This window comes from Ignatzschineria sp. RMDPL8A (assembly GCF_029815055.1).
In the GTDB taxonomy this organism is placed as follows: domain Bacteria; phylum Pseudomonadota; class Gammaproteobacteria; order Cardiobacteriales; family Wohlfahrtiimonadaceae; genus CALZBJ01.
This window is the reverse complement of sequence record NZ_JAPPWA010000002.1, coordinates 634386-749728: the sequence shown is the minus strand read 5'-3', so window position 1 is coordinate 749728 and position 115343 is coordinate 634386. Positions and strand designations below refer to the sequence as shown.

General features: G+C 45.1%; 93 protein-coding genes, 1 tRNA gene, 1 CRISPR repeat array and 1 other annotated feature (2 of these 96 cut by a window edge). Of the genes, 35 read left to right on the top strand and 59 right to left on the bottom strand.

The window, feature by feature from the left end:
• On the bottom strand, nucleotides 1-306 hold the 5' portion of the coding sequence (locus tag OXI21_RS04955; RefSeq protein ID WP_279618456.1) for a hypothetical protein. Its footprint begins 798 nt before the window's first position; only the first 306 of its 1104 coding nucleotides appear in the window; it begins with the start codon at nucleotides 304-306; the stop codon falls past the left edge of the window.
• A gap of 255 nt (nucleotides 307-561) precedes the next feature.
• On the opposite strand from OXI21_RS04955, the gene OXI21_RS04950 reads away from it, so the two are divergent.
• Nucleotides 562-2064, top strand: coding sequence for an O-antigen ligase family protein (locus OXI21_RS04950; RefSeq protein ID WP_279618455.1), 1503 nt, complete (start codon nucleotides 562-564; stop codon nucleotides 2062-2064).
• 124 nt (nucleotides 2065-2188) lie between these two features.
• On the opposite strand, the gene OXI21_RS04945 is transcribed toward OXI21_RS04950, so the two are convergent.
• Nucleotides 2189-2416, bottom strand: coding sequence for a hypothetical protein (locus tag OXI21_RS04945; RefSeq protein ID WP_279618454.1), 228 nt, complete (start codon nucleotides 2414-2416; stop codon nucleotides 2189-2191).
• A 234-nt stretch (nucleotides 2417-2650) separates the two neighbouring features.
• On the bottom strand, nucleotides 2651-4021 hold the full coding sequence (locus tag OXI21_RS04940; protein ID WP_279618453.1) for an FAD-dependent oxidoreductase: 1371 nt from the start codon (nucleotides 4019-4021) through the stop codon (nucleotides 2651-2653).
• 91 nt (nucleotides 4022-4112) lie between these two features.
• Here OXI21_RS04940 and OXI21_RS04935 point away from each other — a divergent pair, with 91 nt between their 5' ends.
• Entirely contained in the window at nucleotides 4113-4556 is a 444-nt protein-coding gene (locus OXI21_RS04935) for an Rrf2 family transcriptional regulator (RefSeq protein WP_279618452.1), read from the top strand.
• Between the two features lie 27 nt (nucleotides 4557-4583).
• On the opposite strand, the gene ric is transcribed toward OXI21_RS04935, so the two are convergent.
• Nucleotides 4584-5321 (bottom strand): iron-sulfur cluster repair di-iron protein, encoded by a 738-nt coding sequence (ric, locus tag OXI21_RS04930; RefSeq protein ID WP_279618451.1) that lies wholly within the window; start codon nucleotides 5319-5321, stop codon nucleotides 4584-4586.
• Nucleotides 5322-5482: 161 nt separating this feature from the next.
• On the opposite strand from ric, the gene OXI21_RS04925 reads away from it, so the two are divergent.
• Nucleotides 5483-6127: an NAD(P)H-hydrate epimerase gene (locus tag OXI21_RS04925; protein ID WP_279618450.1), complete on the top strand. Its 645-nt coding sequence runs from the start codon at nucleotides 5483-5485 to the stop codon at nucleotides 6125-6127.
• A gap of 62 nt (nucleotides 6128-6189) precedes the next feature.
• A complete protein-coding gene (locus OXI21_RS04920; RefSeq protein ID WP_279618449.1) occupies nucleotides 6190-7278 on the top strand; it encodes a hypothetical protein in 1089 nt (362 codons plus the stop codon).
• Here the strand turns inward: OXI21_RS04920 and OXI21_RS04915 are convergent.
• The 13 genes from OXI21_RS04915 to OXI21_RS04855 form a co-directional block, all read right to left on the bottom strand.
• Nucleotides 7271-9880, bottom strand: coding sequence for an AsmA family protein (locus tag OXI21_RS04915; RefSeq protein WP_279618448.1), 2610 nt, complete (start codon nucleotides 9878-9880; stop codon nucleotides 7271-7273). The two genes, OXI21_RS04920 and OXI21_RS04915, sit on opposite strands and share 8 nt — an antisense overlap.
• A gap of 97 nt (nucleotides 9881-9977) precedes the next feature.
• Nucleotides 9978-10991, bottom strand: a complete 1014-nt coding sequence (locus OXI21_RS04910) for a spore coat U domain-containing protein (RefSeq protein ID WP_279618447.1) — start codon at nucleotides 10989-10991, stop codon at nucleotides 9978-9980.
• The gene (locus OXI21_RS04905; RefSeq protein ID WP_279618446.1) at nucleotides 10988-13429 is read right to left on the bottom strand and encodes a fimbria/pilus outer membrane usher protein; all 2442 of its coding nucleotides are present in this window, start codon (nucleotides 13427-13429) and stop codon (nucleotides 10988-10990) included. The genes OXI21_RS04910 and OXI21_RS04905 overlap by 4 nt, the downstream gene beginning before the upstream one ends.
• 12 nt (nucleotides 13430-13441) lie before the next feature.
• Nucleotides 13442-14209 (bottom strand): molecular chaperone, encoded by a 768-nt coding sequence (locus tag OXI21_RS04900; protein ID WP_279618445.1) that lies wholly within the window; start codon nucleotides 14207-14209, stop codon nucleotides 13442-13444.
• Nucleotides 14210-14227: 18 nt separating this feature from the next.
• Complete coding sequence (locus OXI21_RS04895; protein ID WP_279618444.1) at nucleotides 14228-14752, bottom strand: spore coat U domain-containing protein; 525 nt, start codon at nucleotides 14750-14752, stop codon at nucleotides 14228-14230.
• A gap of 20 nt (nucleotides 14753-14772) precedes the next feature.
• The gene (locus OXI21_RS04890) at nucleotides 14773-15321 is read right to left on the bottom strand and encodes a spore coat protein U domain-containing protein (RefSeq protein ID WP_279618443.1); all 549 of its coding nucleotides are present in this window, start codon (nucleotides 15319-15321) and stop codon (nucleotides 14773-14775) included.
• A gap of 415 nt (nucleotides 15322-15736) precedes the next feature.
• Nucleotides 15737-17290 carry an anthranilate synthase component 1 gene (locus OXI21_RS04885; protein WP_279618442.1) on the bottom strand — a complete coding sequence of 518 codons (1554 nt, stop codon included), beginning with the start codon at nucleotides 17288-17290 and terminating at the stop codon, nucleotides 15737-15739.
• A 131-nt stretch (nucleotides 17291-17421) separates the two neighbouring features.
• Nucleotides 17422-18264, bottom strand: a complete 843-nt coding sequence (trpA, locus tag OXI21_RS04880; protein WP_279618441.1) for a tryptophan synthase subunit alpha — start codon at nucleotides 18262-18264, stop codon at nucleotides 17422-17424.
• Between the two features lie 6 nt (nucleotides 18265-18270).
• Nucleotides 18271-19461, bottom strand: a complete 1191-nt coding sequence (trpB, locus tag OXI21_RS04875; protein WP_279618440.1) for a tryptophan synthase subunit beta — start codon at nucleotides 19459-19461, stop codon at nucleotides 18271-18273.
• On the bottom strand, nucleotides 19458-20924 hold the full coding sequence (gene trpCF / locus OXI21_RS04870; protein ID WP_279618439.1) for a bifunctional indole-3-glycerol-phosphate synthase TrpC/phosphoribosylanthranilate isomerase TrpF: 1467 nt from the start codon (nucleotides 20922-20924) through the stop codon (nucleotides 19458-19460). Before trpCF ends, trpB begins: the two co-directional genes overlap by 4 nt.
• Nucleotide 20925: 1 nt before the next feature.
• Nucleotides 20926-21930, bottom strand: a complete 1005-nt coding sequence (gene trpD / locus OXI21_RS04865; RefSeq protein WP_279618438.1) for an anthranilate phosphoribosyltransferase — start codon at nucleotides 21928-21930, stop codon at nucleotides 20926-20928.
• A 205-nt stretch (nucleotides 21931-22135) separates the two neighbouring features.
• Nucleotides 22136-22246 (bottom strand) — a sequence feature (Trp leader region).
• A gap of 317 nt (nucleotides 22247-22563) precedes the next feature.
• Nucleotides 22564-23613, bottom strand: a complete 1050-nt coding sequence (locus OXI21_RS04860) for an amidohydrolase family protein (protein ID WP_279618437.1) — start codon at nucleotides 23611-23613, stop codon at nucleotides 22564-22566.
• Between the two features lie 320 nt (nucleotides 23614-23933).
• Nucleotides 23934-24806, bottom strand: coding sequence for an NAD(+)/NADH kinase (locus tag OXI21_RS04855; RefSeq protein WP_279618436.1), 873 nt, complete (start codon nucleotides 24804-24806; stop codon nucleotides 23934-23936).
• A 247-nt stretch (nucleotides 24807-25053) separates the two neighbouring features.
• On the opposite strand from OXI21_RS04855, the gene OXI21_RS04850 reads away from it, so the two are divergent.
• From OXI21_RS04850 to tilS, 4 genes are all read left to right on the top strand, one after another.
• A complete protein-coding gene (locus OXI21_RS04850) occupies nucleotides 25054-26472 on the top strand; it encodes a sodium:proton antiporter (RefSeq protein ID WP_279618435.1) in 1419 nt (472 codons plus the stop codon).
• Nucleotides 26473-26651: 179 nt separating this feature from the next.
• Nucleotides 26652-27881: an aspartate kinase gene (locus OXI21_RS04845; RefSeq protein WP_279618434.1), complete on the top strand. Its 1230-nt coding sequence runs from the start codon at nucleotides 26652-26654 to the stop codon at nucleotides 27879-27881.
• Nucleotides 27882-27904: 23 nt separating this feature from the next.
• Nucleotides 27905-29752: a BamA/TamA family outer membrane protein gene (locus OXI21_RS04840; RefSeq protein WP_279618433.1), complete on the top strand. Its 1848-nt coding sequence runs from the start codon at nucleotides 27905-27907 to the stop codon at nucleotides 29750-29752.
• A gap of 18 nt (nucleotides 29753-29770) precedes the next feature.
• The gene (gene tilS, locus OXI21_RS04835) at nucleotides 29771-31078 is read left to right on the top strand and encodes a tRNA lysidine(34) synthetase TilS (RefSeq protein WP_279618432.1); all 1308 of its coding nucleotides are present in this window, start codon (nucleotides 29771-29773) and stop codon (nucleotides 31076-31078) included.
• 95 nt (nucleotides 31079-31173) lie between these two features.
• On the opposite strand, the gene OXI21_RS04830 is transcribed toward tilS, so the two are convergent.
• The 4 genes from OXI21_RS04830 to OXI21_RS04815 form a co-directional block, all read right to left on the bottom strand.
• The gene (locus OXI21_RS04830; protein ID WP_279618431.1) at nucleotides 31174-31863 is read right to left on the bottom strand and encodes a hypothetical protein; all 690 of its coding nucleotides are present in this window, start codon (nucleotides 31861-31863) and stop codon (nucleotides 31174-31176) included.
• Between the two features lie 432 nt (nucleotides 31864-32295).
• Entirely contained in the window at nucleotides 32296-35712 is a 3417-nt protein-coding gene (locus OXI21_RS04825) for an FAD-dependent oxidoreductase (protein ID WP_279618430.1), read from the bottom strand.
• A 99-nt stretch (nucleotides 35713-35811) separates the two neighbouring features.
• Nucleotides 35812-36327 carry a regulatory protein RecX gene (locus OXI21_RS04820; RefSeq protein WP_279618429.1) on the bottom strand — a complete coding sequence of 172 codons (516 nt, stop codon included), beginning with the start codon at nucleotides 36325-36327 and terminating at the stop codon, nucleotides 35812-35814.
• Nucleotides 36308-36973 carry a hypothetical protein gene (locus OXI21_RS04815; protein ID WP_279618428.1) on the bottom strand — a complete coding sequence of 222 codons (666 nt, stop codon included), beginning with the start codon at nucleotides 36971-36973 and terminating at the stop codon, nucleotides 36308-36310. The genes OXI21_RS04820 and OXI21_RS04815 overlap by 20 nt, the downstream gene beginning before the upstream one ends.
• Nucleotides 36974-37109: 136 nt before the next feature.
• Here OXI21_RS04815 and OXI21_RS04810 point away from each other — a divergent pair, with 136 nt between their 5' ends.
• Nucleotides 37110-38738 carry an FMN-binding glutamate synthase family protein gene (locus OXI21_RS04810; protein ID WP_279618427.1) on the top strand — a complete coding sequence of 543 codons (1629 nt, stop codon included), beginning with the start codon at nucleotides 37110-37112 and terminating at the stop codon, nucleotides 38736-38738.
• A gap of 361 nt (nucleotides 38739-39099) precedes the next feature.
• A CRISPR array of direct repeats spans nucleotides 39100-42007; the repeat unit is 28 nt; unit sequence TTTCTAAGCCGCCTATTCGGCGGGTAAC.
• A gap of 181 nt (nucleotides 42008-42188) precedes the next feature.
• On the opposite strand, the gene cas6f is transcribed toward OXI21_RS04810, so the two are convergent.
• The 6 genes from cas6f to cas1f form a co-directional block, all read right to left on the bottom strand.
• Nucleotides 42189-42761 carry a type I-F CRISPR-associated endoribonuclease Cas6/Csy4 gene (gene cas6f / locus OXI21_RS04805; protein ID WP_279618426.1) on the bottom strand — a complete coding sequence of 191 codons (573 nt, stop codon included), beginning with the start codon at nucleotides 42759-42761 and terminating at the stop codon, nucleotides 42189-42191.
• Nucleotides 42762-42869: 108 nt separating this feature from the next.
• Nucleotides 42870-43835 carry a type I-F CRISPR-associated protein Csy3 gene (gene csy3, locus OXI21_RS04800; RefSeq protein WP_279618425.1) on the bottom strand — a complete coding sequence of 322 codons (966 nt, stop codon included), beginning with the start codon at nucleotides 43833-43835 and terminating at the stop codon, nucleotides 42870-42872.
• A gap of 69 nt (nucleotides 43836-43904) precedes the next feature.
• Entirely contained in the window at nucleotides 43905-44900 is a 996-nt protein-coding gene (gene csy2 / locus OXI21_RS04795) for a type I-F CRISPR-associated protein Csy2 (protein ID WP_279618424.1), read from the bottom strand.
• A complete protein-coding gene (csy1, locus tag OXI21_RS04790) occupies nucleotides 44893-46257 on the bottom strand; it encodes a type I-F CRISPR-associated protein Csy1 (RefSeq protein ID WP_279618423.1) in 1365 nt (454 codons plus the stop codon). Before csy1 ends, csy2 begins: the two co-directional genes overlap by 8 nt.
• 265 nt (nucleotides 46258-46522) lie before the next feature.
• Nucleotides 46523-50008 (bottom strand): type I-F CRISPR-associated helicase Cas3f, encoded by a 3486-nt coding sequence (gene cas3f / locus OXI21_RS04785; RefSeq protein WP_279618422.1) that lies wholly within the window; start codon nucleotides 50006-50008, stop codon nucleotides 46523-46525.
• Between the two features lie 7 nt (nucleotides 50009-50015).
• Entirely contained in the window at nucleotides 50016-51005 is a 990-nt protein-coding gene (gene cas1f / locus OXI21_RS04780; protein ID WP_279618421.1) for a type I-F CRISPR-associated endonuclease Cas1f, read from the bottom strand.
• Nucleotides 51006-51753: 748 nt separating this feature from the next.
• Between cas1f and OXI21_RS04775 the strand changes: the two genes are divergently transcribed.
• On the top strand, nucleotides 51754-53130 hold the full coding sequence (locus OXI21_RS04775) for an APC family permease (protein ID WP_279618420.1): 1377 nt from the start codon (nucleotides 51754-51756) through the stop codon (nucleotides 53128-53130).
• Nucleotides 53131-53200: 70 nt separating this feature from the next.
• Nucleotides 53201-54502: a 4-aminobutyrate--2-oxoglutarate transaminase gene (gabT, locus tag OXI21_RS04770; protein WP_279618419.1), complete on the top strand. Its 1302-nt coding sequence runs from the start codon at nucleotides 53201-53203 to the stop codon at nucleotides 54500-54502.
• Between the two features lie 295 nt (nucleotides 54503-54797).
• On the opposite strand, the gene OXI21_RS04765 is transcribed toward gabT, so the two are convergent.
• Both OXI21_RS04765 and OXI21_RS04760 read right to left on the bottom strand, forming a co-directional pair.
• Nucleotides 54798-55568, bottom strand: a complete 771-nt coding sequence (locus OXI21_RS04765; protein WP_279618418.1) for a nuclear transport factor 2 family protein — start codon at nucleotides 55566-55568, stop codon at nucleotides 54798-54800.
• Nucleotides 55569-55576: 8 nt separating this feature from the next.
• Nucleotides 55577-57007 (bottom strand): gamma-aminobutyraldehyde dehydrogenase, encoded by a 1431-nt coding sequence (locus OXI21_RS04760; RefSeq protein ID WP_279618417.1) that lies wholly within the window; start codon nucleotides 57005-57007, stop codon nucleotides 55577-55579.
• A gap of 380 nt (nucleotides 57008-57387) precedes the next feature.
• Between OXI21_RS04760 and OXI21_RS04755 the strand changes: the two genes are divergently transcribed.
• Nucleotides 57388-57478 (top strand) — tRNA-Ser (locus OXI21_RS04755).
• A 184-nt stretch (nucleotides 57479-57662) separates the two neighbouring features.
• Here the strand turns inward: OXI21_RS04755 and artM are convergent.
• From artM to artP, 4 genes are all read right to left on the bottom strand, one after another.
• The gene (gene artM, locus OXI21_RS04750; RefSeq protein WP_279618416.1) at nucleotides 57663-58349 is read right to left on the bottom strand and encodes an arginine ABC transporter permease ArtM; all 687 of its coding nucleotides are present in this window, start codon (nucleotides 58347-58349) and stop codon (nucleotides 57663-57665) included.
• Between the two features lie 11 nt (nucleotides 58350-58360).
• A complete protein-coding gene (locus tag OXI21_RS04745) occupies nucleotides 58361-59095 on the bottom strand; it encodes an ABC transporter permease subunit (RefSeq protein ID WP_279618415.1) in 735 nt (244 codons plus the stop codon).
• Nucleotides 59096-59163: 68 nt separating this feature from the next.
• Nucleotides 59164-59901: a transporter substrate-binding domain-containing protein gene (locus OXI21_RS04740; RefSeq protein WP_279618414.1), complete on the bottom strand. Its 738-nt coding sequence runs from the start codon at nucleotides 59899-59901 to the stop codon at nucleotides 59164-59166.
• 34 nt (nucleotides 59902-59935) lie between these two features.
• Nucleotides 59936-60661, bottom strand: coding sequence for an arginine ABC transporter ATP-binding protein ArtP (artP, locus tag OXI21_RS04735; protein WP_279618413.1), 726 nt, complete (start codon nucleotides 60659-60661; stop codon nucleotides 59936-59938).
• Between the two features lie 529 nt (nucleotides 60662-61190).
• Here artP and OXI21_RS04730 point away from each other — a divergent pair.
• Nucleotides 61191-62033, top strand: coding sequence for a hypothetical protein (locus OXI21_RS04730; RefSeq protein WP_279618412.1), 843 nt, complete (start codon nucleotides 61191-61193; stop codon nucleotides 62031-62033).
• A 2-nt stretch (nucleotides 62034-62035) separates the two neighbouring features.
• On the top strand, nucleotides 62036-62446 hold the full coding sequence (locus tag OXI21_RS04725; protein ID WP_279618411.1) for an MTH938/NDUFAF3 family protein: 411 nt from the start codon (nucleotides 62036-62038) through the stop codon (nucleotides 62444-62446).
• A 91-nt stretch (nucleotides 62447-62537) separates the two neighbouring features.
• Here the strand turns inward: OXI21_RS04725 and OXI21_RS04720 are convergent, their stop codons facing one another.
• The 3 genes from OXI21_RS04720 to OXI21_RS04710 form a co-directional block, all read right to left on the bottom strand.
• Entirely contained in the window at nucleotides 62538-63794 is a 1257-nt protein-coding gene (locus tag OXI21_RS04720) for an SAM-dependent methyltransferase (RefSeq protein WP_279618410.1), read from the bottom strand.
• Between the two features lie 65 nt (nucleotides 63795-63859).
• Nucleotides 63860-64138 carry a hypothetical protein gene (locus tag OXI21_RS04715; protein WP_279618409.1) on the bottom strand — a complete coding sequence of 93 codons (279 nt, stop codon included), beginning with the start codon at nucleotides 64136-64138 and terminating at the stop codon, nucleotides 63860-63862.
• A 147-nt stretch (nucleotides 64139-64285) separates the two neighbouring features.
• Complete coding sequence (locus OXI21_RS04710) at nucleotides 64286-65893, bottom strand: DEAD/DEAH box helicase (protein WP_279618408.1); 1608 nt, start codon at nucleotides 65891-65893, stop codon at nucleotides 64286-64288.
• Between the two features lie 185 nt (nucleotides 65894-66078).
• Here OXI21_RS04710 and trxA point away from each other — a divergent pair, with 185 nt between their 5' ends.
• From trxA to OXI21_RS04685, 5 genes are all read left to right on the top strand, one after another.
• Nucleotides 66079-66414: a thioredoxin gene (trxA, locus tag OXI21_RS04705; protein ID WP_347815510.1), complete on the top strand. Its 336-nt coding sequence runs from the start codon at nucleotides 66079-66081 to the stop codon at nucleotides 66412-66414.
• Nucleotides 66415-66460: 46 nt separating this feature from the next.
• A protein-coding gene (gene prfB / locus OXI21_RS04700; RefSeq protein ID WP_279618406.1) for a peptide chain release factor 2 occupies nucleotides 66461-67562 on the top strand; the annotation gives its coding sequence in 2 pieces (ribosomal slippage) (nucleotides 66461-66535 and nucleotides 66537-67562; 1101 coding nt in all).
• Between the two features lie 159 nt (nucleotides 67563-67721).
• Nucleotides 67722-68243, top strand: a complete 522-nt coding sequence (msrA, locus tag OXI21_RS04695; RefSeq protein WP_347815490.1) for a peptide-methionine (S)-S-oxide reductase MsrA — start codon at nucleotides 67722-67724, stop codon at nucleotides 68241-68243.
• Nucleotides 68244-68357: 114 nt separating this feature from the next.
• Nucleotides 68358-69725: a DNA repair protein RadA gene (gene radA / locus OXI21_RS04690; RefSeq protein WP_279618405.1), complete on the top strand. Its 1368-nt coding sequence runs from the start codon at nucleotides 68358-68360 to the stop codon at nucleotides 69723-69725.
• Between the two features lie 8 nt (nucleotides 69726-69733).
• Nucleotides 69734-70249 carry an N-acetyltransferase gene (locus tag OXI21_RS04685; protein ID WP_279618404.1) on the top strand — a complete coding sequence of 172 codons (516 nt, stop codon included), beginning with the start codon at nucleotides 69734-69736 and terminating at the stop codon, nucleotides 70247-70249.
• A gap of 26 nt (nucleotides 70250-70275) precedes the next feature.
• Here OXI21_RS04685 and OXI21_RS04680 read toward each other — a convergent pair whose 3' ends face one another.
• The 4 genes from OXI21_RS04680 to OXI21_RS04665 form a co-directional block, all read right to left on the bottom strand.
• Nucleotides 70276-71046 (bottom strand): hypothetical protein, encoded by a 771-nt coding sequence (locus tag OXI21_RS04680; RefSeq protein WP_279618403.1) that lies wholly within the window; start codon nucleotides 71044-71046, stop codon nucleotides 70276-70278.
• 175 nt (nucleotides 71047-71221) lie between these two features.
• On the bottom strand, nucleotides 71222-71671 hold the full coding sequence (locus OXI21_RS04675) for a biopolymer transporter ExbD (RefSeq protein ID WP_279618402.1): 450 nt from the start codon (nucleotides 71669-71671) through the stop codon (nucleotides 71222-71224).
• A 1-nt stretch (nucleotide 71672) separates the two neighbouring features.
• Nucleotides 71673-72392, bottom strand: coding sequence for a MotA/TolQ/ExbB proton channel family protein (locus OXI21_RS04670; protein ID WP_279618401.1), 720 nt, complete (start codon nucleotides 72390-72392; stop codon nucleotides 71673-71675).
• A gap of 92 nt (nucleotides 72393-72484) precedes the next feature.
• Entirely contained in the window at nucleotides 72485-73330 is an 846-nt protein-coding gene (locus OXI21_RS04665) for an energy transducer TonB (protein WP_279618400.1), read from the bottom strand.
• A 332-nt stretch (nucleotides 73331-73662) separates the two neighbouring features.
• Here OXI21_RS04665 and OXI21_RS04660 point away from each other — a divergent pair, with 332 nt between their 5' ends.
• Together OXI21_RS04660 and OXI21_RS04655 are read left to right on the top strand one after the other, a co-directional pair.
• Nucleotides 73663-75126, top strand: a complete 1464-nt coding sequence (locus tag OXI21_RS04660; RefSeq protein WP_279618399.1) for an MFS transporter — start codon at nucleotides 73663-73665, stop codon at nucleotides 75124-75126.
• Nucleotides 75127-75304: 178 nt separating this feature from the next.
• Nucleotides 75305-76027 (top strand): GntR family transcriptional regulator, encoded by a 723-nt coding sequence (locus OXI21_RS04655; RefSeq protein ID WP_279618398.1) that lies wholly within the window; start codon nucleotides 75305-75307, stop codon nucleotides 76025-76027.
• Between the two features lie 209 nt (nucleotides 76028-76236).
• On the opposite strand, the gene OXI21_RS04650 is transcribed toward OXI21_RS04655, so the two are convergent.
• From OXI21_RS04650 to def, 8 genes are all read right to left on the bottom strand, one after another.
• Nucleotides 76237-77145, bottom strand: coding sequence for a prephenate dehydrogenase/arogenate dehydrogenase family protein (locus tag OXI21_RS04650; protein ID WP_279618397.1), 909 nt, complete (start codon nucleotides 77143-77145; stop codon nucleotides 76237-76239).
• 171 nt (nucleotides 77146-77316) lie between these two features.
• Entirely contained in the window at nucleotides 77317-78456 is a 1140-nt protein-coding gene (locus OXI21_RS04645) for a lytic transglycosylase domain-containing protein (protein WP_279618396.1), read from the bottom strand.
• 138 nt (nucleotides 78457-78594) lie between these two features.
• Complete coding sequence (gene argH, locus OXI21_RS04640; protein ID WP_279618395.1) at nucleotides 78595-79977, bottom strand: argininosuccinate lyase; 1383 nt, start codon at nucleotides 79975-79977, stop codon at nucleotides 78595-78597.
• A 21-nt stretch (nucleotides 79978-79998) separates the two neighbouring features.
• Nucleotides 79999-82152 (bottom strand): ATP-binding protein, encoded by a 2154-nt coding sequence (locus OXI21_RS04635; RefSeq protein ID WP_279618394.1) that lies wholly within the window; start codon nucleotides 82150-82152, stop codon nucleotides 79999-80001.
• Nucleotides 82152-82715, bottom strand: a complete 564-nt coding sequence (locus OXI21_RS04630; RefSeq protein ID WP_279618393.1) for a DUF4390 domain-containing protein — start codon at nucleotides 82713-82715, stop codon at nucleotides 82152-82154. Before OXI21_RS04630 ends, OXI21_RS04635 begins: the two co-directional genes overlap by 1 nt.
• 11 nt (nucleotides 82716-82726) lie before the next feature.
• Nucleotides 82727-84271, bottom strand: coding sequence for a 16S rRNA (cytosine(967)-C(5))-methyltransferase RsmB (gene rsmB / locus OXI21_RS04625; protein ID WP_279618392.1), 1545 nt, complete (start codon nucleotides 84269-84271; stop codon nucleotides 82727-82729).
• Entirely contained in the window at nucleotides 84271-85227 is a 957-nt protein-coding gene (gene fmt / locus OXI21_RS04620) for a methionyl-tRNA formyltransferase (protein ID WP_279618391.1), read from the bottom strand. Before fmt ends, rsmB begins: the two co-directional genes overlap by 1 nt.
• 146 nt (nucleotides 85228-85373) lie before the next feature.
• Nucleotides 85374-85907, bottom strand: a complete 534-nt coding sequence (gene def / locus OXI21_RS04615; RefSeq protein WP_279618390.1) for a peptide deformylase — start codon at nucleotides 85905-85907, stop codon at nucleotides 85374-85376.
• A gap of 180 nt (nucleotides 85908-86087) precedes the next feature.
• Between def and OXI21_RS04610 the strand changes: the two genes are divergently transcribed.
• The 5 genes from OXI21_RS04610 to OXI21_RS04590 all read left to right on the top strand — a co-directional run bounded on the left by OXI21_RS04610 (nucleotide 86088) and on the right by OXI21_RS04590 (nucleotide 91012).
• Nucleotides 86088-87155 (top strand): LysM peptidoglycan-binding domain-containing protein, encoded by a 1068-nt coding sequence (locus tag OXI21_RS04610; RefSeq protein WP_279618389.1) that lies wholly within the window; start codon nucleotides 86088-86090, stop codon nucleotides 87153-87155.
• Nucleotides 87156-87358: 203 nt separating this feature from the next.
• Nucleotides 87359-88561 carry an acetate kinase gene (locus tag OXI21_RS04605; RefSeq protein WP_279618388.1) on the top strand — a complete coding sequence of 401 codons (1203 nt, stop codon included), beginning with the start codon at nucleotides 87359-87361 and terminating at the stop codon, nucleotides 88559-88561.
• A 3-nt stretch (nucleotides 88562-88564) separates the two neighbouring features.
• Nucleotides 88565-90250, top strand: a complete 1686-nt coding sequence (pta, locus tag OXI21_RS04600) for a phosphate acetyltransferase (RefSeq protein WP_347815489.1) — start codon at nucleotides 88565-88567, stop codon at nucleotides 90248-90250.
• A gap of 14 nt (nucleotides 90251-90264) precedes the next feature.
• Nucleotides 90265-90696 carry a type II toxin-antitoxin system RatA family toxin gene (locus tag OXI21_RS04595; protein WP_279618387.1) on the top strand — a complete coding sequence of 144 codons (432 nt, stop codon included), beginning with the start codon at nucleotides 90265-90267 and terminating at the stop codon, nucleotides 90694-90696.
• Nucleotides 90689-91012, top strand: coding sequence for an RnfH family protein (locus OXI21_RS04590; RefSeq protein WP_279618386.1), 324 nt, complete (start codon nucleotides 90689-90691; stop codon nucleotides 91010-91012). Before OXI21_RS04595 ends, OXI21_RS04590 begins: the two co-directional genes overlap by 8 nt.
• Before the next feature lie 77 nt (nucleotides 91013-91089).
• Here OXI21_RS04590 and OXI21_RS04585 read toward each other — a convergent pair whose 3' ends face one another.
• The 3 genes from OXI21_RS04585 to OXI21_RS04575 form a co-directional block, all read right to left on the bottom strand.
• Nucleotides 91090-91563, bottom strand: a complete 474-nt coding sequence (locus OXI21_RS04585) for a tRNA (cytidine(34)-2'-O)-methyltransferase (RefSeq protein WP_279618385.1) — start codon at nucleotides 91561-91563, stop codon at nucleotides 91090-91092.
• Complete coding sequence (locus tag OXI21_RS04580; protein WP_279618384.1) at nucleotides 91563-92393, bottom strand: hypothetical protein; 831 nt, start codon at nucleotides 92391-92393, stop codon at nucleotides 91563-91565. The genes OXI21_RS04585 and OXI21_RS04580 overlap by 1 nt, the downstream gene beginning before the upstream one ends.
• 112 nt (nucleotides 92394-92505) lie before the next feature.
• On the bottom strand, nucleotides 92506-94116 hold the full coding sequence (locus tag OXI21_RS04575; protein WP_279618383.1) for a CTP synthase: 1611 nt from the start codon (nucleotides 94114-94116) through the stop codon (nucleotides 92506-92508).
• Between the two features lie 273 nt (nucleotides 94117-94389).
• On the opposite strand from OXI21_RS04575, the gene tkt reads away from it, so the two are divergent.
• The 6 genes from tkt to OXI21_RS04545 all read left to right on the top strand — a co-directional run bounded on the left by tkt (nucleotide 94390) and on the right by OXI21_RS04545 (nucleotide 106593).
• The gene (gene tkt, locus OXI21_RS04570) at nucleotides 94390-96357 is read left to right on the top strand and encodes a transketolase (protein ID WP_279618382.1); all 1968 of its coding nucleotides are present in this window, start codon (nucleotides 94390-94392) and stop codon (nucleotides 96355-96357) included.
• A gap of 309 nt (nucleotides 96358-96666) precedes the next feature.
• Nucleotides 96667-97017 carry a preprotein translocase subunit YajC gene (gene yajC, locus OXI21_RS04565; RefSeq protein WP_279618381.1) on the top strand — a complete coding sequence of 117 codons (351 nt, stop codon included), beginning with the start codon at nucleotides 96667-96669 and terminating at the stop codon, nucleotides 97015-97017.
• A gap of 91 nt (nucleotides 97018-97108) precedes the next feature.
• The gene (gene secD, locus OXI21_RS04560; RefSeq protein ID WP_279618380.1) at nucleotides 97109-99970 is read left to right on the top strand and encodes a protein translocase subunit SecD; all 2862 of its coding nucleotides are present in this window, start codon (nucleotides 97109-97111) and stop codon (nucleotides 99968-99970) included.
• A 179-nt stretch (nucleotides 99971-100149) separates the two neighbouring features.
• Complete coding sequence (locus OXI21_RS04555; RefSeq protein ID WP_279618379.1) at nucleotides 100150-103869, top strand: DNA translocase FtsK 4TM domain-containing protein; 3720 nt, start codon at nucleotides 100150-100152, stop codon at nucleotides 103867-103869.
• A gap of 72 nt (nucleotides 103870-103941) precedes the next feature.
• Nucleotides 103942-105324, top strand: a complete 1383-nt coding sequence (locus tag OXI21_RS04550; RefSeq protein WP_279618378.1) for a leucyl aminopeptidase family protein — start codon at nucleotides 103942-103944, stop codon at nucleotides 105322-105324.
• Between the two features lie 9 nt (nucleotides 105325-105333).
• Nucleotides 105334-106593 (top strand): D-alanyl-D-alanine carboxypeptidase, encoded by a 1260-nt coding sequence (locus OXI21_RS04545; RefSeq protein WP_279618377.1) that lies wholly within the window; start codon nucleotides 105334-105336, stop codon nucleotides 106591-106593.
• Between the two features lie 7 nt (nucleotides 106594-106600).
• Here the strand turns inward: OXI21_RS04545 and ung are convergent, their stop codons facing one another.
• The gene (gene ung, locus OXI21_RS04540; protein ID WP_279618376.1) at nucleotides 106601-107266 is read right to left on the bottom strand and encodes a uracil-DNA glycosylase; all 666 of its coding nucleotides are present in this window, start codon (nucleotides 107264-107266) and stop codon (nucleotides 106601-106603) included.
• Between the two features lie 5 nt (nucleotides 107267-107271).
• A complete protein-coding gene (locus OXI21_RS04535; RefSeq protein ID WP_279618375.1) occupies nucleotides 107272-107820 on the bottom strand; it encodes a GNAT family N-acetyltransferase in 549 nt (182 codons plus the stop codon).
• Between the two features lie 145 nt (nucleotides 107821-107965).
• Here OXI21_RS04535 and ddpX point away from each other — a divergent pair, with 145 nt between their 5' ends.
• The gene (ddpX, locus tag OXI21_RS04530) at nucleotides 107966-108544 is read left to right on the top strand and encodes a D-alanyl-D-alanine dipeptidase (protein WP_279618374.1); all 579 of its coding nucleotides are present in this window, start codon (nucleotides 107966-107968) and stop codon (nucleotides 108542-108544) included.
• 6 nt (nucleotides 108545-108550) lie between these two features.
• A complete protein-coding gene (gene crcB, locus OXI21_RS04525; protein ID WP_279618373.1) occupies nucleotides 108551-108928 on the top strand; it encodes a fluoride efflux transporter CrcB in 378 nt (125 codons plus the stop codon).
• Nucleotides 108929-109034: 106 nt separating this feature from the next.
• Here crcB and OXI21_RS04520 read toward each other — a convergent pair whose 3' ends face one another.
• The 6 genes from OXI21_RS04520 to OXI21_RS04495 form a co-directional block, all read right to left on the bottom strand.
• A complete protein-coding gene (locus tag OXI21_RS04520) occupies nucleotides 109035-109193 on the bottom strand; it encodes a hypothetical protein (protein WP_279618372.1) in 159 nt (52 codons plus the stop codon).
• A 220-nt stretch (nucleotides 109194-109413) separates the two neighbouring features.
• Nucleotides 109414-110508 carry a redox-regulated ATPase YchF gene (gene ychF, locus OXI21_RS04515; RefSeq protein WP_279618371.1) on the bottom strand — a complete coding sequence of 365 codons (1095 nt, stop codon included), beginning with the start codon at nucleotides 110506-110508 and terminating at the stop codon, nucleotides 109414-109416.
• Nucleotides 110509-110523: 15 nt separating this feature from the next.
• The gene (pth, locus tag OXI21_RS04510) at nucleotides 110524-111084 is read right to left on the bottom strand and encodes an aminoacyl-tRNA hydrolase (RefSeq protein ID WP_279618370.1); all 561 of its coding nucleotides are present in this window, start codon (nucleotides 111082-111084) and stop codon (nucleotides 110524-110526) included.
• Nucleotides 111085-111111: 27 nt separating this feature from the next.
• Nucleotides 111112-111783, bottom strand: a complete 672-nt coding sequence (locus OXI21_RS04505) for a 50S ribosomal protein L25/general stress protein Ctc (protein WP_279618369.1) — start codon at nucleotides 111781-111783, stop codon at nucleotides 111112-111114.
• 81 nt (nucleotides 111784-111864) lie between these two features.
• Nucleotides 111865-114114 carry a DNA topoisomerase IV subunit A gene (gene parC / locus OXI21_RS04500; protein ID WP_279618368.1) on the bottom strand — a complete coding sequence of 750 codons (2250 nt, stop codon included), beginning with the start codon at nucleotides 114112-114114 and terminating at the stop codon, nucleotides 111865-111867.
• A gap of 93 nt (nucleotides 114115-114207) precedes the next feature.
• Nucleotides 114208-114876, bottom strand: a complete 669-nt coding sequence (locus OXI21_RS04495; protein ID WP_279618367.1) for a protein-L-isoaspartate O-methyltransferase — start codon at nucleotides 114874-114876, stop codon at nucleotides 114208-114210.
• Between the two features lie 191 nt (nucleotides 114877-115067).
• On the opposite strand from OXI21_RS04495, the gene glyA reads away from it, so the two are divergent.
• Nucleotides 115068-115343: the beginning of a serine hydroxymethyltransferase gene (gene glyA, locus OXI21_RS04490; RefSeq protein WP_279619401.1), read on the top strand. The gene runs 975 nt beyond the window's last position; the window shows 276 of its 1251 coding nt (coding positions 1-276); its start codon is at nucleotides 115068-115070; its stop codon lies beyond the right edge, outside the window.

Genomic DNA, 115343 nt, shown 5'->3' with positions numbered 1-115343 from the left:
CTCAGTAATCTCTTTTTTAAGGAGCGGACAGCCTGAATTTTTATAAATTAGCGTCGCTTCCAGATAATTTTCTAGCGCATCGCCGGGCAAACAGGTTTTAAACTGATCAACGATGACGCCCTCATCACTTTTCATCTGCACATCCCACATTCCATCAGCAAAATGGCGAAAGTTATCGAGTTTTTCCGCTTCCGTCAACGTTTCCGTATCCGCTAGCGCTACAAAAGGCGATAATCCAAACATCCCCGCGAGGATTATTATTGGAAGAGAAACGCGTCGATTTCGTCGTTGGCCAATGCTTAGCATAGAGCAATTCCTATCATCTTGATTTGTTATTCTTAAGTTTTGTAAAGATCCCTTATAGTATTCCATATTTGCACGGGATTATCGAGATAAATTCCCGAATTTCCCCCGCAATATAAGAAGTTTAATGACAATCTGAGCATTAAATAAAATCACGTCGTGAGTTAAACAATCAAAATTGATGGTAAGCGAGATTTTACCGATAAAACATGCTATTTTTAGACTCCTTTTCAATGATTTGATGATTTGGTTTAATCCATGGCAATGACCCAATACCTTCCCATAAAATGGCTCCACCGTACACTGGCACTCATCGCAGTAATCTGGTTTTTCCTCGCATTTAGTGGCTATGATTATCTCGCTTTATTAGAGAATCACTATGACCGTTGGCGCTTTTATCAAATTACCGTACTCTCCCTCTTTGCCGTTGGTTTTTTATTACTCCCCCTCAAAACCCTCAATACTTTAGGAAATCTCCCCTACTATCTCACCGCCGTATTATTAGGCTTTATGGTGCTGGCGCTTTTTGGTGTTAAAAATGTCACGGCCTATCTCACCTACGGAGTTGGATCACTGCTCTTAATTAGCGGACTCTACGCGGGAATCCTCTTTCGTTACGATGCCAAATGGATGGGGAATCTCTTTGCGCTCCTCGCCCTTGCGCCGCTCCCAGTGATGATTCGTTTTATCACCAATATCATTATGAAGATGCTCATTCCAGATGGTGATATGTTTTGGCACGACACTTTTGAAAATATCCGTTATTTAGACGATGTATTACTGCCTGCACTAGCCATTTTATGGCTTAGACCGGGGTTTTTATCCGCAAAAAAATGGACGCCTTGGATCATTCTCTTAAGCACTCTCTACATCTTTAATCTCTTTATGGATGGTGCGCGCAGTGCACTATTAAGCCTCGGGCTTGCACTATTGATGATCGCTCTTTTTGGCACCAATAAAAAAAGCGCCCTTAAAATCCCGCTTATCTCGCTGCTTCTTGGGTTTTTACTCTACATCACCATCAATGCAATTGTGCAAGATGCCCATGAACTCGTTCGAACGTCAAGCTCCGGCCGTACGCTTCTCTATTCACACGCTCTTAAAGACTTTTTAGCACATCCTCTCTTCGGGATTGGCGGTAGCAATTATAAAGGTTGGCAGGGTTATTATGCCTCTCACCCACACAGCTTTATTTTCCACTGGATGGCGGAGTTTGGCCTCATCGGTGTCCTCTTTTTAGTGGGCTTTTTCTTTACGGCACTCAAACTCTTTTTACGCCGTAAACTAATGCCCTGTTGGATTTGGGCGGCACCTGCGATGGTGTCGATGAATGCACTCTTTTCAGGGGCATTTGTCTATCCGCTCAGCCAATTTATCTCAGTACTGATTTTTGCCTATGCCTTCCATCTCTATCTGGCTACCTTTCCGCTTGATCTCCGCTCAATCAATCATGGGAAACGCGCGCATACACCAACGGTTAAGATATCACTTGATTATCCACTACTCGGAATGTTACTACTTAAAAGCCTCACCTTTATGGCGCTTTGTACCACGCTCTATATGACTGTGTTGACGCTTCCCCATCTTCAACGGCTTGAAGCTGAACAAAAAGTGCGCTTTGAAGAGTGGTGGTCCATGGAAGATAGTTTTAGATATGATGGCCCATCGCTCTGGCAACGCAATCCAATTATTTTATTCGATGGCACTCAAAAGATTATTAACCCGCCCAAAATAGAGACACCAGAAAAAGTAGAACCCTAATAACACCTTTGTATAAAATGCACTCATAAAAAAGCACCGAGTGATTTTAAGTCTTAATCCACTTAAAAAAATTCGGTGCAACGGGTTTGTCTACGTAATGGCTAAATTCAATTAGCGCGGTTAATTATTTCCAAAGGAAGGTTTGCATCCACTTTTCAATGTCGTCAATGGCCGATTCTGCTAAGTGACGAATGCGCTCCTTAAATTCGGCATATTCTTCAAGCGATGCTGAAGGCGATAATTTTTCGCTCTCATTTAAATAGTGGTTCGCCTGATATTTCACTCGCTCACATACTGAGGCTAACGTATCGTGATAGACCTCATCCATTAAGCCTTTCTCTTCAAAATCCATGATGTCTCCCGTATTTATATTAAAAACAATTGCTTATGCAGAATGTTCTTAGGATATCTGATTTGCATAATTCCAATATGATAATCATCAAATACCCAGATGAATATCAATAAGTTACATGCGATATTTTTACAATCCATGTTTTGTTGAATGAGCCCATTTTGCAAAGACTCTATGACAGAAGGGTTACATCCATTGGGGGGTGAGACTTTTTCTTGATCCAACATCCAACTGTTACGCTCGATTCCCAGCAATATTGAGCGGGTCCCACATGGCCGATAACGATGGCTCATAGGCAAAATCCATAAATCCAATGGCATCAACGGTCTGTTTTCCATAAATAAGGGCGGTGAGAGCGGTTAAACGCAGTGAGGCATTTCCTTTAGCAATAATCGTTCCCCCTAATAAAACTCGGGTCTTAGCATGATAAAGAAGCGTAATTGTAACGGGATGTTGATGCTCGATAAATTCAGCGGCAGACGGCGCAGTAATGGTTGCCATTTGATAGGGGATATTGGCCAAACGAGCCTCTCGCTCAGTAATGCCTGTAGCGCCTAATTCCCACTCCCCTAGCCGAACCATTGCACTGCCGAGCGAGCCTAAATAGGGCACGCGATCGGAACGATTTGAGACAATGTTTTGCCCAATGATACGCCCCATCTTATTGGCCGATGCGGCAACCGGTAGATAGCGCGATCCCAAAAGAAAGTGGGGAATGGTCGCCACATCACCGGCGGCATAATGATCCTGCAACGAGGTTTCACCATAAAGATCAATCTCAATGGCTCCATTGGCGGTCGTCTCTAGCCCATCCCCACCCAGTGAACCAAACAATTCACTATTAGGCGCAACGCCAAGAGCCAATACCGCCCCATCAATATCGATCCATCTCGTATCCTGCTCTTGATGAATCAATAATGATGTTAAGGTCGACGGCTTCAACTGACCTGCCTTAATAGCCTCAATTGTAGCTCCCATGATGCACTCAATCCCTTGAGCGTCCAAGCTCTCTAAAATCCGCTCTTTTTCAGAGGCTCCAAAATAACGATCAAGCGGATAGGCGCCTCGATGAATTAAATAGGTTTTGATTCCCATTGAGCTAAGGGTTTGAGCCACCTCCACGGCCACAATGCTCCCGCCAATCACTGCCATCGTCTTATACTCTGCTCGCGCTTTTTTAAGACGATCCACCTCAAAAAAGGATTTAAATGTATAGACATTGTGATAGTGCTTAAGTTTAAGCGGATGATCCTGTGGACGAGCACCAGTTGCGATCATTAATCGGTCATACATAAGTGTTTTCTTCTCGCCCTTTTGGGCCTGATTATGAGGAAGAAACGTAACACTTTTTAAGACGGTATCCACTTCAATCACGGGGCTTTGCAAATAGAGTTCAATCCCCGCGGCTCTCACCGAATCCGGCGTTCTTGCATAGAGCGCTTCATCTTCAATCGCCCCTTTTAAATAAAAAGAGAGTGCGCCCGGGGCAAAGGAGATCTGATTCTCTTTCGTGATCACGATCACCTCTGCCGTTTTACACTCCCGCTTTGCCTTTAGCGCGACGCTCATGCCCGCCGCATTTCCACCAATCACCACTATTTTCATCCGCTCTCCTCTCTTCTTTTAAAGATCGCTTTAAAATGAATGTTATAATCATTCAATCTTTTGTTTCTCACTTAAAATAAGCCCCATTACTATGCAACTCACCCAACAAACTGATTATGCAATCCGTACATTAATTTATACGGCATTTCACGCGGATCGTCTTGTCAATATTACTGAAATTGCCGAGTTTTATGCCATTTCGCGGAGCCATTTAACCAAGATTGTGGCGTTTTTAAGTGAGCTTGGCTATCTAAAAAGCATTCGCGGGAAAGGGGGCGGCCTTAAACTAGGGAAAGCCCCTGAATTGATCCCCTTAGGTGAGCTCATTCGAGCACTGGAATCCTTCACCTTAGTGGAGTGTTTTGGTGAAAAAAACCAATGCGTCATCCGCCCACAATGTGAATTTAAAGCCATTTTAGCGGAGGCCACCCGTGCTTTTTTAGCGGTGCTCGATCACTACACACTCGCTGATATTTTGCTTCCCTCACTGCCTTTAAATACCATTGATCTTAGCCAATTGACCCATTTATCCTAATGCACTCCTAAAATTGGCAAACAACCATTACAAGCGCCCACCCTTTTCAAGATGAATGGCTCGTGGAAAAATAATATTATTCTCAATATGAATATGCTCATGAAGATGGGTTTCAAATGCGTGCAATTCCCACATTACTTGCCGGTAACTGTTGCAAGCGTTTTCTGGAACGCTGTATTTACCCGTAATCTCTGAGATTTGGCGCATCCGCTCGCCCTCTTGGTCGTGTTCGTGCATCATCATATTAATGGGATTTTCAACCGTACCAAACGGCGCGTGTGGCATCGGAGTTTGTGCTTCATAGGCCTGTGCAATTTGGTAGATAAATGGAAAAAGAATTCGCTCCTCTTTTTGCAAATGCAGCGTTAACTCATTTAACGAGCTCTCATACAGCCTGTGGACATCGTGCAATTCCGGATGATCTTCGCCATGAACCTCACACACTTTCTCTAAAAGCACCAACGTTTTTGGTCCCACTTCTCGAATACGGCGATGATGATATTTTATGACGTAATCCACCAATAGCTCCAATGACCACGCTTTAAAATCAAGCAGGCCAACACCACCTTGCCCCGCCTCATTTTCAAGCACATTGCTTAACGCATTGAGTAAAACATCCAGCTCGATTTGATGCTCACTTGCTGCCTCCTCTAACGTACGTTCGCCCGCACAACAAAAATCAATGCCATAAAAATTAAAGACCTCAGCCGCTCTAAATTGCTCCGCGACAACCGCCCCCACTGATACCGTTTTATCTAGCAACATACCCGCTCCTTTTCTGTTTGCACTTTCTGTTTGCATGTTCGGTTTAATTCCAAGGTTACCATTAAACATTCATATAAAATGAATCTTTAAGCATCATCTAAAAATCCTGTCTATTTGTCAATCAATTTTGATAAGCTAAAGGAAAGAGAGGGGGATTCATTATGACGTTTTATTCTTTAACGCAGTTAAGACAGATTGAACATGATGCTGACCATGCAGGCATCGATCTAATGCAGCGAGCGGCGCGTTCTGCCACCGACTGGGTGAGTGTCCATATTTCTAAAAGTCGCCCAATTTTAGTGGCCGTTGGAACAGGAAATAATGGTGGCGATGCACTTTGGGTGGCGCTTAATCTCGATTCTCGTGGATTTAACGTGATTCTTTTTATCCCCGAACCGGTTATAAGCCCACAAGCACAGGAGGCGCTAAGGCTCTGCCGTCTGAATGCTCTTCCGGAAATCGAGACGCTTACAAATCTTGAGGAATTAACCGAATGCGATCCGAAAAATATCTGCCTCATTGATGGACTTTTCGGCATTGGACTCAATCGTGCGCTCTCGCCAAAATGGTGCGATATCATCGAGTCTCTCAATGAGTTGAAAGCGAAAAATGTGCTTGCCCTTGATACACCATCGGGACTTAATCCTTACACCCATGAAACCTTCGGCGCGGTGATTTATGCGACGGCAACGCTCACCTTTTTATCGGATAAACCGGCGCTCTATTTTAATCGAGGTAAGCAATATGCAGGGGAGATTTTGGTCGATGCGCTCGATCTGCCTCGCCATTTAAGACCAAATACATAAACGCCTTTGGCATGATATCCTAGGGATTCGTTTTTTAACAAAAGGTTTGCCAAAAACTCATTATGAGTCGAATATTAATCGTCGCATTTGCACTGGTTGGAGCCATTGTCGGCGCTGCCTTTGCAACCGGCCGAGAATCACTTATCTTTTACACAAGTTTTGGATTAAAAGGGACGTGGGGACTCATCATTGCCACCCTTTTATATGCCTATTTCAGTATGATTTTAGTCTATATTGGTCAGCGTTTTCGCAATAAAACCCCGCATAAAGCGCTCTACGCCCTCTCAGGAAAACCGCTTGGCATTGTGATTGATGTTGTGATTTTACTCACCATGTTTTCAACGGGCGTTGCCATGATCGCAGGTGGTGGCTCAATTCTCCATCAACAATTTGATCTCCCTTTTTGGCAAGGCTCGCTCTTAATGGCAGTGATTACCGCACTCACCATTATGCTAAACGCGCGCAAGGTGGTGATTGCTGTCGGCGCATTGACACCTTTTTTACTGCTTTTTTTAATCGCGATCTGCAGCTACAGCCTAATTAATAATCAAACGCCGCTCACCGAACTTGAACCACTAGTATTAAAAACAAAAGAGACCCTTCCCGGAACACTACCAAATTGGCTGATTGCCGCACTCAATCACGTCTCATTTAATATGGCAGTCGGTGCGGGTATGGCGCTTGTCATTGGCAGTTGTGAGAAAAACCCGAAGCACGCCCTTCTGGGAGGGGCACTCGGCGGGCTCTTAATCGGCGGAATTTTACTACTCGGGCACTTTAATCTCTTTACCAATATTGAAGCGATTACCGCATCAAAAGCGGGAAAACTGATCGTTGCCGATATGCCCCTGCTTGCAATTACGGCGAGTTTTCCCCCCATTGTAAGCTGGCTGATGATGCTGATTATTTTCGGGATGATCTACAACACCTCGGTGAGCATGTTTTATGTGGTCTCCGCGCGCTTTGTTCCGATGGAAACCAAACAATCCAAGCCCTTTATCGTCTTATTAATGGCGGTCGCACTACTCCTCAGCAGTTTTGGATTTACCGATGTGGTTGGCTATCTCTACCCCTTAATGGGCTACTTAGGCTTTATCCTAATCGGACTCCTCCTCTACGCGCCCTTTAAGTTTCGAAGAAAATCTATTTAAAGAGCCCATCAAATAGATTTTTAACATCTTCGAGCTGATCACCAAGCTCCTCTTTTAACACTCGATCAATCTCTGGCTTAATGGTCTCTTTCACGGTCTCTTCGATCTTTTTCTCCACCGCTTTACCGGCCATCTCTGCAATCATCTTACCGATAGCGTCATTATCAAGACCACAGAGATTTTTCTCGGCATTCACAAATGAGCCTTGGCAACGGAGTGGAATCGGCGTATTGGCGATATATTTATTGACGCGACACGCAGGATCGCGATTCTCACGCTGATCCCCTTTTAAGGTGAGTCCGATGCGGTAATCGAGCGTCTGATTATTTAAATTAACGCTTCCCGCCCCTTTGGCATCAATGCCGGGAATCTCCACAGCGAGATCCTGATTATTGAGCACGCCATTTTTAATCGTGAGCGACGCGCGAAGGGCATTAAAAGGCGTTGAAGCACGATTAAACGATGTGGTCAGACGCTCTTTATTGAGCATCGCAAGCCCCTGACAGATCTCCTTCTCATAATTTACTCCTTCGAGTACCCCATTTAAAACATTCGCCCGAAGATTTCCCGATAAATTGGCAAGGATCGGCGCTTTATCCAGTCCTTTAGTGCGTAAACTTCCCGATAGTTGCAAACGTCCTGTAAGCGGAATATTGAGCTCAAAGGCGTTAAATGCCTCGCCCAATGCGAGGTTTTGAATATCAGGCGTGATCTCAATGCTCGGCAATGCACTGCGACCATCTATTTTCCCGGTAATACCGACGGTTCCGCTAAACATCTCGCCACGGCCTCGATGGAGACTAATGAGCCGATCATTAATCGAAAGACCTAGATCCAAATGATTAATCGTATAGGCATTATAAATAAGCTGATTGAGCGCAAAATCCGCGTTTATCGTCATGCCTCTAAGCGCCTCAAACGGCGATGCATTTTGCGTGCCCTTACCTTGATTACTCGCTAATGCGCCTTTCGAGGCACTTACTTTCGGCGGTAAATAATCATTTAAATTGAGTCGATCGCCACTTAATCGCACGGTATAAGATTTTTTACTCAAATCATTGGCGAATACCGATCCACGCAGAGCTGTTCCGTCAAGATTCATCGCAAGATTGGTGAGCTCAATGCGGTTCATCCCTGCTTTAAGATCACCCGATAACGATAGATTCGTCAATGCTTTTGAGCTTTGCATTTTTGGAAGCGCTATCCCTAAATCCGTTAAAAATGTGCGGAGGTTAAGATTTTTCAGATCGAGCGTTGTGGCAAATGTTAATGTTTCCGGATTAAATCCCTGCAACGCAATATCATGAGGGAGTTTTAGCTGATTGAGCTTAAGATTAGGCGCTTTCCAATAGATTCGTTCTTTCATTAAATCGAGCGTTAATTCCCCGCCGGCATTCAACGTAATGCCCCGTTTCTCACCCACGATTGAATCAATTACGGCGGTTAAGGCGAGATGATTTAATTGATAGAGGCTATTTTCTAAATCATAAACAAGTGCCGTTTTCCCATCAAAACTCAGATCGATCACATGCTCTTTTGTGAGATGCCCGCTTAATGCCAAATCACTCTTATTACCAGAATCGAGCTTTGAGCTTGTTAGCGTCAATCCTTCCGCTTTAAGGTAACTGTCTGCCCCATCAGCGCGATAAAAAAGCGTCGCGTCTTTTAGGTGAATACCTTCCACTTGCCACGGGAGCTCATTTTTTTGTGGAAGCGTATTGATATAGAGATTTCCCGTCTCAAAGGCGTTTGGTTGCAACCAAAGATTAAGGCCTGAATCTCGCTCACTGTAGGTGATTTTTGAATTACCTAATGCCACACGATCAAGAGAAAACTTAATGCCCGATTCATCATTTTCGTCCGATAAAATTTCTGCAATAAGCCGCTCTAAACTGAGTTTAATCGCCTCAAACGCCACTGCTTTTCCGCTCGTATAATCAAAAAAGGTAATATCGCCCTCTTTGATTTTAAGCTCACCTAGACTAATATGCGGGCCATTTTGACGAATCTCATCGGCACTTAAACTGATGTTATCCGCATTTAATTGCAATCCTTGCGCCTGGTCGTGATAAATAATGGTGCTACCGGTGATATCGATCCCACTAATATTGAGCGAACGTGCCGCTTTAGCCTCCGTCCGCTTCGCCTTCGTACTCGATTCATCAGCCGTTACAGCCTTTTTTCCCCCTCTTTCCTCAGACTCATGCTTACCTAAAAAGTCCCAATTGCTTTTACCCGCTTGATCGCGAATCACATTGAGCGTCAGCCCATCGATTTTGATACGACTCATCTCAAGATCGCCCTGAATTAAAGGCATCACTTTAAGCGAAATCGCCACATTATTGACCTTCGCGAGTGTCTCTTCGGGCGCACTTACCGGCGCAATGGCAGTCTCTTCAAAGGTCACTCCAAGCCACGGATAAAACGTCCATGAAAGATCGCCTGAAATGGAGAGTGCTATCCCCGCCTTCTCTTTCGCTAACGTCTCAATCTGCCCTTTAAAATGATTGGGATCGATAAAGAGCACAATGCTCCCAATCCCGATAATAAGCAGTACAACGAGCGTTAATAGAGAATAGATACCATATTTAACAATCCGCATAATGTCCCCTTTGCCAAGCAATTTAACGAAGCGCCTCAATCAATGCCTTTATAATTAGTGTAGGTGATTGATGGAGAGGGCTCAAGGGGCGATGTACTTAAAATTCGACATCAATCATAATATGGTCGATATAGGTTCCGGCAGGTTTATTGGGCTGATTGGGTAAGATTTTAGCGCGATAATTAAAGCGCTGAGCTTTCGTCCCGCCCCATCCGGCACCGGGATTTTCATCGGCACTTGCTGAATCTCGGCGCTCACTGCCTTGATTGCCCCACACTTCATGAGCTTGATTGCCTTTATAGATCTCATAGTCAATAAAATTACTCCCGCTCTTCATGCGCCTTGAGCCAGAGAAATTATCTCCTTTACTGAGCCCTGCGCTATAAAACGTCCCTTTAGTGCAGATAATATTGATCGTTCCATCCACATCTGAAAATGCCGCCGTCACCGGGGCAGAACCAAAATTAATATCACTGGCGGAAATTTTACAATCTTCGGTAACGATGAGATTAATTGCGATGGTGGATGTACCTTTATTCTTGTCCGAACTCAAACACCATAGATCTGTTCCCATAAGACAAATATCCCACTCCCACAAAACTGTAACTGTATCACTATAGAGGCCTGCTGATAAATTTACATTTTGAGGGAAAATACTCACATAGGCAGGATATTGAAGGTCTTCCTTACCTCCAATAACCCATGAAAACTGCTTCAAGTCTAATCTAACCCCATGATGAACTTCATACTTTGAGCTCATACTTTTATCAAAATAGAGTTTATAATCTATTTTATCTGCAACATCTCCGCCTTTCTTACTTAAATAACTGACACCCCCTGATTCATAAGAAGCTGTAGCATACAACTCTTGTGTTGCAAAAGATGCGGTTAATTTAGGTATCTCGCAAAATACACCTGCATTTTCTGTATGAGATGTTTTAGCTTTATTGATTATATTAAATGATGTTTCACTACCTAAATTAATGGTTGGCATCGCATTAGTAATTTGACATCCCTTTTTTGCCCATGCGATATTTCCCATGCTAATACCCAATATCATAAAGAGTATCACTGCAAAAGCCCATTTCAATATATATTTACTCATACTCATTGTGATCCTCCTTTATGGCAACGGAACTCCCCTAAATCGAGGATACTGACCTCAGTGGATTTGTCACTCTCATCATCTGCTTTAAGCTCAACCTCAAGGGAGCAACGCTCTCCATCGGGTAGATATACCGTTAACTGATTGATCGCTTGTAGATGCTCAAAATAGACAGCGCCATCCCAACCGACATAGGACTCCTCGCCATGATCCGTTTCAATGTATGAACCAACAGGAATATAATCCGATGCCTCATCGACAAGCGTTAACGTAACGGGATTAATTTTTTCCACCGGGAATTTTAAAACATACCCACTATTGGCCTTGACCGATATCCGTTTTTCAAGCTCTGGCACATTAAGATTGACCGGAATTTCAAGCCCATCAATCTCATATTTGGCATCATAATACGAAGGGACTTGTGGCACGAGATAGTAGCCTTTTTGATTGGTACGGCCGATCACATTATTTTCATATAACACCGGCACATCGCCGACTCCATCCGCTGAAAGAAGCACAAAGGAATCGTAGACTCTATTGGCCATAAAGAGCTCTCCATCCATCGCAACGAGCGAACCTGAAAGATCCGACCAGTAGGTATAATCGCCACTCGAGCCATACATACCGCCCTGCATTTCAATGTTCGGATTACGCCATTTAAGCGCGGCATTATAGTAATCAGCATTTGAGCGATTATTTTTATAATTAAGATTCCAACCAAACCCGCCATCACTTGGGATACTTCGGCTATAGTACACCGAGGTTGAATCATTTTTACTGTCATTTCGATTCGCCGCCACCGATACCTGCCCATAATCATTGTCAAGGGGAATCGTCCACTGCAGTGCCGCCGACCAGCGATTATCGGAATTATTGTGATGATTGATATAGGCAGACACATTCCCATATTCACCTAATGATTTATTCCACCCAAGGCTAAAGGTATTACTACGCCGTTTGCCCTCTTCATACTGATATTGATTGGAGAAAAATCCGATGCTGTAACTGCCATATCGCTCAGTCGGAATGCTAAAAGTAAACTGTAAACTTTCAGGCACCACGCCATATTCACTATCGATGCTCGAAATATCTCGATAATCACTGCTGCGACGAATATAGCTCGCTAAAAAATTAAATTTCGGATGCAGATAGTTATACCCAAGGTAGAGTTGCGTGCCGGTTCTGTTTTTATAATTCGTTAATGTGAGCGCGGCATTCAGATCCCCAATGCGTCCAATATTGGTAACAAATCCCGCTCCAACGAGCGTTAAGGAGGTGGCCAATTCACTATGAAATTCCACCGTTAAATGGTCGTTTACCCCGTAGCGCATGCTTCCATCGATCGCATAACGGCTATAGGAGAAGTTTTTCTGACCATAGTGTTGGCGCAACGTTCCCACACTGAGCGTATAATCCATTAAATTTTCACGTAATAATCGAGACGTGACATAAAAAGGAACATTAATACTCACCGTACGCCCAAGCGCATCCGTTGTAACTACCACCGCTTCACCAGCACCGCTTAAATGAGTGACATCGGTAATATCAAACGGCCCTGGATTAATGTTACTGCTTTGATAGTTTGAGCCATTAATAATAAGATCAACCGTCGATGGGAGCCCAACCTCACCACTAAATTCAGGCAACGGATAGGTAATCAGATCTGGGCGCAATTTAAAGTTATGTGAAAACTGAATCCCACCAAGACGCGCCGCATTACTCCAGACTAAAGGCCGAGTAATCAGATCTCCCACCGTGAGCGTATAGAGCTTATCCTCATCGGAATATTGCCAATAAGTATCGTAACGGGTATAGCGATTTTTCTGGTAGCTTTCACTGCCGAAATAATGATTATAAACCCCCGAATGGCTAATCGTTCCGTAATCTCCAAAAAGTCTAAACTCCCCCCAACTATTGAGGCTCCCACTATTATGGCGGGGTTTAGAGGCGTAAAGATCGTAATTAACAATGGCGCCAAAACTCGTATACGATTCCACCGTCTCGCGCGATCCATAACCGATCGATTGTCTTGGAAGCCACTGAGTCGGCACGGTGATGTAGAGTTGTTGCCACTCTTCGTTATAGCGCACACTCACATCATCAGAAGCATTTAACGTCACAATAGTGCCCTTCGTTTGATCCTCTAAATACTCAAATAAGATCGGCGTCTCTTTTAGATCACCAGTATCGATATAATAGTAGGGCTTTTTATAATCAATCAGCGCCACGTGCCCGGTTGACACATCATTGACAATGAGCTCTAAAAAAAGCTCCATATCTTCGGCAGGATGATCCGCCGCAAAGAGCATTTGAATGGAGAGGATACTCCATAAAAATAGTCGTGTGAATGCCTTAAAAAGAGACCTCAATAAAACTCTCGATAGAGGTTCTACTCTACTTTCAACCATTCCTTGAAATCGCTCACTTAATTGATCTTTACCCATGTATCATTGTCTCTATTTGGAGAGAACGATGGCATCCTTTCCATTTAAAATCGCATGTAATCGATCGCCAATCACTATTTTTTGAGGAAGAGGCCATTTCACGGTACTTTTTGGCAAAATATAACCGGATAACTCACCACTTCCCGTAGACTTTGCCGGTTGATCAAACGAAATGTCTGTTAAATGGAGATAATAAGCGCCTTTATTGCTGATCTCGAGCCAACGGGTTCCGCTCTCTTCTCTAATCTTCCATGAGAGATTTTCTAAAATAGCCTCATTAGAGAGGGCTAAACGCGCTTTTTCTTGCAATCCTTGACCATAGATAAAAAGCGGAATGGAGTAACGAAACTGAAACTTCACCCCTTGCTGAACATCTGTGTCAAAATCAAGTGGTTTAGGCGTACTTTTTTTAGGGATCTCATCCACAATAATGCGATAGGTCTGTAGCGTCCCTTGAGGTGCCGGGATTTTATTTACCACACGAAAGAGCTGTTTAGCGCCGGGAGCCACTTTCGCCATGGGCGGGCTCACCATCACAGTCGCTTGAGGCGTGAGCTGATCCTTCCCCTCTTTTTGAGTCCATAAAAATGCGCGAGCTTGTAGCATCTGCTCTTCATTTCCTTGGTTTTCAATCCAAATCGCTACGGATTTTTCATTTTTTTCCATATGCAATCGCGTTGGCCAAATCAGTAACGCCGCCGATGAAAACATATAAAAAAAGGAGATTGCAATCAATGCAAATACCGCACAAATCACACCGACTCGATTATTAGATGACATCTCTCTATATATCCATTATTAATAAGTAATTGTGACCGTTAATGTATCTCGATACAGTCCTGAAGGCCCCGTTTCCGGTAAGGTTAACGCCCCATAAACCGGTAGAACCAATGTTCCATCCGCATTGGGTGAGATATTTACAGGAACGCCAATGCCAATCTCTTTTTGAAAGGCATTATCGAAATAGAGCGTATAGGAGATATAGCTCCCCATATTTTCAAGTCGCCGACTTTCCAAATAATGATTTCCCCCATCAATACTCATCTGCAGTGTCAATCCCGGCGTACACAGAAAAGTGATTGCACTATTGCTGGTAAAACTTGCATAGAGATCACCTCTTCCTAACGCAGGATGGACACCAAAATCTAACATACCCAATGGGGCATTATCCGATTGACTTGAGATCGAACAGCCTTCTGTAATCGTTGCACTCACCTTAATAACGCAATTGCCACTACTTTGCATGCATTCAACAGCGGGACTCTGGCTAAGCAAAAAAATACCAAACATCCCGATTAAAAAACGTTTGGTATTTCTCATCATTATTAAGATTCCCGTTCGCTTTAGAAATCGACATTAACCGTTAAAGTATCGGCATAATCGCCCGGCTTATAACCGCCTCCCGAAACCATCGTTGCAACACCATGTAACACAACAGTTTGCTCTTCAACAGTATTGGCTGGCTGTTCATAAAAAACATCGCCATTGGACACTTTATCTACTTTTAAAGGCTGTTTATAGACGTTATAGCCAACATAAACATCCCCATCAGTACTCTTCATTGCACGGGAATCAGCGAGTTGCGTATCATACAGACCGCTCGTTAATGTTAGTTTTACAGGATTGGCGGTAACGCAACGCACTTTGAGTGATAACGATTCCTCTAAATCCCCAATGTAACTTGCAGGTTCTGTTCCGAAGTTAAACTCACCCATTTTGATATTATCGCCCGGCTTTAAGTCTGCCCCACCGACGCTACACGATTCAGTCAAGGTGAGTTTGACATCAATGGTGCCTGTTGCTTGGTTTTGTGCCTGCGCTGATGAAAAAACACTTCCCACCATCAAAATGGTTCCGACTGTTAATAACTGCTTAAGATTCATTTTTCCCATAATGTACTATTACTCCTAATCTAAATCTTCTTAGTAAACTGCCTAATCAACTCAACATACGTTTTGACTGACTCAGTATTGTTTTTATTGCGCTTCAAATTAAGGCCGTCAACATACAATCCTTTAAGGTCTTAACTAAAGACAAATAAAAACAACCTAATCAGTTGAAAATATACATTACACAAAGTTTTTATACAAAAACATTACAATTAATTACATTTGTTATTATTTTAATACATTTTATTTAATTGTAATATATTCTATTCAATTGAAATAGAAGGGATTTATTGTTTGAGATTATCTTGTTAGCAAGATAATGAGGAAAGAAAAAAGCTTTAATACTCAGGGCATTAAAGCTTCTAGCTCAACTTAAGCTAATGTAAAACTTAAAGTATAAATTAGGGGGAAAAAACCACTACTCGCCCACAATCGCTCTCACCACCGCGCTGGCTTTATTGCGGGTCTCTTCGAGCTCGGTTTGTGGAACTGAATCGGCAACAATTCCGGCACCGGCTTGGACTTTGGCAATCCCCTCTTTCACCATCGCAGAGCGAATCACAATACAGCTATCGAGATCACCAAAACTTGTAAGATAGCCAATTCCCCCTCCGTAGCTTCCGCGCGCTTCATCTTCTATCTGGTAGATCGTCTCCATCGCATGGCCTTTCGGGCTACCGGTTAAAGTACCCATATTCATCGTCGCAATGTAGGCATCAAAGGCATCAAGACCAGGTTGTAACCGCGATTGAACCCGCGAGACAAGATGCATCACATAGGCATAACGGTCAATTTTCATCAGATCGCGCACAATGATCGAATCCGCTTCCGAGATCGGGGCTAAATCCTCTTTTGCAAGCTCGACGAGCATCATATGTTCGCTCACCTCTTTGGGGTCATTTTTAAGCTCTTCTTCAATGCGCTCATCGAGCGTTGGATCAATTTCCCCGTCAATCCGCCCACGGGGTTTTGTGCCGGCAATGGGATAGAGCTCAAGTTCACGGCTGATTCGATCAAACTTAAGCGCCCGCTCCGGTGACGCGCCAAAGAGGACAAAATCGGCATCATTGAGATAAAAAAGATATGGGCTCGGATGAGACGCTTTAAGACGCGCATAAGCATGAAGCGGAGAATCGCACGCAATTTTAAAGGTTCGTGAAGGCACAATTTGAGCAAATTCACCGCTCTTAATCCGTTCTTTTAGCGCAGTTACGCTCTCCAAAAAGTGAGTTTCATCGCTCTCAATCACCTCAGGTTTTGCAACTTTTTTAGGTGCTTCTGGAAGCGTATAACGCTCCGCAATCGCCTCTTTAAGCTCCACAAATCGGTCACGCAGCTGCATCTCAAGCTCGGCATCATCGCCATATTGATTGATTTGCAGCGTCGCCGTTTTCGTCACATGATCGATCGCGACCATCGATTCCGCAAGATAGACCACCATATCGTGGGTGCGATTTTTCTCAGGAATGGTGATGCCATGATAAAAACCCACGAGATCATAGCCAAGCAGTCCGCCTAAAAAGAGCGAATAATCATTGTCTAACGCAGGATCGGCAAGAGCCTGAATCGTGCGCAAAATATCGATGGGGGAATGGGGATGCTCCTCTTTAAATTTAAAGCGAAGCGCTTTGCGATTTTTTTCGCTCAGATAGGGTTTTAATGCACTTTCTGCCAAAATCTTAAGCATGCCCTCCCCGTTTAGGGTGAGCGCTGTTACTGTTACCTCATCACGAAGCCCCGCAATTCGAAGGCTCACATCAATAATCATAAAACTTTTGAGCGCATGTTGATGGTCAAGATCGGCTGACTCATAGAGAAGTGTATTTTTGTTCCCCTGAGTTAATCCGTGATAGAGCGCAAGCGGATCGGCTTTATAGGAAACGGCACTCTCAAAACGATAAAGGTTGATGGGGCGATCAGAGGTTTCCTCTGAAGCTCTTGCGTGAATACGATGGGATGTTAATAAATTCATGGTCAATTCCTTGTATAACGATAAAATTTGGGGCAATAGCGTGTCATCTTAAAAGACCCCTCGCCATCGTTTTTTCAGTTCTCTTTGATCTCGGTAAACCATCTGTAATTGAAGTGCCATAATCATCATCCTTATGCTGACTGTTTAAACTTAGTGGCCGCTTTCATAGTGCGAACAAATTCCCCAAGCTTTGATAAACGCACCGCTTCGTCAGTTAAATTCTCACGAATAATCCGCACAATGGCCGATCCGCTAATCACCCCTTTTACGCCACTTTGAATGTAAAATGCTGCTTGTTCAGGGGTGCTAATGCCAAACCCTTGAATCGCTGGAGGTGCGCCCACTTTTGTTAGCTCGTTTACCCGCACCGCGACATCCGTTGTGAGCGCTTGGTCGACACCGGTGACCCCTGCACGGGTAACTAAATAGGTGTATCCTGCGCCCAATTCGGCGATTTTCTCAAGTGTTTCAGGCGTCGCATTCGGGGGGCAGATAAAGATCGGATCAATATTATGGGCTTCTGCCGCCTTCATAAATTCGGCATATTCACGCAATGGCGCGTCCGCAACGAGAACGGAATCAACGCCCGCCGCTTCTGCCCTACGGTAAAAATGATCGATCCCGTTTTTCTGCACTAGATTGCTATACATCAGTAGTCCGATCGGAATATTGGGGTAGTTTTGGCGAATCCGGCGAATAAGCTCAAAGGATTTTTCCACATTAATGCCCCCCGCAAATGCACGAAGCACCGCCGTTTGAATCTCTGGCCCATCGGCAAGCGGATCGGAAAAGGGAATCCCAAGTTCAAGGGCATCGGCCCCATTTTCGATCAATGTCACCAAAATGTTGTACGACGCCTCAAAGCCAGGATCGCCAAGTACCACAAAGGGAACAAACGCGCCTTCCTGATTGGCCTCTAAACGGGTAAAAAGTTTGGCGTAACGCCCGGTTGAATGTTGCTGTGTCATCGTCATTCCCTCCTATTTCTCAAGCTCTTTTTCTAAAATGTCATACACCGTGAAAATATCTTTATCGCCCCGTCCGGAGAGATTCACCACCAGTAACTGCTCTTTTTCAGGGTTGTCTCGAATCATTTTGAGCGCATAGGCAAGCGCGTGCGATGATTCAAGCGCCGGTAAAATTCCTTCGCGGTGACACAGATCTTGAAAGGCACCTAACGCCTCTTTATCCGTTGCCGAGACATATTCGGCGCGACCAATGCTATCAAGATGGGCGTGTTGCGGGCCAACTGCGGGGAAATCAAGTCCTGCTGAAATGGAATAGGATTCCATAATTTGCCCATCCTCATCCTGCATCATCGGCGCCTTCATACCAAAATAGACCCCGAGTGTGCCGTGTTTTAAAGATGCGCCATGAACGCCGGTATCAATCCCTTTTCCTGCGGGCTCAACGCCAATTAATCTCACACCCGTTTCAGGGATAAAATCGGTAAACATACCGATCGCATTCGAGCCACCGCCAATGCAAGCAATGACCGCATCAGGAAGTCGTCCTTCACGTTTTACAATCTCGCGTTTCGTCTCTTCACCAATCATCTTTTGAAACTCGCGCACAATGGTGGGAAAAGGATGCGGGCCTGCCGCCGTTCCTAAAAGATAGTGCGTATCTTCATAATTTGCAGACCAGTCGCGAAGCGCCTCGTTACAGGCATCTTTAAGAGTTTTTGAACCAGTTTCAACAGCAATCACCTCCGCCCCCATCAGCTTCATACGAAAAACATTCGGGGACTGACGCGCCACATCTTTTGCGCCCATATAAATTTTACATTCAAGTCCTAACAGCGCACACGCAATCGCGGTAGCAACGCCATGTTGACCGGCACCGGTTTCCGCAATAATACGAGTTTTCCCCATGCGTTTTGCAAGAAGTGCCTGCCCCAATACTTGATTGGTTTTATGGGCCCCGCCGTGCAATAGATCTTCTCGTTTAAGATAGAGCGTCGCATTTGTGCCTTCCGTTAAATTGCGACATTTTGTAAGCGCGGTCGGGCGCCCGGCATAGTTCTTTAAAAGATCGGTAAATTCCGCTTGGAATTCCGGATCATTTTGCGCATCAATGAACGCCGACTCAAGCTGATCGAGCGCTGGAATTAAGATCTCTGGCACAAATTGGCCACCAAAATCACCAAAATATGGGTCTAAACGATTCATTGTTTTACTCCTACTAAGTTATCTGTCATTATTTGAAAAAGGGTATTCAGCATGCCGGCATCTTTTTTGCCAGGTGCACGCTCTGCGCCAGAGTTAATATCGACGCCGTAACTGTTAAAGGCTAACGCCTCGACTAAATTATCTTGATTGAGGCCACCGGCTAAAAAACTGCGCTTAAGATGCGATTTCAGCGGTGCATTTTGCAATATTGCCCAATTAAATGGCGTGCCGCTGCCGCCCTTTTTACCATCGAGCAGTAGATAATCGATCACGCCGTCACGGTGGAGAGTTAAAAGCTCGCAAAATGGTGTCTCCTCCCCTTTCATCATCTCCGCAAAATCCTCTTTAATGGAGAGTGCTTTAATCAGTTTGATTGAAGGCTTCCCTGCTACAGCTAGAGCGTTCTGAAGGTTTTCGATATAGGCCCCTGACTCATCGCCATGCAGCTGGATACCTACAAGATTTAATGCCGTTGCAATGGTTACGATTTCATCAATCGATTCATTTTGGAATACACCGATAAAGCCAAGATTTACGCCATCGATAATGGTTTTCGCCTCATCGAGTGTTACCGCGCGAGGAGAACTCGGGACAAAAATCAAGCCACCGAAACTTGCGCCCGCATCATAGGCCGCTTGAGCATCTTGATTTGAGGTAAGTCCACAGACTTTATGGGGGCCATTGACCATTTTGCGCACCGCTTGATCGAGATTGGTTTCCGCCATCAGCGCACTGCCAATTAAAAATCCATCGGCAAATTGGGTCAATTCCTTCATCGTCCCGTGCTCTAAAATGCCCGATTCACTAATGATGATCTGCTCTGCCGGCATCAATTTGGCAAGACGTTCCGTTTTCCCTAAATCAATAGAGAGATCGCGAAGATCACGGTTATTAATGCCGATCACTTTCGCATTAAGCGCTAACGCTCGCTCAACTTCCGCTTCATCATTCACTTCCGTTAAAACGCCCATCTTAAGACTATGCGCCACACTGGCTAACGCCTCATATTCCGCATCATCCAGCACCGAAAGCATCAGTAAAATCGCATTCGCGCCATGGAAACGTGCTTTATAAATTTGATAGGCATCCACCACAAAATCTTTACAGAGAATCGGCTGCTGACTCGCCGCTTTCGCAAGTTCTAAATAGTGGAACTCCCCTTGAAAATGGCGATGCTCGGTCAAAACTGAAATTGCGGTGGCGTAGTGGTTATAGGTCTCAACGATGGTGGTGACATCAAAGTCATCACGTATTAATCCTTTTGAGGGCGAGGCTTTTTTACATTCAAGAATAAAGGCCGGTTGATGAGCGGCTTTTTTTGCGTTAAGTGCCGCGTAAAAATCACGGTCACTGGGGAGAAGCGCGTTTTGGAAGGTGTCGAGCGGCTCTTTAATTTTAAGTGCGTCGATATCGATCTTACGAAGGCGCACAATCTCATCGAGAACGGTATGAGTCAATTTCATCTTATTGCACCTCTTTTCCGGTAATGGTATTTAAAAGTGCGAGCGCACGCCCTTCTCGAATCGAGGCTAACGCAGTGGCGGCATTCTCTTTTAAATCTTCATTGCCAAAGAGTTTTAACAGCATCGCCACATTGATGGCAACGGCATGTTCATGGGCTTCTGGTGCTCGTCCCTCAAGCATTTTAAGGAGCGAGGCACGGTTTTCATCGGGCGTACCGCCGACCAACATAGAGAGCGGATGGCTATTTAAACCAAAATCTTGTGGCACCACCTCATATTCATCGATCTTACCGCCATTAAGTTCCGCCACTTTCGTTGGCCCATGAAGCGCTACCTCATCAACCCCGCTACCATGCACCACCATTGCACGTTTATAGCCGAGAAGATTGAGCGTTTCCGCGATGGGACGGACGAGATCTTCGTGATAAACACCAATCAACGCATAAGGAGGACGTGCCGGGTTCACAAGGGGCCCGAGCACATTAAAGAGCGTCCGCGTGCCAAGCTCTGTACGAACGGGCGCCGCATGTTTAAAGCCTTCATGATATTGCGGTGCAAAGAGAAAGCAGATATTGTGCTCGTCCATCATTTTGCGTGATTCATTCGGCGTTGCTGCGAGATTCACTCCAAGTTTTGCTAAAAGGTCCGATGATCCTGTGAGGCTCGATACGGAGCGATTTCCATGTTTGGCAACTTTTACACCACAGCTTGCCGCAACAAGGGCACTCGCTGTTGAGATATTGACAGTGTTTGCCCCATCACCGCCGGTACCGACGATATCAGCAAACGCATAATCAGGACGGGGAAAGGGTTTGACCACTTCTAAAAAAGATTGGGCAGCGCCAGCGATCTCTTCAGGCGTTTCACCGCGAAGCTTCATACAGATGAGTGCTGCGGCAAGTTGAGAGTGCGTCAGCTCACCACGAGCGATGCTTGAAAACAACGTTTGGCTCTCGCCTAAAAAGAGACTTTCTGATTGGTAGAGTTTATTAAAAATTGCTTTCATGATTCGATTCCTTTTTTATCTCTCTGCGTACAAGTGGTGCGTTGGGTTGTCTGTTTAATGGTTGTCTAATTAAGCTGGGTTGTTTGGTTGCCCTTGGTGTTCAAGCAAAGGACTTACATTCGATTTGATGGGCATTTTGGGCCCGATTTGATTAAATTTTTGTCTCTTCCGAGGGGGTTGCTGCTCTGTTTACTTTATTTTGGGCATAAAAAAGCCCGCTGATTCAGCGGGCTATTGACGATATACGTGTCGTTTCTTCTTTTTTAGACGTGCACAGTTATATCTCCCGCTCCCGAGAGATTTGCCACCAAAAGTTAAAAGAAAAAACGTTGTTGTTCATTTTGAATGTCGTTCCAATAAAAAATTGAAGTTGTCTGATGCCTATTAGTTGTATATCTCTTTTTTATAAATGTCAAACTTTTTAATTTTCTGGTGAGATTTTAAGGATCTAGTTTACGCTTTTAAAGCGATCCTAACCTCATCAGAAACCTGCCATAGGCCTCTATAGATCCCAATCTATCGCAAACGTATGACCCTTTTATGACACGTTAAAACAAAGAGATGATGAGGGCGTGCCAATTGCTTGCATCATTCCCTCAATCATCCCGATGTCTCCTCCGTTAATCGGGATGTCTATACGCGTGAATAGGGTTCTAAACCGAGCGCCATACGACCGTTACGAGTTGCGATATTGATCGCTTCATCGATGTTGGTGTAACGGCAACCGGTGATGAGTAATTTAAGCTCTTCCCACATGTCTCCATCGGTAAAAGGAAGCATGTAGTCAGCGATATTATCGGTACCGACTGCAACGGGAATTCCTGCTTTAGCAAGCTCGTCCGCTGGGGTAATTGAGTTGCGCGTTGGACCTTGATCTTCACGGCGTGGGCTATCGATCCAAGCAAATGGGCAAGCAATCACCATCATTTGCGCTTCTAACATTTTTTTGTAGAGCATTTGACGATATTCTTCTGAATGCGCGGTAATGGAGATCGAGTGAATCGCTACCACTTTTCCGTTCATGCCGTGCTCGATGGTTTTATCGGTCAACATCTCGGTCTCTTTCTCGTCACATGAGTTAAATTGGTCAACGTGAACGTGCACCATTTTATCGAGCTTTTTACCGGTTTCCATCAATATATCGAGGTGTTTTAAGTCCATGCCTTCCCCATGATCGCGAAGGTCACGACGTGGTAAACCGCCGATAATATCCACTAAATCCGCCCCTTTATCGAACCAGTAACGCGCTTCTTTATCAATCACCCCTTTAAGCGTTTGATTCACAAGTTTTACCGTGATGTCATTTTTGTAGATTTCACGGGCTTTAAGGGCTGCGGTAATTGCGCGCTCTTCACAAATTGGGTCGATATCGATGAAACTTCCCACCGCGGCAACGCCCTGCTCGATCATACGCTCAAGCGCCATGCTAAAGTGACGATAGTAATCATCTTCGGTCATTTGTGATTTGATGCGATCTAAAGTGTCCCATTTTTCGATGAGCGTTTGGTTTTGATAGACCTCAAACCCTTCAAAGTCGATTGTGAACGCACGGTCACCATGCATATGCGCATTGACCCACCCGCCATTTTCTTGAATGCTGCGTAAGAGATGGGCTTTAAGGCTTTTGTTACGGGTATAGAAATCGTGATTTAAAATTTGTCGTGATTGTGCTAATGCGTTCATAATTTTTTCCTTTTTTTTGCAACTCATCGGGGTTGAAAAGTCGATTGATAATCGGTTTGTAAATTCTCTGGGCAAAAAAAAATCCCCCTATTAATAAAAGGAGGATTTTCTATAAAAACGGAAAAGAGAAAGAGCGATGGTCATCACCATGTCGCGTCGTTGTTGTGACAAAAAAAAAGCGGCTGGCTTCATTTTTTTCTCAATTCCTTATCGTTCATCTAAACAAAACGATCATTATTATAATGATTTTTTTTACGTTGACAAGCTTAATTTAACATCGTGTAAAATATAGTCAACAATATAGCCAACAAAAAATAGACCTAACGTCCTTGGAGCGATGGCTGTAATCCCCAGCTAAGCTTCTCTTTTAAGATGCTAAAAAAGCTGTATTCCAGCGGATGAATCAAGGTGATATCAAATTCATTGCTATGGATCGAGAGTCTATCTTCCTTTTTTAGAGTAAAGAGCTCTTGCCCATCGCAGGTGACATTGACCGGCTTTTCCATCGAGGGGTGATGTTGAATGGTAATCGCACTGCTCGATGGCAACACAATCGGACGATGGCTAAAGGTATGCGGACAGATCGGTGCAATTAAGATCGCGGGAAGCGTTGGATAGATAATCGGCCCGCCCGTTGAGAGCGAATAGGCCGTTGACCCTGTGGGCGTTGAGAAAATCAGCCCATCGGCACGGTAACTAGTTAGATATTCGCCATTGACGTTCACATCAAGTTCAATAAGGCGCGAGAGCTGGGTTTTATGAATCACCACATCATTCATCGCAAGCGACATCAACTCTTCATTGATGCGCATCGAGAGCAAAAAGCGATTTTCACGGGTATATTCCCCATTTAATATATTCTCAAGATTTTCACGCACCGCCTTTTGGTCAAGATCCACTAAAAACCCAAGATGACCGAGGTTCACCCCTAAAAGCGGAACATTGAGGGCATGGACTTTTCGCGCAATGCCTAAAAACGTACCATCACCCCCAAATACCATTAAAAGATCGCACGCGCCTAAACGCTGCATCACATTTTCAGGATAGGCCGTTGATCGATACGGCAAATTGTCGACTTCATAATAGCGACATCCATTATCGTCTAAAATTCGCTTCGTACGCTCAACCACCTCGCGCACTTCTGGGGAATTTTCATCGCTTAAGATGAGGCCAATATTTTGAAAATGTTTCATTTATTATGGTATTCTAAATTGTTTATGATGGTCTATAGCATAGCACTTTATCGAAATTTATAAAGCGCCGATTTCGCTTTAGCACAGCCGTTACAATAATTTAAAAATCGTGCATTTTTAAGGTTAACGACCTACCACCATTAAACAATTAAACGACTCAATAAAGTCTAGCCCTTCTTCGGTCTATTTTATTGTATGCCACTTACAATTAATGATTCACGCCGTTTAGATACTTAGGGAGGTATTAATGCGTAAAACCGTTTTTATGCTGTTCGGACTTCTACTGTTGCCACTCAGCGCACACGCCGATCAAGCTGCCAACTTTCAAGGAGAATTGCTCTCTCCAATCTGGGGAATCCCCTTCGCCGGAATTATCCTCTCCATCGCCCTCTTTCCCCTTTTTGCCCCTAAAGTTTGGGACGAAAATTTCGGAAAAATCACCCTTGCCTGGACACTGACTTTCTTCCTGCCATTAATCTATCAATATGGATTTAATACCGGGATGAGCATCTTTGTCGACGCGCTTTTTAGCGAATTTATCCCCTTTATTTTATTACTGCTGGTGCTCTTTGCAGCCTCTGGCGGAATCAATATTTCAGGGAATTTAGTCGCGAGCCCAAAGTTTAACGTAGGGATACTAGCCCTCGGCACCGTACTTGCCTCAGTGATGGGGACAACTGGCGCTGCAATGTTACTTATTCGCCCACTCTTACAAGCCAATCGCAATCGTAAATATCGTATGCACCTTGCGATCTTCTTTATCTTCTTAGTTGCCAACGTCGGTGGTGGGTTAACGCCGCTTGGGGATCCGCCACTCTTTCTTGGATTCTTAAACGGGATTGACTTTTTCTGGACGTTAAAATATATGTTCGGCCCGGTGCTGGTGATGTCTGGATTACTGCTTGCGCTCTTCTTTGTGATGGATACTTATCTATTCCGTAAAGAAGGTCTTAAGAAAAGTGATGAAAAGACCACCTTTATTATGATTGGAAAACTCAATTTCCTCATTATTTTAGGCGTTCTTTTAGGCATTATCGTATCAGGGACGTGGAATCCTGGCATTGAGTTTAAAATCTACGATACGACGCTCACCATTCAAGGCATCATGCGCGATCTTCTCTTTATTGTATTGACGCTTGTGTCGATGAAGATCACCTCGCGCGAGATTCGCCGTAGTAATAACTTTAACTGGTACCCCATTATTGAGGTGGCTAAACTCTTCTCAGGGATTTTTCTCACCATTGTTCCGGTCATTATGATTTTACAAGCCGGGGAAAATGGCGCGTTTGCAAAAATTATGGAAGTCACCCACGATGAGGCGGGCAATCCCATTAATGCGGTCTATTTCTGGGTGACCACCTTCTTATCGGCCTTCTTAGATAATGCGCCGACCTATCTTGTCTTCTTTAATATGGCGGCCGGTGACTTAAATGGCCCGGATGCTGCGCAATACTTGATGAATTCTGTGCCAACGACGCTTCTTGCGATCTCGATGGGTACGGTATTTACAGGGCCGCTCACCTATATCGGAAATGCGCCAAACTTTATGATCAAAGCGCTCGCTGAACAGGAGGGAATTAAAATGCCCTCCTTCTTTGGCTATATGTTCCGCGCGATGATCGTCTTAGTACCGGTCTATTTCCTCTTGATTTACCTCTTCTTGTAGCCGATAGTAGAGGATAAATTTTAAGAAGGTCTTATTCAAGAAACGAAGGCATTTAAAATTGAATCAAAAAGCTCATTTTTATGAGTAAAACCACCGAAAAGCGCTAGATTTTCTAGCGCTTTTTAGCGATAATCGATAAATTATCCATTTTCAACCATCAACCATAGAGGCAAATTAATATGTCGCTTTTAGTGCAAAAGTATGGCGGAAGTTCTGTCGCCAATATCGATCGCATCCAAAACGTCGCGCGTCGCGTGAAGAAGTTTAAAGATGCAGGACATGATTTAATCGTAGTTTTATCTGCAATGTCTGGCACAACCGACACCTTGATTAACCTTGCCCGCTCTCTCTCAAAAACTCCGCTTGAGCGTGAATTTGACGCACTCGTTGCGACCGGCGAACAAGTGAGCATTTCACTTTTATCGATCGCTCTTCATGAGATGGGCATTAAGGCAAAATCCTATAACGGAAATCAAGCGAAAATCTTAACCGACCATGTTCACACCAAAGCGCGCATTATTAATATTGACCCAAGCACCATTCAACAAGATTTAGACGATGGCTATGTGGTGGTGGTCGCTGGTTTCCAAGGGGTGACCGATGACGGCGCCGTAACCACACTCGGACGTGGTGGCTCAGATACTACAGCGGTGGCCTTAGCTGCTACCTTTGGCGCAGAAGAGTGCCAAATTTATACCGATGTGGACGGCGTTTATACCACCGACCCACGCATCGAACCGAAAGCAAAACGTCTCACCAAACTCAGTTTTGAAGAGATGCTTGAACTGGCGAGCCTTGGCTCAAAAGTATTACAAATTCGCTCCGTCGAATTGGCGGCTAAATATAATGTGCCCATTCGCGTACTATCATCATTACTAGAAGAAGGAGAAGGTACCTTGATCACTACAGAAGAAGAAATCGGCATGGAAGCGGCCATCATTTCCGGCATCGCCATCAACAAAAATGAAGCACAAATTACTGTGCTTGGCGTGCCTGATCGTCCCGGCATTGCATTCGATCTATTGGGCGAAATTAGCTCGGCCAACATCGAAGTGGACATGATTGTACAAAACATTAGTCAAGATGAGACCACGGATTTCACCTTCACGGTAGGCGCTGTGGATTACGATAAAGCAATGACCATCTCCGAAGCGACGGCAAAACGCATCGGCGCACGCAAAGTACTCGGCAATGAAGAGATCGTAAAAATCTCGCTGGTTGGCCTTGGTATGCGCTCACACGCGGGCGTTGCAAGTAAAATGTTCAGAGCGCTTGCCGATGAGAAAATTAACATCCACATGATCTCCACCTCTGAGATTAAGATTTCTGTTGTGATCGATACCAAGTATACTGAGCTTGCGACGCGCACCCTGCACGATGTGTTTGGGCTCGACCAATTAGAACACTAAACTCAACTTGATTTAAACGCATTATGACACGACTGATTCATCGCCCACTATTCCTTACAACCGCTCTGCTCCTCGCGCTTAGCTCAAGCCCTGCCCTTGCTGAAAAATCGGCAACAAACGGCTCAAGCAATCCGAAGCAAGACGCACCGGCACCGGATGAAAAAACGGTAGAAGTGAATGATCTTCTCACCGTTACCATCAAAGGAATTCGCGATGAATTGGCGTATCAAAATGCCTATAACGCCACCTCGCTCAATTTTATCGATCCCGATGAGATGGATAATGAACTTCGCCTTCGCTGGCTCTTTAATCAAGGCAAAGAGGAGATTTTAACCTCGCTCGAGCCCTTTGGTTACTATAAAGCGAAAGTCTCAAGCTCGCTTGCCTATCAAGGCGGAAAATGGGTGGCCATTTATAATGTCACCCCCGGCGAGGCCATTCCGCTCACCAAAGTGAACATCAATTTAAGCGGCGCTGGTAATGATAACTGGCTATTAAAACGCATTGCCGAACGCACCGAAATTAAAGAGGGTGATGCGCTTCAGCATGAGGCGTATGAGGAGACCAAAAGTAAGCTGCTTGAAAATGCTTTGGAACGGGGGTATTTTGATGCCGAATACACTCAGCATGAGATTATCGTCGACCTTGATCGCTATCGTTCAAGCGTCAATCTCAATCTCGATACCGGTGAGCGTTACCGCATTCGTGATGTAAAGTTTACGACCGATTATTTCGATGAAGAATTTCTCCAACGCTTTGCGCAATTTAAACAGATGAGCCCCCGCATTGATCCACGCGCCTACTCCGATACCAAAATGGAGCGCATTCAATCGTACCTCAATAGCACCACCTATTTTGATGCCGTTGTGGTGTCGCGCACCGTCGATCATGATACCCATGAAGTGGATCTTGAATATGACCTCAAACGTCGTAAACAGCGCACTTTTATGGGCGGCGTTGGATACAGTACCGACATTGGCGCCAAAATTATGGGCGCGATGAATTGGCACTATATTAATCAATATGGGCACATGCTCTCAACGGATCTGCTCCTTGCGCAGAAAAAGCGTGATGGTGAGATTCGCTACACCGTCCCAGGGAAAGAGCCGTGGCGGGATTTTTATCATTTTTATACCAAATACGCCTTTGAAGATACCTCCAATAAGGATTACACCACCTTTGTGATTGGAGCCGCGCTTGAGCGCAAACGCTTCCAATACACTTACGGTTACGCGCTCGATTATCAGCACGACCGCTTCCGCTCACTCAATGGTGACAAACAGCGGGTAAATCTCATTATTCCATCAATTTACGGTGAATGGCGCACATTAAGTACACTCCGATTTGATCGCGCAGGGTTTAAAGTGGATGGTATGCTCCGTGGCTCGATGTTTTTAGGGGATGTGGATTTTATTCAAGCGCGTCTCCGCGGGATCTATCACCTTCCCATCAATGATCGCAATCGCCTAATTTTACGCGGTGAGATCGGCCACACCTTTATTAAAAGTGAGGACTTAGAAAAACTTCCGCCTAGTTTGCGTTTTTACGCCGGTGGAGATAACTCCGTGCGAGGCTATAAATACGATGGGATTGGTGAATATGGCTACAATGGTGATGTGGTTGGCGGAAAAAAACTCATGGTATTAAGTACCGAGCTTGAGCATAAACTCTCCGATGATTTTGCCGTTGCCGGATTTGTCGATGCTGGGGATGCCTTTAATCACGGCAAGCCTAATCTAAAATTTGGCGCCGGCGCCGGAATTCGCTGGTATTCCCCCATTGGTTCAGTCCGTTTTGACATTGCCCATGGCTTTAATAAAGAATTTGGCGAAACCTATCGTCTCCACTTGACGATTAGCGCCGATTTTTAATCCCTCAAAGGACTCCGTATGACAGCAAAACCTGATTGGTATGATGCGGTATTTGCACGTTATCAAGAGATGCTCAACCGCTATGATCATCTCTATTTAGCCCTGAGTGCCGGCGTTGATTCCAATCTGTTACTCCACTTTTTGTATACCTATAAAGAAACGTTACCCCCGATTTCAACGTTTCATGTAAATCACAATTGGCATGGCGATTATTCTTATCTCTGGGCGGATTTTGCACGAGAACGCGCTCAAGCATACGGCTTCCCCCACCACCATTTTGAACTTAATTTCCCTGCCGTTGAAAACAAAACCCTGGAAGCGGAAGGCCGTGAAGCGCGCTATGAAATGATGGCCAATGCCATGGTGGATAATAGTCTATTACTCACCGCCCATCACCGCTCGGATCAAGCTGAAACTCTTTTCCATCGCCTGCTCCGCCGTTCAGGATTGAAAGGCATGGGCGCAATGCGCGATCACACAACGCTTCACTTTAATCACTGCGAGGTCGAAATTTTACGGCCTCTTTTATCAATCTCAAAAGTAACGCTCTACGAAACAGCGCGCACGCATAATATCCCTTGGCTCGAGGATTACACCAATCACGATATTGATGTGACCCGCAATATGATCCGCAATGGCATCTTCCCGAAAGTAGCGGAATTTTTCCCCGATTATGAAGCGGCCTTTTATCAAACCTCGCTCTTTTTACAAGAAGCTCAAGATCTCCACGATGAGATCGCAACGACCGATTTTACTCGGTTAAACACGGATCTTAATCTCCCTAAAGAGAGCCTTTGTTATTCAAAGCTTAGAGAGCTATCCCGCGCACGGATTCGGAATCTCATCCATTTTTGGCTCGGCAAATTTGGATTATCGCTCAATCCTGATCAATTTGAGAGATTTTATCAAAGCTATATTGAGACGGAAACCACTACGCAATCGCGCTTTATTATCGGCCCCTATACGCTTTTTTATTTTGATGATGCACTGACATTGATTGATACAAAACAGCTCACCTGTACCCCGAGTCTCAATTGGATGCCCGCTCCCAATATGCCAAGTCAAACGGTGTGGGATTCACTCAACCCTGAACTTGTCAAACGTCCGAATGGTGCGCGCTTTCATCCCATTTATCGCGATAAAAGCCAAACGCTTAAGAAGCTACTCCAAGAAAACAATGTCCCGCCTTGGATTCGGGAAAATTTATGGGTACTGCGTAACCAAGAAACCCATGAGATCTATTGGGTTCAAAGCCTTGGGATCGCTAAATCCCTTGCACCGCATATCACCGCAACCGGCGTGACTCCGACTCTCAAGATGGATTAAATCCAAGCATGAAAAAAGCAGTGCCCAATCCGTGGAAACACTGCTTAGCCTGTGAATCGAGTCATAGATCCCTTTCTCTATTGGTTATCTGTCCGTTAAATCATACAAGGAAGCGGCTCATCTTCAAACGAGAGTTCCAAAAATTCCTCTTTAAAGGCCGCAAGCGGATCACTCACTGCGATTAAGTTGATCAGACGAAAGAGGCCTGATACATCAAATAAATTATCCGCAAGATCGCCCGATAACCATTTCTCCACTAAATTTCCTTGATCGATGTAATAAGGTGCTGCTGCTTGATAGGCAACATTCGAGAGCATATTCACTTCAAACAGAAAATTTAAATCTTCTTCAAAGTTTTGCCCCATGCCGCCAAGGTAACGCAGATATCGCCCGATCACGGCATGAATGAGCGCCACCGACGCACGGGGTGAATAGCTATAGACTTGCATCGCATCGATATAATCGCGCGAAATATCACGAGGGAGCATTTCAGAGGGAGAGGACCATTCAAAGAGCACATCGCTCTCTTCTTTCATCGGGAGCAGATCTAAAATATTATCAATGTCATCACCACGGGCGACCATCCACGCCGATTCTATCTCACATTTTGGGCAAATCGACATACCAAAATCCACCTGATACTCTTGCGGGCGCCCTTTAAAGACCACCATTTCACTATACAGATGTTGAAAATAGCCCTCTACCACCTGCTCGTGACAATGCGGACAAAAATAGCTACTCTTTTTAGTTATGTTGACTGATTTCGCTCTCTGTGCATGTTGCATAATGCTCTCCAATATCGTTCTACGCTAATTTAAGTGTCTTGACATCATCCTCTTAATCAATATTCGATTAATAATTAATGACATTAATCAATATTTAACCAGAAAGGATAGTATTATATTTCAAATGGTTATGTCAAATCGTTTTAATTAATATCACCTTATCTATAACACCACACTTGTCGACTATATATGAATTCCTAAGATGTAAAATTGACGTGTATCAGCTCTCATTTTTGATTATAGAAATGTAATGAAAGCGCTACAGAATGGTCTTTATGCAAAAAATTTTATAGATAGATCAACCTCCCTTAACGTAAACATCACACGCAAAAAGAAACCCCATGAATATTATGTTAACCACAATACTCATGGGGTTTTAATTTTAGCTTAATAATGAGTTATATAATCAAACTAAATGCGATAAAAACTCACTTAAAACTCGATATTTTCCTCTTTTGCCTTCTCAAACAGATAGGTGAGCCAGTGCGCTGAGATGATATCTAAGAGACGATTTTGTCCGGTACGTGCGGCGAGGTTATCAAGATCCACCGATTTAAGCGGCTGATCTTGCCCTGCACAGGTGAAGACCGCTTTGGTGCGCTCGCCCGTTTCAGGATCGACTTGCCACTGCAGACACTGTCCGCAAACGCCCTTCATCATACACTGCATCGGACTACCGATGGTGCCGGTAATCTCGAGATCTTCTTTGAAGATATCCGCAAGTTTACCGCCCGCTGAGAGCTCGGTTTGCAATCCTTTAAGAAGGCCGGTTGAACCCATCGCCATTAAGCGATCGACGCTCATGGTATCAAGGTCGCCGCTTGCATTGAGATCTTGCATCAGTTTGATCATATCCCACGCTTCAACACTGCGGTCTTGAGGACGACGTGGCGTGATTTTCTCTCCGCGCTGTACACACCAGATAATCTGATCCGCACCCGCTTCAAGCTCATCCATATGATCCACATCTTCTTTTTGACCCATCGCCGCAAGGTAGATCACCTTATTACCCGCCTCACGGAGTGCGACCCCAATATCGAGCATTACCGCCGCGCCCCAACGCCCTGCCACAACGAGAATCGTTTTCCCGCTTGGAAGATCGGTCGGCGCCCCGGTAGGTCCGGCTAAAATCACCGGATCGCCCGCTTTAAGGTGCGGAATTAAGCGCTGGCCGGTTCCCCATTGGAAGACTAACAGGCGAATTGAATCCTCTGTCGCGCCCGTTCCTGAAACGGTTAAGAGCGGAATCTGCATGCGCGTTCCTTCCACAACTTCTGAGTGTTGCTCAAAGGTCTGCATACGGAAGAATTGACCAGGCTTGAAGTTTTTCGCGGCCATCGGCGCTTTTACCCAAACTTCAGCCATGGTGGGATTACTGCTATCGATTGATTTAATCGTCGCCACTAAGCCTTGACGCAAAAACGCGCTCAGCTCATCATTCGATACCGTGTTATCCGGAAGTGCTTCGAGCGCTTCCATCACTTTTTCCGATGAACGCTTCGCACTTGCGATCGCTTTTACCACGTTTCCGTTAAAGGTTGGGTGCGTATCGCCAATGTAAGAGACGCGTTTATCGCCATCGCGATAGGAGGTGAAGGGTGCAAACTCATCTTTTGGCGTACTCTCCCAATCCACTTCAATCTTCTTACCATCGATATCAAATCCTTGGAAATGGTTATCCGCTTCAATCTCGAGCGAGCCTTTATGCTCGTTCGCGTAGATGGTATTGGGCGAGGTTCCTGCAGCCACTAATACGCAACGCGCCGGCACCTTGACCACCTCATCATTTTTAGTAAAACGAATCGATTCCACGTGACCATATTTATCAAGATCCACCCCTTGCGGATTGAGCTCTTCACCAAAGTGAATGCCCTCTTCAAAGGCTTTAATGATCTCTTCATGATTGAGGCGATAAGCAGGCGATTCCTCCATGGTACGGCGATACGCAATCATCACGCCACCCCATTTTTGAATGAGCGGGGTAAAGTTTGGCATCTCTTTCATGCCTTCCGCGCGCGAACGCTCCTCACGGACTTCGCGGCCATGGGCTAAAAATTCCGTTAATGTATCATTATCTTCAGGGGATAAATTCTCGCGAATTTTCGCTTCACCTAAGATCTCTACACGGCGAAGCACTTTTTCCACCTGTTTAATATAGTAGGCTTGCACTTCTGTTGCGGTATCGATCGCGGTAAGTCCGCCCCCGATCACAACGGCCGGAAGACGCACTTGAAGCGTTGCAAGTGATGTCGCTTTTGCCGCGCCGGTTAATTGCATCGCCATTAAGAAATCAGAGGCTTGTTTCATCCCTTTTGCGAGCGAATTTTCAATTTTAAGGACGCGCGGTAAACCTGCTCCCACCGCCATTGAAACGTGGTCAAAGCCAAGTTCAAAGGCATCTTCGAGCATCATCGTACCGCCTAGGCGAATCCCGCCATAAATATCGATATTTTGACGACGCGCCAAGGTTAAATAGATCAGTTTAAGGAAGTTTTTATCCCAGCGCACGGTGATTCCATATTCCGCAACCCCACCAAATCCGTAGAGGATACGCTCATCGAGATTTTCTTCTAAAGACGACCACTCTTTGACGGGATTATCAAGCAATTCTTGTGGAAGCGGTTCAATTTTAAGCCCATCCACCCCAGCAACATAACAGCCCGCTTGCGAGAGATAATGCGCCATGGTAAAGCCCGCAGGCCCCATTCCCGCAACGAGTACTTTACGATTATTAGGATCTGCTGGTAGATATCCTTCACGTTTTAGAGGATTCCAGCGCGCGAGAATATCGTATAACTCAACACCCCAAGGAAGATCGAGAACGGTGGTTAAAATATTGGTTTCAATTTGTGGAATGTTAACCGGCTCTTGACGCTGATAGATACAGGATTTCATACAGTCATTACAGATACGATGCCCGGTCGCCGGTGCCATCGGGTTTTCCACCATCATAATGGCAAGCGCCCCGATGGAGAATCCATCTTTCTCAAGGCGTTGCATCTCGGAGATTTTCTCTTCAAGCGGACAACCGACTAACGGTTTTCCAAGTGGGCCATCTCTAAAACCTAATTCAGGCTCACCCTTTTTCGTCGGGAAGCCAATGCTACAGAAATCCCCATCATGATCGTGACAATATTTACAATAGGCAATTTCACTCGCCACTTCGCGTTTATCCATGCGGTGATCAGTAAGTGCAAAGCCATCACGACGACGATTTGGGCGCGTACCGATTTTAACGGGAATGCCCTGAAAGCTCGCCTCTTTAGTATCAACTAATGCGGTATGATCAACGCGTTCTGGGAATTTAAAGGTGACCCAATCTTTAACGCGCTCTTGTCCGCGGGGATCGTTTAACGCTAAATACCCCCACTGAAAAATCGCCTCTTCTTCGGGCGAGCCGGCTTCTAATGTAAGCGCATAACGAGCAACGCGATCTTCTAAACGTTCGCTTGAATTGCCGTCAATTTTCCCAAGGAGCATTGTATGATGCGTTTCAAAATCGCCCTCGACTTCGCGACGATAGCGACGTGCGCCCCGCTGTATAAAGCGCTCTTTAAACGCCATCAATGCTTTATGTTCTTCAGCAACGTCAATCAGTTTTTTGGTTTCGTCACTGATGCCAAATGTCTCTGATAAAAATTGGTTTAACTGCTCCCCAAGTTTGATCTGGAATTCAGATTCTTCCATCTCACTCATCGGCAGGTTGCCCATGCGCCATTTTTGGAGCGCTTCAAGAAGGTCTGCGGGTAAAAAATCGCAATATTGCTGATCTAAGGTTCGCAATCCCTCTAAGGTTTGTAGCTGTTTGAAAGAGAGCCCTTTTTGGCTCAACATCTTATCTAATGACATACCCTATCCTTCTCTATCAATAAATATAAAACCGATTAATGCGCACTATTATACAGAGAAACCCCGTATTTAATAACGTTATAGATCAACATCTCTACGTTAATCGGAAAATCCCCGCCGATAGAGCGCTTGCCGGCGTTTAATCGGATCATCTTGCCTAATTTTACGTTCTGCGACCTCTCGGGCACTCTCCCAATCGATCTCAGCAAATGCCTCATCAATCGCATTCCCGGGAATGTCGTGATAACCAAGCTCATAACGTGTACGAATCGGCCCGTAACCAAGATCGGCCCGGTTTTTTGAATAACTGTAAGCAAATCGCTCAAGACTTAAATAGTTGAGCTCTTTAAAGCGCGCAATCAGCCGATCCGCCAACCAATCCGGACAGCCTCGCTGCGTCAATTTTTCCATCATCTCAACGGCACTATGCTCTCGTCTGACTAAAAAATTGAGCCCGCGCTGATACCAATATTTCTCAAACTCCTCGCGCTCTTCCTCCGGAATTGCTGATTCTCCCGCATGCCCATATTGAGTAAATGGATGCGGTTCTCGCGTCTTCCGGCGTTTTTTAGCGGAGGCTTCATCGCCCCAAGGATTATCCGTTTTGTAGATCATGGAGTCGTTTTTCTCTCTTTTCCCGTTCGGTCTGTTTAAAGCGCTTATTCTCTTCATGAAGCCATGCACTGATCGCTTGAATTTTAGACGAGATATCGGGATTGGGCGCTTCGGAAGGTTTCCCGAGCACTTTTACTTTTTCATGCCGGCGTTTTTCAGCTTTGGAGAGCATCGGCACCGAGGTGACATCAAAGAGCGCTTCGAGCTCCTCTTGATAATGGAGATCATCGGGATTTTGCGGAATCACTTTCACTTTAAAGGGCGGCACGCGCCAGGTTTTTTGCGAGACTTTATTGAGATGCTTTTCAAGGGAATCGCGAATCTCTTTTTCATAGAAACGAAACACATTGGCAAACTCCGCTTTTCGCGCACCGATCACCCAATAACGCCGGCCGATCGTATAGATATAGAGCTGGCCTTTAAGGGGCGGTTGCAACATATTTTGAAACAGAGGCTCCACATACGACAGCTGTAACGAGCGACGCACCGCAATGGCGATTTCGCGGATCTCCACACGTTTCCGCCCGATCTGCCCAATCACCCGTTTTTCATTACGAATTCGCCCACCGCGCACCTTATACTCTTTTTCATCCAGTTTTCGGCGCGGGACGATCTCGTTATCCCAGCTATTTTCAGCTTCTTTCATTGTATCCTTGTTCCCGATTCAGTAAAATGTAGTTATTGTGTAGTTTTACATTTTTAATCACGCAATAATCGTATTTACGTTATCATATAGCCCATTTTATGCGAACCACTCAAAATTTAAGAGGATAATCTTTAAGATGTCATTAGTTCACCGTTTCGGTCGTTACCTCGTCTTTATCGGCGTTCTCGCCTTTACATTATATGGGATTTTCTTTCTCAAACCTACAACCACCAATCTTATTTTAGTCTCAATTACGGCAATTTTGACGATTATTGGCGTTGTCGACATGATGCAAGATACTTATGCCGTACGAAAAAACTACCCGGTGATCGGGAATCTGCGTTATCTTCTGAAACATTTTAGATCTGAAATTCGCCAATATTTTATCGAGGCCGACAACGAAGCGGTACCCTTTACCCACCACGAACGCAATCTTGTCTATGCGCGTGCCCGCAATCTCAAAGCCGATTCCAGCATCGCTTTTGGAACGCTCGAAGATGTTTATAAACCGGGGTATCAGCATATCACCCATTCAATGACGCCGGTTCCGGCGCCCGATCCCAACACCTTCCGCATTACCATCGGCAATAAAGCCTGCTCGCAGCCCTACTCAGCATCGATTTTAAATATCTCAGCCATGAGTTTTGGCGCGCTCAGTTCTCGCGCGGTGGAATCCTTAAACGGCGGCGCGAAACTTGGTAACTTCTTCCACGATACCGGCGAAGGCGGCATCAGTATTTATCACAAAAAACATGGGGGCGACCTTGTGTGGGAACTCGGCAGTGGCTATTTTGGATGCCGTACCGATGATGGGCATTTCGATCCTGAAAAATTTGCCAAACAAGCCTCTCTTGAGCAGGTAAAAATGATCGAAATTAAGATCAGCCAAGGGGCAAAACCTGGCCATGGCGGTGTACTTCCCAAAGATAAAATCACCCCTGAAATTGCCGAAGCTCGCGGTGTTCCGCAAGATCGCGACTGTATCTCACCTTCCAATCATAGCGCCTTTAGTACGCCGGTTGAACTGCTTGAATTTATCCAGCAACTGCGTGAACTCAGCCTTGGAAAACCCGTTGGATTTAAGCTCTGCGTGGGCCATCCTTGGGAGTTTATGGCAATTGCAAAAGCGATGATTAAAACCGGTATTGTGCCAGACTTTATCGTAGTAGATGGTAAAGAAGGCGGCACGGGATCTGCGCCGATCGAATTTGCCGACCATATCGGCATGCCGCTTCAAGAGGGGCTTTTATTTGTCCATAACGTCTTAACTGGGGTGGGGCTGCGCGATCAAATTAAAATTGGTGCGAGCGGTAAAATTATCACCGCCTTTGACATCACTCGCATTCTCGCAATGGGAGCGGACTGGGTTAACTCTGCCCGTGGATTTATGTTTGCGCTTGGGTGCATTCAATCGCGCTCATGCCATACCAATACCTGCCCAACGGGGATTGCAACGCAAGATCCGATTCGCCAACATTCCCTTGTGGTGAAAGATAAAAAAGTCCGTGTAGCCAACTTCCACAAAAATACGCTTCACGCACTCTCTGAGATTCTTTCATCGGCCGGCGTCTCTCATCCGCAAGATCTGCTCCCGCAACATTTGAGTCTGCGCACCACTGAAAATGAGGTTCGACTCTTCTCAAATACGCACTACTACATCAAAAAAGGCGCGCTCCTTGATGGCACCGCCGACAGTGTTTACTACAACAACATCTGGGAGATTGCCCAAACCGATAGCTTCCAACCCAACACCAAAGCGATGTAGTTAACGCTAAAATTTCATCTAAATAGACAAAAGCCCCAATCTGACAAACACGTCGGTTGGGGCTTTTAGTGTCTATTATTAACTGCCTATTTAAACGTCTTTAACAGATAGATCGTAAGCAGCACCACAAGTGCCGGCACGACAAATATTTTTAGATTCTTATAAAGATAGCGCCACACAATAATAATGGTATCCATCGTTTTCTCTCCCTTGGTTTTATTGATTGCTTCTTATTGGTTTGAATATAGTGTCCACCTCTATTAAACCAGATTAGTTGATGGGTGGATACATCTTGTTCAGACGAGTATTTTGATTGTTCTGGTCAGTATGATTGTGGTGTTTTATGAGCACCTCTTTCTCATCCATAAACCGCCTATTCGGCGGGTAACAATAATTCTAGCGGTAGTGTTCAAATTTCAACTTTCTAAGCCGCCTATTCGGCGGGTAACATATCCATAAACGGGTAACTGTTTTGACCTTTTTTCTAAGCCGCCTATTCGGCGGGTAACAAAATAGATGGTTCTAAATCAACTCCGATTAATTTCTAAGCCGCCTATTCGGCGGGTAACCGCTTGAGTTTATGGAGCTGTTTGGTTTCGAATTTCTAAGCCGCCTATTCGGCGGGTAACCTTCTTTTCTGTTTCGAGCTTACCCGTCCAGTTTTCTAAGCCGCCTATTCGGCGGGTAACTGTCTGAAGTTGTATTAGTTCTCATTTCTGAATTTCTAAGCCGCCTATTCGGCGGGTAACATACAGCGCCGTTCCGTTCGCGCACGACTCAATTTCTAAGCCGCCTATTCGGCGGGTAACAGAACAGAGAGATTGAATATGACGCTCGATAATTTCTAAGCCGCCTATTCGGCGGGTAACAGTATATCAAGTCAATTAATACAGGCCATCAATTTCTAAGCCGCCTATTCGGCGGGTAACTCTTACCGAATCGAGATTACTTGATAACTAAATTTCTAAGCCGCCTATTCGGCGGGTAACGATTGGATTGCTCCAAAGCTGTAATGAAGTGCTTTCTAAGCCGCCTATTCGGCGGGTAACTATTGCTTTTACGAAAAAAAGAACCGCTTTATTTTCTAAGCCGCCTATTCGGCGGGTAACTGATTGCATGGGTTTTGTGATTGATCGCCATGTTTCTAAGCCGCCTATTCGGCGGGTAACCCATCCTGAAGAGTTTCATGGAAGGCTGGCGGTTTCTAAGCCGCCTATTCGGCGGGTAACGGCCGTTTAGATAAGCTGAGATTAACTGCTTATTTCTAAGCCGCCTATTCGGCGGGTAACTTCGGGGGTTTTTTACGTTTCAAGCTTTAACGTTTCTAAGCCGCCTATTCGGCGGGTAACATTCAGCGGTTAAAATTGAGAATGTCGAGTCTTTTCTAAGCCGCCTATTCGGCGGGTAACTGTATCAATGTACCCAGTGCGGTGAAGAGTATTTTCTAAGCCGCCTATTCGGCGGGTAACGCTCTGAAAGCTTCTGCAAAGATTATTTGTTATTTCTAAGCCGCCTATTCGGCGGGTAACAGTTAATTTTGATTGGGATGACTTTGATAATTTTTCTAAGCCGCCTATTCGGCGGGTAACATGGAGTCAAAAAAAACCCCATCCGGCTTGCATTTCTAAGCCGCCTATTCGGCGGGTAACATATCATTTCACTCTATGAAGATTGGGCGCAATTTCTAAGCCGCCTATTCGGCGGGTAACGATCGATGGTTGATCGAGATAATGGCTCAAAATTTCTAAGCCGCCTATTCGGCGGGTAACATAGCGCTAATGCTCGGATCGCTTTTAATTAATTTCTAAGCCGCCTATTCGGCGGGTAACCTTGCAACGTATCTCGGTCGACCAGTCTTTATTTTCTAAGCCGCCTATTCGGCGGGTAACACACTGTTAAAAATGGAATGTTGTTAAATGTTTTTCTAAGCCGCCTATTCGGCGGGTAACCGGAGTTTGTGATGCGGACTATGGTTCGTGTGTTTCTAAGCCGCCTATTCGGCGGGTAACGTTGGCAAGAACATAACGATACCAAAGCGATTTTTCTAAGCCGCCTATTCGGCGGGTAACCTATAATCTCTTTTCTAGCTTCTTGGATTAATTTTCTAAGCCGCCTATTCGGCGGGTAACTCATTGATACCTATCAACGAAAAGATGGGGAGTTTCTAAGCCGCCTATTCGGCGGGTAACTCATCGTCAAGTTAGACGGAACGATTGAGAAATTTCTAAGCCGCCTATTCGGCGGGTAACATCAACGGGATGTTACTATGCGTAGACCGTTATTTCTAAGCCGCCTATTCGGCGGGTAACGAGTTAACCAATAAGCATGAAGTGAGGCGACGTTTCTAAGCCGCCTATTCGGCGGGTAACTGCAAATTCAACAGGGCATTATTAAGCTCGAATTTCTAAGCCGCCTATTCGGCGGGTAACGAATGGTATGGCGGCATTTTTAATGCCCAAAATTTCTAAGCCGCCTATTCGGCGGGTAACCTTCGATCAATGAAAGTGAAATAAATATCATGTTTCTAAGCCGCCTATTCGGCGGGTAACGTTTCATAATCCCCCCATCTCTCACTTACAGATTTCTAAGCCGCCTATTCGGCGGGTAACTAAAAACGGCTTCATATGTCTTGCCTGAACCTTTTCTAAGCCGCCTATTCGGCGGGTAACAAGTCGAATTATGCGGTTCATGGATTTGGGTATTTCTAAGCCGCCTATTCGGCGGGTAACATTAGCACTGAATTTACAGATACCAATTTAACTTTCTAAGCCGCCTATTCGGCGGGTAACGCATGTAAAAGGATTGGCATGTAAAGGGTAAATTTCTAAGCCGCCTATTCGGCGGGTAACATACCCATATATCGTCCCCGTCTTTTGGTGAATTTCTAAGCCGCCTATTCGGCGGGTAACCGTAAGGCTTCCCCTGTTACTTTTACGCTTGATTTCTAAGCCGCCTATTCGGCGGGTAACGTAGCAGGAGCTAAAAGAGTATTTAGGCGTAGTTTCTAAGCCGCCTATTCGGCGGGTAACTTACTCGTTCACGGCAGTCCATCAATCTTTTCTTTCTAAGCCGCCTATTCGGCGGGTAACAATAAAATGAAAAATTTACTAGAGTTATTTGATTTCTAAGCCGCCTATTCGGCGGGTAACAAGCTGATAACGATGCTTTAGGTGTTGGGATTTTTCTAAGCCGCCTATTCGGCGGGTAACTTGCAGAAGCTTTCAGAGCCTCGATCTATAACTTTCTAAGCCGCCTATTCGGCGGGTAACTAGACGCGAATTGCTCGCGCGACTCATTGTATCCAAATTGTTAAAGAACTCATAGTAAAAAACCCTATTTTTCTATGACCATTAAATAACCCATGAAATCAATCACTTGCAATCTTGTCAAAAAATAGGGTTTTGCTTTACTAATTGAGAACTGAATCTCTTTATTTACAAACTTAAGGCCTTAAAAGATTGGCACAGTCGCCTTGTTACTTAAACCGTAACTCCCAAATTCACCAATCGTTTCTGGTTTTTCCTGTCTTTTAACCCAAATAGTGAAATGCTGTTTGTTACTACCACTATTCATTTTAAAATGTGGAATCCCAAATAATCGCTCACGATTATCTAAAGCCTGCTCCGCTACATCCTTGGTCCATTTATCAGGATGGCGTTTTTGATAGCGGCGAATCTGGCTTTGACTAAGGTGTCTAGAACGTAAACGCGCAAAGACAACATGTTTATCGACCTGTTCCGGCACCCTTTTATTATCCGTCACGATTGAATAATCCCGAATCGTTGAGTCAGCCCTCACCGCTTTTTCAAAATCGGTTAGAACAATTTCACTACTAAAAACCCGAATAATGCCACCTAAGCGCTTATTGAGGTTATAGTTAGGAAAACCTATCCCTATTTGTCCTTTTAAATTAGTACTCACTAACAATACGTGGAGCCGCTCCATTAATTCGCTAATGATAAGATCTTCAGTCATATCCTCTTGAGGAATCGCCTTTAGATCAAAATAATGAGTAATAATCATTACTTACTCCTTCTCTTCTTAATATTTAATTCTGAGGTAAGATATCGAATCGATCGACTCATATAAAGATAGATCATTCGATATCTCTGTCGTTAAGGTTTTAAGCGATTAAGACTTTCCACCAAATACGCCACCTCTAAGAAGATTCGCGATCACATAATGTTTCTGTTCTGCCGTAATCTCTTTATCCTTAACAACCCAATCTTCAAAGAATTTATAGAAGTTATCTTTTGCTCTAAATGCCTCACCCATCGTTGAAACAGTCCCAAAAGGTTCAATCGCAATTGGGAAGCTAGCATCTTCATACCAAGTATCAATGGTACGAATTGCATTCCCTGCCTTTTGTGAGTGCATGCCAGCTGTCTCATTCGTTGTATAAAGGACTTTGCTCTTTCCGCCTTTTGCTGAACTCGCTTCTTGCACGAATTCTTGTGATGGATAGACTTCATGGCCTTCACCGATATGTGCTGTTGCGACAATCTTAAGGTTCGTGAATACCTCCCCTTTTAGGCCTTTAATAATCTCAGATGCTAAAAGATCTACTTCTTTACTACTTGAAAATTCTTGTAGAGGGAGTAATTTTGCATCATCGATCGTGATAAAAGGCGCATTTTCACCATCTTTAGTAATCTCAATATACACGCTTTTCGCAGCAATACGATTACGCCATAACCATCTTGCATTTAAAATGTTGTAGGCATAACGATCGGCTAATACTTTAATATTTTTCTCATCGGCTAAATAATCCGAAACGAGCGCCACAAGTTTATCTTGGAATGCAGGTTCATTACAGCTCCATGGCTTACCTGTAAATGGTAAAACCTTAAAGTTAAGCGTTGCAACTAACTGATCTTTATCACTATCGAGCTGTGCTACATCAACACGTTGAATATTTGCTGATTTTTTATCGGCCTCTTTTGCACTCTTATGAGAAATCGTTCCGAGTACTGTTTTTTCAATTAAAGCGATCGGAAACGTTTCTGTCGATGATGCGTGCTTTTGCGCAAAATAGACATCCGAAAAATCAAATTTACGCTCAAAAGCGAGAACGGTTGGATAAGTTACCTTAGTCATAATCAATATCTCCTAAATTTATAAAATGATTCAATCTTGATTCTGTTATTTAAATACACAATGGTTAAGTTAATCTTCAAATGCTTGCTCTACTAAATAGAGCTCATCTGAAGTAGATACATTCCAAAATAATTGTTCGAGTTTCTGGTTTGGGTCATTAAGTAAACGATATGTCAGCACCCATTTTCCTAATGAATAGATTGACTCTACAAATTGACTCTCATATTCGGGATTCCTAATATTTTCAAGTTCGCCTGGCGCTATTACATCGCTAATTGCCTGATATCCCACCATTAATGGCACTAACCAACCACGCCCCTGCTGAAGTGTTCGAATCGTCCAGCGGCTATGTTCATCTTTAGGCGGATGATAGTAGATTCTTGCGGTATCCAATAGATAATCAAGACCATCTTTCTGAGTTTCTGATCCCTCCAGAGCCTCAGATCCATCGCCTTCCATTACGAGTTGCTCTAACAATTTTTCTTGCGATAAAAGCACATAACCAAAGCCGATTTTTTGTAGAATCTCTCTGCCAACTAAATCATTATGATTAAAAATCCAAGCGCCACGAATCGAGGCAATGGTTCCACCAGCTAAACGAAGAGTTGGGATTAAATTTTTAATCGCTCTACCGAGTGCCTCTTGTTGATCTTTACTCAATAACTCTGATGTCTTAAAGCGAACGACTAAAGAGGAGAGATAATCGAGTCGCCCTTCTTCAATAATCGGCGGATTTGCCCCTGATCGCGTTAAAGGTGCTTTTTTTAATAAAAATGTATAATCCTGCCCTGAATGTTCACGATATATCTTCGGCTCGCACTGATGAGCGATTACCATAAAACCTTCAAGCTGAATCTTTTTCAGATTAACCGCTACGCCTAATGCTGATTCCGGCAATGTTTGAATTTGACGATTAAGATTATGCACAAACCCAGCCGTTGCTGTTAGTGCGGGCGTACCATAGATAAGGCTTCCTGAAATCGCATTCACATCTTTCGCATCGATATGATCAAGCGCTAAGAAATACTGATACACGCTTTGCTGATTTAAATCGAGATTAGACATTGTGATCCTCCTTATCCACTGCCGAAGCTGTCTCACTTAACGAATCAAAGAGCGTTGCTTTAAGCATTTTAAGCCAACTTTCATATTCTCTATCCGCAAAGAGCATGGCTTCTCCCTTTCCTTCTAGAATCGATTGAAGTTCTCTATTCTTCTGTTGAGTTTTGACAACCCAATCTTTAATCGATGCTGCCAAATGCTCAATCGATTCTCGTGTTAGCGCTTTTCCGGCATTTTTTTCACGATTAGGATCTAACCAATTTTTTTCAATTGCTTTGAGTTCATAGGCATCACTCCAACCCGCTGGAAGCGCACGATACGCTGACATTACTTGCAAGATGCTATAAAAAATCTCATCTAGCGCCAGTCTAAAATGCTCGGCAATTGCCATATTAATATTCTTAGACTCTTGGTATTGAATGCGCTTCATCGCGGTTGAAAGCTCTCTAAAACCATTTTCACAATGATACGCAAGTCGCTGATCGAAAATCGTCTTCGCATCTTTATGTAAGAAAAAAGCATTTCCCAAAGAGGTACTTGGTGGGAATGAGGGTAAAAGATGATTTCGCCCAAACAGATTGTGAGTATGAAGCCCCACATTACGAGGGTGAGCGCCCCCTAACTTCACTCTTGCTAAATCTTTAAAATTGGCATAAGCCGTGAGTCCTGCCAATTTTTCGGCCTTCACTTCTGGCTTTACTACCTGCTCACCCAATTCGATCTTGCGCCAATCTCGCCGCGCTTCACGCGCCTTTTTCTGCTCATCACTATATCTTTCTCGAATTCGTAAGTTCGCTTCATAAATAAAGGAAGAAGCATGAAGCGGAATCAGATTGCGATAGTGATCAGCCCCAATAGAACGGCTTTCATCTAATGGCCAGATAATCTGTTTTAAAAGCTCATCTGACTCCAATTTCTCCGGCGTTAAATAGACTGATTTTAAGGCTTTTTGAATCGCCTTTGATTTCTCTGGGTCTTTAGAAAATACGCCATCTAATGCTGGGTGATCCTCAATTAACAGATCATAAAGATACCGCTCTTGAACCGGCATAGCAACAACGCGCATCAAAGTAATTAATGCCCCATTGCCAGATACATCTAAGATGATATCCTTCAAAGAGTGCGTACCGATTAAACCGAGATCTTGCCCTTCTAATTCTGCATCCGGCTTAAAAACGACATTCGAAGCCTTTGAGCTAGAATGGATACCCTTAGCAACATGACTACCAGACTGCAATCCTTCTGCCTTCTCGGCATTTTTGATAAACCAATCTTCTATCTCATCTCTAGGAATTTTCAGTTCAGTTTCAAAATACTGTCTGATAATTTCCGCTAAGATAGAGGGGACTAATTCTTTCATATACACCTCCTTCAATCTTACATAGCAATTATTAAAACTCATTAAAAAATATAAGTTATATTTGACTGGACATAAAATATCATAACGTGATGATTTTTTATGTCAACCATTTATTCATAATATTTTCATAAAGACAAAAAAAGCCAAGAGTATGTAACTACTCTTGGCTTTATCAGTACTATAGTACCGCCTATTCGGCGGATAATGTTACAAGTTATATCTGACTTTTCTCAGCCACCTTTCCGGCGGTTCTGCATATTATACTTTATTTCCTTAGAGAAAACCCAAGCCACGCATTAAAGTCATACTGATATTTCGAATCCAAAGAGACGGTTAAAAATTGAATCGCATTATTTCTTGGCGATCTATTTTTAAAATAACGACAGACCTTATCAAATTCTTCTCGCACATCAGGAACCAACCAAGGCTTTACATATTCATTATCCACAACGGGAATAACATCCATCTCTTTAGAGCTTACGAACTGTTCATAGGTATCCTCTACCCGCATATTGAACCAAGTTTTATAATCCTCTATCGAGGCATAAGTCACAAATTTCAATTCAGCGATCTCAATTACCCGACGTTTTATCTCCTCTACCGGAAAGAGGATATAGCGCCGATCTTCGCCGTGACTCTCACGGAATCTTGTTCGCATCTGTAAATCGCCATAGAGATGCGATGCCGACCCGGAAGCGCTAAAGATATTCATATCATTATAACAAGCGCCCTCATTACGACCTTTAAAATAGAGATCGTGCAATACCGAATGCTCCAACGTTGATAGATAATGAACCTTCAATACCGGCGCGGCAGTACTCGCCCTTCTTCCTCTTCGCGATCGCCCTACAGGTGTTTCGGTATTTTCAGAAACCTTTATAATTCTTGGAATAGAATCAATAATGGCGATCTCATCGGCCCTAAACAGATACTTAAAATGCTCATCCGCCCAGTTTTTTACTAAACGATGATCAGCATCCTCAAAACCTGGATTACAATACCCAATCAAATCCGGCGTTAACTTGGCTCTAATACTGCTATTTAAGACTCCAATATTAGGCGCTATTGGAATCTTATCAGCACGATGCCGTAAAACACGCCCACATAATTGGATTAAGCTTCCCATACTCGAAGGCTCTGAAATTGCCCAGTTTACATCAATATCACGCCCGACCTCTATCACCGGCGAAGCAATAATCATAAAAATATGATGCTTAGCATCACTCTTTTCGAGCGCTCTTTTAATTTCAGGCTGATTAAAAATCGCCTCTTCATTTTTACGATTGAGGATTCGATCTAAGCGCTTTTCTAAAACTGATCTTAAAAGCAACAGTTGTCTTGCATGATAAGGAACGATGTGAAGAGCATATGATTCAGCGTGATCCTGATTAATATTGAGCTCAAAGAATGCCTTTGTCAGGGGAATAATATTGCTAATATGTGCAATTCGCAAAATGCCGGTACTGACCGTTTTTCCCTGATCATTCTTGCTATTTGAAGCAGGTACTGGCTCAGCGTGGTATTCATGCATCTGTTTGATTGCCGGCAATAGACTTTGTGCAAAAGCTTCATAGTCTGCTTTAGAAGGATTTGTCGATGCTGGCATTGTAAATGGCACAATCACGCCTTGCCTTTGCGGGGCGGTTACTCGCATCCCTTCTAATTGCATCGCTCGATGAGTAATGTAGGATTGATGAGCTTTTTCAAAGGCTGATTCATTTTGAACGACTACATGATCTTGCTTAAATTCGTCAAACCATGCGCAGATAACGCCGGTATCATCCGCTAATGAATGTTGCTTCTGCCACTCTCTATAACCTGCTTGATATGCGTTAAAAAGCCCGATAACTAAATCCGGTGCGAGTGTTGCTGAAGAGAGCATGATTCTGCTCCCCAACAATCCTGACAGATAGATCAAGCGCGTAACCGCATAGAGGTCTTTCGTGCCAAAATCATCAACTTCATCTAAAATCAGATCTGACGTTAAGAGCCTTAATAACGGTACAATCTGTCGACCTCCTCGAAGAGATTCCGTTGCTGGTACTAGATGATCGATCGTGGTGGAGATAATCGGCGTATAGAGAAGCTTTCGTGCCTTACTATCATTTAGCAAAACGCCAAAATCAGCCTCAGTGAGTGGAGTATCATATCCACCAAACACATCGCCATCGATAAATTCAGCTTGCGATTCACTACCAATACTCGCTAAAAAATCCTCAGAAGAGCTATTTTCCGCTTGATGAGATTCCTCATCATTCATCTTTTGCAAAGCCGTAATGCCGGCGCCACCCACAAGCGTTGCAATCTCATCTTCAGAGAGATTGAGATCTTCTTTAAGCTTCTCCCCTGTTTGAAGCGTCAGAACTCGAAGCCCAAGTGCAATGGTAATTCTCGGCTTTGCTCGCTCGCTATTGAGCGCCGCCATGATTTTCACATTTCCTAGCGTCTTTCCATGCCCTGTAGATGCCATATTGATCCCAAAAAAACCTTTAGTTTCAGCAGACATGCTCAAACTATTCCCTAAGTCTCGTGCGCTATCTTGCCATATAAACTTCTTTAATCTCTCAGGGGTTCTTGAACGCTTTAAAACCTGATTATCATTTAATGCCGGTAATTCAGCTCGCAAAAATGAGAGCTTTCCGGCAAAATCCCCAGCATATCTAGCCACTGATGTCAGATGTTTTGAAAGGGGCTGATTTGGCTCTCTTGTGCTTCGATGCGTATTGGCAATCAAGGGGATTTTCTGCTTTTTACCGCCCTCATAGAATTTAAGTTTATCGCCATAGCTCATACTTGAATAAGTATGATCCCCCATGATTAAGGCCGTTCTACATAAATAAGTTATAAAGGGTGAAAGCAAGTCTTCTCCCCGATCATAGAGCTTCAGATTCAATGCTTCTTGCGCCCGATAACGTAACGCATAACTCCAACCCTCAAATTCTTTGGCAATATCAGGATGAATCTCAGCAAGATCATCCATAATTAATTTAAAATCATCTGTTAATTCAACCTTACTATTTCGGACCCATCCTGGTACTGCTGAGAGGTTTTCAAAAAAGTCATTAATAGAATAATATTTGCCACTAAATTCCGCCTTTCGTTCAATAAAAGGAAGGCGATGATGCGAGACAATGAGCCATGCAATTAATCTTGTCAAAGGCGTTGTCATGATAGCTCGATCAAAATCGATATCTTGCAGACCTTGATACCATTCATGATCAAAGGTGAACGTCGATAATCGTTCTAAAACAGCTTCATCCGTTTCGCACCCTCTAATTATTAAGGAAAAGAGCAGAAGCGAAATCCATTCGTGACGATACGGATCGACATTTTCTCCACCGGGTCTTAATTTTTTTTGAAAACCAACAGTAAGCTTCCCTAGATCGTGAAACAGAGCAGACATCGCTGTAACAACTTCTATTGTTCTACCATCTTTCCATACCAACTCAGCGCCCGGATCTATATTGCGTTCGCTTCGATTTGTCGGCACGCGCCCATTCTCATCAAAAACAGCTCGCTTCCCCACCGTCCACATTAATTCGGTGCGATTCTTGCCACGCACCCAAAAACAGGCAACGGCTGTATTTCGCCTTGCTGTTTTCCGAAGAAGATAATGAATTGTCTTCACGCCCTCCATTGTAATCGCCGTCTGCCAGGTTCGCTGTCCAGTGCGTTCGGCAAACTGGTCTAAAATCCGCCGTGTTTCTATTAACGCTTTCTTTGTACATTCGGAGACTAAAATAATATTCATTAAATCATCACTCCTCTGAATGCTTCATATCAAAATCCAACTCTGAGATCGCCTTTAAGGTATCAAAGATCATATCGAGCGCTTCATATTGACGAAACTCCATAATAACCCGCTCTCTAAACATACGTTCATTATCGCCCTCTAATGCAGAGATAAATGCCATCGGTAATACGATACCATCCTTAATAATATCGGCCGCATCAAATACTAAGCCCCCTCGACGAGTTTTACCATGCAAGATCGATAATCCATGCGGAATCCCCAAAACCCACGTCGCTGTCGCACCGAGCCCATATGCAAGATAATTGCCATGATCAAGAAATCGATTCGTCGGGTCTTTCTTGCGGTAATCACCATCTGTGGAGTCTCTTCTAAAACCCTCATGATTCAGCGTTGCTTTATTGGCTAAATGATAGAGACGCTTTGTGAGACGCCCTTCTGTTAATAAAAGGGCTTGCGTATTTGGAGCCGCGTCAATTTCATTATTGTAGGCCTCAACTGCCGACTCCAAATCTCCGATTTCAAAAGACCAATCATGCCGCTTCCAACATTTCAGCGTAAATTGCAAACGCGCCTTTTGTAAAAACTTTGCAGCGAATAATCGTTTTGCATCATCAAACCAAAATCCACACCATTTTTGTAAATACTCAGTCGGGCGATATTCAGATTGTGGCGAGAAGAAATCACAGCCGATCTCAGGCTCAGTTCCTGATAATAGAGGCGTTCCACCATTACCGGCAAAACCGATCATGACTCCTGCCTTAGATAAATCTCTTACCGCAGCATGGGTAATTGATGTTCCAATACCGAGCAAAAGACAGGTGGTATTCGCAATTGGGATATTAAAGTAGAGCGATTCTTTCCCCACATTTGTCACATATTCAACGCGACCACCATTAACGAGCACTCGGCAATATTCCAAGTAGTAGAGATTCGCTCGCTTCGAGTGGAGAATGGTGGAGAGGTCTGAGCTATCAAAATAGGGAGTCTTTCGCATAATGAATGTCTATTTTTATTTTTAATGGGATACCTAAAAACAGGTTGAACCCCATTATAAAAAATTACTATTGATATTTCATCATCAAATAAATCAAGAATTTAGACAGTTTTTCTTTCCTTTAATTTATTTTGGACAGGTTAAAATCTTGCAAAAAAAGAAGCGTCAACCCCTCGCACCGGTAAAAATGATTGTAAGATCTGTACACGCAACAATGTCCGCTCTAGACACCAGATAAATAAATAACATAGAAACCAGACATTAAATAAAAATACAAAGATAAATAAACTTAAAAGTTTCCTCTTTTACTTTATTCCCAAAAACTATTTCCATAATATCACCAAGTGTCTGGATAGCCTCCAACCGAACACCAAAGCGATGTAGTGACACACAGATCATATCTTTATATGGACACGCCACAACATCAAAACTGATCAAAAATTAGTCTTAGCAAAAACATATCATTGAGGTTTTTTATACCCACCCAGCATCCTCGAAAACAGCCCAAAAAAACCTCAAATACAGATAAACAAGACATCTATAATTTTATCTAATTTATTGGTTTAATTTCTAATCAACCTCTTTTATTTGTTGATAAACGTTAATTATTATGTCATAAGTAACTCATAGTCATCATAGTTGCATGTAACACACTACATAAAACTATATCGATAATAACAATAAAAATGATGCAATAAACGCCTTATTTACCCCGGTAATTTTAATACGAGGCACAAAGGAGTTAACAATGGATAAAACAATTTCCTCAATGGATGTTCTGTTTCTCGCCATGGGCGCAATGCTCGGTTGGGGATGGGTAATTCTTTCCGGCGAATGGGTCGCAACAGCAGGCTTTGTAGGTGCAACTCTCGCATTTATCATAGGTGGCATTCTTATCACCCTCATTGGTCTTACCTATGCTGAACTCGCCACGGCTATACCTGAAGCGGGTGGAGGTGTTGTATTTGTACAAAGAGCCTACAACCCTTCCCTTGCTTTCATTGCGGGATGGTCCGTCCTCTTTGGCTATATGTCTGTCATCGCTTTTGAAGCTGTGGCGCTCCCCACAGTTATCGATTATATCGCACCTATTGAACATAAAGTTAAACTCTGGACACTTGCTGGATCAGATATCTATTTGACATGGGCAATGATTGGTTCAATCGGCGCACTTTTCTTAGGAGCACTCAACTATATTGGCATTCGTTCTGCGACGATTTTTCAAACCATTTTCACTCTAGCCATTATTGGGGTGGGGCTCTTATTGATCTTTGGCGCACTCTCTTATGGGGACTCTCAAAATCTTCATCCTCTCTTTACAGGTGGGCTGTCAGGCATGACCAATGTTCTTGTAATGGTGCCCTTTATGTTTGTCGGATTTGATGTAATCCCACAAATTGCCTCTGAAATCCGTGCAACTAAATCAATCGGGAAAATCTTAGTCATCTCAATCATCTCTGCTCTCGCGTTCTATATCCTAATTATATATGGCGTCTCGTTGGGTTTACCTGAATCAGAACTTCTAACCTCAAAGCTCGCAACAGCTGATGCGATGACCCATCTCTTTAATAGTCCTCTTTTAGGAAAAATCTTAGTGATTGGGGGGATTGCTGGAATTATCACCAGTTGGAATGCCTTTGTTATTGGGGGAAGCAGAATTCTTTATGCTATGGCACTTCGAAATATGCTCCCAACATGGTTCGCTAAGCTTCATCCTAAATTTAGAACGCCCTCAAATGCGATTCTCTTTCTTACCGCGCTTGCTTTTTTTGCCCCACTCTTAGGTCGTCAAGCGCTTGGGTGGCTGGTAAATGCAGGTAGCATAGGCGTAGTTCTTGGCTATCTCATTGTGACACTTGCTTTTATTCGATTACGTAAATTAGAGCCCGAATTAGAGCGCCCTTATGAAATCCGTTACCCTCGCTTGATCGGCTATACGGCGGTAATCTTAAGTATCGGGTTTTTAACTCTCTATCTCCCCGGCATGCCATCAGCACTTAGCTTTCCTATTGAATGGAGTTTAGTTTTGGGATGGTATCTCATTGGTGCATGGTTTCTAATAATTCGTAAAAAACCAATTCCTGAAGTGCACTTTGAAGGGTATCGCCACCTCAAAAATCAGTAGTCAATCTAACAGCTAATCTAGCAATCAAATTATTATAAATTATAAAAATAGATGTTTAAGGAGATTTATCATGACAACCCGAACAGAAACTCTACAAAAAATGCGTGAAGAATACGTTGCGCGAGGCATCAGCAATAGCAATCTCAATGTGGCTGATTTTGCTAAAAATGCCACTATCACGACAATTGACGGCAAAGAATTTATCGACTTTATTGGCGCTATCGGTGTGATGAACGTCGGACATAGTCACCCCAAAGTAATCAGCGCCATTCAAGAAGTAACCGAAAAATTTACTCACCCTGGCTTTAATGTCATGCTCTACGAGAACTATCTAGAAGTATGCAGACGGCTATGCAATATTACAGCTGGCAATCACAAGAAAAAAGCAGCACTCTTTAACACTGGCGCTGAAGCAGTAGAAAATGCGGTTAAAATTGCACGCAAATATACAGGACGTACTGGGGTTATCACTTTTAATCGAGCCTTCCATGGACGTACTAATCTTACCATGGCGATGACCAGCAAAGTTAAACCTTATAAAGCAGGGTTCGGTCCTTTTGCTGCAGAGGTCTATCAAGCGCCCTACCCCTATCTTTATCAACGCCCAGCTCACCTTTCTAAAGAAGATTATATTGATTATATGATTGAACGATTTGATGAGTTTTTTAGCGCAACGGCAGCGCCTGAAATGATCGCCTGCCTTGTCATGGAGCCAGTGCAGGGCGAAGGTGGTTTCATTATTCCTCCGAAACGCTTTGTCGAACATGTCTATCAGATGTGTCAAACTCATGGCATTCTTTTTGTTGCCGATGAGATCCAAGCGGGATTTTCACGTACCGGGAAAACCTTTGCTATGGAACATTTTGATATTATTCCTGATCTAATGACCGTCTCTAAATCACTTGCTGCAGGAGTCCCATTGAGTGCTGTCATCGGACGAGCTGAGATTATCGATACTCCCAATCCTGGAGAATTAGGAGGTACTTATTCAGGTAGTCCACTTGCATGTGCAGCAGCGCTTGCTGTTTTCGATATTATTGAAGAAGAAAATCTCAATGACAAAGCTGAAGTTCTAGGAAAGAAATTTGAAATTGCCTTGAAAAAACTACAAACAACCTATCCATTTATTGGTGATGTTCGCCGCCTAGGTGCGATGGTTGCGATCGAAATAGTTAAAGATCCCAATAGCCGAACCCCTGATGGGGATCGCACTCGTAAAATTACCGAATATGCAAACCAACATGGGTTACTACTCCACTCTGCCGGGATTCATAGTAATGTCATTCGTTTCTTAGCCCCCCTCACAATTCATGATGATGAGCTAAACCGTGGGCTTGCTATTTTAGAAAAAACATTACAAAAGACTGCGTAATGAATTAGCGTTAATCATGACCTACAATATTCGAGTTACTCAACGCATTGGCGCCTTGATATTTTCTTATCGGGCGCCCTTTTATGTCTATAGATGAATAAAAAGTTTTAACAAAAATGATAGGCCTCCTCCTACACTTATAATTTTTTTCTAAAGTGACTCAAATTACTAGATATAAAAAATAGGTGGGAGAAACCACCTATCTATTTGTTGTACTTATTGAACGTAAGCAAAAGAATAAATTGAGAAGCAATCGCTACTCTCTGTCTTTTACAATCGCTCCTAATCACTATAATTAAAAAATACCGTAAGGATGAAGCGCTTCCTCATCAAGAGGTACCGGCATAATTGCATCCCAAAGTTCTGCAACACCGCCCGCCTCTACGCGCCAAAGCTCTCCAAATGCAGCACGTCGCCCTCCAATATCTCCTTCTGAATGGGTAAACACAAAATCACCTGATGCCACTACTCGATGCAGATGATGATAATTGAGCGCATTTCCAGATGCTTTAGCCTGCACTAAAAATGCCTCCATAGCAGCTGCACCATCACCTATATCACTGCTATGCTGAATAAAACTCTCACCCGTTGTATAAAGCGAGATTTTATCGTACTGCTGATCTATAAGAACCGTTTGAAAAAAAGGAAGTACACGCTCAAGACTCTCGCTTCTTCTTGCTTCTGGATTGAGATGTCTCACCCCATCAAGTTGCGTATGTCCACTGGAATTAGGTGGCATTTGATCCACCAACATATCCCAATGTTCAATAATACGACCTTGAACCACTCGATAGAGATCAAACCCCACAAGGGGCTGTTCACTCAGTCCTTCAAAAAGACCATGCAATACGACATATTCTCCATCAGAAAAGGCGCGCTCTAAGCTATAACTGAATTGTCCAGCTCGACGTTCAATTAATTCCTTTAAACCCTTTAGCCCCTGTTTGACTAGAGGTGAGTGCTCAATAAATTGAGGAGAAAAGAACTCTTCCGCCACATCAAATTGATGCAATGTAAAAAGCGTTTGATGTGCTTTTTTAACCAGCGCTAACGTTGACTCTGCCATATCTCCTCCTAATTTAATGCACTCATCACATGCTTAATGCGTGTATACTCTTCTAACCCATAAAGTGAGAGGTCTTTCCCATATCCTGAAGATTTAAAACCACCATGAGGCATTTCAGCCGTGAGTGGAATATGAGTATTCAACCAGACCGTTCCAAAATCAAGATATTTAGCAAAATGCTGTGCATGAGAGTGACTCTCCGTCCAGACACTTGCCGCTAACCCATAAATCACCCCGTTGGCTTGTTCAAGCGCATCATCGTCATTTATAAATGATTGCACAGTAATCACTGGACCGAAAATCTCTGTTTGAATCAATTCATCTTCTTGAGTTAACCCCGATATCACAGTTGCCTCAAAATAATATCCGGGACGATCTGCTTGTTTACCGCCGATCTCAATCTTTCCATGAGGGGGTAAGCGCGCGATCATCTCCTCAATCCGTTTGAGCTGGCGAGCATTATTCAAGGGCCCATAGTGAGCTGACTCATCACCAGGCGATCCATATGAATAATTTTTTGTTCTCTCGACTAATTTGTTAAGAAATTGATCATAAATAGAGGCTTCAACTAAAACTCGCGTTGCCGCAGTACAATCTTGCCCGGCATTAAATAAACCTGTCATCGCTATATGATCCGCTGCACGATCTAAATCACTATCAGCAAAGACAATCACCGGAGCTTTCCCTCCAAGCTCAAGATGTGATTTTGTTAAATTTTGTGCCGCAGCCGTTGCTACTTCACGCCCCGCTCGAACTGATCCTGTAATCGAGACCATCTGTGGTAAAGGATGTTGCATTAATAACGCGCCCGTTTCAGCATCTCCTAAAATCACATTAAATACCCCCTTTGGTAATATATCCGCCGCAATTTTGGCAAAAAGCAACGTACTTTCTGGCGTGGTATCACTGGGCTTTAAAACAACTGTATTCCCCGCCGCAATCGCAGGAATTACTTTCCATACCGCCATCATAAAGGGATAATTCCATGGAGCAACTTGAGCAATGACCCCTAAAGGTTCACGTCGAATCGACGAAGTTAGCCCTTCAATGTATTCTGCACTAGCTCGCCCCTCTAGCATCCGCGCGGCTCCTGCAAAAAAACGAATCTGATCGATTCCTGGTGCCATCTCTTCAGTTGCTAACATATGATAAAGCTGTCCTGTGTTACGGCTTTGCGCCTTAATAATCGCTTCACTCTCAGCCTCTAATGCATCCGCTAATTTCAATAAATAATGTTGTCTCTGTGAAGGCGTTGTCTCGCGCCAACACTTAAATGCTTCTTGTGCAACGTTGAGCGCACGTTCCACATCATCTGCATTGGATTTTGGTGACACTCCATTCACACTTCCTGTTGTTGGATCTATTAAATCAAAATTCTCGGAACTTGCGGATGCAATAAATGCTCCGCCAATAAAATTAGATAATCGCTCAAACGTCATATCAGACTCCTTTGCCGGGAATCGAATCAATCCCGCTATAGGTGGGCCGCTTAAATATAAGATTAATTTAAACGAAAGAGGATGAATTAAAGAGGCTATCGTTTTCTCTACTTATAATTAATTGTTATTAACGATAACCACTCTCTTTTGAAAGCTAATAACAAAACTATAACATCTCTTTTTTTTCCTTGTAAAGAAATATTACACTCCTTCCAAAACAATAATATATACTCCATAACACAAAAACCATGAAGCGATTCACTCTGTTAATATGATCTCTTATAACCGGCTCATCTCCAATAAAATCAACAAAAAGCGCATTTGCCTCTTTTTTGCCCTTTACATTTTTTCGATCTCTATTATAATACTTACCTGTTGAAGGAAAAGTGGCCGAGAGGCTGAAGGCGCACCCCTGCTAAGGGTGTATACGTTTATAGCGTATCGAGGGTTCGAATCCCTCCTTTTCCGCCAGACGCGAAAGCCCTGACTTATTAAGTTGGGGCTTTTTCTTATCCAGAATTAAAATTAATCTACTTAGATAAACCTATCTAGATAGGCAATTTAATCGACGCATAACAAAAAGCCCTAACAAGTTGTTTAATCACACTTATTAGGGCTTAATATATAAGACTATGTCTACTAATTTACCAATTAATCACTTCTCAAACGCAAGCGCTTTTGATTCGATGGTTTTCGCTACGGCGATTAAAACGCCATTAATGGCAAGATAGATTACAGCGGCGACTAAGAAATAGGTTAGCTGATCATAGGTGCGCCCTGCCCATTCTCTTGCAACGCCCATAATGTCTAAGAGCGCGATCACTGAGACAAGCGAGGTACTCTTAAAGACAAGAACGATTTCATTGGAGTAGCTTGGAAGCGCACGGCGGAGTGCGAGTGAAAAGAGCGGTCTAAAGGCTTCGCGCTTATTCATTCCAAGGGCTAAACAGGAGTTCCACTGTTCTTGGGAGATATTTTTAAGAGCCCCATAGAAAAGCTGACTGCTATAGGCGGCGGAGTTCAGCGCAAGGGCTAAAATACCGCAGAACCACGCATTGCCAAAAGCAGCCCATAAAAAAGTGTTTTTGACCCACTCAAATTGCCCCGGGCCATAATAGATAAGGAACATCTGCACAAGAAGCGGCGTTCCGGTAAAGAAGATGACAAACATCTCGGCGAGGCGACCTGCAATCTTCCCTTCCCACAGTGAGCGCATCACGGTGATTAAAATCGCTAATACAAATCCTAAAATGAGCGCCGATACCGTTAAAATAAGGCTCGTTGGCACCCCGACCACAATCATCTCTTTAAATGAGGTGATAATACTTTCCCAATCCCACATACTCTCTCTCCTTATACCGCTGGCTCACGCTCATACGCCGTCATGCGGTTGTAGAGCTTCTCTTGAAGTTTTTGACTCACCAATGAAATCGCTAAATAGATGAGCGCGGCTAATCCGTACCAAGTAAAACCATCCCCCGTTGAGGTGAAGGCGTAGTCGGTTTTTTGCATAATCTCTTCAATGGCGATCAGCGACACGAGCGCTGTATCTTTTAACAGAACGAGCCACTGATTCCCAAGACCTGGGAACGCATGACGCCACATTTGAGGGAGAATAATATAGAAAAAGGTTGATGTTTTTGAAAGACCCAACACCGCGCCCGAATGCCACTGGGTTTTCGGTACGGCAAGGAGCGCTCCACGAATCGTTTGCGATGCGTAAGAGGCATAAATTAATGAGAGTGCAATGACGCCGAGCCAGAAAAATGAGAACTCGAAATCATGCCCAAAAAGTGCGTTTGATAGATCGTGCATCTTGCTTGGAAGCCACGCATCTTCGTAATTCAAGAAGAGATACGGAATGCCGATACCGATCAAAAAGATGACAATTAATTCAGGAAGCGAGCGAATGATGGAGACAAAAAATGTCACAGGCCAGCGAACAAAACGAAAGCGACTCAACTCCAATAATGCAAAGCCCATCGCCAATAAAAATCCTAAAATCACCGCTGAAAATGCTAAATAGAGCGTCGTTTTCGCCCCTATCAACATCGCAGCAAAATGCCCTGTTGTAAAAAAATCGATCATTCCTGTTCCCTACTTCATAAGAAGAGCGCTCAACACGAGCGCTCCTTACGTTACTTCACAACGGTGGGTTATTTATCAAACCACTTATTGTAAATTTCTTGATACTTTTCTGTTCCTTTGAACGTTTCAAGTGCTTTATTAATCTCTTCTAAAAGCTCTTTATCACGATGACGAACGGCAATTGCAAGCCCTTGACCAAAGTATTTTTCGTCTGTAACTTTTTCGCCGTGAACGGTGAGTTTGTCATTATCTTTTACATAATCATAAACCACTTCACCATCACCAAATACTACGTTCACACGACCAATTAAGAGGTCGTTAATCGCAGCGGGATATTGTGGGTAGCTTGAAACGGTTGCTTTTGGATAAGTATCGCGGATATATTGCTGATGCGTTGATCCGGTTAATACTCCAATTTTTTCCCCTTCAAGCGCGTCTAGTTTTTCCGCTTTATCTTTCGTGGTGATGTAGATTGAGTAGTTTTGATAATAGGCATCGGAAAACGCCACTTGTTTTGCACGCTCTTCGGTCACGTCCATTGACGAGATAATCGCGTCAAAACGGCGGAGACGAAGATTTGGGATTAACGCATCAAAGTTTTGTTCTACATAGACACACTCACGCTCCATAATGGCACAAAGCTCGTTCATCACGTCGATGTCGTAGCCTAATAGCTCATTATTTTCACCTTTATATTCAAAAGGGGGATACGCGGGGTTTGTACCAATTTTAAGTTCTTTTGCGATCGCCGGTGTTGCAAGTAATCCTGCAGTCAGTGCGAGAACTCCTAACGTTTTCTTCATCATAATTGCCAACTCCTCTTAGTCGATTGATGTTGATTTAGTGCGATAAATATCGCTTAAATTTCTCAGTTTGAGGCGCTTCAAAAATCGTATTACGACCCTTCTCAACAATCTCGCCCCCTTCTAAATACACCACAAATGTTGCGATCCGTTTTGCAAAATCGACATCGTGCGTCACCACCACTTGTGTGATGTTGGTTTTGGCAAGATCTTCAATAATGGAGGCTACTTGGGAGGTGATTTCAGGGTCAAGCGCTGCGGTCGGTTCGTCAAATAAGAGAACCTCAGGATTCATCATTAGTGCACGGGCAATGGCCACGCGTTGTTGCTGTCCGCCGGATAATTTAAGGGGATACCGCTTCTCTAAGCCATCAAGTTTTAGATTCGAGAGCGCTTCGAGCGCTTCGTTTACCGCTGTTTTACGGTCGATGCCTTTTAATTTCATCGGCGCATAAATGAGATTATCTAAAACAGTTTTGTGAGGCCAAAGGTGATATTGCTGGAAGATCATGCCCACATCTTGACGAAGTGCGCGAATCTCTTGTTCAGAGATCGGTTTATCAAAATCAAAATTGAAACCAGCGATCGATAGCGAGCCTTTTTTAGGTTGCTCTAAGAGGTTTAAGATGCGTAGTAGCGAGCTTTTTCCCGCGCCACTTGGTCCGAGTAACACGACCACTTCCCCTTGATCAGCAGAAAGCGAAATATTATGCAACACTTGGGTATTGCCATATGCATAATCGATGTTGTTCAGTTGTATCATGAAAAATTCCAGAATAAAGTAGATAAATTTAACTCAAAAAAATACGAGCTCTCCAAAAATGAGAGATGAGTTAAATCATCGTCGCAGTAAATAACCTTTATATTCTAGAGTATTTTTCATTCTCGTGCTGAACCTTTTTTAAGTAACGATTTATAAGCGCTAAGGATTTCATCATAGCCCTAATTTTTACCCTCTGCAACATAAGAAATCGCATCTTTTGTTAAAAATCATCAGCCCACCGCATCGCCCTTTCGTTTCCCTTTTTTACGGAAACGGCAAACAAAGTGAAAATCAACTTGTTATCACACTCAAAAAGGGCTAAATATAGAACTCTTAGCGTGCCGAGTTTTTCATTTTTTGGTACACTCAAGAGATAGAGAGAAAAAAGGGCAACGATCGGGGAGATTGATGATTACGCCCCTCTCATTAAAAATATAATTAAATATTATTCGCAGAGCGTTTATAGGGATTGATGCCCTAAAATGGCTCTTTTATTTTCATCATTTTTCGATCGAGATCGACACGTACCATGGATAAAGCGACATTAATCGATTCTTTTTTAAACGCGCCCGATAAACACATTTCACTGATGGGAATGAGCGGTGTAGGCAAAACCCACCTCTCTAAAAAACTCCCCCGCGAGCGCTGGTTTCACTACTCGATCGATTATCGCATCGGCACCCGTTACTTAGATGAAGAGATCAATGATTTTTTCAAACTTGAGGCGATGAAGAGCGATGTTCTGCGGAAACTGCTCTACAATCATTCGATCTCGATTAAATCCAATCTCACCTTTGATAATCTTCAGCCGCTGTCGATCTATTTAGGTATGGTAGGCGCGCTTGAAAAAGGCGGCTCGCTCTTAGAGGATTTTTTAGAACGTCTGGAAAAGCACCGCATCGCTGAGATTAACGCCTCGTACGATGTTCTCGATTTTATGACCCGCGCGAAACGGATCTATCAATACCCTAATTTTATTGCTGATCTGAGTGGCAGTTTTTGTGAGCTTGGCGATGATGATCTTTCAAAAACTCTTGGTGAAGAGACCCTTCTTATCTATCTAAAAGCGAGCGATCGCATGCAGGAAAAGGTGATTGAACGCGCCCAAACCCACCCCAAACCGCTCTATTATCAAGCGCCCTTTTTAATGGACGTCATCAAACAATATTGTGAGGCAAATAATCTTGCGAGCGAACGCGAGATCGACCCGAGCGCATTTGCGATCTGGATTTTCCCCCGCCTCATTGAGCACCGCTTATCGCTTTATGAATCGATCGCCGAACGTTTCGGCATTACCTTATGTGCAGAAGAGGTCTATTTTGCACGCGATGAAGCGGACTTTTTTAATCTTATTGAGAAAGCGAAACAGTAATTATGGATGGTTTTACCCCTAGTAATTTACAACGAGAAGTGACGGATAACCTACATATTCGCCGTTACGATCGCCAATATTTCTATTTAACGGATGGTCGTGAATTTCATAATAGTGCCATCGGCATTTTAAATGAGTCGGTCTATACCGATCTTTTGCCAGAATCCTTTGATGAGCTGACCGAAGCGCACTTTGAGAAGTGGCTTGCGCTGAAACCAACGCTAATTTTAATCGGGACCGGGAATAAAATGGCATTTTTAGATCCCAAATGGCAGACTTTTTTCTATCAAAAAGGGATCGGCATTGAAACCATGCCCACCGATTCGCTCTGCCGTACCTTCGCGATTTTAGCAGTAGAAGATCGTAATGCGCTCGGACTATTTTTTCCACTCACGGAAGAGACGAAAGCATAGTTACAAACTATATAAACTGAGCATAAGAGATAAAAGCAAAAACCGCCAACAAGCACTGTTATGGCGGTTTTTTAATGCCTAGATGGCTAATTTAGAGCTGATAGGAATACTCTGCGAGCGAAAAGCCTTGCAGGTCATGCTCATAATTTCGCCCAAGCGCCATCACTTTAAAGCGCTCGCCCATCGCATTCGGGAGCACCACTTCTTGCACCCCTTGAGAAATTCGATACCACTCCACCTCGTCGGGCGTATTCGCTTTCGCCTCTGTTAATAGCGCTTCAAGCTGATTACCAAAGAGGAAGAAGTTTTGCGTCGTGTAGCCCAACACATCCATTCCCGCCGCTTCCGCAATCATTGCCACTTGTGTGAAATTAACGTTCGCCGTTAAATCCTGAAGCCCCGGATAGAGATAAAAATCCTCATGAGCATGATGTTTATAGTGCGCAATAAGCGTTCCTGTTTTACGCTCAGGGCGATAATATTCCGCCTCGTCATAACCATAATCGATAAAGAGCGCCACCCCTTCAGTAAGCGTTTTTGTTACTTCCGGAAGCCAATCGTGTAGCAGCGGGCAATATTCACTCTCAAACCCATCGTTAAAGGTGATCTCGTATTCGGCAAGTTCGGCGATAAATTGATTGAGCGCTTCATCACTCTCTCGTAGCGTTGGCGTAAGTGAAACCGATTCGTTTGCTTGATCGATATTAAGCGCCACATCCACATAATATGGCTTGCCATTTTCAAAGCGAAACCGCTCTACCGGGAGCGCATCGATCACTTCATTAGCAAGCAGAACGCCCCGCCAATTCTCGCTCGGCGCCTCATCAATCCACTCAATTCGATCGATGAGATCAGGGTGAGTTTTTAACAGATGAGCATGTTGTTCGCCTTTAAGATGAGGAGAACGTTCTAAAATGAGATATTTTTGAGGTAAACAATCGTGCTTTTTAAGATGAGTTAACACATCCGCAGCCATCACCCCACTTCCGGCGCCAATCTCTAAAATATCGTATACGCCCCCGAGATTCTCCGCCACCTCAATCACTTGATTGGCAAGCCCATAGCTGAAAAAAGGCGAAACGAGTGGTGCGGTAATAAAGTCCCCTTCGGTACCAAAAATCGGGAGAGCACCGGTGTAATAACCATACTCTTTGTGGTAGAGCGCCTGCTCAAAAAAATCGGCAAACGAGATCTGTCCGCCCTTTTCTTGAATATAAGATACTAAAAAACGCGCCATCTTGGTTGTGTGCGCAAGTTCAGCCTCATTTGGATATGGAAGCTCGTTTGTGGTCACCATGGTTCCTCCCGGATCGACTTTACCTATATTATCGTGCCAATATTGTGCCATAAAAAAAGCGCCATTAACGACGCTTTTTATTCAATCTCATCTATATTGGTATTTTCACCCAATAATTAACTTGGAGTGACTGTTCCAAAACCGCTACTGCGCTTATTCACCCGTACCATCTGTTCGGGAAACACCATCGTCTCTTCTGGCACGACCACGACGATATATTCACCTTTTGCGGAACGAACGCCCACTTCCTTATAACCTTCCTCTTTAACGATCACCGATTCGACTTTCGCCTTCCCTGAGAACGATTTTTGCTGATCTTCCGGCAGATCGGCATTTGTCATACATCCTGTAATGAGCAAGAGTCCGCCTACCATCATCATGATTTTTTTGATCATTGGTTGCATTCCTTTTATTTGAATGGATTACCTTATCCTAACTTGGGGAGCGTTACCGTGCTTTGATACCTAGCAACTCCCCAACACTTAAGCAAAAAGCGTAACATTGAGGCGTTACGCTTTTTTACAGTTTAGAACGATTCGTACTTATGAATCGCTTTTTTCGCCACCACCTGCGTTGTCGGCATTGCTTTTACGCGGGCCACGACGACGGTTATTGGGACGGCGACGATTTTGATTATTATTACGACGGCGATTATTCGGGCGACGGCGATTTTGATTCTCTGATCCGCCCTCTCCCTCATTGCCTTGATTATGATCGTTGCGAGGCTCATCGTTTCGTGATTGACCTTGTTGACGCTGATCCTGTTGGCGTTGATCGTTTTGAGCCGGTTGAGGTTGCCCCTCATTTTGCCCTTGATCTTTGCCTCGATTATCCTGGCCACTCTCTTGTTGCGCATTATCACGACGTGGACGACGCGAACGATTGTTGCGATTGCCACGATCATTGCGGTCGTTTCGATCATTGCGCTGATTATTACGACGATTATTGCTACGGCGACGCTCTTCACGACTTGGCTCAACAAGCTCAACTAAGAGCCCATCATCAATCGTTTCCACCGGAATCGGCGCTTTAATATACTCTTCAATATCGGGAAGTGAATAGACATACTCTTCACACGCAAGGCTAATGGCTCGCCCGGTCGCTCCTGCTCGCGCAGTACGGCCGATACGGTGAACGTAATCTTCCACATCTTGTGGAAGATCATAGTTAAAGACGTGCGTTACGCCTTCGATATGTAGTCCTCGCGCTGCGACATCCGTTGCCACCATGATCGAGAGTTTCCCCTCTTTAAAGTCTTCTAAAAGGCTCTCACGGCGACGCTGTGGAATATCGCCCGATAAGACCGCCGCCTTATAATCATTGGCGCCTAAATAAGCGTAAAGATCATCGGCTTCGCGCTTGGTATTTACAAAGATAATGGCGCGATCGGGATTTTCACGTTTTAAAAGGCCAAACAGTAATTGGCGTTTTTCATCTTTAGAGACGTGATAAAGCACCTGCTCGATGCGATCGCCGGTAACTTGCTCAGGCTCGATCTTGATCGTTTCAGGATCGTTCATATATTCATAAGCGAGCTCTAAAACCCGCTGTGAGAATGTCGCTGAAAACAGCATGTTACGGCGTTTTTCCGCCGATGGCATTTGACGTACTAAATAGCGCACATCATTGATAAAGCCAAGATCAAACATACGATCCGCTTCGTCTAAGACTAAGACTTCGATATCCCGAAGATTGAGCTCACGTTGCTTGTAAAAATCTAAAATACGCCCGACGGTTCCGATCACAACATCGGCATTTGCTTCAAGCTCTGCCTTTTGTTTGCCGTAGCCTGCACCGCCATATAAAAGTGCAAATTTGAGCCCGGTATATGCCCCGAGCATCTCTGCATCTTCGTGGATCTGCACTGCAAGTTCGCGCGTCGGCGCCATAATGAGAGCAAAAGGACCTTTTTTATTTTTCGCTACGGGCACCGTCATCAAGTGATTGAGCGTTGCAAGAAGGAATGTTGCTGTCTTACCGGTTCCAGTTTGTGCTTGTCCTGTGATATCTTTTCCCGCTAAGAGCTTAGGCAGAGTCTTTTCTTGAATCGCTGTACAGTATTCATATTGATTATCCTCTAAGCTCTCTTTCAGTGAATCGTGAAGATCTAAATCTGAAAACTTAGTGGAAGTTAAGTGTGGTTTTCCCATATTAAATGACCTAAAAATGCTCTCTTATTCGAATTTCTATAAAAATATACTATTGTTGTCGTTGAAAGATTTAATCTATGCTTTCGCTTGTTATTTACCCCTCAATCGGGTTAAATAAAACATACATTATCTTATTTTACATCAAAAAAACCAAATCGTAATTTAAAAACGCAATAGGAGTATATATAATGAGCCACGTAGTACACGCGACAGACGCAACTTTTGAAGCAGAAGTTCTTAATTCAGATCTTCCTGTATTAGTAGACTTTTGGGCAGAATGGTGTGGTCCTTGTCGTATGCTTGGCCCACTTGTAGAAGAGCTTGCTGCCGAATATCAAGGTAAAGTAAAAGTGGTTAAATTTGACGTACAAAATAATCAGCAAATGGCGATCAAATACCAAATCCGCGCGATTCCAGCACTTTATGTGTTCAACAAAGGAAACGTTGAAGCACAACACGCCGGTCTTTTAAGCAAAGCTCAATTAGTGGATTTTGTTGAAGGTGTGGTAAAACGCATCTAAGTTCACACAATTGAACTGTTTTTAAATAGAGAAGAATTATCGTTCCATGGAAGAAGTAAATAGCTTAAATAATATCATTGATGACTTAACTGAACGCGCCTCCCTACTTCGGAGGTATCTTTGACTTCGATCAAAAAAAGGAGCGCCTTGATGAAGTCTTAATGGAGCTAGAAGATCCCAATATTTGGAACGATAATCCTGAACACGCCCAAGAACTTGGGCAAGAACGAGCAAGACTCGATGATTTTGTGAGCGGCATGGAAGCGCTTCGCGACCGTCTTACTGACTCAAAAGATCTATTGGACCTTGCCAAAATGGAAGAAGACGAGGAAGCGGTCTCATTGATCGCTCTCGATCTTGATGAGTGCACCAAACTCATCGAGCGCTTTGAGTTTCAACGCATGTTTAGCGGTGAGATGGATAGCGCGAATGCCTATATCGATATCCAAGCCGGAGCCGGCGGAACGGAAGCTCAAGATTGGGCCTCGATCGTTTTGCGAATGTATCTGCGCTGGGGTGAAGATAAAGGTTTTAAAACAGAGGTGCTTGAGGTATCCGATGGGGATGTGGCCGGCATTAAATCGGCGAGCATTAAATTTATTGGTGAATATGCGTATGGTTGGCTCAGAACCGAAACGGGCGTGCATCGTTTAGTACGAAAATCGCCCTTTGACTCCAATAACAAGCGTCATACCTCATTTTGCTCTGTGTTTGTTTCCCCTGAAATTGACGATAATATCGACATTGAAATCGATCCATCGGATCTTAAAATCGATGTCTATCGCGCATCGGGCGCGGGCGGTCAGCACGTTAACCGAACGGAATCAGCGGTGCGAATTACCCATATTCCCACCGGCATTGTGACCCAGTGTCAAAACGACCGATCACAGCACCGTAACCGTGATACCGCTATGGCGCAACTTCGTTCAAAACTCTATGAGCTTGAATTGCAAAAGCGTGCGGAAGCTTCAAGTGCCCTTGAAGACACTAAAGCTGATGTGGGTTGGGGAAGCCAAATTCGCTCTTACGTGCTCGATCAGGCGCGCATTAAGGATCTGCGTACCGGGCACGAAACTGGTAATACCCAAGCGGTTCTCGATGGGGATCTCGATCCCTTTATTGAAGCGAGCTTAAAGATGGGGCTTTAATTCAGCCCGATCAAACCCAATTGATTAAAAGGAGTGTTTCATTGTTTAGATGACACTCCTTTTTTATGCCTGTCATATTCCTGCCCTGTGCTACATTAATTCTTGAAGAGATTCATCATGAACAATTCATACAATGAAACAAACCCCAAGGAGAATAGAATGTTAGAGCGTGCAATCTTTGCCGGCGGATGCTTTTGGTGCATGGTCGAACCCTTTGAGACGATGGAGGGCGTTGAATCGGTCCTCTCAGGCTATACCGGTGGCCATACGGAAAATCCTACCTATGAAACGGTCTGCATGGGCGGTAGCGGGCACACAGAAGCGGTTGAGATTATCTTTGATCCAAGCAAAATTAGCTATGAGACGCTTTTAGAGATCTATTGGCAACAAACTGATCCCACCGATGCCTTTGGCCAATTTCAAGATCGCGGAGAGAGTTATCGCCCTGTGATTTTTTACCTCAATGAAACGCAACAAACCCTCGCTGAAAAGAGTAAAGAAGCACTTGCACACTCGGGAATCTACCGTGATCCGATCGTGGTTACCATTGAGCCAGCAAAGCACTTTTACCCCGCCGAAGAGTATCATCAAGCCTTTTATAAAAAAGATCCGGCACGCTACGCCCTATCGAGCGGTTTACGTAAAGCCTTTTTAAAATCGATCTGGGGCGATCAATCCTAATCTATTTTATTGCCATTCCCCGCCCTATTTTACACCTGTTTTTATGCCTATTTTTATGAATAAGGGAAACGCGCTATACTAAAGCCCCTTTCATCCACTAAAAAAGAGAGACCTATGAGCCGAGTGAAAACCCAGTTTGTTTGCCGAGAATGTGGCGCCATCGCCCCGAAATGGTCGGGCCAATGCCTCGACTGTAAAGCATGGAACTCCATTGAAGAACAGACCGTTTCCACCACCAAAGTGCCCGATCGTCTCTCCGGCTACGCAGGCACCTCTGGCACTGCCGGCGTTCAGCTCTTAAGTGAGGTGAAAAAAGAGACCTACGCCCGCTTTACCACAGGGCTCAACGAGCTCGACCGCGTTTTAGGCGGCGGCCTTGTTCATGGATCGGTCGTATTAATTGGCGGCGACCCGGGGATCGGGAAATCAACGATTTTACTGCAAACCATGATTCACTTAAGCGAAACAGGGCAAAATGTTCTCTATGTCACCGGCGAAGAATCCCCGAGCCAAATCGCCCTTCGTGCCGAGCGTCTCCAATTAAAAGGGGATAAACTCCAGCTCTTATCGGAAACCTCCGTTGAGAAAATTCTCCATACTGCAGAGCCCCTAAAAGCCGATGTGATGGTGGTTGACTCAATTCAAACCATCTTTACCGAAAATCTAACCTCAGCACCTGGAAATGTCGCGCAATTACGGGAGAGTGCCGCGCTTTTAACCCGCTTTGCCAAACGCACCGGCACCTCGATCTTTCTGGTCGGCCACGTGACGAAAGATGGCTCCATTGCCGGCCCGCGCGTACTCGAACATATGGTGGATGCAGTACTCTACTTTGAAGGGGAAGTGGATTCGCGTTTTCGCATTATGCGCTCCTATAAAAACCGCTTTGGACCAGTGAACGAAATCGGCGTCTTTGCCATGACCGATCTTGGGCTTCGCCCCATTAATAACCCCTCTGCGATCTTTCTCTCCCGTTTTGATGAGCTTGGCGCGGGAAGCGTGATTATGGTCACCCGCGAAGGAACGCGCCCGCTCTTAATTGAAATTCAGGCACTTGTTGATGAATCCTTTGGCGGTCACCCTCGAAGAGTTACACTCGGGATTGAGCAAAATCGCCTGACGATGCTACTAGCCGTCCTTCACCGTCACGCAGGGATCGCGATGAGCAATCAAGATGTCTATGTCAACGCGGTTGGTGGCGTGAAGGTGACCGAAACCGCCTCTGATCTTGCGGTCATTGCAGCCGCTTATTCGAGCTTTAAAAACAAAGTTCTCCCATCGGACCTAATCGTCTTTGGTGAGATTGGGTTATCCGGCGAAGTTCGCCCTGTTCCACACGGTGAAGAGCGCCTTAAAGAGGCCGTCAAACACGGTTTTAAACGCGCCATTGTGCCTAAAGCCAATCTCCCGAAAAAACCGATTGCCGGCATGGAAGCGATTGGCGTTGCGCAGATCTCTGAAGTGATCGACAATCTCTTTTAATTCCCCAAATGAACGCTAAACCGCCTGATACGCCACCGCTCACCATTCGCCCCGCTCGACACAAAGATGTCAAAGCGATTGTGGCGCTCTACCGTGAGATTTTTGATGTGATGGCAACGCTCGATCCGGAGCATTTTCAAAGGGCATCGCAAGACAAAACCTTTATTCGCCAAAAGATTCAAAATCCCAACGCGGACTTTCTCCTTGCGATCAAACAAGGCGACACTTCCGAGCCTCCGCGTGAAGAGGTGATCGGTTTTGCATTAATTGCCGAGCGTACGACGCCGCCTTATAACACCTTTGTCCCGCTTCGCTACGGCTATATTATAGATCTTGTCATTACCGAAACATATCGTCATCAAGGAGTCGGCACGGCGCTAATTGCTGAGGCCAAAGCGTGGTGCCGCGAACGGTTACTTGAACGCCTCCAGCTCTCGGTCTTAGCCAATAATGAGGCCGCTAAAGCGCTCTATAAAAAGGAAGGCTTTACGCCCCATATGATGTCGCTGGAAGTTAAACTTTAGCGCTCATGTTGCCCCTCATAACCGTGCTATAAAACAGAATAACGGCGCTGATTTTCTAAAATACGCACTACTTCACTCTGAAATCCAAGATAGAGATCCTTTAGATGATGGTCGTGATAGATGTGTGGCTCATAAAAGGCATTAAACTTTACAAAACAGCTCGTCACTCGGGGCTCTACACGATTAACCGACTCCCCAAACAGCCCATCATGAATAAAGGAGTGTTTAAAACTGTTCGAGAGCGAATTGATCACATCTAAAAAACCGCGGGCGTGATTCGCTTCGATCGTCATCTCCGCCACTTTCCCATTACGCGAAATCACTTCCCGCACAATGCGCACATAATTGGGGTCGCGCAGATAATGATCCCCGTCACCAACCAATACCCGCTGAATATCGGTCTCTAGCGTCGGTAGATTTAAAAATTTACCAATCTCATTAAATTTAATATGGGGATCGCGAAGCAGATCCTCATGATTGGTGAGTAAAAAGGTGAGTTGCACCAAGGTATCGAGAATATTGCGCATAAAGAGAATGAGCCCATCGAGCGCAAATCCATATTGATAGAGCGCATTTTCTGTGGGCGATGTTTGATACTCACTAAAGCGTGTTAGCGCCGTTTGATAGAGCGTGTCAACGTGCACAACTTTATGGCAAAGCGTCCGCGCTACCCGCGCTGAAGGCACAGTATTGGGGATCTCTTGATAACGCGGAAAGGAGGATTCCCCAGAAAATTCCGGCCCATCCACTTTTTCCAAGAACTGAAACTCCCAACTAATTTTCTCTCGCTCCTGCATCGGTAACTTTACCCTTTAACCCTTTTCTGATTTACGCCTAAACGGTTCACTTTTATGATCTTACTACAAAGTCAGTATAAACATCACGAGGGATAAATCTCGGACAATAAAAAACTCATCCGTAGATGAGTCTTTTCTCTTTGATCAATTAAAGATCGTGAAATTTTTGAAGCGACTACTCCTCATCGGGGAGCGTGACAAAGCCGATATTACTTAAGCCCACTTTACTGAGGCCGGTAATCGTTTTTGCTACCACCTCATATTGCACTTTGGTATCGATATGGAGTTGCACCATTGGGCGCTCACCGGGATGGGTTTCATCAAATGCCATCTTCGCCGAGCCAAGCAGCGTTAGCATCGCCTCTTCATTCTCCGCAAGCTCTTCATTCACGAAAATTTCGCCCTCGCCATTAATCGCCACCATAATGGGCTTTTTCTCTTCGATGCTCTCTTTCTTCTCTTTCAGATCCACCGCTTCCGGCAAGGTCAATTGCACCGATTGCGTCACAAGAGGCGCCGTTAAAATAAAGATCACCAACAGGACGAGCATCACGTCAATGAGCGGAATCATATTGATCTCCGCCTTCGGCGCACTGCTCTCACCGCGTAAACGACCAAAGGACATCTTACTCTCCCCCTTGGGTGGTTTTCTGCTCAGCTACCGATTTCCCGGTACCAAGAACGCTTAACAGCTCAAAGGCAAAGGCATCGAGTGAGCCCATTTTTACCTGATTTCGGCGCGCGATCCAACTATGCGCTAAAACCGCCGGAATCGCAACGGCAAGCCCGACACCGGTCATAATAAGCGCTTCACCGACAGGGCCTGCGACTTTATCGATCGTACCCGCGCCCGTTGAGCCAATCTCAATTAACGCGTGATAAATTCCCCACACCGTCCCGAAGAGTCCGACAAAGGGTGCCGTCGCTGAAATTGACGCAAGGGCTGTTACCCCATTTTCACGGCGAAGCTGAATCTCATCGAGCTTTGTACGCAGAGTACGCGTAACAATATCATCAATGGAACCGGAATTTTTAAGGAGCGTTCCTTCATGGGCTTTATAGTGCGCAACCGCATCAAATCCCGCATCGGCCAGCACTTCATGATAGTTATCCGCCGAGTGCTCTTTTAAATACTCCGCCACTTCATCCGCAGAACGGGCATGCCAAAAACGCATTAAAAAACGCTTGGTACGCGAGCGATCATACAAGCCTTGGAAGCTTTTTAGAAAAATGATAAGCCACGAAATCACCGACATCGCGATCAACACGATAAAAAGAAATTTAGTAACAATATCTGATTGAGCGATAAAGTGCTCAAATCCAAGGGTTGCGACTTCTGGTTGCATAAGGGGTTCCTAAGTAAAAATAATGGTAAAACTAAAAATGGTTGGTTTTTGATCGGTTGATCGATTCATTAATCAGTTAATTAAAGCACAGGTTAGCGCTGTAATTTAAATTCATATTCGGTACTCACCGAGATCGCTTGCGCCACCCCGTTGACAATATAGGGCCTCATACGCACCTGTTTGGCAACGCGAATCGCCTCTTTATCTAAAATATCATGCCCTGATGATCGCGCAAGATGCACATCGGCCACATGTCCCCGCTCATCAACTTTTAAGATAAGTTTCACCACGCCCGACATACGGCGCATTTTTGCTGCTCGCGGAAAGTTGGGTGCGGGCTGATTGAGAAGTTTCATTTCAGAGACGCTGATCACGCGATTTTCCACCCGTTTGGATTGGCGTTTTTGCTCCGTTTTGGGTTTAGGTTGCGCTTTTTTAGGTTTCGGCTCTGCCTTTTTCACCACCTGTTTTGGCTTCACCACTTTCGGCGCTTCAGGCGTCGGTTTTTCCGTTGTGATGATCTCCTCTTTTTTCGGCTCGATCACCGGTTCTGGTTCAGGCAGTGGCTCAGGCTCTTTAATCGGCTCCGGCGGCGTCTCATCGACTCGCTCATCGATCACTTCAGGCTCTTCTGGTTCATCCGGTAAAAGCTCCTCCAAAGGAGGCATGTCATCCTCACGCATCTCCTCTGGATTTGCCTCATTAAGGAGCTCTTCATCATCATGTTGATGGGTAATCTCATCGGCCGAATCAACGCCCGCAAGCGTAATAGTATGCATCACAAGCCCAGAAGGATTGGTGGAAATTACCACCTCTTCCTGATGAAACGGTGACATCGTGGTAAAGCCGTAAATCACCCCGCCATGAAAGAGCGATACCGCTAAAATCGCGAGGATCACCGGCGCTTTATGAATTCGAGTTTGCTGACCAGTCAACATAATGATTCCTATTTAGGTTCCTAATAAAAGATGAAACATTCGTTCCGTTTTACATTCTATTAACGGTAATGAGAATTATTAACATTTCTGCTTGAGTTGTCAATACAAATAGCAATGAATCTCATTTAATTTATTTAATGCGCCATTCGCGATGGAAGATAATCGCCTGAAAGTAAATGAGTAAAGCCGATGTTTGCAGAGCTTAACAATTTGAAATTTAAAATATTTCCGATTCCGCGCTACAATAATGAGACCTCGTGCCCGTCACCTCGTTAAATCGATGGGCACTGTGTTTGCTTCAACCCCTCGATTTAAGGAGCCCGCCGACTTTTATGAAACTCTTCGCGACGTTCTCTTCGCTCTACATTGCCACGCTTTTTATGCTGTTTGGTAATGGTCTATTAACCACCTATCTTGCCCTCGATCTTGGCCAAAAAGAGGTGAGTGAGCTCTTAATTAGTAGCCTCACCACCGCCTATTATGCCGGCCTTGTGATCGGCGCTAAGTTTGGACATAAATTGATTGCGCGCGTTGGGCATATCCGAAGTTATGTCGCCGCATCGGGCGTTACGGCGGCGGCTGTGTTGATGATTGCGCTCATCGATTACATCCCCTTTTGGATTGCGATTCGCTTTATTACGGGGCTAGTGATGATGTGCCAATATATGGTGATCGAAAGCTGGCTCAACGATCAGGCGGAACCTGAAAATCGCGGGCGCGTCTTTGCCTTTTATATGGCGGCGACCTATCTAGGGATGATGCTCGGCCAATTGGTATTTCTGCTCTTTGATACGATCGATGTGCGGATTTTAATGATTGTATCGATCTTCTTTTCGCTCTGCCTTATTCCGCTTGCCGTCACCCGCGCCATTCACCCAACGCCCCTTAAAGCGGCACCTCTACAGATTTTTCACTTTATCCGCCAAATTCCGCAGGTACTAATCATTACCGCCGTTGCTGGCATGTTGACCGGCTCTTTTTATGGATTGGGGCCACTCTTTGCAAGCCGTATGGAGCTTGGAACGCAAGAGGCCGGGGTTTATATGGCGCTCTGTATCGGCGCAGCTTTTGTAATTCAGTGGCCTCTTGGCTATCTCTCGGATCGCGTGAATCGTCTGCGTCTGATCACCTTTATCTCGCTTTTGATTGCAGGATTAACGCTGGCGATGAACCTTCCGATTTTGCATATTCCGCTACCTCTCTACCTCATTTTGTTTTTAGGCATTGTGGCCGCTTCCCTCTTATTTACCCTCTATCCACTTTCTGTAGCGATCGCAAATGACAACGTCAGCGCGGAAAAGCGGGTCTCGTTAAGTGCGATTTTACTGGTGCTCTTTGGGATTGGCGCCGGGATTGGCCCCCTCATTGCGAGCTACTTTATGCAACGCTTTGGCGGTACCGGGCTTTATCTCTTTTTCTTCTTTGGTGCCTTTAGCGTGATTGGGCTCAACCTTCTTAAAGCGAGCCGCCGTCTTGAAAAAGCCCCGGAAGAAGCCCTTCCCCACGTTATTATGCCCGATGGCCATACATCGCCGATCTCAGCCGCGCTTGACCCCCGTATCGATGAAGATACCGTGAAAGAATATATGGAAAACGAAGAGGCACAACAGATTAAAGAGGTGCTCCTTGGCGAGATCGAAGAGGCGCAGATCGAAAAAGAGAAACGTAAACCTGAACGCTACCCATTAGTACCGATTGCGGAAGCCTACCGTTATGATCAATTCGTAAAATCGGTGATTGAAGCATCACATTTAGAGGAATTACCTGAAAATGATCAATATTTGAACGTAAAATAGTGTAAGCCTCTTACACTATTTGGGTAAATTAGGGTAAAATGGCGACAATTTGACGTACATTACAATCGCCCACTTAATTCTCGTTTATCGTGAGCGGATATAACAATAAATACAGTCGTCAAATGTGGTAGACGGGAGTCTATTGAAACCGATTGCAAAAAATGGAAACAGTACGAATATGTCAGAGGAAAAAACTAATACGGTACGCGAAGGCAAAATTAAACACCCTATCTTGATGGAACAGAATCAATATATTTCGTTGCCGGGACAGATCAAAAATTCGATTCTCGAAGATATTTTAAATGGCGAATTAAAGCCTGGTGAGAAGATTACCGAAGAGGTCTATGCGAAAAAATTGAAAGTGAGCCGTGCGCCGGTTCGTGAAGCAATTTTGATGCTCATTACTGAAGGGGTGGCCCATAAAATTGAGAACCGAGGCACATTTTTATATGAACACAACCTCGAAGAGATCCTCGATCTTTATGCCTTTAAACGCTATATCGAAGTGCGTGCACTAGAAAAAGTGGAAGACAACGAAGATCTCACCGACATTTTAGATAAGATGGAATATCACGCCCAACAGATGGTGATCGATCTTGACGATCTTAATCATATCTCACAGCACAACTATCTCTATCATTTCGAGCTCGTTAAAGCCGCTAATAGTCGCGTTTTAACCAATATGTATCCCTCATACTATGTCTCGATCAACTTTATTCAACATGAGAGTTATATGAAGCATCAGAGCCGGGAAAAGGTTCTTCGTAAGGCGCTTGATCAGCACTTTTCAATTGTTGAACATCTCCGCAATCGCAACTTTGATCGCGCTAAAAAGGTCTTTATCCAGCACCATAAAGAGGCCACCGAGCTGATCTTTAGTAACTATGTAAATAACATGTGAATGGGCCGAAAAAGACGAGGCTCTGATTTTAATTTCAACCTCAAAACATCCCAAGCGGATTATAAAAAGCACCCTGTCGTTCTAAACGCGGGTGCTTTTTTCTTTGCGATCAGCACAAAAAAGATTATTAAGCCTTTTCTTAATTGTTATAAAATCGCCGTATTATCTTGTTAATACGATATTCTTTTATTTTTTACATGGCTTAGGAGTTAATCCTGGCAGTTTTTAACCGGCTCTTGATAGAAATTATCGCGCGCATGTTTTGCCCGAGAAAAGATCTCTAAAATGGTATCGCGATCTTTCTCATCTAACGCCTCTTTTAAGGTATCAAGCTTTTTCTGATAGGCCACCAGAACTTCCAAAATCGATTCGCGGTTCTGCAGGCAGATGTCTGCCCAGAGCGCAGGGTCTGATGCTGAGATACGAGTAAAATCACGAAAGCCCCCTGCCGCAAACCGGAAAATCTCCGCCCGATCGTCTAAATTTGCGAGCGTATCGACGGTACTAAAGGCTAATAGATGGGGAATGTGCGAGGTTGCCGCCAATACCTGATCATGATGTTTTACGCCCATCTCTTCGGTGATTGAGCCCGCCGCTTTCCACATATCGCGAATGATCGTTACCGCTTCATGATTGTTATTAATATGCGGAATAATGAGCGTACGGCGCCCGTGATAGAGCGTATCAAAACTGTTTTCAACGCCATGCTTTTCCGTCCCGGCAATGGGGTGAGCGGGGACAAATCGTCCTGGCAATTCCCCCAATCGTGCCTCAATATCACGCACTACCGAGCCTTTCGTTGAGCCCACATCGGTAATTACCGCCGCCGGTTTTACCACCGGCATAATGGTCGCCATCACCTCCGCCATAACGGTGATCGGCGTTGCGAGCACAATAATGTCAGCGAGCGCCGCCGCTTCGGCTAAATCGGTATAGATCTCATCTGCGACTCCCAACTCTTTCGCTTTCGACAGCGCCTCTTCATTGGCATCATAGGCGATCACTTTTCCCACTGCGTTAGCGCTTTTGAGCGCTCTAGCGAGCGACCCGCCGATCAAGCCAATCCCGACAATACAGAGCGTCTCTACAAAAAAAGGTTTGGAGAGTTCTATCTTCATGAAAATTCTATCCTCTATTGATAAACGATCGCCACAAATCGTGGCAGACAATGAATTTAAAGTGTACTCGATTGAACGCCTCTCTGCCAATCTTTCCATCCCGTTTGACCATAAAAAAGCCCCGTAAGCGAGCTCACAGGGCGATTAATGCATATGAATAGAGCATACCAATTACAGATCGTGGAAATCCCCAGGCTCATAAAATGAGCGATCGGCTAATTGAATGTGCGTCCCTTTCGGCACCCAAATATCGGTTTGTGGGGGAATGACGCGGCGATTATTGCGAATATTGGCAAGCCACGCAGGATTTAAACGAATCAATTCCGCATCCTCAATTCCGATTTTTGATGAGAGTTCTTGCACCGTCATCGGTTTTGTTAAGCGAATCCCCTCAATCGCGGGATAGTGTTTTGGATTAATATCAGCAAAATAGCGTTCTGGAGATTTTGCAATCTTCTTCGCCGCTAAAAATTCAGCATAAAAGTTTCGTGAGGCAAAGCCAAACCGATCCCCTTTATAGTTCCACACAATCTCCCCGATATCATCGCCATGGGCATCACGCGCTTTTAAAACGCCGCCCAAACCATGATTGTATGACGTGATCGCAAGCGGCCACGATTCAGCTACTGTATAAGAATCTTTTAAATAATTGACTGCCCCTTTCGCTGCTACAAATGGGTCAAAACGTCCATCGTAGGTTCCGCGATACATCGGCATATAACTTTGCGCGGTACGCGGCATAAATTGCCACATACCACCCGCGCCCACCGTTGAGCGAGCATGATTTTGGAACGAAGATTCAACGTGCGGTAGATAGGCAAGCTCTTTGGGGAATCCGGCCTCTTCAAAGAGTTTTTCAAAATGAGGGAGATAGTAATAACTCTCCTCTAATCCCGCTTTAAAGGAATTTTTCAGGCCGCGCTGTGTGCGTAATCGATCGGCAATGCCATCGAGTTTATCGCCATGCCCTTTCGATTTAATCAGCTTTAATAGTTTCGCTTCGTCCGGTGTTAGGGGAATTTTCGAGTGTTGTTTCTCTTCTAAACTTAATAGAGTGTTATAGAGCGCGTCACGTTTTTGGCTAATCGCCACCTTCTCAGAACGAGGCAGTTTTTCCGCCGCGTAGACAAGATCCATATAGGTATGATCGTGAAAAATAACGGTATCTTCATCCCATTTTGAGTAGACATCTTCCCAAAACGTCACCATCGGCTTCATCGATTTTGGCTCACTAAAATGAGGCTCTTTCGTACTGCACCCCATCAAAATCAGCGCCCCTACTCCGGCGCATAACAATTGCCACGTCCGCATCTATTCCTCCGCGTTTATTGCTCATTTTATGCGTGAGGTAACCACTCACGCACACCCAATCTTTTATTATATCGCAAAAAGTAAACGCACCCCGAAAGATGCGTTAAGTTCTCTATGATTTTGTCAGATCGACCGTTTTTAGATCGCCTCTTTTGCACGTTCAATGGCAGCTAACACTTGTTTGGGCGCCGTACCACCAAAGTGATCACGGGCAGCAACCGAGCCTTCAAGCGTGAGATAATCAAAGACATCATCGCCAATCAAATCCGAGAAGCCTTGCAGTTCAGATAGGCTCATCTCCGCTAAATCGCGTTTTGTATCGACGCCTAAACGCACTGCATTTCCCACCACTTCGTGAGCGTTACGGAACGGCATGCCTTTACGCACAAGGTAATCGGCAAGGTCGGTTGCAGTGGCAAAGCCAAGTTTCGTACGGTTGTACATATTCTCTTTTTTACTTGAGATCGCCGGAATCATATCAGCAAAGGCGCGCACGGAACCAAGCACCGTATCAACGGTATCAAAGAGCGGCTCTTTATCTTCTTGGTTATCTTTATTGTACGCAAGCGGCTGGCTCTTCATCAGTGTTAACAGCGAGAAGAGATGGCCATATAGACGCCCTGTTTTCCCGCGCACTAATTCAGGCACATCCGGATTTTTCTTTTGTGGCATGATCGATGAACCGGTACAGAATCGATCGGGCAGATTGATAAAATCAAATGCCGGCGTTGCCCATAATACAAGCTCTTCAGAAAAACGTGATAAGTGCATGCCTAAAATCGATGCTGCTGCGGTAAATTCAATGGCAAAGTCACGATCGGAAACTGAATCGAGTGAGTTTTCAGTCGGTCCATCAAAGCCTAACAATTTCGCACTTAAATGACGGTCGATCGGATAGGTGGTTCCCGCTAAAGCCGCCGCTCCTAAGGGTGAGCGATTCATACGCTGACGGCAATCGGCAAAACGTGAACGGTCGCGCTTAATCATCTCAAACCACGCCATTAAATGGTGGCCAAAGGTGATCGGTTGCGCAACTTGCAAATGGGTAAAGCCTGGCATAATGGTGTCATATTCACGCTCAGCAACGGTTAAAATCCCCTCTTGAAGGCGTTTTAATTCCGCATCGACACGATCGATCTGATTGCGCAGCCAAAGACGGATATCGGTGGCCACTTGGTCATTACGTGAGCGCCCGGTGTGAAGCCGTTTTCCCGCAATGCCAATCTTATCGGTTAAGCTCGCCTCAACGTTCATGTGAACGTCTTCAAGCTCGATCGACCAGTTAAAATTCCCGGCTTCAATCTCAGCTTTTACCGCCGCTAATCCCTCTTTAATGAGATTGAAATCCTCTTCCGTAAGAATGCCTTGGGTGTAGAGCATCTCTGCGTGCGCAAGCGATCCCGCAATATCTTCGGCATACATGCGCTGATCAAAATCAACCGATCCTGTGAACGCCTGCACAAAGGCATCGGTACTCTCCGAGAAACGTCCACCCCACTGGGTATTTACTTTTTGTGACATAATTTTAATAAAACCTTTTAACTAATAGTGTAATGGGAGATGCACTTCAACGGTGGTCCCCCGTTTTTCGCCCCCAGAATGGATTGCAATCGATCCATTATGCTCTTCAACAATCTTCTTCACAACGGCTAATCCTAACCCAGTTCCCTTGGTTTTTGAAGAGACATAGGGTTCAAACATCTTTTCAGCGGTCTCTTGGCTAATTCCAATCCCATTATCCGCCACTGAAAGTGCGAGCGTTTTGTCATCAATTTGGTCAAGCGAAACGACCACTTCACCATCGGTCGCGCCGGACTCTTCAAGCGCCTCGACGCTATTTTTTAAGAGATTGTGCAATAGCTGGCGCAACCGAATTTCATCGCCAATGGTATACAGAGGCGTAGGGTATTTTATAAGCTTTGTACTAATTTTCGCAAGTGAGTCCTCATAAAGATAGAAGACATCCTCCACAAACTGGTTCATCTCAAGCTGTTTGAGATTTAATTTCGGCGCACGGGCATATTGGCTAAAGGCGTTGACCATCTCTTTCATAGCGTTCACTTGCGTGATGATCGTTTTGGTGGATTTCTCAACGAGCGCTTCCGATTTTTCATCAAGTTTACCAGCAAGCTTAAGTTGCATGCGCTCGGCGGAGAGCTGAATCGGCGTGAGAGGATTTTTAATCTCATGGGCAAGACGGCGCGCCACCTCTCCCCACGCGGCTTCCCGCTCGGAATTAATCAGCTGAGTAATATCATCAAACACCACAATAAAGCCAATTAAAACGCCCTCAGAATCGCGCTGCTCTGAGACGCGAATCGTTAAAATCTGGAGCATTCCATTCACATTGCGAGTGATCTCAGTACGCTGATTCTCTTTGGTATCCACTTTCGAAATGAGCTGCACTAGCGTCTCAATAAAGCTGCTAAGCCCCTCTGGAATCGCCTTTTGCTCATAGACATGAACCGCTTGGAGCGCCTCAGAATCCACCGATAAAATCGACAGCGCCGCCTCATTAAAGGTCCGAATATAGCCGCGATTACTAATCACCAAAACCCCCGATGAGAGGTTTGAGAGAATCGTCGCAAGGTAAGCCCTCTGCGCTTCAAGGAGGCGTTGGGAAGCTTTTTCCGCATCGTGAGATTCCCGCAGTTTTAAGACCATCTCATTAAACGAATGGGTTAAAAACCCGATCTCATCATTGGATTTAACGCGAATTGTGCGGTGAAAGCGCCCCTCAGAGATCGATTTCGTCGCAAGCGATAGCCGTGTAATTGGATTAACGAGGCGACGGGAGGCAAAAAATGATCCCCCGAGTGCGAGTAAAATCGAGAGAAAAGTCACCATCGAGAGCAGGAATAGCATATTGTCTTTTAGTGGCCCTCGAAGCGCTTTATATTGTTTATATTTTTCAACGGACTCCTGAGTCGATTCGCCCAGCGTTGTGTAATATTGTGGAATTTCATAAAAGGCCTGAATAATGCGCGGATTGTCCTGCCCCACTTTAATAATCACGCGAACGCGCATATCGCCATTAACAAGCGGTTCAAGCCAGACATAATCCATGCCCTGCATCACCGAGATCAAAATAACGTTATCGGGGCGTTCTGGCAAAATCTGATTAATATCTTTCGAGCTTGCGGCAAGATAACGCCCATGCTGATCAAACACCGCGATATCCATCGCATTAACCTCAGAGCGGAGGCTCTCAATTTGATAAGCCAAATCCAAATAGGAGAGATAAGCAACGCGATTGCCCACATATTGGGTAATCTGTAACGCATCTAGCCGCCGAGTTTCCAGCGCCGATTGCGCAAGGGCGAGCGCATCATCAAAGCCTTTATCAAGCGATTCATCAAACCAGCTATCAATGCTGCGTGTTAAGAGCGCACTTGAAAAGACAAAAAAGAGCACGATCGGAATGATCGACAGCCCCGAGAAAAAGAGCATCATCCGCGCATTTAAACGCGAACCCACCCGCCGTTTGCGGACGCTCGACACCAGTTGCAATAGGTAATAGAGAATCTGGAAAAGAAGCAGTAAAAAGAGCACCACACCGGCGATCACAAGCCAGGTGTAATTTTTTGTGTAGAGAGCAACCGATTCCATCGAACGCGCCATCAGCGCTAAAATCACAATGAGAAAGACTGACAGCAATAAGAAGGGGACAAATCCGTTTTTCTTCAATAGTTTCATTACGGCACACTCCAGCGATACCAGCCCGAATTTAATCCCCAACGACTCGACAAATAGGCCGGAATACGAAGCGGTGCGGGGAGCGCTTCAATATCGAGCCAAAGCTTTAAAAGCCCTTGATATTGCCGATCCTCATCACGCTCTAGGGTAAATTTAAAATTTTGAATTTCAGAAATTTGCGCAAGCGCCAGACTCAGTGTCGGATGGCTCGATTGCGTATTATTAATCAGATCGCGCACCACAAATTGCTTTGAAAGCGCGTGATATTTAAGGGCGTAACGAAATTTATGTTCCGCCACCACATTGGTCAGCCCTAACACCAAGAGCTCCGAGACTTTTAGCTCGTAATTAAAGGTGAGCGGAATTCCGTTATAGAGCATGTCGATCTGCTCACGGCTCATGGTGATCGTTGAATCCGCTGAGAGTTGAATGCGGTTTTTCGGCAAGGCTTTCGCCTCAACGCTATTGATCACAAGCTCCGATTCCGCCGCAACTGCGAAAAAATTTAAGGCGAAAAGAGAGAGCATGACCATTAAAACCCCCTGTCTAATCTGCTCTCTCATCGTGATCCTCGTTACACTTTTTTCTCTAACAGCGCGTAATAAAACCCATCCATTCGCGCGGCTTTATCAAGATAGACCGGAAGAATCTGCACCCCGTAATGTTGCGCCTCGCCCCCATCGATTTTGATCGGCACCGAGATCGCATCCGTCCGGCCTTCCATAAATTGATAGAGCTGCGCTTCATTTTCCTCTTTTAACACCGAGCAAGTCGCGTAAAGCAGGCGACCACCGGGTTTAAGTAACGTCCATGCATGTTGTAAAATCGTCTGTTGCGTTTTGGCAAGCTCGGCAATATCACTCTCTTTGCGCAGGCGTTTAATATCAGGGTGACGATGCAAAATTCCCGTCGCTGAACAGGGTACGTCGAGCAAAAGTTTATCAAACAGCGTGTCACTTTCGTAAAGCGAGGCATCTGCCGCTTCAATCGTAACATAGTCTGGCAATTCACCGACTGCACGAATGATATTCTCTTTTACCCGCACTAAGCGGCGCTCCGATTGATCAATCGCGACCAGTTTTTCAGGCGTTGCAAGCTCTAAAAGTGCGGTTGTTTTCCCGCCCGGTGCTGCGCACGCATCTAAAATCGTCTCCCCTTCTTTAGGTGATAAAAGCGTAGCCGCGAGTTGCGCTGAGGCATCTTGAACCGTTACTGCGCCTTTATCAAAATGGGGAAGATCATGGACATTGATCGCTCTATCGAGCACAATTGCACTTTTCACAAATTGATGGGCATAGGCCTCAATCCCTTCCGCGCGCAGCATAAAGAGATAGATATCCCGAGTGAAAAAGCGTGGATTGACTCGGAGTGTCATCACCGCATGTTCGCGATAGGTCTCACTCATTTTCTCTAAATTGGGGCGCTTCCAGTTTTTCTCTAATTTGGTGGTGAGCCATTGGGGCAGATTATAGCGCCCTGCTCGTCCTTTTGGCTCAGGCATTCCATCGCGTAACACACCGCGTAAAATCGCATTCATGAGCCCTGTCGCCCACGCTTTATCCATTCCCTTAAGCAGCTCAACCCACGAATGAACACCGGCATAATCTGCCGTTGCCATCTCGGTCACTTCAAACAGCGCTAAAATAAGGGCAACGCGCACTTCGCGCTCTTGATCTTTAATCGGCGTTTTAAGGAGCGCATCGAGCACATCATCAAGATAATCATACTCACGGAGCGCACCATAAAGAAGATGGTGGGCAAAGCGGCGATCTTGATCCGACAGCTGCTCTGATACACGATCTAAAATATCAGCCAGTGAATCACCGCCGAGCACTCGGCTAAGCGCATGGACTGCTACATAGCGCGGAATCGTCATGAGCGTCTCAAAAGGCAACACATCGCTCACCGGTTCAGGTTTTCTAACAGGACGATTTCGATTGAAACCTCGATTAAATCCCCCTTGTCTGCCGCGTTGATTATCTCGTTGGCTGCCCCATTTCGAACCGCCTCCACGGCGATCATCACGACGAGAACCACTCCGATTGTCGCGACGATTTTCACCGCGCTCGTTACGATTTGATCCGGCATTGCGGGAAGATTTTGGTTTATCAAAACTCATTAGTTAAATACCTCGCCATCGACATCGTTTCCTTGGAGAAACTGCTCTGCTTCCATACGGCGACGACCGGCGGCTTGAATGGTTAAAATTTCTAAAACGCCATCAGACGCTTTAACAAAAAGACGTTTATTGATGACACATAACGTGCCTGCGGTTGCAGATGTAAGCGCTGAGAGATCGACCAAATCATCACTTTCGGCAAATCGCACATCAAACACCTTAACAAACGATTCCCCTAAGTGGGTAAACGCCCCGGGAACCGGATTAAAGGCATGAATTTTACGCAGTAGCGTTTCACGTGATTCAGTCCAATCAATCTCCGCCTCCTCACGGCTAATTTTTTCAGCGTAGGTAACGCCCTCATTCGGTTGAGGTGTCGGCGATTTCTCACCTTCAATTACCGCAGGGATAGTCTTTAATAAAAGCTCGGCACCCATCTCTTTAAGCGCATCGTGAAGCGCGCCCGTTGTCATCTCATCGGTAATATCAATGCTCGCTTCGCTCCACACATCGCCCGTATCAAGGCCAACATCCATCTGCATAATGCCAACGCCAGTTTTCGCATCCCCCGCTTCGATCGCGCGATGAATCGGTGCCGCCCCACGCCAACGCGGAAGCAGAGACGCATGAATATTCAGACAGCCATATTTCGGCGCCTCTAAAATGGCTTTCGGCAGGATAATTCCATAGGCCACCACCACCATCAAATCGGCATTAAAGGCTTTAAACTCTTCAATATCTGCCTCATTTCTGAAATTTAACGGTTGCACTACGGGGATATTATGAGTCTCAGCCACGGCTTTGATCGGCGTTACCTGAACTTTTTTCCCGCGTCCTCGAGGGCGATCGGGCTGCGTGTAAACCGCGACCACCTCGATCTCAGGGCTATTAATCAGCACTTCTAACGTTGGAACGGAAAAATCGGGGGTTCCCGCAAAAATGACTCGTATACTCATGCTATCCTTTTCAAACAGGTCTTTCGCCGGCACTTATTTATGCCATTTGAAAGAAAAACTAAAATTCTAAAACTAAAAACGCCATCGCCCCCATCAGAACTATTTCTCTGATTTCGCGCTGGCGTAGGCACATTTAAATGCGCTTATTATGCGTTAACCGCTTCTTTCTCTTTCTCAAGATCACGCAGGTGACGGGCTAATTTCTTAAGCACGCGCTCTTGCTTTAATCGAGAGAGATAATCGATAAATAAAATCCCATCAAGATGATCAATTTCATGCTGAATACAGCGAGCTAAAAGATCGTCCGCTACAAGCTCAAAAAACTCACCGGTTACATCTTGGGCACGGACTTTAATTTTCGCCGCGCGGGGAATTGGGCCACTATACATGCTCGGAAGTGATAAACACCCCTCTTCGCATTCTAAGGACTCATCGGTCGCCTCAATAATCTCAGGGTTCACAAAGACGATCGGTTCATTGCGCTCTTCGGAAACATCGACTACAATCACGCGACGAAGCTCATTAACTTGGTTTGCCGCTAAACCGATCCCTTTTTCCGCATACATCGTTTCTAACATATTGTCTGCAAAGGTTTTTAACTCGTCGTTAAATTCCGTCACCGGCTGTGCTACTTCTCTAAGTGTCTGATGTGGTACAGTAATAACTGTTAATTTTGACATATTTAAACTTAATTCCATTAAAAAAACTGATCTGGGGCACTAAAAAATGATTTAGTACAAAAACCGCCTCCATTTTATACTAAAAACGAGATTCTTTGCTCTCTATGTAGTATAAATACACTTACATTTATGATATCTTACAACAATTTTAAGAGTGCAACTAAGGAATAAATTTTGGCTATGAATATTCGAGTTCTTTTTATTTCGTTAGTGCTTTTGCTATCTTCCTTTGCATCAGCATTAACCATTAAGTCCAACGCGCCGACCACCTATACGGTTGTAAAAGGCGATACTCTTTGGGATATTTCCGGGATGTACCTTAACGAACCGTGGCGCTGGGGTGAAATTTGGAAAAGTAACCCACAGATTAAAAACCCTCATCTGATCTACCCTGGCGATGTGATTTCATTCCAAAATGGACGCCTATCAATCACGCGCTCAAAAGGCGGTATGCGCCATGTTAAACTCAGCCCTGAAATGAAAGAAGTGCCGATCGATTTAGGCATTCCTGTGGTGAGCTACAACAAAATTAAATCGTCCCTATTGCACATTAAAGTAATTACCGATGCCGAAGTAAAAGCGCTTCCCTATGTCATCGCTTCTGAAAACAATCGTTTAATCGCGCTTCAAAACCAACGTGTCTATATCAACAAACCACTTAAAACCGGCGTAACCTATGATGTATACGAACGCGGTGAAACCCATAAAGCGGTTCGTGGCGCGCAAAACCGTAAAGGTAAAAACCGGACTGTTGAACTTGGAACAGAGATCATTAAAGTAGGAGAAGTTGTAATCGAACGTATCGATCCATCAGGCGAGACCTCAACGGGGATCGTTAAATCACTCAATCGTCGCGGCATCAATCCAGGTAACTGGTTAATTGAAAAACCCGCTGCCGGCGTTGATTTCTTCTTTGAGCCAAAACCTGCGCCTCATGGGGTTGCAGCTGAAATCATCAACCTTCCAAACGCATTCCAAAATGCAAGCAAGCGTTACACTGTTCTATTAGATCGTGGCATGGATGCTGGCCTTGAGCGCGGACACACCCTGCTTGTTCAGAGTAATGAGAAGTATGTAAACGATCCGCACACCGGCGAAAAAGTCAAACTTCCATCAGAAGCGCTCGGCACCATTATGATCTATGAAGTATTTGACCAAACAAGCCTTGGATTAGTAATGGATGCGAAAGATCGCATCAAACTTGGCAACATGGCGGTCACTCCATTTTCTGGAAAATACGCAAAATAATTGATGGTTCTCGGAATCGTCTAAAAATCGCACAAGGGCATCGTTTGATGCCCTTTTTGCTAAGCTCGCCTAACATAGATCAAGCACAACTCTTGCTTTTATACGCAATATCCTTTAATAATTTTATATTAGGTATGCCTATGAAACTCTGCAGCAAGCAGAACCGAGCACTCAACCAAAAACAATGACAAATAGGAGTGATTATGCATTCACTGGTGATCAATTGCGGCAGCTCTTCTCTAAAGTTTGCCCTAATCAAAGCCTCAACCAATGAGACTATTTTAGAGGGCGTCGCTGAACCATTAGGCTCTGACTACGCTAAGATCGTCGTAAAATATCATGGCGAAAAGTTTGAAGAATCCCTCGTTGAAGTCGATCACTTCGGCGCGGCAAAGAAAATGTTTACTTACTTGCAAGAGTTTGGGCTCTCTGGAAAAATTGATGCGGTCGGCCACCGCGTTGTCCATGGAGCGGAATATTTTAAATCCTCCGTGTTAATCGACCAAGCAACCTTAGATGCGATCGAGCGTTGTAACCCCCTTGCCCCCCTTCATAACCCTGCGAACTTAATCGGTATTAAAGCCGCGATGGAGGTCTTACCCAACCATCCTCATGTCGCCGTTTTCGATACCGCATTCCATCAAACCATGCCAGAAAAAGCCTATCTCTACGGATTGCCGATGGAGATCTATCGCAAATATAATGTTCGCCGTTACGGTTTCCATGGCACAAGCCACCGTTTTATCACTGAACAAGCAGCAATTCGCCTCGATAAGCCAATGGACGAGCTCAATATTATTAGCGCGCACCTTGGAAATGGTGCCTCCATTGCCGCCGTTAAAGATGGCAAATCCGTCGACACCAGCATGGGCCTTACCCCCCTTGAAGGGTTAGTGATGGGAACACGCTCAGGATCGATCGATCCGGGTCTTTTTAAATATCTTGAGAAAAACCTCAACTACAGTATTGACGAGATTGACCAATTTCTAAATAAAGAGAGTGGCTTACTCGGTCTTTCAGAGCTTTCAAACGACTGCCGCCAACTGCAAGAGCACGCGCAAAAAGGGCATCGTCAAGCCGCGCTCGCGCTTGAAATCTTCTCATACCGAATTGCAAAACAGATTGCCGCCTATCTTGTGCCCCTTGAACGGCTCGACGCGCTTGTCTTTACCGGCGGTATCGGGGAAAACTCAAGTTATGTACGCAAACAGGTGATCGATTCGCTCGCCTTTATGCGCTACGAACTCAATGAAGAGGAGAATTTACGCTGTTTTGGTGGTTACGAGGGAACCATCGCCACGAGCCCCGTCTTTGGGGATATTTTAGTGGTCTGTACCGATGAGGAGGGCATGATCGCTCGCGATACGCTCGATATTTTACAAAATGCGGAACTCAAGGAAGCTTAACCTATGAAGACAATTATGATTTCGCCGGTCGGCGCCATCCAAAGCCTGACTTCCATCTCGCTTGCCGTCATTGAATCGCTCAAGCAACAAGGCCTTAAAGTCGGTTTTGTAAAGCCCATTAGCCAAGGCGATGATGCGACAATTTTAGCCGTTAAAACCCATTTTGATCGCACGGCACCGCACCCCATTTCAACCCATCATGTCACCACGTTAATCAACAATAATCGCTACGATGACATCCTTGAAGAGGTGGTGGGAAAAGTTGATGAGGCGAGCCGTGATGTGGATATCGTCGTGATTGAAGGTCTAATTCCAAGCGCGGACAACCCCTTTATGAATGCGCTTAATATTGATATCTCACGCACACTCTGCTCAGGGATTATCTTTGCAGGCAATGCCGGAAACGATACCCCTGCCAATATTGCCCACTATCTCGATCTTTACGGACGACTCTATCAGCGTTCTTGCACCTGGTTTGCCGGTTACTTATTAAACCGCCTGACCGACACCTTAAACCCAACATCAATCGCCGATGCATGCATGACCGTGGAAGGTAAAGCGCTCGAGTGTCTAGGCATGATTCCGGAAGATGGCGCACTTAAAAACCGTGAAGCGATCTATACTCATATTGCAAACCATATGAGCTTAATCTCGCTTATCGAGCGGGCGCAAGAAGAGCGCTCCGATCGATTACCGCCCTCCGCATTTCGCTATGGTTTAATTAAAAAAGCGCGCGAAGGCAATAAACGCATTGTATTACCGGAAGGCGATGAGCCACGTACCTTAAAAGCGGCCATTATTTGCGCCGAGCGACACATTGCAAACTGCGTGCTTCTCGGGAACAAAGCAGCGATTTTAGCCGTGGCAGAAAAAGAGGGGCTTACCCTTCCTGAAACCGGGATTGAGATTATTGATCCAGTAGAGGTAGCTGAAAAATATGTCACAGGGTTTGTTAAACGACGCGAACATAAAGGCGCTACCGAAGTCTCCGCGCGCGAAGCGCTTAAAGATTCTGTGGTCGTTGGTACGATGATGCTTGCCGAAGGGGATGTGGATGGCCTTGTATCAGGCGCTGTACACACCACCGCCGACACCATTCGCCCCGCCCTTCAGCTCATTGGTACCGATAAACATTCAAGCATTGTTTCGAGCATCTTTTTTATGTTGATGCCCGATCAAGTACACGTTTATGGCGATTGCGCCGTCAATCCAACGCCAACGCCTCATCAACTTGCCGACATTGCCGTTCAATCCGCAGATTCCGCAAAAGCCTTTGGCATTGATCCTAAAGTCGCGCTAATCTCCTATTCAACCGGCGTATCTGGCGCAGGCCCTGCGGTAGAAGCCGTGGCTGAAGCGACCGAACTTGCAAAAGCGAAAGCGCCTCATTTTGCCATTGATGGCCCTCTTCAATTTGATGCGGCGTGCGTGCCATCTGTTGGGAAGCAAAAAGCACCCAATAGTCCTGTAGCAGGCGAGGCGACCGTCTTTATTTTCCCCGATTTAAATACCGGAAACACCACCTATAAAGCGGTACAGCGAAGTGCAAATGTGGTGAGCATTGGCCCAATGTTACAAGGCCTTGCCAAACCTGTGAACGACCTCTCCCGTGGTGCGTTAGTGGACGATATCGTGTATACTATTGCGATCACTGCTATCCAAGCGATAGCCCACGCTACAGAAAATTAACACAAAGGATTGTTGTGCCTGTAATTCGTCGAAATAAAATCGAACCTTATAGTGCGGACCAGATGTACCAGCTCGTCAATGATGTAGCGAGCTACCCTAAATTCTTGCCTTGGTGCAGAAATAGCCGTGTTGAAATTGAGACCGAACGCATGATGCAGGCCTCAATTTTAATGGCGAAAGGCCCTTTAAATAAGTGGTTCACCACCAAAAACCAATTGATCCCCGGAGAGCGGATTGAGATGGCGCTTGTCAAAGGCCCCTTTAAACATCTCCGCGGCATTTGGGAGTTTAAAGATCGCCCCGAAGGAGGCTCTGAGATCTTCTGCAACATCGATTTTGATTTCGCCTTTGGCCCAGCAAAGCTCGTTTTGACGCCGATTTTTGAAAGCATCGCCTCATCAATGATCGTCGCCTTTAGTGAGCGCGCAAAGGTGATTTATGGCTAAGATCGACACCATCAATGTGGAATATGCGCTCGCGCTCAAATATGAGCAGCAGTGCGAGATTCAGCAATTTCAGCAAGGAATTACCCTAAAAGAAGCAATCCCCTTTTTTCGCCTTGATCGTCAAGCAAAGATGAAGATTGAAAACCCTGTCTATGGCGTTTTCAATCAGGTCGTTAATGATGATTATGAATTGCAAGATGGCGATCGCATTGAGGTCTATCGCCCGCTGGAGATCGATCCTAAGCAAGCCCGAAAAATTCGCGCACAACGCAATCCTACCGGAATTCGTTCCACGCAAGTGACAGAGCTAAAATAAGTCTGTAAGCTGTATAAAGCCTTCACGATTGAGATAGGTTACGCTAAGTTTCCCAACAATCCTGAAGGCTTTTGCATTTAAAGCATCTCGTCAAAGCCCATTTGACGCCACACCTCGTAAATCCCAATGGCGACGGTATTGGAGAGATTGAGGCTTCGCCCTTCGTTATTGGCCATCGGGAGACGTAACCGCGTTTCACCACTAAATCGATCTAAAACATCGGCAGGAAGACCGCGGGTTTCAGGTCCATAGAGAAGCGCATCACCATCTTTGAAATTGGCTTCAAAAAAGTTACGACTGCCTTTTGTCGTCATCGCGTAGACGGTCGTCGGCTCAATTGCTTGCAAACACTCATCGAGCGAATCCCACACCTGTAGATCCATCCACTCCCGATAATCGAGCCCTGCCCGTTTAAGCATCTTATCTTCAAGCTTAAATCCAAGCGGTTTAATCAGATGAAGTTTCGCTCCGGTATTAGCGCAAAGACGAATAATATTCCCGGTATTGGGCGGAATTTCTGGCTCGTATAAAATAATTGATAATCGGCTCATTACTGTTTCCCACATCCTTGATAACGTGATCCGTTCATACTAAGTACCACCGTATAGGGATAGCTCTCACCATTGGCACTGCAGCGGGTTTTAGTCAGATCGATCACCACATCCCCCGTTGATGCTCGCAGACGATTTCCGCCCTCGACGCTCCACCCCATTCGGCGGCTCTCTGACGCTGCCATACTGCTAAATTGAAACTGTCGCCCACGAATGGTCGCACTCCACGCCTCACGCCCTTCACCGGCAAATTGCCAATTCATATTGGTAGCATCAATGGAGGTTGGTGCCGCAACCTTTGCACTCGCTTTCGCTTTTTGTACCGGATCGATCGGCATACTGTGATCAATCGAGCCAATGGCTAAATCCGCTCCCGGCGTTTTCATCGCATCAGACGCGGCCCCGCTACTAAGATCAATTGCACACCCTTTATGAGTTAATTGACGGGTTTCAATTACCGCGGTATAGGGATATTGTTGCCCTTCCGCCTCACATGTGCTTTTGGTAAAGGTGAGTGTTAAATCGCCCCGCGCCGTGGTGAAGATTTTGCGCTCGCCCTCAGTGCGAATCTTCCAATTGACGCTGCGGCTTTCACTCACGCCAACCGCTTGAAGATTAAAGGATCGCCCGGACAGAGTTCCGCGCCAAAAACTCGGTTTTTCACCTAAAAACTGCCACGATTCAAGATGGTCTTTCGCTGCCGCCTCTAACGCATCCGCATCATCTACTTGTACTTTACCGGCTTTCGTTTCTCGTTCAGATGCGCCATCCGTTGTCACGCAGCCTGCCAACACAGATCCCACCAAAAGTACGCTCAATTTGCGCCACATGTTGATTCTCTCCTCATTTATTTAATGCAATAAAAAAACCGTGAAGCTCATAGTGTAACAAGCTTCACGGCGAATCAATTCAATATAAATCAAGCATTATTACAACGCTCAATTATTTTTGATGTTTGTACTCAAGCGCCGCTTTCACAAACGCGACAAAGAGAGGATGGGCATCCCGTGGGTTTGATTTAAACTCAGGATGCGCTTGCGTTGCCACAAACCATGGGTGACTGTTAAGCTCAACAAATTCGGCAAAATTATTTTCACCAGTAACGCCGGAAATCATAAATTCCCCGTCGTTAAATTGATCTTTAAATTGATTGTTAAAGCCATAACGGTGACGGTGACGCTCAGTAATGTCTGTTCTACCGTAGATATCAGCCGCTTTTGAGCCCTCTTTTAATTTGATATCGCGCGAACCAAGGTACATTTCCCCTTTTAATTCACCCGCCACATCTTTCATCGCAAGAAGTTCAATTACCGGATAATCGGTATCCCCAAAGACTTCGGTCGAATTCGCATTTTTAAGTTTTAACACATTGCGCGCATACTCAACTACCGCCAATTGCATCCCTAAACAGATACCAAAGAAAGGAATGTTGTGCTCACGAGCATAGGTAATTGCACGAATTTTGCCCTCAATCCCGCGCTCACCAAAGCCGCCCGGAACGATCACCGCGTGCATATTCTTAAAGCGTGCGTTAAGTGCCGCCTCATCCATCTCTTCAAGCTCAACCGCATCGACATAATTGATTTTTACATCAGTAAGCGTATTGATTCCTGCGTGGAAAAGCGCTTCATTGACTGATTTATAAGTATCGGTTAACTCAACGTATTTACCGACGAGCATGATATTTACCCGTTCAGTCGCAGAGGCGATATTATCGATCACTTTCTGCCATTCTGAAAGATCCGCTTCGGGCGCTTCCATATTGAAGAAATCGAGCACAATATCATCGAGTTTTTGATCATGAAGAAGAAGAGGGATTTTGTAGATTGAATCGGCATCGACACATGAAATAACCGCTTCATTCGGCACTGAGGTAAAGAGCGCAATCTTGCGTTTTTCATCAAGAGGGAGCGCCTCTTCAGTACGGCAAACTAAGATATCTGGCTGAATTCCGATCGAGCGAAGCTCTTTAACGGAATGTTGGGTCGGTTTAGTTTTAATCTCACCGGATGCGCGAAGGTAGGGCACCAACGTTAAATGCATAAAGAGTGAGCTGCGCACGCCAAGCTCGGTTCTAAGCTGACGGATCGCTTCTAAAAATGGCAGTGATTCGATATCCCCAACGGTTCCACCAATTTCGATAATCGCCACATCCGCCCCTTCTGCAACAGAGGTGATGCGATGTTTTATTTCGTCGGTAATATGGGGGATCACTTGAACGGTATTGCCGAGGTATTCCCCGTTACGCTCACGTTCGATGACGGTTTTGTAGACGCGCCCTGCACTCACACTGTTTTTGCGTGAAGCGGTCATACGAATAAAGCGCTCATAGTGACCTAAGTCGAGGTCTGTTTCCGCGCCATCTTCTGTCACAAACACTTCGCCGTGTTGAAAAGGACTCATCATGCCTGGATCGACATTGATGTAAGGATCCAACTTCATCATCGTAACCTTTAGGCCACGTGATTCTAAAATTGCGCCGAGCGAGGCCGCAGCGATTCCTTTACCGAGAGATGACACAACACCACCCGTGACAAATATAAAACGCGTCATGAAAGCTTTCCTTGAAAAATAGATGAAATAATAAATGGCTTCAAGGGTGATCATTATAGCCTAAAAGTGTTTTGAATTCGACTACCGAATACTTTTTTTACGCTAAAAAATCGCTTTACAAATCCTGATTTTGGTGAACCGTCGCTTTGTGTGCCCTTCCACTCTTTTTTGTGGCAAAACTTATGAACTTTCACATGAGAAAGTAGGCATCCGCGCTGTAAATGTTTATAATCAGGAGGTCGAATTATTGTTTATTCTAAATAAAGGTTAATTATGGTCTCGATCAATCAACACTGTGCTAATGCAATCCGCGCACTTAGTATGGATGCTATTCAAAAAGCCAACTCAGGTCACCCCGGCGCGCCGATGGGCATGGCCGAAATGGCGACGGTTTTATGGAAAAATCATCTCAATCACAATCCTAAAAATGCAAAATTTGCGAACCGCGATCGCTTTGTTCTCTCAAACGGTCACGCATCGATGCTCCTCTATTCACTCCTCCATTTAACCGGTTACGATGTTTCAGTGGATGATCTTAAAAACTTCCGCCAACTCGGTTCAAAAACCGCAGGCCACCCAGAATATGGCTTTATTGACGGGATTGAAACCACTACAGGCCCACTTGGACAAGGCATCGGAAATGCCGTTGGTTTTGCCCTTGCTGAGCGCATGATGGCGGCAAAATACAACACTAAAAAACACACCTTGATCGACCATTACACCTACGCATTTTTAGGCGATGGCTGCTTAATGGAAGGAATCTCGCACGAAGTTTGTTCTCTTGCAGGCACCTTAAAACTCAATAAATTGATCGTATTTTATGACGATAACGGCATCTCAATCGATGGCGATATCACCGGTTGGTTTACCGACAACACCGCAAAACGTTTCGAAGCATACGGCTGGAATGTGATCGCGGAAGTGGATGGCCATAGTTTTGATGCGCTTGAAGCCGCCGTTGCAAACGCAAAATCCTCAGACAAACCGACGATCATCATGTGTAAAACTTTAATTGGTAAAGGCTCACCAAATAAAGAGGGCTCTGAATCAACGCACGGCTCACCGTTAGGGGATGATGAAATCGCCGCAACAAAAGCCTCGCTTGGCTGGAATCACGGCCCATTTGAAGTCCCTGAAGAGGTCTATAACGCATGGAACGCCGTTGAAAAAGGGGCAGAGCTTGAAAATAATTGGAATGCTCTTTTTGCTTCCTATGAGTCTGAAAACCCTGAACTTGCCAAAGATTTCTTACGTCGCCAACACAACGCACTTCCTGAAAACTTTGCGGAAACCTTCCAAAATGCGCTTAAAGGCGCCAATGACGCTGCTGAAAAAGTTGCGACCCGCGCGGCAAGTAAAAAAGCCCTTGATGCGCTTTGCATGGAATTAACCGAAATTGTGGGTGGATCGGCAGACTTAACCCCATCAAATAACACCTTCTTCAAAGGCAGTGTCGACCTTGATATCGCTAGCGGTAAAGGGAATTACGTCCGGTTTGGCGTGCGTGAATTTGGTATGTCAGCGATCTTAAACGGCCTTGCACTTTATGGCGGATTTATCCCCTACGGCGCGACCTTCTTAGTCTTCTCTGATTACGCGCGTAACGCCATTCGCATGAGCGCCCTAATGGGTCAACGCGTAATCTATGTAATGACGCACGATTCCATCGGTCTTGGTGAAGATGGCCCAACCCATCAGCCGATCGAGCACGTTGAATCACTTCGCCTCATTCCAAACTTAAATGTTTGGAGACCCTGTGACGCTGTTGAAACGATGGCTGCTTGGGGACACGCCCTTCAAGCAAAAGAGACTCCATCGCTCTTTGCTCTTTCACGCCAAGGATTACCGCACCAAGAACGCTCTGAAGCGACACTCGCCAACATCACTAAAGGCGGCTATGTGCTTAAAGAAGCGGACAATGCGAAACTCACCATCATTGCAACCGGTTCAGAAGTTGCGCTTGCGATGGAAGCTGCGGCTGAAATGGAAGGCGTTCGCGTTGTATCAATGCCCTGTGTTGAGCTTTTCCGAGCACAAGATGAAGCGTATAAAGCCAGCGTTTTAGGCGACGGCAAAGTACTTGCGATTGAAGCAGGCACCACCCGCGGCTGGTATGAATTTGCGGACAAAGTGATCGGTCTTGATCAATTTGGTGCATCGGCTCCTGCAGGCGATCTCTTCAAACACTTCGGTTTCACAAAAGAAAACGTAGTGAAAATCGCTTCAAGCATGATCGGCTAATGCTGATATCTCTTTAGATAGATCCTGTTTTTAGCAGATTTATCACAAAGCAGAGTTTCCTTTTGGGGCTCTGCTTTTTTAATGCCTCACCGACTCTGTCGACATCGTATGAAAAATTGACCTACATCGCCTATTCCCAAGATCTTTTAGCCGATTGATCTTGAAAACGAGTGCCCCGCCCTCATTACTCTTAAAAGCCACGAATTTTTACAAGTTATCGTACGCAAGACGCATAATAAATGGTAATATAGTTCGCTTATCGACTGAAATTTTTAATTTTTATAAAAACTCTAAACAGGGAGATCGTTTATGTCACGCATCGCATTATTAATTCCGTTTTTAATGACGCCTGCATTTGCGCAAGCAGGGGAAGTTCAAAACCCATGGATGCAAACCCTTTTCATGATCGTACCAATGGTATTGATCTTCTATTTCTTCATCATTCGCCCACAAAACAAACGTATGAAAGAGCATAAATCGCTCTTAGAATCGATCAAACCCGGTAACGAAGTTATGCTTGGTTCAGGGATCGTTGGTCGCGTTAAACAATTTGGCGAAAACTACGTTGAAATTGAAATTGCAAACAACGTTACGGTACGTGTACAACGTCAAAGCATCGTAGCCCTTCTTCCTAACGGAACAATGAAAGGCGAACTCTAATTGAGCCTACAAAGATCGATCTTCTCGCAAGATCGATTTTTGCTTTAAGCCCTTTCTATTTTTTATTTTTTTAACCTAAGACGAAAATATTATGCTTAATCGTTATCCTTTATGGAAAAATCTGCTGATTTTCGGCGTTTTGCTCATTTCAACGATTCTCGCGCTACCGAACTTATATGGGGAAGACCCATCGGTTCAGGTCTCAGCAACACGCGATACAGTGATCGATGAGCCTTTAAAAGCGCGCGTCGAACATGTTCTCACCACCAACAATCTTGATCCTAAACGCATTGATTTCGCGCAAGAGCAACAGCTTCTCGTTCGTTTTAACAACACAGAAGATCAGCTCAAGGCCAAAGATTTAATCGCCAAAGAACTAAAAAAAGAGTATGTCACGGCGCTTAACTTAGCCCCTGACATGCCCGATTGGCTCGCAAATCTTGGTCTACAACCGATGTATTTAGGGCTCGACCTTCGCGGCGGGGTTCACTTCCTGCTTGAGATCGATATGGATGGCCTAATCAGCCAGCTTGCCGAGAGTTATGCTGATAATATTCGCACCTCACTTGAGAACGAACAACGCAGTTTTAAAGCGGTTTCCTTAAATGATGACGATACCATCACGATCAGTTTTGAAAACGATATCGCGATGAATCAAGCCTTCCAGTTTTTAACCAAACAAGGCGCCTACCAAGAGCTTCGCTTTAGCTCAGAGGGCAACAATCTTAAAGTAGTGATGGGCGATAATGAGATCAACACCATTCGCAAAAATACCGTCACCCAAAACATTCGTACCCTGCGTAATCGTGTCAACGAGCTGGGCGTTGCCGAACCTGTGATTCAGCAACAAGGCCCGAATCGAATCGTGGTACAGCTTCCCGGTGTTCAAGATACCGCTCGCGCAAAAGAGATTTTAGGTACTACTGCGACATTAGAATTCCGTATGGTGGACGAGCGTTCAACAACGCAAGCCTTCGATGCGGCTCGCACAGGACGCGCGCCCCTTGGGACTGAGCTTCACTACACTCGTGATGGCCACCCTTACCTCTTAAAACGTCAAGCGGTATTAACCGGTGACTCCATTGTTAAAGCAAGCGCCGGGATCGATCCTGAATCCCCCGTCGGCGCTGCGATTGTCTATATCACTCTTGATTCAAAAGGTGCGGATAAATTCAGTATTGCAACGAAAGCAAACGTCGGTAAACCGATGGCGACCCTCTTTATGGAAAACGTGGTCAATACTGTGATCGATGCCGATGGCAATGAGACGAAAGAAGCGACCACCACGAAAGAGATCGCCAACGTTGCCACCATTCAAACTCAGCTCTTCTCGAACTTTACCATCACCGGTTTAAGTTCACTCGAAGAAGCCAATAACCTTGCCATTACCCTAAACTCAGGGGCACTAGCAGCGCCCATTCATATCATTGAAGAGCGCACCGTCGGCCCAAGCGCGGGACAAGATAATATCGACAGCGGTATGAAAGCGGCGGTCTATGCCCTTTTAATGGTGATGGCCTTTATGGCATTCCGCTATCGCGCCTTTGGTGTCGTTGCGGACGTAGCGCTCTTTGCGAACTTAATTTTAATCTTAGCGGCACTCTCTGTACTGCAAGCGACCCTCACCTTACCGGGGATTGCGGGGATTGTTTTATCCCTTGGAATGAGCGTTGACGCAAACGTTCTCATTAATGAACGGGTGCGTGAAGAACTCAAAAAAGGCACGAGCCCACAAAATGCGATCGATAGCGGATTTGGACGTGCATTTGCCACCATTATGGACGCAAACTTAACGAGCCTTTTCGCAGCGCTAGCGCTTTTCTATATCGGCTCAGGCCCTATTAAAGGCTTCGCGGTAACGCTCTCAATCGGGATCATCACTTCCGTCTTTACCGCTGTTTATCTAAACCGCGCGATCATCAACCTCATCTGGGGTGGCCGTAAAATTAAACGTCTCTCCGTTGGACACCGCGAACTTCTGCCGATTTTAAGTGGCGACACCACCTACAACTTCATGAAACTCTGCAAATTCTGGGTGATTTCATGCATTGCGATAATTGTTGTGGGCATCAGCGTTTCAGCGAGCAACAAGTTCAATTTTGGCCTTGATTTCACTGGCGGTACCGAAGTGGGCGTAATTTACGAAAAATCCGTTGATAACGACACCATTCGTAAACAATTAGCCGAAGCCGGATTTGATTCCGCCGTCGTTCAGCACTTTGGCGCAAGTAATGAAGTGATTATCAGCATTAAAACGCCTGAAAATATCGATACTGAAGCCGCGGCTGAAGCGGATATTGCCCGCATTAGTGATGCCATTATCAAAGCACTCGACAATGACGATAATCCCTTTGAACTTGGACGCGTCAGCTTTGTTGGATCAAAAGTCGGTAGCGAACTTGTGACCGGTGGATTTGTCGCTTCCCTCATTGCGGTGAGCTTAATCTTAATCTACATCTGGGTTCGATTTGAGCGTAAACTCGCACTTGGAACCATTCTCGCGACGGTACACGATACGGTGATTGTAGTTGCGGTCTTCTCACTCTTTAAAGATAAGCTTGAGTTTGACCTTACCTCACTTGCGGCAATTTTAGCGGTGATCGGATACTCAGTGAATGATACGGTGGTTGTCTTAGACCGAATCCGTGAAAACTTCCGCACCCATCGCACAGGAACGCCGTTTGAGATTGTCAATATGTCGATCAATCAGACCTTATCGCGGACCATTATGACCTCCGTATCAACCGCCTTAGCGGTGCTCGCGCTCTACCTCTTTGGTGGTTCGGCGATCGAGACCTTCTCGCTTATCATGTTGATCGGTATCGTCGTTGGTACCTACTCGTCAATCTTTATCGCCGCGGCCGGCGCGCTAATTTTAGGCTTAAAACGTGAGGACCTCCTCCCGCCTGTCGTAGACAAAGAAGCGATCGTTCATGAGGAAGGATATCCATAACCTCGCCTCATTTGAAAACAAAACGATGATTTAAGGAGCGCTTGTGGTCTTTTATAGAGATCACAAGCGTTCTTATTTCTGGGCTAAGCCTTGTTTATTCACGCGATAGCATTAACAGAATCGCGCTTTTTTGGTACTATTTAATCTTTAACCCTGTTGTTATAGGTACGAGAACTAACGTGCAACAAGCTATTTTAAAACCCCACAAAGAGAAAGTTGATATTGTCGGACTCCTAACAAAAGGGATCCGCACCATTATCTTTGGTATCGTTTTACTCTTCGCACTCGCGCTCGCAGCAGCGCTTTACTCCTATCATCCTGAAGATCCGGCCTGGACAAGCGCGCTTCAAAACAGCGATGTGCATAATCTGCTCGGCAAAAAAGGCGCCTACTTTGCCGACATTAGCCTCACCATTTTAGGGAAAGCGGCATGGCTTATTCCGCTCTGTTTAGGGATCTATGCGTACCATTTAATCTATCTTGGTAAAATCCTTAAGAGCGATGCTATCACGGTGATTCGTCGCCTCATTGGGATTTTGATCACTATCTTTTTCTTTGCAGGGCTCTTAGATCTCACTAGCAATAGCGGCGGCATTATCGGGAGCTTCTTTGGCTCACTTGTGGTCACCGCATTTTCGTGGATTGAAGCAGTATTAGGCGCCGATAATGGCAAATTAATTGTCTATCGCTTTAGCCAACTCTTTTTAATTGCGCTCACTGTTCTTGGTGTTGCCCTTGCCTCCGGTCGCTCGCCCCTTTATTGGCTCGACTATTTTGGCGGGAAAATTTTAGCCTTAATTGAGCGCCTCACTGGCAATATGCTCAATGATCCCGATCGCCCACAACTCAATTCGGTGAAACATCTCATGGAGAAAGACACCTCTTTTTTCATTAAGGACGATCTTGCTACAAAACCGCTCGAAATTGATGAGATTATGGATCAATCCGATGAGCCAGTGATTAAAAAGTCCAAAGGGAAAGCCCGTAAAGCAACGCCTAAAACTACCGAAAATGAAACGACATTCGATCCCTTTGCCGATCTTAAGCAAGAACCTCAATTTTCGTCTGAATCTTTAAGTTCGGAAGAGACAAGCACTACAACTCCGACTGAAACTACCAAAACAGATGAGCCTGCACCGGAAGTCTCACGCCCCACCATTGGTGGCATAAAAGCATCAGCCCATAAAGAGCAGACTGAAAAATCATCTGGAACCGAGCATAAAATCCCGACGATGGCGATGCTACCTAAACAAAAACAACCTGCTCAAACGATGCCCGAAGAAGTACACGAGCCTTCATACGAACCGCCTCAAGATCTTCCGAGCATTATGCAAAATCACCGCCACCCGGGCGGAACGTCAAGCATTATTGATGAACCCGATACCACCAAAACGGTCTTAGAGATTAACCGCTGGGCCAATGACGCCCCTGCCCCAACTCAGCCTGTGGTGAGCAATAGCGCAACGACGCCTGTTCGAAGTAATGCCGATAATCAATCCCATACACCAAGTGCAAACGCACCGGTCAGCAGTTTTACCGCTACATCCAATCACTCAAATCCTGAGCACCACAACCCACATCTTGCGTACTTAGAATCGCCTGATACGCAGCGCTTTATGAATGATTTCATCAATGGCGATTCGCAAGGACCGACCATTGAGGTGATCGACGAAATCCCCTTTAGCGCCGATGGTGACATCGAGCTCGATAACGCGCCCGAAATGCGCCCGCTTGATGATCCATTTGAGTTTGAAGCGCCTGATTTTGACGCGCCAATTGAGCCGCCGATGAATTTTGAAACGCCTGCCTTTAGTGCAGACGAATTCACCGCACCCATCGAAGCGCCGAGCCATGATTACACGCCTCATCAAAGCAAACCGATCACTCCCGCCTTTACGCTTAATTTAGACGAAAATGCGCCTGAGTTTTCAGTGGATAATTCGGAACCTACTATTCTCAATTTGGATGATGAGCCAAACTTTAATCGCGAACCCTCATTTGATGAAGAGTATGCGAGTGCCCTTGCAGAACTTGATCTCCCCACTGAGGCCTATGAGAGTGATAACGAGGACGATGGCGACGACTTCGCGCCAGCCTTCGATGACTCTGCCTTTAATAATGCCTTCGGCGATGATCCCTTTAGTGAGCCTTCATTTAACGAGCCTTCTTTAAATGTTGCGCCGGATAACGCGCCTCATTTTGAGAATGAACCCACCTTTGATGATGAGCCTGACTTTGAGGTGCCTTACTCAGATCCCGCGCCAAGTCCTACCCGTCCGCAACCGGTTCACGTCGAAGGATTTGCACCGCCGTCACAATTTGATGGCTTTGAGGTCGATCCTCGTTCAGGCATGCCAATTCCTAAAGAGAAAGCGAAAGTCTATCCGATGGCAGGCCAACTTCCATCACCGGATCTATTAGGCGATCCGCCCCCGCACACTACCGCTTACGACGATGACGAATTGCTTGATATGGCTGAATTGATTGAAACTCAGCTTAAGAACTTTAATGTTGGCGTCAAAGTGGAAAATATCGAGCCAGGCCCTGTAATTACCTGTTTTGAGCTTGATCTTGCCCCGGGCGTAAAAGTCGCGCAGATCAACAATCTTGAGAAAGATATCGCGCGTCTTTTATCGGTAACCCGCGTTCGTGTAGTGGATATTATTCCGGGAAAACCGTATGTCGGCCTTGAAATTCCAAACAAAAATCGCGAAACCGTCTACTTTAAAGATGGCCTCACTTCAGAGGTTTACAGGGAAGCAACTCACCCGCTTACGATGATTCTCGGGAAAGATACCTCCGGCAATCACGTTGTCGCGAACCTTGCGAAAATGCCCCATCTACTCGTTGCAGGAACGACTGGTTCGGGAAAATCCGTTGGGATCAATACGATGCTCTTGAGCCTTCTTTATAAAGCGCGCCCTGAAGAACTTCGCCTCATTCTGATCGACCCGAAAATGCTCGAGCTCTCGGTCTATAACGAGATTCCACATCTTTTAGCGCCGGTCGTCACTGATATGAATGAATCAGCAAATGCCCTACGTTGGTGCGTGGCTGAAATGGAGCGCCGTTATCAGCTTATGAGTCAGCTAAAAGTACGTAACATTGCTGGCTATAACAAAAAAGTTCAAGACGCGATCGATGCGGGCCAACCGCTTATCGATCCAACGTGGAATCGTCAAAATGAAGTTTCTGACTATTCACTTCCACCGACGCTTGAGCCATTACCCTTTATCGTCATTGTGATCGATGAATTTGCCGATATGATGATGCTTGTTGGGAAAAAATGTGAGGAGCTTATTGCGCGCCTTGCCCAAAAAGCCCGCGCATCAGGAATTCACCTTATTTTAGCGACACAGCGACCATCGGTTGATGTAATCACGGGACTGATTAAAGCCAACATCCCCTCGCGGATCGCGTTCCAAGTCTCAAGCCGAATCGATTCACGCACAATTTTAGACCAGCAAGGGGCTGAAACACTGCTTGGCCACGGAGATATGCTCTATCTTCCACCGGGACTCCCGCAACCGATTCGGATTCATGGCGCATTTGTTGATGACCATGAGGTCAATCGCATTGTGGAATTCTTAAAACAGACCGGCCCTGCCGATTATATCGAAGAAATTCTACGGGAACCGACGGAACCAATTCCGGGACTCTCCGAAGAAGCGGCCGGCGTTGCTGCGCCCGATGATAGTAAAGACCCTCTCTTTGATGAGGCGGTAAAAATCGTCGTGGAGTCGCAGCGCGCGAGCATCTCCTATGTGCAAAGACGTCTACGAGTTGGCTACCAACGAGCGGCTCGAATGATCGAAGAGATGGAGAGCCTTGGCTTTATTTCAGAAGATTTAGGCAATGGCAATCGCGATATTTTAATCAAAGCCTTTAGCGATGATTAATCCCGCTTGCCTCTTGTTAATACGCCGACAACCGATAAGATCAAACAGAAACACGATTAAAAAGGAACTTAGATGGATACCACGATGATTGAAGCGCTTTTTACAACTCAGGCGACAAATGCAATTCCCGTTCGAATTGTAAATTCCGCCTTCAGTCACCCGAACACCTTTATTACCAATTGGATAAAAGAACGCTATAAAGAGGAGAAGCCGGCGCCGAGTGACAGCTGGCTAGTTCCCAATGAGAGCGGAAAACTTGCCGGCGTTGTCGTCGGTGACAATCGCGATGAACCGCTCTTTACGCTTGGAAATCTCTATAAAGCGCTTCCTGCAGGAAATTATCTCTTAAAAGATGATCTCGATAACACCTTCGAGCTTTTATTGGGCTACGCGCTTGGAGCTTATCGTTACGACCGGTATAAAAAATCGGACGACAAGGCGGTGAGATTTTTGATCGATCCTGCGATGAAAGCCCGTCTTTACCGCGCGATCTCCGCTCATTATCTGGTGCGCGATCTTATTAATGAGCCACCCAATAGTTTAACGCCGGATAATTTTTCTGCTGAAATCCGCGCCCAATTTAGTGGCCTTCCGGTTAAACAGACCGAAATCGTAGGAGAAGCGCTCTTAAAAAATAATTTTCCGCTCATCTACACCGTCGGTGCTGGCAGTAAATATAATCCGCGTCTTGTTGAGATCACCTATGGCGACTTTGATAATCACCCGAAACTAACGCTCGTCGGTAAAGGCATCACCTTTGATACCGGCGGACTTGACCTTAAACCTTCATCGGGCATGCGCCTGATGAAAAAGGATATGGGCGGCGCGGCTCATGCGATGGCCCTTGCAAAATGGCTCATTGAAAATGAAGCACCGCTTGCAATTCGCCTCTTAATTCCCATTGCAGAAAATGCAGTCTCCGATCGCTCAATGCGCCCCTCTGATATTGTTAAAGCGCGTAATGGCCTTACCGTTGAGATTGATAATACCGATGCCGAAGGCCGATTGGTGCTAGCCGACGCACTCGCCTACGCAACGGAAAAAGAGTATGATGCGCTCCTTAATTTTGCGACGCTCACCGGCGCTGCCCGCGTAGCGCTCGGCCCGGAAGTTCCCGCTCTTTTCTCAAATAATGATACACTGACGCAGTCTTTAACTAAAAAGAGTCGCGAACTCTCCGATTTAATGTGGCCGATGCCGCTTCATTCGCCCTATCGCGCGTGGATCGAATCGAAAACCGTGGACCTTGTTAATTCCGCGTCTGTACCACAAGGTGGCGCAATTACCGCAGCCCTCTTTTTAGAAAGTTTTGTAGACAAATCCAAACCATTTGCCCATATTGATGTGATGGCTTGGAATATCCGTAACCGGACAGGTCGCCCTGAAGGCGGTGAAGCAATGGGGCTTCGCGCGGCATATCACGGCATTTTAGACTATTTTCGACACGAAGTATAAGTAAAACCTATGCGAATTCAACACCGTACAACTTTTCTCGCGCAAGGCGTTTTAATGCTCCTTGCGTTTCTTATTCTTACCCCGCTTGCTATGGCAAGCACGGGATTTTCCGCCTATGTGGTCGAGCATAAAACCAAGCGCGTTCTCTATGAGCATAGCGCCGATGAACCGCGTTATCCGGCCTCGATTACCAAAGTGATGACGCTCTATCTCGTTTTTGAAGATCTTAAGAAAAAGAAAATTAACCTCAAAACACCGGTGAAATTTTCCGCCTATGCCGCAAGTACTGAGCCCTCAAAACTTGGAGTCAAAGCGGGAGATTCCATCTCGATGAAGCTTGCCATCGATGCGCTTATTGTAAAATCGGCCAATGACGTTGCCGTTGCCGTTGCCGAAACCCTTGCCGGCTCTGAAAAAGAGTTTGTAAAACGCATGAACCAAAAAGCAAAACAGCTCGGCATGCACAACACCACATTCCGCAATCCTCATGGACTTTTCCACGCGGAACAAGTTACCACCGCTCGCGACCTTGCCACGCTTGGCATTGCCATCTATGAGCATTTTCCTAAATATTACGATTATTTTTCCACCGAAACCGTCAGCTATGGTGGGATTACCCACAAATCGCACAACCAAATTACCAAAACGTTTCCCGGCGCCGATGGTTTAAAAACCGGTTACATCCGCAAATCGGGATCAAATCTATTATCGAGTGCTAAAAAGGGGCGTAAACGCGTCTTTGCAGTGGTTTTAGGCGGTCGAAATACTAAAGAACGTGATGGAATTATGGAATCGCTGTTAACGGAAAGTTTTGCGCCAGTACGTCAATATCGCCAACAAATCGATTATGCCGTGGTGATGGATCAAACGGTACTGTTTACCCCGCGTAAAGGCGTGAATAGCGATAAAACTGTGCTCCGCGATGTAAAATCTAAAACGCCTAAATTTGAGCCAAGTCCACAGATTAAGCTTGCAGCCAAACCGCAATCAAACCCCGCTCCAACGAAACAGCAGATCGCTAAACGCCAAGAGCTCCTCGCCGGCGATGCGGTTCAAGTGGGCGCATTTACCCACTATCAAGATGCCCAAAACCAAGCGCGTTTAACGGAGCGCCGTACCGGGATTAATCGCATCTCGATCGTTCATGAAGGCGGGCTATATAAAGTGTGGCTCACCGGCTTTTCCAATACCGAAGCCCATAGCACCTGCGAGCTGTTAAAAAGCTATCGCTCATCGTGTTTTGTGGTGAGAAATCCATCGGTAAATTAAGCGTGAATTAAGCGCGAATCGACCAATCAATCGGTGAAAGGCCGTGCTCCACAAGGTATTGATTGGTTTTTGTAAAATGCCCACACTCAAAAAATCCGCGATACGCTGACAACGGTGAGGGATGTACCGAGGTCAACACCAGGTGGCGATTTCGGTCGATTTTTGCCCCTTTTTTCTGTGCGTGTGCGCCCCATAATACAAATACTAACTGTTCGCGTTTCTCATTGAGCTCAAAAATCAGGCGATCAGTCAGCGTTTCCCAACCAATTTTTGCATGGGAATGAGCCTTTGATTTCTCCACTGTCAAAACAGTGTTTAAAAGAAGCACACCCTGCTCTGCCCACTCCATTAAATTGCCGTGACTCGGAATATTAAACTCAGGATATTCATGTTTGAGCGTCTGATAAATATTGCGCAGTGATGGCGGCGGCAGAATTCCCTTTTGCACCGAAAATGCGAGCCCGTGCGCTTGCCCCTCACCGTGATACGGGTCTTGCCCCAAAATCACCACTTTCACCTTATCAAAGGGCGTTGCCGAAAGGGCATTATAGACCCACTCATCTTTGGGAAAGATGATCTTCCCTGCATCACGTTCACTTTTTACAAATTCGCGCATCGCTTGATAATAAGGCTTTTTTGCCTCGTCTTGAATGATCGACTTCCAATCTGTCATACCCGTTACATCTCCTCTTCATCACATATTTTTGCAAAGAGTAGTATATCGGAAAATTCACCTTCCGCGATCTTTTCGTAATCATGAAGGCAGGCTTCCTCGATAAATCCCTGATGCTTTAAAAGGGCGATGGAACGTCTGTTTTTTGGATGCACCAGCGCCTCAATGCGGTGGTAATTAAGCTCACGCCGTGCATAACGCACCATTTGGCGCACCACCTCAGAGCCAAGCCCCTGCCCCCACCATGTTTTAAGCAGCTCATAGCCAATCTCAATGCGGTGATCCCATTTCGAATAATGATCAAATCCGCAACTACCAATCACGATATTGCCATAATAAATCGCATACCGGCTACTGCCAATCACCTCCGGCGCCTGCTGAAAATAGCGGATCATCGTGCGCACTTCATCGAAGGTAGTGTAGAGCTCCGTATTCATATATTTCCCGACACTCGGACACGACCAAAGGGCAAACAGAGGCTCTAATTCAACCTCACTGATGGGCTTAAAATGGAGTGCCGTCCCATCGATCGGCACATGTTTCTGTTGCATCATATCGTATTACTTGCTCATCTTCATGAGCTTACTTAAAATCGTGGCCTCTGATTCCTCTATCTAAAGAAATCCGCCCCATCCCTTGAAGTTTTTCCCGTTTTGCCACATCATAAACCTCTCTTAACCAGATAATTTGTGAGGCTTCATGACGTCTTTAGTTGAAATTACCGAACGTTCTCACCCAGTGAAAATCGAACTTCACTATGCCGATGAGCGTAATTTTACTGGCAAACCGATCTACCAAACGCCCCGCTGTTTTCTCCATCCCGATGCGGAAAAAATGCTCAATCATGCAATTGAACAAGCGGATAATTTAGGGTTACAGTTTATCATTTACGATGCGTATCGTCCGCCTAAAGCGCAGTTTGTCCTCTGGTCCCATACCCCTGACCCTAACTTTTTAGCTGACCCTCATCGCGGTTCGCCCCACTCTCGCGGGGTTGCCATCGATCTAACTCTTGCAGATAAAAAGACCGGTGAGATCCTCGATATGGGCACGCCCTTTGATAGTTTTGATCCAAAATCGTGGCACTATAATTATGAAGTGAGCCGTGAAGCGCAGCGTAATCGCCTCATCTTGCTTGGCATTATGACCAACGCCGGCTTTGATAATTATCAGCACGAATGGTGGCATTATCAACTCTTTAAAGCGCGCGAAACTTATCCGCTTGTTGACGATGAATGGTTAGGCGTCAATGAATATGATTGGGAAAACCTGCGGTGATCCTCAATGATTATTAATGTTTTGGTAGTCGCGCTCGGCTCTGCCATCGGGGGTGCACTTCGTTACGGCATCACCTTTTGGCAAAGTAGAGCCGATCTTCCCTTTGTGCTAGGCACGCTCAGCGTCAATCTTTTGGGCGGATTACTCATCGGGATGCTCGCCTATTATTTTACCGCTCACAGCGAACACTCTCTGTTAAAACTGCTATTAATCACCGGTTTTTGTGGCGGGCTCACCACCTTTTCAACCTTTTCGTTGGAAGTGATGGAGCATCTCACAACTGGCCAGATCGCTCTTGCGGGAACCGTCGCTTTAATGCATTTAGTGGGCTCTGTCAGTGCAACGCTTTTCGGGTTTTGGCTCGCTAAATCGTGCTTTTCCTAACGTAGGAATCAACTGTTTTTTAAACACTTAAATACAAAAAGCTCAATTCAAATAATCTGAGAATTGAGCTTTTTTACGCTTTATTAACTATACGGAATAGATATTATTATGGCTCAACAACCGTGGAAATCGTGTCTGCCTGCGCATTATCGGAGAGAATTGTTTGAGGCGCAGCCTCAGCCATAAAAAATGGAATAAACGACAGCAAGATCAATACCCCTGCTATTAAAGGTAAACGATGACGTTTATCTAATCGTGGCCACATACAAACACAGTTCCTCTGTTATTAAACACCATTTCACTATAGCGCGAAAAAAGGTAATTGCCTAATTATTTATCGATCTTGTTTTTTTATTCGTCTTTTATTTCATATAAAACTGGACATAAAAAAGCCCTGAACCCTCTCTTAGCTTAATAAGAGAACCGTTCAAGGCGTTTCAATTTATCCCTGTATTAAACGGGGATTGAATGATTTTTGATTCGGATTACACGTTAAAACGGAAGTGAATTACATCGCCATCATTCACGATATATTCTTTTCCTTCTAAGCGCATTTTACCTTTTTCTTTCGCACCGGATTCGCCGCCAAAGGCCACGTAATCATCATAAGCGATCACTTCTGCACGGATAAAGCCGCGCTCAAAGTCAGTATGAATTACACCAGCAGCTTGAGGCGCTGTTGAGCCTTTTTTAATGGTCCACGCGCGCACTTCTTTAACGCCTGCGGTGAAGTACGTTTCTAAGTTTAAAAGCGCATATCCTGCGCGAATTACGCGGTGAAGACCCGGCTCATCAAAGCCCATATCTTCAAGGAACATCTCCTTATCTTCTTCCTCAAGTTGCGAAATTTCAGCTTCAATCGCGGCGCAAATCGGCACTACGAATGAGTTATCATTTTTCGCATACTCTTCAACGCGATCAAGGAAAGAATTATTTTCAAATCCATCGTCGTTCACGTTTGCGATATACATGATCGGTTTGATGGTTAAAAAGTGGAAATCACGAATTAACAATTTCTCTTCCGCGCTTAGATCAAGAGAGCGAATGCTTTTGCCCTCATCAAGCGTTGGAATCACTTTATCGCGCAGAATTTCAACTTGCGCAATCGCCTCTTTATCACCGCCTTTTGCCACACGCTCAAGACGTTGAAGCCCTTTTTCAGCGGAAGATAAGTCTGCAAGTGCAAGCTCAGTATTGATCACTTCGATATCAGCGATTGGATCGATTTTACCGGCAACGTGCACGATATCATCATTTTCAAAACAGCGAACCACGTGAGCAATCGCATCGGTTTCACGAATGTTTGCTAGGAACTGGTTACCTAACCCTTCCCCTTTTGACGCGCCCGCAACAAGTCCTGCGATATCCACGAAATCCATATAGGTTTGCTGAACACGCTCAGGTTTAACAATGTCAACAAGCGGCTGAATGCGTGGATCGGGAACATAAACACGCCCAACGTTCGGTTCGATCGTACAGAATGGATAGTTTTCTGCATCGATTCCCGCATTGGTCAACGCATTAAAGAGTGTTGATTTACCAACATTCGGTAATCCGACAATACCACATTGAATCGCCATAATTTTTCCTCTAATTTACTTACGATGAAGCTCATTCATCGCCTGTTCATAATTCCCGCTTACAAAATCCGCAAGCAGTTGTCTTGCTCGATAGATGCTATCGAAAATTTGATCTTCTTCCTCTTTAGGCGCTTTTTTGAGCACATAATTGGCCACCATCGAGGCGTGCCCGGGATGCCCAATCCCAATGCGTAGACGCAGGAAGTTGTTTGAGCCTAAATGACTCACAATGCTTTTAAGACCGTTATGACCGCCATGCCCGCCGCCACGCTTAAAACGTACCGTTCCAGGAGGGAGATCAAGCTCATCGTGCACCACTAAAATCTCTTCTGGTAAGATTTTATAAAAATGCGCGAGCGCTAACACCGACTCCCCACTTTTATTCATGTAGGTATCCGGCGTTAATAGGTAGACTTTTTGCGATCCAATCATCATCTCGCCGACCGAACCTTTGAAACGGTTACTCGGGGAAAGATCACTATTTCTGATCGCATCTATAAACCAAAAACCCGCATTATGGCGGGTTTTCGTATAATCGGGACCGGGATTGCCCAGTCCAACAATTAGTTTAATCATTTTGAAAGATTACTCCAGAGTTAAAAATTACTCTGCATCCTCTTCTGATGCTTCTTCTGCGTCATCAGCTTCTTCCGCGTCTGCGTCGTCTGCTTCTTCATCATCTGCATCTTCATAAACGCGTGCTTCAACGATTGACACAACAGGTTGGTCGTTCATTTCTTCAGGGTTCATGATGTCAACATACTCAACACCTTCAAGTTTTGGAAGGTCTGAAATGTGAAGGATACCATCTAATTCTAACGCTTCGATATCAAGTTCGATTACGTTTGGAAGGTCAAGCGGTAAACATGAAACAGCCACTGATGCTAAGTGCTGTAACACTTGTCCGTTACCGTGAACCACACCGTGTGCTTTCTCTTCGTTTAAGAATACAACAGGGATTTCAACCACGATTGCTTCATCAGCACGTACGCGCATGAAGTCAAGATGTGTAATTAATGGTTTGAATGGATGGCGTTGAACATCTCTTAAGATCGCTTTATCTTCTTGACCGTCAACTTTAATCGTTACGATGCTTGTGAAGATATCTTCTGCACGGAAGCATTTTAAAACTTCGTTGTGGTTTAAAACAATGCTTACAGCGTCTTTATCCGCACCATAAACGATCGCAGGAATGTTCCCTTCGCGGCGTAGGCGGCGGCTCGCTCCTTTCCCTAAGTCACCACGTAAGGTACCTTCAAAAATATAATTTGACATAATTTAATTTACTCCAAAATTGGTAAAAAATGTGTGGGACACCGCGACCAGCGCCCACATTTAAGGCAAGATATTATAATCTTATCCTTCTGGATTTGCAATATAAATCGCTTTTACTTTGAGATTCATCCGGATCTCTTTCCCGCGTTTTCCGCGCTCATCGAGAAGCGTTAACCACTCAGACGGTGGCATGGTAAATTGGCGTTTACCATATTCAATCGTCACCGAGTCGCCCTCAGAAAGTACGATCGATGCGGCTAAATGATCTTTCCCTTTTTTGAAAACCGCGCCAGGCATATGAATCATCTGATTACCCTTACCGCGCGCCATCACCGGGATCTCACTCATTTTCACCACCAACACGCGACCAGTATCGCTAATCGCCATCACATATTGATTGTTAAGATCGGTGACTTTCCGTGGTGGAAGTAGCACGGCACCCTTATCAAGGTTAATGAGCGATTTACCATTTTTCTGGCGGGTGAGCATATCCTCATATTGGCACACAAACCCATAACCGCTCGTCGAAGATAACAGATAGTGAGAATCGGGCTGATCGAGAATTACCTGCTCAATTTTCGCCCCATCATCGAGATTAATTCGCGTTGTGATCGGCTCGCCAGTACTTCGCGCCGTTGGGAGCGTGTAGGCTTCGGTGCTGTAGCTTCTACCGGTACTATCAAAGAGTACGAGCTGCTGATTATTACGCCCGATGCACGAGGTGAGATAACCATCGCCCGTCTTATAATTGAGCCCTTCTGGATCGATATCGAGGGTTTTTGCTGCGCGCACCCACCCCATTTTCGACATCACCACCATCACCGGTTCATTGGAAACAAGCGCTGCTTCATCAATCGCTTCCGCGGCTTCCCGCTCCACCAATTTCGAGCGGCGTTTATCACCATATTTCTCCGCATCAGCCACCAATTCAGATTTAATCAATTCATTGATTTTTTGCGGGCTATTAAGATGTGCCATAATATTTTCAAGTTCACGGCGTAACTCATCTTCTTCCGCGCGAATCTTCATCTCTTCTAAGCGAGCTAATTGGCGTAAGCGCGTTTCAAGCACATAGTTTGCTTGCGTTTCCGTTAGTGCAAAGCGCTCCATTAAGGCCGCTTTTGGCTCATCTTCAAAGCGGATAATTTGGATCACTTCATCAATATTTAAGAACGCAATTAAGAGTCCTTCAAGTAGGTGAAGCCGTTTCTCAATGCGCTCGCGATGGAAATTAAGGCGTTTAATCACCGTATCACGGCGAAAATCGATCCATTCCGTTAAGATCGAGAGCAATCCTTTCACTTGTGGACGCAGATCGCGGCCAATCATATTAAGATTCACGCGGAAGGATTTTTCAAGATCAGTGGTGGCAAAAAGATGATTCATCACCATCTCGGTATCAACCCGATTTGATCGAGGCATTAACACAATGCGTACCGGCTCATCATGATCCGATTCATCGCGAATATCATCAATCATCGGCAGCTTTTTCGCCTGCATTTGCGCGGCAATATCGAGCTGGATTTTCTCTCCTGAAACCTGATACGGGAGCTCATAAATCACAATCGCGCCCTCTTCAATGCGATAGCGCGCCCGCACCCGCACCGAACCTATTCCGCGCTCGTAAATTTTTAAGAGGTCCTCTTTCGGCGTAATGATCTCACCGCCCGTCGGATAATCCGGAGCTGGAATATATTTAGTAAGCTGTTTTAGCGTGAGCTCAGGATTATCAAGCAGCGCACAGGTACCCTTCACCACCTCATTTAAATTATGAGGGGGAATATCGGTCGCCATTCCCACTGCAATTCCCGATCCGCCATTGAGGAGAATATTGGGAACACGCGCCGGCAATAATGAGGGCTCATCGAGAGAACCATCAAAGTTTGGCACCCAATCAACCGTTCCCTCGCCGAGCTCTTTTAAGAGAAGTTCAGCGTAAGGAGAGAGCTTTGATTCGGTATACCGCATCGCCGCAAAGGATTTGGGATTATCGAGCGAACCGAAGTTTCCTTGCCCATCGACAAGCGGATAACGATAGGAGAAAGGTTGCGCCATCAAGACCATCGCTTCATAACAGGCACTGTCGCCGTGAGGATGATATTTACCAAGCACATCCCCGACCGTCCGCGCGGACTTTTTATGCTTTGAACTCGCGCTTAAACCGAGCTCACTCATGGCATAGATAATCCGGCGCTGTACCGGTTTTAGACCATCGCCAATATAGGGCAATGCACGGTCTAAAATCACATACATCGAGTAATCGAGATATGCTTCTTCGGCAAATTCTGCCATGGAACGAACTTCATAGTTTTGATTCGCTAAACTTCCCATATTTTCCTAATTAACTACCTATTTTTCTCTACGATAAAAAAAACCCATCATAGTTGATTCGATGGGTTTTGCGCGCTGACTCATAAAAGAGGATTAGAATACAAATTCTTCCTTATCTTCAAAGCCGACTAAGCGCTCTAATTGGGTTTCAAATACCGGTTCTTTACGAATGTCATCGGCATATTTGTAATGTAAGGTGGCACTCATTGCGTTCTCTTGACCCACAACCGCAAGCAAACGGCCGCCTTCGCGAAGTAGAGAATACCACTCTTCCGGCACTTCTGAAAGTGAACCGGTGACCAAAATCGCATCAAATTGACCTAAGCCATCTACCGATTTTGAGACATCTAAAATTTTCAGCTCAACATTTTCAACGTCTAACTCTTCAAAGGCTTTTTTCGCGGTGTCGTGCATTTTAAGATCAAGATCGACTGCTACAACATGATCGCCTAACGTTGCGCAACACGCCGTTAAAAAACCGCTTCCTGAACCAATCACTAACACACGATCGTGATGATCAATGCGAAGTTCTTGCAGTAAACGACCTTCGATAATCGGTGAGAGCATTTTCACTTTTTCATTCAGAGGAATGCGCATTTCTGAATAGGCAATAGGTAGATACTCATCTGGCACAAATCGGTCACGTGGGATAATTTTAAAAACATCCAACACCCGTTGGTTTAAGACATTCCAAGGTCTTAACAGCTGCTCAATCATGTTCGCTTGAGCTTCATCTGCATCATATTTTCTCTCTACCTGCATAGTACATTCCTCTCGTTATCGTTCTCTTTGATAATGTAAAGCTATCTCCATAGTATACTACCATAATCGCTAAAGATTAAATCATAATAATTATTCGATAAATGCAATAATATGTCTTGAAAGCTTTTCCCAAAGCCACTAAACTTAATTCAGCCCTTTTTATCAACGTATCTGTTTTTGAAGGAAGTATGATGTTTACAAAACGCTCTCTAAATGAGTTTGATCCGGAACTCTATCAATCAGTTATCAACGAAAACCAACGCCAAGAAGACCATGTTGAACTGATTGCCTCAGAAAACTACTGTTCACCCCTCGTAATGGAGCTCCAAGGCTCTCAATTAACCAACAAATATGCCGAAGGCTATCCTGGCAAACGCTACTACGGCGGTTGTGAATTTGTGGATATTGCAGAAAGCCTAGCGATCGAACGCGCGAAAAAACTCTTCGGAGCGGATTATGCAAACGTT

Coding starts and splice junctions, on each gene's coding strand:
- OXI21_RS04950 (WP_279618455.1), top strand. CDS start 562: ATGGCAATGACCCAATACCTTCCCATAAAATGGCTCCACCGTACACTG.
- OXI21_RS04945 (WP_279618454.1), bottom strand. CDS start 2,416: ATGGATTTTGAAGAGAAAGGCTTAATGGATGAGGTCTATCACGATACG.
- OXI21_RS04940 (WP_279618453.1), bottom strand. CDS start 4,021: ATGAAAATAGTGGTGATTGGTGGAAATGCGGCGGGCATGAGCGTCGCG.
- OXI21_RS04935 (WP_279618452.1), top strand. CDS start 4,113: ATGCAACTCACCCAACAAACTGATTATGCAATCCGTACATTAATTTAT.
- ric (WP_279618451.1), bottom strand. CDS start 5,321: ATGTTGCTAGATAAAACGGTATCAGTGGGGGCGGTTGTCGCGGAGCAA.
- OXI21_RS04925 (WP_279618450.1), top strand. CDS start 5,483: ATGACGTTTTATTCTTTAACGCAGTTAAGACAGATTGAACATGATGCT.
- OXI21_RS04920 (WP_279618449.1), top strand. CDS start 6,190: ATGAGTCGAATATTAATCGTCGCATTTGCACTGGTTGGAGCCATTGTC.
- OXI21_RS04915 (WP_279618448.1), bottom strand. CDS start 9,880: ATGCGGATTGTTAAATATGGTATCTATTCTCTATTAACGCTCGTTGTA.
- OXI21_RS04910 (WP_279618447.1), bottom strand. CDS start 10,991: ATGAGTATGAGTAAATATATATTGAAATGGGCTTTTGCAGTGATACTC.
- OXI21_RS04905 (WP_279618446.1), bottom strand. CDS start 13,429: ATGGGTAAAGATCAATTAAGTGAGCGATTTCAAGGAATGGTTGAAAGT.
- OXI21_RS04900 (WP_279618445.1), bottom strand. CDS start 14,209: ATGTCATCTAATAATCGAGTCGGTGTGATTTGTGCGGTATTTGCATTG.
- OXI21_RS04895 (WP_279618444.1), bottom strand. CDS start 14,752: ATGATGAGAAATACCAAACGTTTTTTAATCGGGATGTTTGGTATTTTT.
- OXI21_RS04890 (WP_279618443.1), bottom strand. CDS start 15,321: ATGGGAAAAATGAATCTTAAGCAGTTATTAACAGTCGGAACCATTTTG.
- OXI21_RS04885 (WP_279618442.1), bottom strand. CDS start 17,290: ATGAATTTATTAACATCCCATCGTATTCACGCAAGAGCTTCAGAGGAA.
- trpA (WP_279618441.1), bottom strand. CDS start 18,264: ATGACGATGACACAGCAACATTCAACCGGGCGTTACGCCAAACTTTTT.
- trpB (WP_279618440.1), bottom strand. CDS start 19,461: ATGAATCGTTTAGACCCATATTTTGGTGATTTTGGTGGCCAATTTGTG.
- trpCF (WP_279618439.1), bottom strand. CDS start 20,924: ATGAAATTGACTCATACCGTTCTCGATGAGATTGTGCGCCTTCGTAAG.
- trpD (WP_279618438.1), bottom strand. CDS start 21,930: ATGAAAGCAATTTTTAATAAACTCTACCAATCAGAAAGTCTCTTTTTA.
- OXI21_RS04860 (WP_279618437.1), bottom strand. CDS start 23,613: ATGAACGCATTAGCACAATCACGACAAATTTTAAATCACGATTTCTAT.
- OXI21_RS04855 (WP_279618436.1), bottom strand. CDS start 24,806: ATGAAACATTTTCAAAATATTGGCCTCATCTTAAGCGATGAAAATTCC.
- OXI21_RS04850 (WP_279618435.1), top strand. CDS start 25,054: ATGCGTAAAACCGTTTTTATGCTGTTCGGACTTCTACTGTTGCCACTC.
- OXI21_RS04845 (WP_279618434.1), top strand. CDS start 26,652: ATGTCGCTTTTAGTGCAAAAGTATGGCGGAAGTTCTGTCGCCAATATC.
- OXI21_RS04840 (WP_279618433.1), top strand. CDS start 27,905: ATGACACGACTGATTCATCGCCCACTATTCCTTACAACCGCTCTGCTC.
- tilS (WP_279618432.1), top strand. CDS start 29,771: ATGACAGCAAAACCTGATTGGTATGATGCGGTATTTGCACGTTATCAA.
- OXI21_RS04830 (WP_279618431.1), bottom strand. CDS start 31,863: ATGCAACATGCACAGAGAGCGAAATCAGTCAACATAACTAAAAAGAGT.
- OXI21_RS04825 (WP_279618430.1), bottom strand. CDS start 35,712: ATGTCATTAGATAAGATGTTGAGCCAAAAAGGGCTCTCTTTCAAACAG.
- OXI21_RS04820 (WP_279618429.1), bottom strand. CDS start 36,327: ATGATCTACAAAACGGATAATCCTTGGGGCGATGAAGCCTCCGCTAAA.
- OXI21_RS04815 (WP_279618428.1), bottom strand. CDS start 36,973: ATGAAAGAAGCTGAAAATAGCTGGGATAACGAGATCGTCCCGCGCCGA.
- OXI21_RS04810 (WP_279618427.1), top strand. CDS start 37,110: ATGTCATTAGTTCACCGTTTCGGTCGTTACCTCGTCTTTATCGGCGTT.
- cas6f (WP_279618426.1), bottom strand. CDS start 42,761: ATGATTATTACTCATTATTTTGATCTAAAGGCGATTCCTCAAGAGGAT.
- csy3 (WP_279618425.1), bottom strand. CDS start 43,835: ATGACTAAGGTAACTTATCCAACCGTTCTCGCTTTTGAGCGTAAATTT.
- csy2 (WP_279618424.1), bottom strand. CDS start 44,900: ATGTCTAATCTCGATTTAAATCAGCAAAGCGTGTATCAGTATTTCTTA.
- csy1 (WP_279618423.1), bottom strand. CDS start 46,257: ATGAAAGAATTAGTCCCCTCTATCTTAGCGGAAATTATCAGACAGTAT.
- cas3f (WP_279618422.1), bottom strand. CDS start 50,008: ATGAATATTATTTTAGTCTCCGAATGTACAAAGAAAGCGTTAATAGAA.
- cas1f (WP_279618421.1), bottom strand. CDS start 51,005: ATGCGAAAGACTCCCTATTTTGATAGCTCAGACCTCTCCACCATTCTC.
- OXI21_RS04775 (WP_279618420.1), top strand. CDS start 51,754: ATGGATAAAACAATTTCCTCAATGGATGTTCTGTTTCTCGCCATGGGC.
- gabT (WP_279618419.1), top strand. CDS start 53,201: ATGACAACCCGAACAGAAACTCTACAAAAAATGCGTGAAGAATACGTT.
- OXI21_RS04765 (WP_279618418.1), bottom strand. CDS start 55,568: ATGGCAGAGTCAACGTTAGCGCTGGTTAAAAAAGCACATCAAACGCTT.
- OXI21_RS04760 (WP_279618417.1), bottom strand. CDS start 57,007: ATGACGTTTGAGCGATTATCTAATTTTATTGGCGGAGCATTTATTGCA.
- artM (WP_279618416.1), bottom strand. CDS start 58,349: ATGTGGGATTGGGAAAGTATTATCACCTCATTTAAAGAGATGATTGTG.
- OXI21_RS04745 (WP_279618415.1), bottom strand. CDS start 59,095: ATGATCGATTTTTTTACAACAGGGCATTTTGCTGCGATGTTGATAGGG.
- OXI21_RS04740 (WP_279618414.1), bottom strand. CDS start 59,901: ATGATGAAGAAAACGTTAGGAGTTCTCGCACTGACTGCAGGATTACTT.
- artP (WP_279618413.1), bottom strand. CDS start 60,661: ATGATACAACTGAACAACATCGATTATGCATATGGCAATACCCAAGTG.
- OXI21_RS04730 (WP_279618412.1), top strand. CDS start 61,191: ATGGATAAAGCGACATTAATCGATTCTTTTTTAAACGCGCCCGATAAA.
- OXI21_RS04725 (WP_279618411.1), top strand. CDS start 62,036: ATGGATGGTTTTACCCCTAGTAATTTACAACGAGAAGTGACGGATAAC.
- OXI21_RS04720 (WP_279618410.1), bottom strand. CDS start 63,794: ATGGCACAATATTGGCACGATAATATAGGTAAAGTCGATCCGGGAGGA.
- OXI21_RS04715 (WP_279618409.1), bottom strand. CDS start 64,138: ATGATCAAAAAAATCATGATGATGGTAGGCGGACTCTTGCTCATTACA.
- OXI21_RS04710 (WP_279618408.1), bottom strand. CDS start 65,893: ATGGGAAAACCACACTTAACTTCCACTAAGTTTTCAGATTTAGATCTT.
- msrA (WP_347815490.1), top strand. CDS start 67,722: ATGTTAGAGCGTGCAATCTTTGCCGGCGGATGCTTTTGGTGCATGGTC.
- radA (WP_279618405.1), top strand. CDS start 68,358: ATGAGCCGAGTGAAAACCCAGTTTGTTTGCCGAGAATGTGGCGCCATC.
- OXI21_RS04685 (WP_279618404.1), top strand. CDS start 69,734: ATGAACGCTAAACCGCCTGATACGCCACCGCTCACCATTCGCCCCGCT.
- OXI21_RS04680 (WP_279618403.1), bottom strand. CDS start 71,046: ATGCAGGAGCGAGAGAAAATTAGTTGGGAGTTTCAGTTCTTGGAAAAA.
- OXI21_RS04675 (WP_279618402.1), bottom strand. CDS start 71,671: ATGTCCTTTGGTCGTTTACGCGGTGAGAGCAGTGCGCCGAAGGCGGAG.
- OXI21_RS04670 (WP_279618401.1), bottom strand. CDS start 72,392: ATGCAACCAGAAGTCGCAACCCTTGGATTTGAGCACTTTATCGCTCAA.
- OXI21_RS04665 (WP_279618400.1), bottom strand. CDS start 73,330: ATGTTGACTGGTCAGCAAACTCGAATTCATAAAGCGCCGGTGATCCTC.
- OXI21_RS04660 (WP_279618399.1), top strand. CDS start 73,663: ATGAAACTCTTCGCGACGTTCTCTTCGCTCTACATTGCCACGCTTTTT.
- OXI21_RS04655 (WP_279618398.1), top strand. CDS start 75,305: ATGTCAGAGGAAAAAACTAATACGGTACGCGAAGGCAAAATTAAACAC.
- OXI21_RS04650 (WP_279618397.1), bottom strand. CDS start 77,145: ATGAAGATAGAACTCTCCAAACCTTTTTTTGTAGAGACGCTCTGTATT.
- OXI21_RS04645 (WP_279618396.1), bottom strand. CDS start 78,456: ATGCGGACGTGGCAATTGTTATGCGCCGGAGTAGGGGCGCTGATTTTG.
- argH (WP_279618395.1), bottom strand. CDS start 79,977: ATGTCACAAAAAGTAAATACCCAGTGGGGTGGACGTTTCTCGGAGAGT.
- OXI21_RS04635 (WP_279618394.1), bottom strand. CDS start 82,152: ATGAAACTATTGAAGAAAAACGGATTTGTCCCCTTCTTATTGCTGTCA.
- OXI21_RS04630 (WP_279618393.1), bottom strand. CDS start 82,715: ATGAGAGAGCAGATTAGACAGGGGGTTTTAATGGTCATGCTCTCTCTT.
- rsmB (WP_279618392.1), bottom strand. CDS start 84,271: ATGAGTTTTGATAAACCAAAATCTTCCCGCAATGCCGGATCAAATCGT.
- fmt (WP_279618391.1), bottom strand. CDS start 85,227: ATGAGTATACGAGTCATTTTTGCGGGAACCCCCGATTTTTCCGTTCCA.
- def (WP_279618390.1), bottom strand. CDS start 85,907: ATGTCAAAATTAACAGTTATTACTGTACCACATCAGACACTTAGAGAA.
- OXI21_RS04610 (WP_279618389.1), top strand. CDS start 86,088: ATGAATATTCGAGTTCTTTTTATTTCGTTAGTGCTTTTGCTATCTTCC.
- OXI21_RS04605 (WP_279618388.1), top strand. CDS start 87,359: ATGCATTCACTGGTGATCAATTGCGGCAGCTCTTCTCTAAAGTTTGCC.
- pta (WP_347815489.1), top strand. CDS start 88,565: ATGAAGACAATTATGATTTCGCCGGTCGGCGCCATCCAAAGCCTGACT.
- OXI21_RS04590 (WP_279618386.1), top strand. CDS start 90,689: ATGGCTAAGATCGACACCATCAATGTGGAATATGCGCTCGCGCTCAAA.
- OXI21_RS04585 (WP_279618385.1), bottom strand. CDS start 91,563: ATGAGCCGATTATCAATTATTTTATACGAGCCAGAAATTCCGCCCAAT.
- OXI21_RS04580 (WP_279618384.1), bottom strand. CDS start 92,393: ATGTGGCGCAAATTGAGCGTACTTTTGGTGGGATCTGTGTTGGCAGGC.
- OXI21_RS04575 (WP_279618383.1), bottom strand. CDS start 94,116: ATGACGCGTTTTATATTTGTCACGGGTGGTGTTGTGTCATCTCTCGGT.
- tkt (WP_279618382.1), top strand. CDS start 94,390: ATGGTCTCGATCAATCAACACTGTGCTAATGCAATCCGCGCACTTAGT.
- yajC (WP_279618381.1), top strand. CDS start 96,667: ATGTCACGCATCGCATTATTAATTCCGTTTTTAATGACGCCTGCATTT.
- secD (WP_279618380.1), top strand. CDS start 97,109: ATGCTTAATCGTTATCCTTTATGGAAAAATCTGCTGATTTTCGGCGTT.
- OXI21_RS04550 (WP_279618378.1), top strand. CDS start 103,942: ATGGATACCACGATGATTGAAGCGCTTTTTACAACTCAGGCGACAAAT.
- OXI21_RS04545 (WP_279618377.1), top strand. CDS start 105,334: ATGCGAATTCAACACCGTACAACTTTTCTCGCGCAAGGCGTTTTAATG.
- ung (WP_279618376.1), bottom strand. CDS start 107,266: ATGACAGATTGGAAGTCGATCATTCAAGACGAGGCAAAAAAGCCTTAT.
- OXI21_RS04535 (WP_279618375.1), bottom strand. CDS start 107,820: ATGATGCAACAGAAACATGTGCCGATCGATGGGACGGCACTCCATTTT.
- ddpX (WP_279618374.1), top strand. CDS start 107,966: ATGACGTCTTTAGTTGAAATTACCGAACGTTCTCACCCAGTGAAAATC.
- crcB (WP_279618373.1), top strand. CDS start 108,551: ATGATTATTAATGTTTTGGTAGTCGCGCTCGGCTCTGCCATCGGGGGT.
- OXI21_RS04520 (WP_279618372.1), bottom strand. CDS start 109,193: ATGTGGCCACGATTAGATAAACGTCATCGTTTACCTTTAATAGCAGGG.
- ychF (WP_279618371.1), bottom strand. CDS start 110,508: ATGGCGATTCAATGTGGTATTGTCGGATTACCGAATGTTGGTAAATCA.
- pth (WP_279618370.1), bottom strand. CDS start 111,084: ATGATTAAACTAATTGTTGGACTGGGCAATCCCGGTCCCGATTATACG.
- OXI21_RS04505 (WP_279618369.1), bottom strand. CDS start 111,783: ATGTCAAATTATATTTTTGAAGGTACCTTACGTGGTGACTTAGGGAAA.
- parC (WP_279618368.1), bottom strand. CDS start 114,114: ATGGGAAGTTTAGCGAATCAAAACTATGAAGTTCGTTCCATGGCAGAA.
- OXI21_RS04495 (WP_279618367.1), bottom strand. CDS start 114,876: ATGCAGGTAGAGAGAAAATATGATGCAGATGAAGCTCAAGCGAACATG.